This window comes from Paenibacillus sp. FSL R5-0527, from assembly GCF_038008055.1.
GTDB lineage: Bacteria > Bacillota > Bacilli > Paenibacillales > Paenibacillaceae > Fontibacillus > Fontibacillus macerans.
The window spans coordinates 6,477,328-6,592,670 of sequence record NZ_JBBOYI010000001.1 but is presented as its reverse complement, the minus strand read 5'-3'; the positions used below and the strand labels follow the sequence as shown (position 1 = coordinate 6,592,670).

Here is a 115,343-nt window from a genome sequence, read left to right as displayed (position 1 = left end):
TCTGTACGCCCCCAACTTCATTTCCGTCGTGGTCGTCGTCGGGATGCTGTTCATCTTCCTGTCGCCGACAGGGCCCGTCAACCAGCTGTTCGTCTGGTTTACGGATGAGCCGATCATGTTCATGTCCCGCCCCGAGTACTTCAGGTGGATTTATATTTTGTCGGATATTTGGACGGGAGCGGGCTGGTCCTCGATCATCTATGTGGCCGCGCTGGCCAACGTGGACCCGGAGCTGCACCATGCGGCCCACCTGGACGGCGCCAACCTGCTGCAGCGGATTCGCCACATCGATCTGCCGACGATCCGCCCGATTATGGCGATCGTGTTCATTCTTGCCGCCGGCGGGATCATGTCGATCGGCTTCGAGAAGGCTTACTTGATGCAGACGGCCATGAACCTGCCGACCTCGGAGATCATTCCGACCTACGTGTACAAAATCGGCTTGCAGTCCGGAGACTACGCTTACTCCGCCGCCGTCGGGCTGTTCAACTCCGTCATCAACGTCATCCTGCTTGTGACCGTGAATTTTGTGGTCAAGAAGCTAAACGAGGGCGAAGGCCTCTATTAAGTCATCTTTTGAAGATATAAGAAAGAGTTGACTACTAAGGACCGGCTTCCTTATATCGCAAGAAAAACTACCGCTAAACGCGGTCTGTCTTCCTTGAAGATACGTCGATAAAGTTATTCTTATCACGAAGCAGGTCAAGAAGCGGATTCGGCATCGAATCTTGAATTCAGCCGGGCCTTCCGTTGCTCACGTACCCAAAACGTACGCTCCGCTACTCAGTCCCTAGCTTCATTCAACCTTCTCGGTGCTGAAAACCTGACTTATTGAACTCGCAATTGTATTGAAAGGAGCAAAACTGCCATGCCCATCAAACATTCGAAATTCGACCGCTTTCTGCTGGTTTTAAACGCCATCGGGCTAGCGTTCGCCGTCTTGATCGTGGTCGTCCCGCTGATTTATGTCGTCGTGGCCTCGTTTATGGACCCCTCCGTACTGCTTAGCCGCGGCTTGTCCTTCAACGTCAAGGATTGGACCCTGGACGGTTACGAGAAAATCCTGACGAATCCGGCGATGGTCCGGGGGTTCGGCAACGCGGTGCTGTACTCGACTTCTTTTGCCCTGATCACCGTGACGGTGTCGGTTTTCGCGGGCTACGCCCTGTCGGATCATAGGCTTGTCGGCCGCCGCATTTTTATGACCTTGTTTTTGATCACGATGTTTTTCGGCGGCGGGCTGGTGCCGACTTACCTGCTGGTCAAAGAGCTCGGCATGATCGATACGGTCTGGGCGGTGATCATTCCCGGCGCGGTCAACGTATGGAACATCATCTTGTCGCGGACGTTTTTCAAAGGCGTGCCGAACGAGCTGAGGGAGGCCGCCAACGTCGACGGCGCTTCCGAAGCGATGATTTTCTTCCGCATCGTGCTGCCGCTGTCCAAACCGATCGTTTTCGTGTTGGCGCTGTACGCTTTCGTCGGCCAATGGAACGCCTATTTCGACGCGATGATTTACCTGGACAATCCGAACTTGCACCCGCTGCAGCTCGTGCTCCGGTCGATTCTGATCCAGAACCAGGTCGATCCCAGCATGATCGCCGATCAACTGGCCATGGCGGAAATGAAGCGGCTGTCCGAGATGATCAAATACGCGGCGATCGTGATTTCGAGCCTGCCGCTCGTCGTGATGTATCCGTTTTTTCAGAAATATTTCGAGAAAGGTGTCATGGTCGGCTCCCTGAAATAACGCCGGCTGCACATAAATGCTTTGCCTAAAGCACAAACCTGGGAGGTCAAAAGACAATGGAAAAAAGCCAAAAAGTGAAATTCGCCTGCAAAGCCGTATCCGTCTCCGTACTTGCTTCCGCGCTTCTGCTGTCCGCCTGCGGCAACGGGGGCAGCAAAAATTCGGCCGCCAACGAACAGGATCCGAGCGGGAAGATCACGCTGAACATGATGACGCAAAGCTCGCCGCTGGCGCCCGCGGATCCCAACGACAAGCTGATTTTCAAACGGCTGGAGGAAAAAACGAACGTCCATATCAATTGGAAGAATTTCACCAAGGACGTGTTCGTGGAAAAAAGAAATCTCGCCATGGCCAGCGGCGATCTTCCCGACGCCATCTTCGACGCCGGTTACACCGATTACGAGCTGCTCAAGCTGGCCAAGGACGGGGCGATCATTCCGCTGAACGATCTGATCGAGCAGTATATGCCGAATTTCAAAAAGGTGCTGGAGGAAGCGCCGGAATACAAGGCGATGATTACCGCGCCGGACGGCAATATCTACGCTTTTCCGTGGATCGAAGAGCTCGGTACGGGGAAAGAGCGGATTCAATCCGTCGACGCCGTTCCGTGGATCAATGTGGAATGGCTGAATAAGCTCGGTCTGGAGATGCCGAAAACGACGGAGGAATTAAAGCAGGTGCTGATCGCCTTCAAAACCCAGGATCCCAACGGAAACGGGCAGGCCGACGAAATTCCGCTGTCTTTTATCAACAAGCCGGGGGCCGAGGATTTGGTGTTCCTGTTCGCCGCGTTTGGCTTAGGGGAAAATCCCGATCACGCGGTAGTTGCGAACGACGGTAAAGTCGTGTTTGCGCCTGCCGAAGAAGGCTACAAAAACGCCGTCAAATATATCAACGAGTTATACAAGGAAGGACTCATCGATGTCGAAGCGTACACACAGGATTGGAGCACGTATCTGGCCAAAGGCAAGGACCATAGATACGGCCTGTATTTCACCTGGGACAAGAGCAACATTACGGGCGCTAATGACAGCTATGAGGTCATGCCGCCGGTAGCCGGGCCGGACGGTGAAATCAATGTGGCCCAAACGAACGCGCTGGGCTTCCATCGCGGCCGGATGGTCGTTACGAGCACCAACAAAAAGCTGGAAGCGACGGCGAAATGGGTGGATCAGATGTACGATCCGATCCAATCCGTGCAGAACAATTGGGGCACTTACGGCGATGAGTCGCAGCAAAACATCTTCGAATACGACGAAGCGAGCAACAGCCTGAAGCACCTGCCGCTGAACGGAACCGCACCGGTCGAACTGCGCGAAAAAACGAGCGTTGGCGGCCCGCTGGCGATTCTGGACAGCTATTTCGGCAAATACACCACCGTGCCGGACGACGCCAAGGAAAGAATGCAAATCGTCAAGGAGGTCATGGCTCCTCATATGAAGGCGGAGCAGGCAATGCCCAACGTATTCCATTCGATCGATGAACTGGACCGGCTGACGACGATCGAAACGGACCTATTCGCTTATGTGCTGAGAAAGCGCACCGAGTGGTATCAGAACGGCAAAATCGATGAAGAGTGGAGCGGCTATTTGCAGGAGCTGGATCGGCTCGGGCTGCAGGAATGGCTGAAAATCAAGCAGGACGGTTATGACCGGGCCATGAAGAAGTAATCGGGAAGCAAAGCGGCATCGCACGAAGCATCCGCATTCAACGAAAAATCCGAGAAATAGAAAACGATAGGTACTTATAGAGATAGCCGATTTTATTACGGAGGCAAAAAGGAGAGACGCTGGAATGTCGACAATCGCCAAGCAAAACTACAAAGGCAGGTATCATTTCTCGCCGGAGAAGAACTGGATGAACGATCCGAACGGATTGGTTTATTTTGCCGGAGAATATCATCTATTCTATCAATATTATCCTCACGGAACGACCCACGGGCCGATGCACTGGGGCCACGCCGTAAGCGAAGACCTGGTTCATTGGGAGGAGCTTGACATTGCGCTCTTCCCCGACGAGAACGGCACGATTTTCTCGGGAAGTGCGGTAGTGGACTGGGGCAATACGACCGGCTTTTTCGGGGAGGAACCGGGGCTGGTCGCGATTTTCACCCATCACCTCGAAGCGGAAGGAAAACCTCCCGTGCAGACGCAAAGCATCGCCTACAGCAAGGACAAAGGCAGAACTTGGACGAAATACGCGGGAAATCCGGTGTTGAGACATGAACGCTTCGTTGATTTTCGCGATCCCAAGGTGTTTTGGCATGAAGGCACCCGGCGCTGGGTTATGATCCTCGCTTGCGGGCAGACGGTATGCCTGTATCATTCTCCCGATTTAAAAACATGGACGTTCGCCAGCGAGTTCGGCAGCGGAATCGGCTTCCATGAGGCGGTTTGGGAGTGTCCCGATTTGTTCCGGCTGGCGGTCGATGGCGATGCCTCCCGGCAAAAATGGGTGATGCTGGTCAGCGTGGGCGATCATCCCGCTTATGCGGAAGGGTCGAGAACGCAGTATTTTACCGGGGAATTCGACGGCGTGACGTTCACGCCCGATGAAGACTCACGCGCGGTCCGCTGGCTGGATTATGGCCGGGACAATTACGCGGGCGTCAGTTGGTCCGATATTCCGGCGGAGGATGGCAGACGGCTGCTGATCGGCTGGATGAGCAACTGGAAGTATGCGCAGCTTACGCCGGCGGAAGAGTTTCGCGGCGCGATGACGGTACCACGGGAACTTGCTCTGGAATCCCGGAACGGTGCGACCGTTCTGACGCAGAGACCGGCGCGGGAACTGGCGCGTGTGCGCCGGCCGGTGCTCAGCCTGGCGAATGTCACCGCCGGGGAAGCGGAAGCCGCGCTGCGTTCCCTTAGGCTGGACAGCTGCGAGCTGGTTGCGGAAGCCGCGCCCGGCGCGTCCTTTGCCTTTAAGGTCAGAACGGGGGCCGGTCAGGAGACGGTTGTCGGCGTGAACGCGGCTTCCGGGGAGGTCTATGTGGACCGCACGAAGTCGGGGCAGCATGAGTTCCACGAGCAGTTCCGCGGCGTGCACGCGGCCAAGCTGCATTCCGCGGGGGAAAAGCTCGAGCTGCGCATTTTCGTGGACCGCGCCTCCGTCGAAGTGTTTGCCAATGACGGGGAAGCGGTTATTACCGATCTGATCTTCCCCGGCCCGGAGGCCACCGGCCTATCCCTCGCGGCGGAAACGGACTTGGCGCTGAAGTCGCTGACGATTTATGAGCTGGCGCCGTAATTTAGATGGAGGCAGCAATGCCTGGGACGTTGTAAGATACATTTTCTAACCGCACCAATATTCTAACGGTTGCCACAAGCGTTAATTGCGCCAAAAACGTTGATTTCAAATTGTAACGGTTGCCATAGCGCTTATTTCACTAAAATCCGGCTTAGTTTGCTTAGATTCAGGCAAATAACGGCGATCACAACCGTTAGAGTTTTGAAAAAGGCTTTGTTCGCAAATTAGGCGTTGCTGCAACCGTTAGATTTCCGGCGGGCGTATGATCGGCTTGAAAACATGATCATTTCCCCAGAAAATCTGGATTCCAGGAAATCTGAATCCCAGGAAATCTGGCATGTATCAAGCTGCAAGTTGTCTAGATTGAAAGTTAATGCGCTAGTGTTGCCGAAACGCACGCTGAAATGCCAAATAAGGTCTGTGGTGACCGTTACGATATGCAAACTGCTGTTTTTTTGGCGAAATAACGCCGCTGGTGTCCGTTAGGGTCGGCGATGCGGCCGATGAATACAGCCGATGAATGCGGCCATGAATACGGCCATAAATGCGGCTATGAATGCGGCCATGAATGCGGCCGATGAATACAAGATGCGGGACCGCCTTGGACTGTATCGAAAAAAGGAGATCATCAACATGCGCATAGGAGCGATTGAAGCCGGCGGGACGAAATTCGTCTGCGGCATCGGCGATGAGCACGGCGTGATTGAGGACAGCATCAGTTTTCCGACGGAAAGTCCGGAGATTACGCTTGGCAAAGCGATTGCTTATTTGAAGGACAAACGGGTGGAGGCGATTGGGGTCGGTTCATTTGGCCCCATCGATCTTCGGCAAGACAGCCCCACCTACGGCTATGTGACCACAACGCCGAAACCCGGTTGGAGCCGGTTCGATTTCCTCGGCGCGCTGCGCCGCGAATTCCCGGTCCCCTTGGGCTGGGATACCGACGTGAATGCGGCCGCGCTGGGGGAAGCGGCGTGGGGGGCCGCCCGGGGCCTGAACAGCTGCCTGTATTATACGGTGGGAACGGGCGTTGGGATCGGCGTCTATCTGGAAGGCCGGCTGGTGCATGGGCTGGTTCATCCGGAGGGCGGCCATGTGCCGGTAAGGCGGCACCCGGACGATGATTTCGCGGGCCGCTGCCCGTATCACGGCGATTGCCTGGAAGGCATGGCGGCGGGGCCGGCGATCGAAGCCCGCTGGAAAGTCAAAGGGCATGAGCTGCCAGGGAATCATCCCGCTTGGGAAATCGAGGCGTTTTATCTTGCCCAGTCGATTACGGGGGCGGTGCTCTTGGTCTCGCCGGAAAAGGTCATCCTGGGCGGCGGGGTCATGCAGCAGCCCCAACTGTTCCCGTTGATCCGGGAGGCGGTGCGCCGAAATCTGAACGGATACATAAACGCCGGCGAGATTTTGGAGCGCATGGAGGAGTATATCGTGCCTCCCGGCCTTGGGCAGCAAGCAGGGCTTTGCGGCGCTTTGGCATTGGGGCTGAAGGCGTTAACCGGGCCGCTTCTTTCTTCTTAAGCGCAAGCGAAGAAAGCGAAGAAAGCGGCGAAGAGAGCGTGCCGGAGGGAGGCGGTGGCCGTGATCCATGGCCTCCTGCGCCGGAAGCCAAAACAAGTTTGTATCTCTTACAGGAAAAGAGGGTGTATCATGGGCAAAGGAAAATCCGTATTATCCATCCTTTTGTCCTCCGCGCTTATTTTTGCCGGGCTTGATGCAGGGATGGTCCGGGCGGCAGGCGCGGAGACGGAAACGGGAAAGGAGGCTAACGCCATTTTTGAAAGCGCAACCAAATTGGAGACGAATTTGACCGGCTGGCGAATCGAGGGAAAAGGCCGAATGGAGACGGTGGAGCAGGGGCTTCTGCTCGTCTCGGAGCCAAGGGAGAACGTGATGGCCCTGACGGAAACCCGGGCGGCCGATTTTATCTATGAAGCTGACGTCATGGTAACGGAGAGACAGGCGGACGCCACATTGGTATTCCGCTCCAATGAGGACGGGTGGTCCTCCTACATGCTTCAGCTCGTGCCGAACGCAGGGCTGATCCGGCTAAAGGATGCAAGCGAAGACGGCAAGCTGCGGGAAGAACGGCGGGTGGACTTGGCCGAGAGGGAAATCTATCATCTGAAAGTCAAAGCCGAAGGAACCCGGCTTCAGGTATTTTGGGGGGACCGCTTCCAACCGTTGATCGACGTCCATGACGGGGCTTATGCTTCCGGGTATTTGGGCCTCAACGTCTGGGACGGCTCCGCGCTGTTTCAGAATGTGAAGGTCAGCGAACTGAACAGCAATTTAGGCGCGGCGATCGCGAGTTCGGGAGTCTGGCAGCCGGACCTGCGGGGGGAGCTGGGAACGGCGGACGGTACCCGGCGGGCGCTGCGGCTTTATCAGGGGGCTGAGCGGGATCTCGTGCTGGAAGGAAACGTGTCTTTTGCCGCCGATCAGGGGGATGCCGGTTTGCGGTTTAGAGCGAACGGGCAGGGGACGGAAGGCTACGAGGCGGCTTTGCGAAAAGACGGCGGCCAGGTTTGGGCGGAGCTGAGAAAAGCGGACGGCCGCGTCATCGCGGCCTCGGAACGTGCTTACCCGTCGGCTGCCAAAGCAAGGCACCATCTGGAAATCCATGCGCTTGGGAGCCGGATTCAGGTCTATGTGGACGGATACGCTGAACCCGCCGTGGATGCCGTTGACAATAGCTACGCGGACGGTCACGCGGGATTTGCGGTATCCGGGGGAACGGCGTATTTTCAGGACGTCTATTTGACCGCGGCCAACGATTATTATACGGAAAAATACCGCCCCGACTACCATTATTCGCCTGCCCGCGGGTCGGCAAGCGATCCGAACGGACTGGTCCATTACGAAGGGGAATACCATCTGTTTCATCAGGACGGCGGAACTTGGGCGCACGCGGTCAGCACCGATCTCGTTCATTGGAAGCGGTTGCCCATCGCTTTGCCCTGGAACGATCTGGGCCATGTCTGGTCGGGTTCGGCCGTCGCCGATCTCCATAATGCCTCCGGCTTGTTCGCGGATTCCGGGGGAAAAGGCCTGATCGCCTATTATACTTCCTATAATCCGGACCGCCCGAACGGCAACCAGCGCATCGGACTGGCGTACAGCAAGGATCGCGGCCGCACCTGGGAATACGCCGCAGAGCGCCCGATCGTGATCGAAAATCCGGGCAAGCAGGGGGACGATCCGGGAGGATGGGATTTTCGCGATCCCAAGGTCGTGCGGGACGAAGAGCATAACCGCTGGGTTATGGTTGTGTCCGGCGGCGACCATATCCGCTTTTTCACTTCGACCAACCTGATCGACTGGACGCTGACCGACAATTTCGGATACGGGGCTTATGTCCGCGGCGGCGTGTGGGAGTGCCCCGATTTGTTCCAACTGGCCGTGGACGGTACGGTCAAGAAAAAATGGGTGCTCATGATCAGCACGGGTGCCAACCCGAATACGCAGGGTTCGGCGGCGGAGTATTTTATTGGGGAGCTTACTCCCGAAGGCAAGTTCGTTAACGACAACCCTGCCGGCAAGGTGCTGGCGACCGATTACGGAAAAGAGTACTACGCCTCTATGTCTTTTGCCGGTATGCCGGACGGACGCAGGGTAATGCTGGCCTGGATGACGAACTGGGATTACCCGTTTGCTTTTCCGACCGAGGGTTGGAAGGGGGTTCTAAGCATTCCGCGCGAGTTAACGCTGCAGAAGACGAACGAGGGAATCCGCCTGGCGCAGGCGCCGATCCGTGAGCTGGAATCGCTGCGCGGCCAGCAGCTGTTTGCGGCGTCGGACCGCCGCGTCCAAGCGGATAGGGAGAATTTACTGAAAGGCGTGTCCTCCGGAGCCTATGAAATTGAAGCCGAAATTGAAATTCCGCAGGCCAGCCGCGTGAGCGAATTCGGTTTCCGCCTCCGCGAGGGGAACGGCAAGCGGACGGTCGTCGGCTACAAAACAAAAGAGAACGAGATGTATGTGGATCGCTCTCTTTCCGGCGACACCGGCTTCTCCGACCGGTTCAGCACGCTTCATCAGGCGCCGCTTCAGCCGGACAACCGGCGCGTGAAGCTGCGGATTTTCGTGGACGATTCCTCGCTGGAGGTATTCGGAGGGGATGGCCGCGTAGTATTTTCGGAGGTGATTTTTCCCGATCCTGCGCACCGTGAAATGAGCCTTTTTACTGTAGGTGGAGAGGTGAACGTGGTTTCCTTGAAAGTACACGCACTAACAAACGTATGGAACGAGGCGGCGGAGAGCCAAACCTCCATCGTGATGGACACGAGCCCGCAGCAAATGGAGCTGGGGGACACCCGGACCTTGTATGCGGCGGTGAACGGCGGCGCGAAAGGCGGGCGCAGCGGCGGTTCGGACGTCAACCGAAATCAGCCGATCCGCTGGGAGACAAGCGATCCGCAAGTCGTGGCCATCGCCTCGTCCGATCAGCGGCAGGCGGTGATTCGCGCGGCCGGCCAAGGAGAGGCGGTGATCACCGCCTCCACCCCGAACGGGAAGACGTCGGCGAGCGTTCCGGTGAAGGTGTTCGCCGGGGAGTTCCATACGAATCTGACCGGTTGGGCTCCCGATTTGGCGGCATCCTCCTGGGTGGCGACGGAGCGGGGCATCCGCGGCAGCTACGGGAGCGACGCTCACTATGTAGCGGAGGAGACGGCCGGAGATTTTGTGTATGAGGCCGAAATGACGCTGGACGAAAAGGGCGGAGCGGGCTCAGTTCTGTTCCGGGCGAGCCGGGACGGGCGCAGCGGGTACTATTTTAATATCGATCCGAATATGAAAGCCTTCCGCTTGTTTTACAAAATCGATGGCGCATTTGCCGAACGCCAGGTGCTGGCGAATGTGCCGGCATTCATCCAGCCGGGGAAGAAATACGCCATCGTTATCGAAGCGGACGGGCCGCGTATCCGGATTTCCGTGGACGGCGCCGGGATCATTGACATTACCGACGGAACGTTTGCGGAAGGGCATTTCGGCGTTCACGTCTTTGGCGGCGCGGCGTATTACCAAAACGTCAACGCCAGCCGGGTGGAGCAGGCCAAGCTGCGGAAGACAAGCTTCGTTAACGCCGGCGCGAACGCGTCGCTGTATGCAGCGAAAGCGGAAAACGGCGAGCCGGTCGCGCTGCTCCCGTCCGGAGATGGGGAGGCGTCCTCCCAGACTTGGGTTTTGGTGCCGACCGGAGACGAGTCGGGCTCCTATTCGATCCGCACCGCCGCGGGAGGCAAAGCTTTGGACCTCGATACCGGCCAAAACAAACTCCAGCTGTACGATTATCTCGGCTACGACAATCAGCGCTGGCTGCTTCGCGACAATGGCGACGGCACGGCAGCCATTCTGTCGCTTCACAACCAGCAAGCGCTTGAAGCTTCGGCGGACGGCGGCTCCTTGTACTTGAACGAACCGGATCCGGCGCTGGACCGGCAAAAATGGCAAGTGGCGGACACCGGCGCGCCGTGATGCTCTGGTTTTTAAAGTTCTAGCGGCCGGGTTGGTTAATAATGAAGGGTTCCCAAATCGCGGAGAAGGTTTCTTCCGCTTGGGAGCTCTTTTTTTGTTTGGATATTTGCGAGTAATGATATAGTTTATACTATATAAATCATCTTTCGGTGCGACCAACATGAAATTGGCAATTAAGCGAAGCAGTTGTTGCAAAAAGCGATCGCCCCACCCGAGCGTACCTGCTTCACTCTCCAGCTTTCTTGGTCCATTGTTGAATGGAATAGTTGCAGAATGCACAGTTACTTATCGGGAAATGCTGCCACAGCACCTGAATAAGTGTAAAACCTGCAATTACTCCGCTGCCTTTCGAAGAAGAGACATAGAAACGAGGAAATAGATGTATGAAATACAATTAAACAGATGATTGGTAAATAGATGTAAAGTTAGTTGTATGATTTGCAATTAATGGTCAGAGGGGGGCCGGTCAAGCACACTTTTGCCCGCCATCCGACCAGGCGAAATAAATTAGGCAACGGTGTACTCTGTCTGTACAGCATCGGCAGTTAAGCCGATTTTGGTTCTGCGAAAGTTGAGTGTATAAGCTGAACTAAAGAAATGCGGAAGTCAGGCAAAAGGATTTCTACAACATCTGAATTTAATTGAATTTGAGATATGTTTCAAAAAAAGAACGGGAAGGGAAGAAAATGAGCGATACATCCGATAAACTCGTGGTGACGGAAGAGGAAGTTCGTTACATGCTTCATGCCGCCGGCAGCATCGCCGGGCGCGTGGGAAGGACGATTCTGGCCAAATATTGAAAGGTTCCCGCGACAAAAAGCTGTTGGCGCTAGGGCTGAAGCGATAGTATAGCATACGGATATTATCGGCAGCTGACGATCGCGAACATCACCGAGCGCGTAGACTGGATGATTAAAAACGATTTTCCGGCATTCAGTTGGGTTGGCGAAATGCCGGTGCTGGTATTTACGGAGCGGGGGCGGGAAATCCAGCGGGAGCAGTTGGCGGACCTGCTGCTGTCGCAGTGGAAGGCTTGGGTGGAAGCCGGGATTCCCGTCGTGGATATGACCTACCTCAAGGACCACGACCGGAGCATGATCTTACTGTTTTTGCAAAAAATCGCGAATTCGCGGGACGCCCGCTGCATTCCTTTGCTGAAACAGTGGGAGCTTGTGGATTACAGGAAGGTGCGGCATGCCATTGGCCAAGTTATCGTCCACCTGCAGCAAGGGACAAGCCAACCGCTTGTGCTGAAAGGCGCGCCGGTGGATGCAGGGGTGGGCGCAGGAAAGCTGATTATCGGGGAACGGAAGAGCGAACGATTGAAATGCCGGGACTGCGGCGCGCGTTTTGACTGGACCGTCGAAGAGCAGGACAGTTTCCGCATGAGAGGGTGGGATCCGCCCAAAAGATGCCGGGGATGCCGGAAGGAGCGCAGCATCACAAGAGTCTTTGACTTTGATGGCTGGATATGATGCAATAACGGCTCGCAAGCTGCCACCGGGGAGTCTCCGGTCAGCCTGCCTGCTTTTGCCGAAGCTTTGTTGGGATTCCGGGATTATGGTAAAATGGCGGTGTGCTATTATAGGATGACCCGAAGATGGGAGGAGCTTTTTTTTGAAGTACAAATTGTTGGCGCTCGATATGGACGGAACGTTGTTGAACGATGAGCAGCAAATTACGCCGGAAACGGAAAAATGGATTCGCAAGGCGGCGGCGGCCGGGGTACATGTCTGCCTGTCGACGGGGCGGGGATATCATGAGGCGATCGCGTATGGGGAGCAGCTTGATCTGGGCACGCCGATGATCACCGTGAACGGGAGCGAAATATGGAGAACGCCGAAAGAGCTGCACAGCCGGGTATTGCTTGACCGGTCGCTTGTCGCCCGGATGCATGCCATTGCCGAGGAAAAGAAGGTATGGTTTTGGGCCTACTCGGTGGAAGGCAGCTACAATGAAACGAATTGGGTCCCTGAGGTGCTGGAGCGCAATCAGTGGATGAAATTCGGCTATTTTACCAAGGACGACGAGGCGCGCCAGGATATCAAGCGGCAGCTCCAGGAGCTGGGCGGTCTGGAAGTCACCAATTCGTCGCCGTACAATTTGGAGATCAATCCCGCGGGGATCAGCAAAGCGAGCGGCATTCGCACCGTTTGCGATTGGTTTGGCCTCGATTTGTCCGAAGTCGTGGCGGTTGGGGACAGCCTGAACGACCTCGCCGCGATCGAAGCGGCCGGGCTCGGCGTCGCTATGGGCAACGCCCAGGAAGCCGTAAAGGCCAAGGCGGACGTGGTAACGGCCACGAACAACGAGGACGGCATCGCGCTGATTATCCGCGATTATATTTTAACGGGAGAGTGAAGTTGTCGTGATGACCATGACCGTGCTCGGATGGATTTTGGTGATATTGCTGTTTGCCATCGGTATGGCGGGGGCGGTATATCCCGTGCTTCCCGGCGTCATCGCCATCTATTTCGCCTTTTTTGTGTACGGCTGGTTTTTCTCCTTCGAGCCGTTTGGGCCGCTTTTCTGGATCGTGCAGACGTTGATCGTCGTTGTGCTGCTGGTCGCGGACTATGCGGTCGGAGCCTGGGGCGTGAAAAAATTCGGCGGCAGCAAGCTGTCCGTCTGGCTCAGCACGATCGGCATCATCATCGGACCGTTTGTCATCCCGGCGTTTGGGCTTGTGCTCGGGCCGCTGCTCGGGGCGATGCTCGGGGAGATTATTCGCGGCGAGTCGCTTTCCAAGGCGTTTAAAGTCGGGATCGGCTCAGTCGTCGGCCTGTTCAGCAGCATCGTCGTCAAGGTGATTTTGCAGTTGGTCATGATCGCCGCGTTTATTATCTGGATCATAGCGGCTTAGCTTTGCGCGGCGGATAGGCCGGTGCCAGGCTCTTGCTTTTAGAGCGTTATAATCATCGCAGAAATGGACTTATTCAGGGTAGCGAAAGAAGGAATCGTTGTTGTCCAAAAAAGAATCGTTTATTAAAGGCACTTTGATTTTGGCGGGGGCGGCGCTGATCGCGAGGGTGCTCGGATTGTTTCAGCGCGTGCCGCTGGAGCACATTCTCGGCAGCGTCGGGAATGCCTCCTATTCGCAGGCGAACAATGCTTATTTCATGCTGCTCACCTTGGCCACGGCCGGCATTCCCAGCACGTTAAGCAAAATGGTTTCCGAACGCCACGCCTTAAACCGGCCAGAGGAGGCCCGCCGCGTGTATCACGCCGCGCTGATCTTTGCCGCAGCCGCCGGCGTCATCATGTTTGCGCTGCTGTTTGCTATGGCGCCTTATTATGCGCAAGCTTCCGGTGTTCCTGAGTCGGTGGTGGCGATTCGGGCGCTTGCCCCGGCGCTGCTGCTGTTTCCGCTGATCGCCATCATCCGCGGTTATTTGCAGGGGCGGAACATTATGATCGCCGGCGGCATCTCTCAAGTCATTGAGCAAATCGTTCGTGTGACGACAGGCATTGTTCTGGCGTTTATGCTATACAACTGGGGGTTTTCCGGAAAGGATATCGCCGCAGGGGCGACCTTCGGCGCGGTGCTTGGCGGCGTGGCCGCTTTGATCGTTATGCTGTATTTCAGCGTAAAAATGCTGCGGCAGGACCGGACCGAACGGGCACAGGATGCCAAACCGGAAGAAAAGCTGCCGTTTAAGCGGATTTATGCGGAAATTTTCAAATTGTCGATCCCGATCGTGTTGACTTCGCTGGCGGTTTCGGCCGTCAATTTTATCGATAGCTCAATTGTGGAGCCGTTGTTAAGAGGCCAAATCGGTTCTGAACAAGCCACCTATATCCTGGGGATATTGGGTACCCGGGCGCAAATGATCGCCGGCATTCCGCCGATTTTGGCCATTGCGCTTAGCCAATCGCTGGTGCCGATTATTTCCGCGGCCTACGCCCGGAAAGACCAGGAGCATTTGCAGCGCCAGGTTACACTGGCGATGCGGATTTCGGTGCTGACCGGCATGCCGATCATCGTCGCGCTCGGTTCAGCGGCTTATTCCGTGAACGGCTTGCTGTTCAGTACGCGGGACGGCAGCGGTATCGTGGCCTTGCTGACGTTTATGACGATTTTTCAAATTACGATGATGACCAGCAACTCGATCCTGCTCGGCGTGGGCAAAGCGAACCAGTCGATGATTCACGTCGCGATCGGGGTTGCCTTGAAGCTGGCGGCCAGCTATATCCTCGCGCAGTTTTGGGGAATTTACGGCATCGTTACGGCGACAGGACTATGTTTCCTGGTCATTACACTGCTCAATGTACGGGCGATGAAGCGGATCGTTCCGTTCTCGCTGATGGGCGGCCGTTGGCCGGGTTTTCTGGCGACGGTGGCTGTGCTGTCCGGCGTGGGCTACGGCCTGAATCAGGCCGGCATCCAAATGGAGGCGCTGATGCCGGCGCGGATCGCCTTCTTCCTGACCTGCTGCATCGTCGGAGCGGCTGTGGTCGCTTTGTACCCGGTCATGCTGATCCTGCTGCGGGTGGTCCGCAAGGACGAACTGGCCGGTTATCCGAAGCCGCTGCGGAAACTGCTGTCCCCGCTCATGCGCCTACAGCGCGGCGGCGAAACCGCCGTGGGGAAATAAGTAGTGGCGGCGGGCAGGGTTCGGGCGCTGTTAACGCGCCTTTTCCAGGTGCGCGTTCCCGTGCTGCAGGGGGGATGGTTAGACCGTGTGCTGCCTTTGGACAAACTTTTTACCACCTGGCGGTGCGAGGCAGCATTGAACGCGGCCGCGCTGGAACGGACCGACCTGCGGCCGCATTGCTGACCTGCGGCCGAACCCGGGCGCCTCGCCAGCCGAACCTGGGCGTCCCGCTAGCCGAACCTCGTCTTGCTAGCCGAACCTTGTCCTGCTAGCCGAACCTGGGCGTCCCGCTAGCCGAACCTCGTCCTGCTAGCCGAACCTCGTCCCGCTAGCGGTAAAAAAGGGCGCTATTGATAGAGTTTTGCGTATTAACAGGAAGTTAGCGGAATTTTTGGGCGTTATTTTTGTGGGATTGGCTATGAAAGGACCTGTTTAACAGGCGGCCCCTCAAATAACGCCTTTTTATTCCGCTATTTCCTTATGGGGGTAAATGTTGGCGGAATAAGACCATAATTTACCGCTATTTAATAGCGAATTATTTGGACTTAAGCGTGTTAGTGTGGAACCTGCGACTTTTGTGATCTCGAGCGTCTTGGTGTGCAACCTGCGACTATGGTGTACTCGAACGTGTTGGTGTACGGCCTGCGACTATGGTGATTTCGGGCAACTGGGCAGGTGTAAATCACCTATGTCGCGTTTAGGAGCCATGCCCGATAGTTTTGTTCACGATAGTTTTGTTTACGATAGAAGTGTTGCGCGCAGTTGGGAGTTTTGTCCATCTTAACGAGCCGCGCCGGCTTTTAGGAGTCGCCCAGCGCATCGTGGAGCAGCGCCGTTTCGAGGATGCCGCTGCGGTGCTCGCGGCTGATGTCGCACAGGAACGGCCGCTTCGGCGCGCTGATGCCGTTCAGCGCGCTGTGGTCCTTGAGCCAATCCTCCCGGGATATTGGCTCATAGGGCGTATCGCCCCAAGCGCTCAGCAGCTTGGGGCTGTAGAGACGCTCGCCCGCCGGCAGCGTCTCGCTTTGAAGAAGCTCTGACCCCTGCCTTGCGGCGGTCAGAGCTTCTTCCTTATTGGCCGTGAACAAGCCCGGCCAATAATCCGCCCGCGAGCCGCTGTGCGGCACGCTTGCGGCGAACCGCTCCGCGCCGCAGCGTACGGCGCGGTAGCCCATCAGCATCGCGTATAGGCTTTTGCCTAACGCGATGCGGGCGGGCAGGCTGCCGAAGTCGGAGACGACGCGCCCCGCAAGGCGGCGCACCTCCCACCCGGCAACCGGCCCCGGCTGCGGCGCGGCGCCTTGCGCTTCCGCAGCGCCGCTCCCCGCGCCGGCGCGTCCAGGCAAAGCCGCGCCTTCCGCACTGTCCCCGCCGGAACAGCGCGCTTGCGGAGCGCCCTCGCCGGCGTTGGAACAGTACGCTGCCGCTCCGCCCTCGCCACCGGCGTCCGTCCCGTATCCCGCGGCGGAAGTATTCGCGCCGGCCCCACCCGACGTGGCCCCACCAGCACCAGAACCCCTCAGAGCGGTGTTTCCGGCTTCTCCGTCGCCTTCGCCTCGGCTGGCTTCGGCCTTCGCTCCGCGTACGGCAGCCGCTCCCTCAGCCGCACCAGCGACCTGCCCCAGGTTTTCTCCGGCGATCTCGCCCTGAACTGTTCCGGCCTCCTTCGCTCCGCGTGCGGCAGCCGCTCCCTCAGCCGCACCAGCGACCTGCCCCAGGTTTTCTCCGGCGATCTCGCCCTGAACTGTTCCGGCCTCCTTCGCTCCGCGTACGGCAGCCGCTCCCTCAGCCGCACCAGCGACCTGCCCCAGGTTTTCTCCGGCGATCTCGCCCTGAACTGTTCCGGCCTCCTTCGCTCCGCGTACGGCAGCCGCTCCCTCAGTCGCTCCAGCATCCGGCTCCAGGCTTTCTTCGGCGATCTCGCCCTGAACTGTTCCGGCCTCCTTCGCTCCGCGAACGGCAGCCGCTCCCTCAGTCGCTCCAGCATCCGGCTCCAGGCTTTCTTCGGCGGTCTCGCACGCAACTGTTCCGGCCTCCTTCGCTCCGCATGCGGCAGCCGCTCCTTCAGCCGCTCCCTCAGCCGCTTCAGCGTCCGGCCCCGGGCCTTCTTCGGCGGTTTCACCCCGAGCTAGTCCGGCCTTCGCTCCGGCAGCGGCGGGCGCAGCCACAGGCCCGCCCTCCTGAGCACCGGAAGCCGTTCCGGCGGTCTCAGCCGCGCCACCATTCCAGCCACCATTCCCTCCTTCTTCCCGTTCCAGCAGCGGAAACACGACTTGATTCAACCCGGCCAGGCTAAACAGATGAAACTTGGTTTTGCCCGTCACGTACTTTTGAAAATACGGATGGCGCACAACCCGCTTTTCGATGTAATTTTGCTCGTTGATGATCAGTCCGACGGTGAGCAAAGCGCTGCCCCGGTCAATCCAAAAACGCTCCCAAAACGGCCGCATAAACCGCGATACATGAAAATACGGAAGCAGATGGAAGTGGCTGGCCCCGCGTTCCCGGCTCTTCATATAAAGCAGCAGTTGGGGGTAAGCGTCCTGGAAAATAAGCGCATTGTTTCTCTCCAAAAACCGGTAGTTCAACCGTATCTCCTCGGCATCGATGATGTCGGCCATGCGGCTGCCGCTTAAATCGGTCATATTCCATCCCGCATTGCGGGATACCATATGGGCGAGGAACGCCCAATGCAATTCGGGATACGCCTCATAGCAGGCCAGGTATGCCGCGGTGCGGGTGATATTGCTGACACCGGCCCGGCTCGTCTCGGCGGCGATCTCCTCGGCCAAAGCCAGATCCTCGGGGCTCCAAAACGGCTTCTCCGCCGGCCGGGAGGTTACGCCGCGCCGCAGCATGTCCTCGATGTCGGCGATGACGGTGCGGGCGGCCGACTCGTTCCAGTCCAAAGCCAGCGCTTCTTCGCGCATCCGTGAGGAATCGGCGAATTGGGCGGTTTTATTTTTGACGAGGCTTTTGACGATCGCGGGCAGCCGGTTGATCAGCTTTTTGGCGCTTTCGGGCAACGCGTTGTGGCGGCGAGGCTGTGAACTCATGGCGGAGGACTCCCTCCCCTTATTTCAAATTTATTCATCCGGTATCCGGACTTCTGACGAAAACGCTGGACTGCGGGCCGCAGCAGCGGCTAAGGATAGTCGGAGTTACTGATCATCCCCATAACCCGCTCCGTTCCTCCACCCCTCATTGGAAAAATCCAATAGATTGACCGACATCGACCGCAATATTGAGCTCTCACCCGCAAAAATCCAATAGAATTCGCTCAAATCTCCGTTTTGCACCCTACCGCGCCTATTCTATTGGAAATATCCAATCAAGCTGCCGCATTTGCTGCCCCATTTCCATTCTATTGGATATTTCCAATCAGAACGTGCTGCCTGACGTGATACACAACCGGGTACCCGACGTGTTGCCTGACGTACTGCCCGACGTGATACACACGAGCGGGTATCCGACCTGACACCCGCTGTGTTGCCTAAAGTGTTACCTAATGTGTTATCCGACATTTTACCTAATGTGTTATCCGACATTTTGCCTGACGTGTTACCCGACCTGGTGCCCAGCGTGGAATCCCGTCACCCGTTTATTTTCGGCTTGATTTAAGCAATTTGACTGGATAAATCCAATGGAATGAGCGAAAATAATCCTAATCCTAATCCTAATCCTAAGCCTAAGCCGAGCGCGTCATGGCGTTAATCTGTTCCGGCGCAGCAGCATAGTCCCATGGAGGTTGGTCGCTTAGTTCAACTATATAGTCATATCGTGTTTCTCCATAGCCATATCGTATTTCGCCTTAGTAATATCGTGTTTCGCCGCTTCCGGCTTCATTACCGGAGCGCCCAGCCAGACAATCGTTATTTACTTGCAAGTATGCCCAAAAAATTGACTTCCACTCCCGGATTTGGTTGACTTAAGGGGAGAGAGGAACAGAAAGGAAGGGAAGCTAAATGAAAAAAGTTACGTCTCCCGGAGAATTTCAGGTCAGCATTCAATCCAGCAGCCTGGTGGTCGCGGTTTTTAAAGCGGACTGGTGCGGAGATTGCAAATTCATAGATCCTTTTATGCCGGAGGTCGAGGAAAAATACGCGGACCGGCTGACCTTCATCGAAGTGGATGTGGATCAGGTCGGCGAGGTGAGCCAGGAGCAAAACATCCTCGGTATTCCGAGCTTTGTGGCCTATACCGACGGACGCGAGCTGGTGCGTTTTGTCAATAAGCTGCGCAAATCGCGCGAGGAGATCGAGCAGTTCCTCGGGCGGGCGCTGGACGTTTACCATACGCTGCATGATACGCCGGAGAGAAGGGATCTGTGAGGAAGTAAAATCGCCTTCAAAACCGCCTTTAAAGCAGCACGCCTGTCGCATACGTGCTCATCAAGCCGCCGCCCCGGCCAGCCGGGGCGGTGGTTTCTTTTTTGTAACTTTTTACACAGGCCGCCTATGAAAGAGGTTGCTTTATCGGTTATAATGAAAAGGATATGTCAACCGAATGAGTATCAATTAGGATCAGAAGGTGTGAACCGTTTGAATACGAAACAATTGAAGTGGCTCAGTTATATTTCTTGCTTTGTGATGTTTCTGGCTACCTTGGGGGGCAGCGTCGTCACCAAAACGGAGTCCGGGCTGGGCTGCGGCAATGAGTGGCCGCTTTGTCACGGCAAATTCGTGCCTGCCCATACGATCGCTTCGCTGATCGAGTATTCGCACCGGGCCGTGAGCGGAGCCGCCGGGCTGTTGTCGCTGGCGGTGTTCGTCGCTTTTTGGCTGTACCGGAAAAACCGCAGGGATCTCCAGCTCTTTTCTCTCCTGGCTTTGATTTTCGTGATGGTGCAGGCGTTCATGGGAGCGATGGCCGTCATCTATCCGACCTCCTCCTACGTAATGGCGCTGCATTTCGGTTTTTCGCTGATCGCTTTCGCCAGCTCAATCATGCTGGTGCTGGGCATCCGCCAGGAGGAACGCAGGCAGGCGGGATTCGCGCCAAAGGCCAGGGTGTCCAAAGCTTTCCGCAACCTGACATGGATCGCAACCGGTTACACCTATATCGTCGTTTATCTCGGCGCCTACGTCAGCCATACCGATTCGGCGGGAGGCTGCAGCGGCTGGCCGTTATGCAACGGACAGCTGATCCCGGGGCTCGCGGGGGGAGAGGGGATCGCTTTTACCCACCGGGTGGCCGCCGGCCTGCTGCTGCTCGTCATCGCCGCGCTTGGACATTTGGCCTTCTGGAAGCATCCCGATCTTCCCGAGATACGCAAGCTGGGGCTGGCCGCGACGCTGCTGGTCATCGTTCAAGTGCTCACCGGGGCGAGCATCGTGTTTACGCTGAACAACTATCATGTCTACTTGTTTACTTCGCTGGCGCACATCATCGTGCTGGCTGCGTTGTTCGGTGTGCTTTGTTACCTTAGCGTCCGCACTTGGCAGCTAAGCGGGAGGAACTCGGCCCTGGCCGATGCGCGCAAAGCGGTATAGGAGGATTGATCAACCATGAGTTATAAGAACTTGCGTCAATGGATCGATGCGCTGAAAAAAGAAAACCAGCTGGCGGTTATCGATGTTCCGGTCGATCCTTATCTGGAGCTGGCGGAAATCCACCGCCGGGTCATTGAGGAAGGCGGTCCGGCGCTGCTGTTCACCAACGTAAAAGGAACCCCGTTCCCGGTGGCGACCAATTTGTTCGGCACGGTGCGCCGCGTGGAAATGGCGTTTGGCACCCGTCCGGAAATGCTGGCGAACCGGCTGGTCGACGCGATACATAAGCTTTTGCCGCCTTCGCCGAAGGCGCTGTGGAATGAGCGGGGATTAATCCGGGAAGTGCTAAAAGTAGGGATGAAAACCGTCACCAAAAGCGATGCCCCGATTTTGGAGGTGTGCCGGACCGAAGCTCCGCTCAAGGATTTGCCGAAGGTGACCAGTTGGCAGGAGGATGGCGGCCCTTTCATCACTTTACCGCTCGTATATACGGAGAACCCGCTGCAGCCTAAGGAGAACAACCTCGGCATGTACCGGATTCAGCTGTACGACGATCAGACGACAGGGGTGCACTGGCAAATTCAAAAAGGCGGCGGATTCCATTACCATGAGGCCGAGAAACGGGGCGAGCCGCTTCCGGTTTCGGTGTTTCTGGGCGGCCCGCCGGCGATGATCGCTTCGGCGATTTCCCCGGTGCCCGAGCATTTGTCGGAGCTGCTGGTCGCCTCGTTTATTCTCGGCGAAAAGCTGCCGATGGTCGACAATCCGCTCGGCGGCCACCGGATTCCGGCGGAATCCGAATTCGCCATCACCGGGCTGGTGCCGCCGCATGAGCGCCGGCTGGAAGGCCCGTTCGGCGATCATTTCGGGTATTATTCCCTGCAGCATGAATTTCCGGTGCTGCACGTAAACCATATGTGGCACCGCAAGGACGCGATTTATCCGGCGACGATCGTCGGCAAGCCGCGACAGGAAGATTATTATTTGGGCGACTTTCTGCAAAAGCTGCTGTCCCCGGCTTTCCCGATCGTCATGCCGGGCGTCCGCTCGCTCTGGACCTATGCGGAAAGCGGATTTCACGCGCTCAGCTCGGCGGTCGTCCGGGAGAGCTATTCCCGCGAAGCGCTTGTCTCGGCGCTGCGGATTTTGGGGGAAGGGCAGCTGTCGCTGACGAAGATTTTGATGCTGACGGACAAGCCGGTGGATCTGGCCGATTTCCGCCTGCTGCTGAAGACGGTGCTGGAGCGCTTCGATCCGCGTACGGACTTGTTTATCCTAAACAATACCTCGCATGATACGCTGGATTATACCGGGCGCAAGCTGAACCACGGCAGCAAGGCGATTCTGATCGGGGTCGGAGACCCGGTGCGCGAGCTGCCGCAGGCTTACGACGAGGGCGAGATTGCCGAGATCGAGCGGATCCGCGTTTTTCATGACGGATGCCTGGTCGTGTCCGGGGCGTCTTACGAGAAGGAGCCTAAGCTTGCGGAACGGCTGCTTGGCCGGCTGCGCGAACGCGGCACGAGCTGGCCGCTGGTCGTCCTGGTCGATGATGCCGACACGGCGACCCGGAACCAGACCGCCTTTTTATGGACGGTGTTTACGCGCTTTAATCCGGCGGACGATATATTTGCCGCGGCCGAGGTGCGCCAGCATCATCTGGCCTATACGCTGCCGCTGGTCGTCGATGCCCGGATGAAGCCGGGGTATCCCGACGAACTGTTTCCGCGGGAAGATATCGTGTCTTTGGTGGATGAGCGCTGGAAATCTTATTTTTCGTGAAACGGGGACTAACGAATGCTGCGAAGCTTACTTGGCGAACCGCCGAGACGAAATGAAGGCCGGCTGGCCGAGACGTTGGGCGCGATGGCGCAAACCGTGAAGCTGCTGCAGAGGGAAATGAAGCGGCATCAGGATCCAACCCATGATTTCCGCAAGCTGGAAGTTTGGATGCACGGCCTGATTACCTCGTTGGACGAGTTGGAACAGTGCCTGTTTGCCGCGGCTTTTTTCCGCAAAAAAGTGCGGACCGGTTTCGTGGACGATATGGGCTCCGACGAACGGGAGAATTACGCGCGGTACGTCTTTTTTTACAAGGACGGGTTTATTCGGGTGTTTTCCTCTCTGGACAAGCTGGGCACGGTGCTGAACGAGCTGTTCGAATTGAACACGTCCAAGGTCAAGACGCATTTTTCCTACTTCACGGTGCTGCGCCAATTTGCTCATCTAAAGGTACATCCCGAGCTGGGCGGCAAGCTGACGGCGATCAAGGAGGAGTACGGCGAGGTGCTGGGGGTGCTGCGGCGCCGGAGGAACACGGAAATCCATTACATGAACTCGGAAATGAAGGACGATCTGTGGCAGCGGCACCAGGCCCTTTACGGGAAGATCGAACTGGAGGATCTCGACCGGCATCTGCGGGATTTGGAGCAGGGTTACCGCATGGTTTGCGAAACCTTTTGGACCGTTTTCGATTATACGAACCGGCGGTGGAAAAAGGTCGCAACAAGCTGACTTCCAATGAGCTATTTTTCCTTTGACAAAATGCGAGAAAGTCTTTATACTCAACAATAGTTTCAGAAAGCGTGAAATAGTTTCAGCCAATTTAATATTTTCTTATCGAGAGAGGCGGAGGGAAAGGCCCGATGAAGCCCAGCAACCGATTCGACCAAGGTGTTTTCGCGGGTACCCGCGAAGCTTGGCGGATGTCATGGTGCTAATTCCTTCAAAACCGATGGCTGCAGTGGCAGATTGGTTTTGGCAGATGAGAAGGCATTGTCTTTACGTAAAGAGAGCCCTTTGATTCTGTCAGGGGCTCTTTATTTATATAAGTGCGTGTTCAAAAAGTCGGGTTTTCAGGACCGAAGCGTATGCTTCCGAAGTGCGTTTTTTCAAAACGCTTGAGTTGGATGAAGCCAGGGACTGAGTAGCGGAGCGTAGACAGATCTACGTGAGTCAAATGTTTCCGAAGGAAACATGCTTCGGAAGCATCCGCTTGGAAGGCCCGGCTGAATTCAAGATTCGACGCCCGATCCACTCCCTGAACTACTTCGTCATGGAAAGACGACTTTTTGAACAACCTCTATAAGCGGAAACGGTATGGAAAAGGGGGTTAGGAGCTTGATTGAACTCAAAGGCATCACCAAAATTTACAGCGGCAAAAAAACGTCGACCACCGCGTTGTCGGGCCTCAATATGAGCGTGCAAAAAGGGGAAATCTTCGGCGTCATCGGCCACTCGGGCGCCGGCAAAAGCACGCTGATCCGCTGCATCAATTTGCTGGAACGTCCGACGCAAGGCGAGGTATGGGTCGGCGGCGTAGAGCTGACGAAGCTGGGCAAACGCGAGTTGCAGCAGCAGCGGCGCAAAATCGGCATGATTTTTCAGCATTTTAACCTGCTGTCGTCGGCTACCGTTTATGATAACATCGCTTTTCCACTGACGCTGATCGGAACGCCGAAGGCGGTCATTGCGGAAAAGGTGAACAGCTTGCTAACATTGGTCGGTCTGGAAGAGCACCGCCATAAATATCCGGCGCAGCTGTCCGGGGGCCAGAAGCAGCGGGTCGGCATCGCCCGGGCGCTGGCGAGCGACCCCGATGTCCTGCTTTGCGACGAAGCGACCTCGGCGCTCGATCCGCAAACGACGGATTCGATTTTAAAGCTGCTGCTGGACATCAATAAGAAGTTCCATTTAACGATTTTGCTCATTACGCACGAGATGCACGTCATTCAAAGCATCTGCGACCGGGTGGCGGTCATTCATGAGGGCGGCATCGTCGAGGAAGGGCCGGTGACCGAGGTGTTCCTGAAGCCGAAGCATCCGGTCACGCGCGAGTTTATTCACCGGGACGCCGCCGGGGAGGAAGGTGTCAAGCTGGGTGCTTCAGTGCCGCGTCCGGAATGGTCCCGGCTGGTGAAAATTACGTTCCTCGGGGCGAAGACGTATGAGTCGGTATTGTCCCAGGTCGTCCGGGAGACCGGCGTGAATTTCGCCATCCTGCAGGGGACGATCTCGACGATCAAGGAAGTGCCGTACGGGCAGCTTACCGTTTCGTTTGAAGGCGCGGACGCCGATGTCGACCGGACGCTGGCGCTCTTAAAAGCGCGGGATCTTGATGTGGAGGTGATCGGATAATGTGGAACGTGGATTTCGCCGGGTTGGATTGGCCCGAAATGGGCACGGCCACGATCGATACGCTGAAGATGCTGGGATATGCCTCCCTGTTCACGTTTTTGATCGGGCTTCCGCTTGGGGTGCTGCTGTTTACCTGTTCCCGTTCGTCGTCCGCAGTGCTCGCTTGGATTTACCGGATTGTCTCGTTTATCGTTAATATCCTGCGCTCGGTGCCGTTTATCATTTTGATCGTCGCTTTGATTCCGGTGACCCGGGCGATCATGGGCGTTTCGACCGGCGTGGAAGGAACGATTCCGCCGTTGGTCATTGCAGCCGCTCCATTTTTTGCCCGTTTGGTGGAAACGGCGCTGCGCGAAGTTGATCGCGGGGTGATTGAAGCGTCCCAGGCGATGGGCGCCTCGCCCGTTCAAATCATCCGCAAGGTGCTGCTGCCGGAATCGCTGCCCGGCCTGATCGCGGGGATGACAATCACCGTCGTAACGCTCGTGTCCTACACGGCAATGTCGGGCATGGTCGGGGGTGGCGGACTTGGCGACCTGGCCATCCGTTACGGCTACCAACGTTACGAGACGGGAGTCATGCTTGTCTCTGTCGTATTCATGGTTATTCTGGTGCAAGTGTTGCAAATGCTGGGCGACCGGCTGGTTATCTTTTTTACGCGGAAATAAGGAATGACTCAAATAGATATGAATCCTTATTCAAAACACATTTTAAGGGGGAAGAACTGCAATGAAAAAATGGACTTTATCTTTGCTTACATTGGCGCTTGTATTGGTGCTTGCCGCTTGCGGCAGCAACAGCGCGGCCAATAGCGGTGCGGGCAGCGCCGCTGGCGGTAACTCCGGCGGGGCGAATGCCGGGGCTGCTGAAGGCAGTTCGGAAGGCGGAGACACGAATACTGCGGCTGAACCGGTGAAGCTGGTGGTAGGCGCAACGTCGCCTCACGCCGACATTTTAAAATTTATCGCTCCGAAATTGAAAGAGGAAGGCGTTGAGCTTGAAGTTAAAGAGTTCACTGACTATGTGCAGCCTAACGTACAGCTATTCGAAAAAGAACTCGATGCGAATTATTTCCAGCATCAGCCTTATCTTGACGAGCAAAACAAGCAAAACGGCTTTAACCTCGTTCCGGTGGTAGGCGTTCACGTTGAGCCGTTTGGCGCTTACTCGAACAAATACAAATCCGTGAACGAAATTCCGGACGGCGCGAAAGTGGCCATCCCGAACGACCCGACGAACGGCGGACGCGCGCTGCTGCTGCTGCAGAAACAAGGCTTGATCAAGCTGAAAGAGGGCGCGGGCATTACCGCCACGAAAAAGGACATTGCGGAAAATCCGAAAAACCTGGAGATCACAGAGAACGAGGCCGCTATGTTGCCTCGCCTGCTGCCTGAAGTCGATCTGGCGCTGATCAACACAAACTATGCGCTGAAAGCCGATCTGAACCCGACGAAGGACGCTTTGTTCATTGAGGACAAAGACTCGCCGTACACCAACCTTTTGGTAGCCCGCCCGGACAACAAAGATTCCGAGGCGATCCAAAAGCTGGCCAAAGCGCTGACTTCCGACGAGGTCAGAACGTTCATCAACGATACGTACAAAGGCGCGCTTGTGCCGGTATTTTAAGCCATTGTTATAGTTATCCCGCTGCGAGAGCAGCGGGATTTTTCTGTTATTGGTGACTCCTGCACGTACCTGTCTGGTACATTGTTGAATAATTGTAGAATGCACACTTATTTACTAGGATATCTGGTTATACGAGTGTTAAATGCAAATCCTGCACTTAAATCTGTGTAATCCGAAGGGATGACGGAATTGTTTGGGTGTAGTTGCATGATATGCAATTAAAGCATATGATTCAGTAACTTTAGTTAAATCTAGTTGTAACTTTTACAACTAACCGTTCAAATACGCCACAAGCTCAAAACGATGTAATGTCTTTGGCCGTTTGTGGGAACACGCCAAATCTTTTATACTGGAAGTAAACGTGCAGTTTGGGAGGAGGAGTAGGAACGTTGCTGGGTAAGGTTGCCCTAATCACCGGGAGCGCCAAAGGTCTCGGAAAAAAGACGGCGCTGACGCTGGCCGCGCAAGGCTGCAATATCGCGCTGAATTACGTACATAGCGAATCGGAAGCGCTCTCCCTTCGTTCCGAAATCGAGCGGATGGGCGTGCGCTGCATCGCGGTGCAGGCGGACATATCGCACGGAGAGCAAATCGAAGATCTGGCCCGGCAGGTGAACGAAAGCTTGGGGACGATCGACATCCTCGTCAACAACGCCGGTCCTTTCATCCGGGAACGCAAGCTGTTCGCCGAATACAGCCAGGGGGAAATTCTGGAGATGGTCAACGGCAATCTTGTCGGAACGATGCTGCTGGATCATCAGGTGCTAAAGGGCATGCGAGAAAAAAGCTGGGGACGGATCATTCACTTCGGCTTCGGGCACGCGGCGGAATCCCGGGCCTGGCCGCACCGCGCGGTGTATGCCGCCGCCAAAACGGGACTCGTCTCCTTTACGAAGACGCTCGCCGTCGAAGAAGCGCCGTACGGGATTACCGTCAATATGGTATGCCCCGGCGACATTCGCGGGCGGAACAAGGAGATTTCGATCCGCGAGGCGAGGGAGAAGCAGGACGGCGAAACGCCGCTCGGCCGGCCCGGCAGCGGCGAAGATATCGCCCGTGTCATCGCTTTTTTGTGCCATCCGGATTCCGATTTCATCACCGGGAACATTATGGACATCTCCGGCGGGCTGGACCCGATCCGCCCGTGGATCAAACCTACTTAATCACCGGATACTAAATAAAAGAGAGCCCCAAAGATCCTGCTCATACGGAGGATTTTTGGGGCTTTTCGCTTTGTTTCCTTTAGCCTTAAAAAGGCATTCCGTTCATAATCCGGCTGCGGGTCGACATGTTGAAAGTTTTGACGATGCGCCGGGCCCCCTCGGTATCTCCAGCCTTCAGCGCTTCCAGAATAGAGCGGTTCAGGTGATTGGCCGAATAGTGCTTCACATAGGGCGTTCTTAAATAGTTAATATATGCGGCCATCGCCAGCTTGTCGGCGTAACCCTCCATGACTTCAATCATGGCTCGGTTGTTGATTGACGAGATCACCGCTTTAAAAAACGACATGGAATTTTTCATATAGGACAGATAATCATCCGTTTTTTCCGCAGCGATCTGCTGCTGCACGAACTCCTCCAGCCGCTCGATGTTTAAGCGGATGCCCAACTCTTGGGTCATGTCCAAGGCGTAGGCCAGCATCGCCATCGTCGTCTCAAACATATCCATCGTTTCTTTCCCGGATATTTCTTTGACCAGGATGCCCCGGTTTTTGAGCGACTGGACGAGGCCTTCCGCCTCCAGGCGGGTAACGGCGTTACGGACCGGCGTCCGGCTCATCTGCAGCTCTTCGGCCAGCTCGTTCTCGGACAGCAAGGTTCCCGGCATCAGGCTGCCGCACACAATCCGCTCCTTCAGAACCTGGTAAGCCGTTTGGACCAGCGATCGGGAGTTCATAGCGAAAATTCCTTTCCAAAAGAGAATTAAACCGGCTTCGAACAAAGTGCAGCCTTATCTTAGCAGGATTGCTATCTGTTCGCAACCTCATTTACAGTTTAACAAAACTTGCGATTTACGAAAATAAAATCCTTACACTCAACTTGTATTCTAGTTGTATACAAGAAAGGAGGTAGTATTGTGTTAAAAAAAGGAAAGTGGGTCATAGCGTTGCTTATTTCGGCCGTGTTGCTGGCGCTGGCGGGCTGCGGGGGCAAAGAAGGCGCAAGTGCCGGAAGCGGCGGCGATGTGCCGGCAGGCTGGCCGTCCGTGCTACGCGTTGGCAGCCTGCCGATGGAGGATGGCGAATTAAGCCGCACGTCGGATCAATTTGCCAAAGATCTTGGCGAGTACTTGGGGATTAAGGTAGAGACGTTTCAAGGCGAGGATTACAACATGATGATCGAAGCAATGCGCTCGAAAAAGATCGACCTGACGACTTACGGGCCCTTCGGTTACATCATCGCGGCGGAACGAAGCGGGGCCAAGCTGCTGGCCTCCATGGGCAACGGCCCGGGTTCGGAAGGGACAAGCGTGATCATCGTGCCGAAGGATTCCCCGGTTCAGACCGTGCAGGACTTGAAAGGGAAGGACTTCCTGTTTGCAGATCCGGCTTCGACGACCGGGCATTTGTACCCTCGGGCCACTTTGATGAAGCTGCTTGGGCTTAAAAACGATGAAATTCCGGAGTTCTTCGGGAACGTTTCTTTTTCCGGCGGGCATGACAAGTCGCTGCTGGCAATCGCCAACGGGGACGCCGACGCGGCGGCCACCTGCAGCCAGTGCATCGAGATGTTTGCGGGTAGCGGGCTGTTCAACCCCGAGGATATCCGCGTGATCGCTGAGTCCGATCCGATCAAGGGCGGAGGCGCGCTCGCCTATCGCGGCGATTTACCGCGGGATTTGGTGGACAAGATGCGCGAGTTCGCTTTGGGTTACGGGGAGGAACATCCCGAATATTTCCAGGCGATGGGGGCTAAAGGCTTCTTTCCGGCGGAAGATTCCGATTTTGACGGCGTGCGCGAAGTAGCGGAAATGCTGGAGATGTCCCCGGAGGAAATGCTGAGTCAATAATCCGATAGAAATAAAACCTAAATAGAGACGGAGGGGTTGAAAAAAATGCCATTGCTGCAGGTGGAAGGTTTGCGGAAAGTATACGCGGACGGAACTGTAGGGCTGGGCGGCATCGATATCCAGGTAGAGGCGGGCGAATTTGTCGCGGTCATCGGACCGAGCGGAGCGGGCAAAAGTACGCTACTCCGCTGCCTGAACCGGATCGTTGAGCCAACGTCGGGCAGCATCCGTTTTCAGGGAGAACAGACCGTGGGAGCCAGCGGCCGGAAGCTGAGACGGCTGCGCCGGGAAATCAGCATGATCTTCCAGGGCTTCAATCTGGTGGAGCGCTTGTCCGTTCTGACCAATGTCCTGCACGGCCGGCTTGGCTATATGAGCTGGTGGCGCGGCGCGTTGGGTTTGTTCTCCAAGCGGGACATTCAGGAGGCCGAGCGCCTGCTCGAGCGCGTCGGTTTGGGAGAGCAGATCTATAAGCGGGCCGATGAGCTGAGCGGCGGCCAGCAGCAGCGGGTCGGCATTGCCCGGGCGCTCGCCCAGAAGCCGAAGCTAATTTTGGCCGACGAGCCGATCGCCAGTCTGGACCCGGCTTCCTCCGAGACGGTGATGAGCAGTTTGCACCGGTTTTGCAAGGAGGACGGCATCGCTTGTCTGTGCAACTTGCATCAAGTCGATATGGCCCGAAAATACGCGACCCGCATCATCGGTATCCACAAGGGGACGAAAGTTTTCGACGGTACGCCGGAGGAGCTGACGGATGAGCTTATCGCCAAAATCTACGCCCGGGAACCCAAGGACGCTTCATTTAGCGAGCCGGAGCCCCGGCAGGCGGCGGAGGTGGTCGTATGAAGCGGGATTGCCGCGGGCTGCGTCATATCCGGCAAACCAAACGCAATCAGTTGCTTCTTTTTGCCGTCCTGCTGATAGGGTTGACCGTGTGGTCGGCGATTGGCACAAACTTCAATCCTGCAGCGCTTTCAGGCGGACTCGGCAACGGGGCGAGGTTTCTGTTCGTCGATTTGCTGCCGCCGGATACCGCCAAGTTTCCCGGTCTGATCGATCCGGCGTTGGATACGATTTACATGAGCTTTGTCGCCATGGTCGTCGGCTCGCTGATCGCCGGCTTCCTGGCGCTGTTCGCGGCGGCCACGACCTCGCCGAATTCGGCGCTGCGCGTCGTTGTTCGGGGGTTTTCCGCCTTGCTCCGTAACATCCCGGTGATGATTTGGACGATTTTGTTCGTCGCTTCCTTTGGGCTGGGCAATCTGGTGGGCATCTTATCCCTGGTCCTTGTCTCGGTCGGCATGCTCGTACGCTGTTACGCCGATTCGCTGGAGGAGATCGATATGGGCCAGGTCGAGGCGCTGCGGGCAACCGGAGCGGGTTACTGGGCCGTGCTGACGCAAGCCGTGCTGCCGCAGTTTCTGCCCAGTTTTATCGGCTGGTCGCTGTTCAATCTGGAAATCAACGTGCGGGCCTCCACCATCGTCGGTATGGTCGGCGGAGGCGGGCTGGGCTTTGCGATCCAATCCGGTATCAAACTATTCCAGTACAAGGAAGTCAGCATGGCGATCATTCTCGTGCTGATCATTGTCCTGGGCACGGAATTCTTGACCGGCCGAATCAGAAGGAGGCTAATTTGAATGAACGAACATACTCCAAACGTTACGGCCGTAAATGGGCGATTGCGGCTGGCCAAACGGCACGCGGTCAGGCGCAAGCTGGCGTTCTCCGGGTATGGAGCCGTTGCGGCCGCCTTTTTCGTATTTTGTCTGATCCAGCTTGATCTCGATTACGGCCGGCTGCTGGAAGGAGCGGCGAAATTCGCCGGCACGGCGAGCAAAATGTTTCCCCCGGACATCTCGCAATGGAACTATGTGTTGTCTGCGGCGGCGGAGTCCATTCAGGTGGCCGTACTGGGCACGGTGCTGGCGATTGTCATCTCCTTTTTCCTCGCTTTTCTGGCCGCCGACAATATTACGCCGCATCCGGCGGTCGCCTGGCTTGTTCGCGGCGTCGCTTCCTTGCTGCGTGCAATCCCGACGCTGGTGTGGGCGTTGATCTTCATTGTGGCGGTCGGCATGGGGCCATTGCCCGGCGTGCTGGCGATTATGATCGGCGCTGTCGGAAGCCTGATCAAAGTGTTCGCCCAGTCGCTGGAAGAAGTGGACGAAGGCGTCATCGAAGCGCTGCGGGCCACGGGCGCGGGCTGGTTTGCGATCGTTTTGCAAGGAGTGCTGCCCTGCGCGGTGTCGGCGCTGCTGGCATGGTGCGTCATGCGGTTCGAGGGGGATTTGGCGGAATCGACCATCCTGGGCGCGGTGGGCGCCGGCGGCATCGGATACGAGTTGTCCCACGCGATGCGGAGCTACAAGTTTGATCAGGCATTATTCGTCGGGTTTGTTATTTTTGCCATGGTGTTCAGCGTCGAGCTCATTTCCAATCGGTTGAAGCTGAGTTTCCGCAAAAAATCGTAACCAAACGTTCAAATGGGAAGGGGCTAATTTATAATGACCAGAAAAATCGAAACAGCCGGCTTGCAAGGTGAGCGGGTTAGACTGGAGCGGACGGAAGTGGGGGAACTGCGTTTGTCCTGGCTGCGGGAAGAAGCGAACCTGCCGGTGCAAATCTATTGGAGTTCGCAGCCGCAATTCGAGGAACGGGAGGCCAAACTGATCGCGGAAACATTGGGCCCGTCCGCGTGCGCTTTTCCCGATCCGCAGCCGGAAGGGCGCAGCTATTATCATATCCGGCTGGGCGATGAGCTGCTGCCGCCGGTGGCGGAGCGGATCGTTCCCTTGCAGCGTGTTCCGAACTTCCGGGATATGGGCGGTTATGCGGCGGCTGAGGGCCGGCGCGTGCAGTGGGGCAAGCTGTACCGTTCGGCGGAACTCGCCCGCATGACGGAGTGGGACAGGCAATATGCCCGCAGTCTGGGCATTGTCTGGATCTGCGACCTGCGCACGCCGGGGGAAGTCCGCCGCTATCCGAGCCCGCGCATCAGCGGCGAATTGAACGAGAATCTCTCCTTTATGGCTTCGGCCGATCCTGGGGAGATGGCCTCCGTCAGCGCGGACGGCATGACGATAAACATGCTGGCCGATGCGAACCGGATGATGGTCGGTAATACTGAGCTGGCGGCCCTTTTCCTGCGGCGGCTGCTCGATCAGGGGGGAGCGCCGGTTCTGTTCCACTGCGCGGCGGGCAAGGACCGCACCGGCTTCGTCGGTTCGTTGATTTTACAGGCGCTTGGCGTCGATCGCAAAGATATCTTAAGCGATTATGCGCTGACGAACCGGTTTGCGGAGCGCCTGAACGGCGAAGTCGGCGGCGGGGGCGACCCGGCTTGGGCGGAAGCGATGAAGCACTTGCCGGAGGAAGTGCGGTCCGCGCTGATCGAAGCCAGACCTGCCTACCTGCAAGCGGCTTTTGACGAGATTGACCGCAAGTACGGCGGCTTCGAAACGTATTGGACGATTGGACTGGGCTTGAGCCTGGAAGAGCTGCGCCGGCTTCGCGATTTTTATTTGCAGTAGAGATTCAGCCAAACAAAAAAACTCGGCCCCGCCGGCTAAAACCGGTCGGGCCGAGTTTATTATTGCATCATGATGGTCTTAGAATACTTGGACTACCTCTTCCACGCCTTCCACTTCTTCAAACAGGGCGCGTTCGATCCCCGCTTTGAGCGTGATGGTGGAGCTTGGGCAGCTGCCGCAGGCACCCATCAGTTTCAGTTTGACGATGCCGTCCTCCACGTCGACCAATTCCACGTCGCCGCCATCGCGTTGCAGGAAAGGACGCAGCTTGTCGAGCACTTCGGAAACTTCGTCATACAATCTATCTTGTACATTTTCGCTCATCTATGTTCAACTCCTTTCTTGACTTATTATAATACAGAATAGATAAAATTTAAATGCTTCTTAAGCGGGAGGCCGAAAAGTGAAGCCGATTATTGAATTTTGTGCAAACAATGCCGGGTTCGGGACCGGCGAGGCGATCCGAAAAGTGCGCGAGCAGCAGGAGTGCGACGTATACGAATACGGCTGCCTGACCAACTGCGGCACCTGCTTTATGTTCCCATACGTGCTGGTCGACGGGGAGCCGGTGGAGGCGGAAAACGCCGACCGGCTGTATGAGCGGATTCTGCTGAAAATTAAGGAATCCGCGTCCGCGGACTAACGCAAATTAAATCAGGCACATTCCGAGTTTATCCAATATGATGCTTGGACATCCACAGCACGCCGCTTTTGAGCAGGCGCGGGACGCGGCCCTTCACCTGCGTTTTGCCCATGAGGCCGAAACCGGCTTTTTTGCCCAAAGAACCCAGCGTCCCTTTCAGTTTGATCGGGTGCAGCCGGGGCTGTTCACCGAGCCACAATGCGGAGGCGACTTGAGCGATTTGATGGCCTTGCCCTTCGGCCGCCTGCGCGCTGGGCGAAAACGGCAGGCTGGCGCAGTCGCCGCACACGAATACTTCCGGATGCTCCGGAATTTGATGGTATTCGTTCAGCAGCACGCGGCCCTGGCGATCCTTGGCCACATCCAGCGCCTGTACGATGTCGACGGGGCGGATGCCGGCCGTCCAGACGGTGACATCGGAAAGGATGTCGCCTTGTTCATGGTGAATGACCCCGGGTTCGAGGGATTGAATCGCTATATGGGACAGCGTTTCAACCTCATGCTCATGGAACCATTTCTCCACGTATTCCGATAGCTTCGGCGGAAAAGCGGAGAGCACGCGCGAACCGTGGTCAATGATGGCGATGTTCAGGTCCGGCCGGCTTTCCCGCAGCTCGGCGGCGACTTCGACGCCGCTGAGTCCGCCGCCGACGATGTTGATTTTACTGTACGGCTTCGCGTTGTTCAGCCGCAAATACGTTTCGCGAACCGCAGCGAACGACTGGATGGTGCAAGAATACTCCGCCGCTCCGGGAATCCCGTGGAAATTGTCGGTGCATCCCAGGGCGATCACCAACTGGTCATATTCCAACGGATCGCCGTCCTGAAATAAAATGCGCCGCTGCTCCAGCTCCACCGAGGCGACTTCCCCGTATTTGATCGTAAGCCCGGGATAATCGGGAAAAGAAACCCGCAATTCGTGGTCCGAGGCGGTTCCTGCCGCCAGGGCGTAGTATTCGGTTTTTAAGCTTTGAAAGGGCATTCGATCAACGAGGACGACTTGTATGTCCGAAGGGATGCGGCGGCCTTTGAACAGCTCGTGAATCACGGTCGTTCCGCCGTACCCTCCGCCAAGAACAACGAACTGCTTCTTCATTCGAATTCCCCTTTTGCCGGAACTTTAGGCGCAAGGCTTGATCCGGTCTTTATTCGTAAACTTTGATTTCGTTGTAGAACGTGTCCCGCTCGACCGGGATGCGCCCGGCCCCTTTGACAAGCCAGATCAGCTCTTTCAGCGTGAGCCCTTCCGGCGTTTGCGCTCCGGCCGCGTGGCTGATTTGCTCCTTCAAAATCGTACCGTGCACGTCGGAGGCTCCGAACGTGAGGGCGACTTGGGTCAGCTGCACGCCGATATTGATGAAATACGCCTTGATATGCTGGATATTGTCGAGCATCAGCCGGCTGATCGCGATCGTTTTGAGATCCTCGTACGCAGAATTCCGCCGCATGATGCTGGCGTTTTTGTTGCGCGGCTGCATGGACAGCGGAATAAACACGCTAAATCCGCCGGTCTCGTCCTGGAGTTCGCGGATTTGAAGCATGTGGCGAACCCGGTCCTCATACGATTCGATCGAGCCGTACAGCATCGTGGTCGGCGTTTTCATGCCTAGCTCGTGAGCGGTCCGGTGAACGTCCAAATACTGCTGGACATTCGCTTTTTCCACCTTCATTTTTTCCCGGTATTGATCGGACAAAATTTCCGCGCCGCCGCCGGTTAACGACTGCAGGCCGGCTTTTTGCAGCTCCACCAGCACTTCTTTGGTGCTGAGGCCGCTAAGCCGGGTGAAAAACTCGATTTCCGCCGCCGTATACGCCTTGAGCGTCACATGCGGAAAACGCTCCTTCAGCGCTTTCAGCGAATCCACATAATATTGAAAAGGGACATGATTATTATGCCCGCCTACGATATGGAATTCTCGAACGCCGGGGGTAATGTGCTGCTCCACGAAAGCAACCATTTCCTCGCCGGACAATGTGTACGCTCCTTCTTCGCCCTGATCTTTGCGGAAGCTGCAGAACGCGCAGTGCGACTCGCACACATTCGTAAAGTACAAGCTCATATTTTCGATAAAATAAACCTTTTTCCCATTTTTCCGCAAATTGACCTCATTGGCTAATTGCCCAATTGTCAATATATCGTCGCTTTCATATAGATAGACCCCGTCCTCCAGAGTGAGGCGTTCCCCGCGGCGTACTTTATCGGCAATTTCCGCCATTTTTTGCTCCGTGTTGGGGGTGACGACTGTGGACATGACATTCCCTCCGTTTCCAACGATTCTGACAATGAAACCACCATCCTATTATAAACCTCACTTTTTAAGGGGGCAATAAGCCTACCCCTTGGAAAATGATCCGGCAATGAGAAATATCGCTTTTTTCGGATTTATCGGATTTGTTGAGCGGATTCGGGTTGTGGAGTATAATTTCTTATAAAGGAGTGTGAAAAACATGATTACAATTACCGATAGCGCGCTGGCGCGAATTAAAGATATGCTCGCTGAGGAGGAAACGCCGAACATGTTCCTTCGCGTCGGGGTCAATCCCGGCGGCTGCAGCGGTTTTTCATATGGCATGGGACTTGACGATCAGGAGAGCGAAGACGACGTTTACATGGACGTCAAAGGGCTTAAAGTGGTGGTTGAAAAGGAGAGCATCCGTTATCTGAACGGGCTGGAGATCGATTTCAAGGAATCCGGCATGAGCGGCGGCTTCACCATCCACAACCCGAACGCCATCGCCACCTGCGGCTGCGGACAGTCGTTCCGGTTTAAAGATGAAGAAGGCGCGCCGCAGCCTTGTGATTGAGGAGGGGCGTAGCTCGCGGTTTCCATTTGTTGATCCAAGCGCAAGCCGAAACGGAAACCATTGCTCAAATGAACGTTTGGGGATGCGGCTCGCGCTGCTAAATTGAGCCTTATCGACCCCGATTAACTCTGTACATTAACAACCCCGAAATCAGTGTTTTAGGGTTGAAGATCACGGCCTCTACTGCGTAAATACACGCTTTGGAGGTCGTTTTATTATGTCGTTAAAAAAACGGGAGAGATGCGTTCCCAGGGGCCTGGACAGCCGCGAGTACCCACGAATCACCTGGACTTGCTGGACCTTTCGGCCTATTTTACATGATCGTCAACATTCGGCTACAGACGCTCAATAGTCGCGTGCGTTACGTATAAGCTGGAAGAGGGAGCCGCCGACGCGAATGCAGGCACGGAAGTAAGGGGCGGGAATATCGCGACGGCGCGAACGCGAATAGTGGCAGAAATGAAATATAGCGAAATAAAATAACTAGCACAGGCTTGCCGGAGCGTTCCCTTGGGCCTGCGCTGTTCAGAACAAATGTCTTGTGGGAAATTGTTCCTATTTGTCGTATTATTATATTAGTCCTATCCTCCAAGGAGAGTTAGGATAATAATATGCAAGGCGGAGCAGAATTATGTCGGATTACATACAGTTTCCCAGACTTGTTTTTCATGCAACGCTCTTAAAATACCTAGACTCCATAAAAGATAGAATTTTGATTCATCGGGAAGACGCCCTAATAAATCTTGATTTCGGTAAAGGCTTTTATACAACTACTAGTTATCAACAGGCCGCAGAAAGGGCAAAACTGCTGCAAGAAAGGGAACGCTCCCCTAAGAATGGAGCGTTGAGACGCGAAGACCGAGGAATTATAATTTCGTTTGAATTGGATTCACAGCTACTGTATACTGTTCCTAAGGAGCAAAGAAAAGTTTTCCATCAGTTGGATAGTGAGTGGGCAAATTATATAGTATTTAATCGTATGTATCGCACTTTAGATACGCCTCATGATTTTAAATGGACATACGGTTCACTTGCTGACGGTAGGGCTATCGGGTATCTGTGTAAACAGTATGTATCTGGTGAAATATCTGTAGAACAATTGATTCATGGATATACTCAAGATGGATATGATTATAAAGGTATCGCTCCTTACTCGGAGAGGTACAACCAACTCTCATTCCATGAGGATGAGGAACTAGTGAACTTATCTCTCAAATTTAATAAATTTGACATAATCGATCAATATAATAGGACAAAACAAGTGAGGTGGTAAGCATGATTAATAATTTAGATATGGCGGATATGTGGTTGATTACCGAAATCACAAAAGAAATCTGCTGGAAATTTGGTGTAAGTGAAAGTGCAGCGAAGAAAATGATTAAAGAATCGAACTTCATGTCACTATTGCAATCTATGCCGGAACAGGTACATCATGAGTCCCCTCAATCTTGGGCTATGTCAATTTCTAAACAGTCTGGATTACACGAATTAGTCTAAAAGTGTTAAAATTTAACTAATGCCAGCTTTGCGGAATCTCTTCGCGAGCTGGCGTTTTTATTAGTGTCAAAATAACACTCAATCTTACCACCCTGTCACTTCTCCTCCGGGCTGGAAAAATCGGCCAATTCCATTTAAAGATAAAAAAGCAAACTCAACAGTCGGCGGCCGGTATGCTATTCTTCTGGTGCAAAGTCGATCAATTCTCTGATATCTGTAATTTCCAACGCATGAGCAATTTTTGCTAACATTTCGAGATTCACTTCTTGTCGGTCAGGACTGCAAAGTTTTGAAATGCGAGCCTGTGCAATTCCTGTTCGCTCTTCCAGCTCCTTTTGAGTTATACCCTTCTCCTTTAATAACCCCTTGAGTTTGACTCTAATTTTCAACAAAATAGAAACCCTCCTTGACTAAATATGACCATAGGCGTATATTATAAATATAACCTCAAGCGTATAGTCGCGAAGGCAAGTATACCATCTTTTTTCGGAAAAATATAGTTTTTCCGCTAATTTGTTGCACCCATTTTTAGATTTAGGAGGCGAAGACCATGTATCGTGGAGGCCGACGGATAAACGGGCGGCTATATGTCCGGACACGCGGCGGAAACTGGATTGATTTACGGTTAATTATTTCAAATTTAAGCAGGATGTAGCGGCATTGGAGGGATGATTCGAGTGAACCTCGTAAAAGTAACGGAGATTTGCGAAGACCCCGACGGTTTAGGCGAAACGAGCGTACTTGTCTACGATGGGGTCAAATTAAGCGGAAATATCGCGGCCTACGTGGATCGATCCGGCACAGGCACGTATCTCGTTGTTGAGAGAGTCATTGAAACGGAGAGCGGGCTGCGGACGGTCAGCGATCCCGGCAGCGTATTGTTTGACGCCAATCTGCCGAAAAAGCTAACGATTCTGGAAATCGCTGCTATGACCGCGCTCGAATTATTGGAGGTGCTTGCACATGCCGGAAACCCTTGATCTTGAACGCGTCTTGGTCGTCGACGGCTATTTCTGCGGCGATCCGCTCGATTATGATCTGCACCGGGCGTGGCTAATCCGCGACGACCTGGCGCTATATTTTAGCGGTAACTATCTCGTTTTGCGCTGTGTCATACGCTATGCCGACACCGCAAACCATCCGCGCCTTTACATTTCACGCGAGATCAAGTATTCCGTTCGGGTCGCGAAGGGGATCGAGCAGACGGACGAGATTGTCGCGGAGGTGGCCTCCTGCCTGCTGCGGATGTCGGCGCTCGACTTTCTTGTCGAATGTGTTATAAACGATCCGGACGCCGGGGAAGAGTTCAGAGTTGTACGATAGGGCTGCGCTACCCGAAGAACCTACGCGGCTGCAACGGCTCAAGGTGCGCCAACACCGCAAGGGACCTTTTAGGAATATTTATCCACCATTTTAAGTAAATAATTTCGAAATTCTTCAACATATGATTTGGGTTCTACGATTTCTAGATTTGTACCGAAACTTGCTAAAAATTGAAATCCAATACTGTTTTGAGGAACATGGATGGTTGCCAAAAAAAGTTCAGAACTATAGTTTTCAATACTCTTTCGACCATACCTTTCCATGAAATGATCTTTTATGCTGGGCGAAATCAACGCTTTTACAGCGACTAGTTCCGGTTGATAACTGGCTTCATGTTCCTGTTCTAATGAATAATCTCTAGGGTTAAATGTTTTTTCATCCATTTGAAGATGATCGATCCGAGATAATTTAAATGTTCTATACCTCATACGATGTAAACAGAATCCTTTCAAATACCAACTCGTTTCGCTAAAATGAAGCTGGCATGGCTCGACCATTCTATTCGTTTTTATACCATTTTTATCAATATAATCAAATAAAATTAACCTTCTCGCTAGTATTGCTTCTTGACACTTCTTCAAGGTTTGACGAATTTCAGACCGGCCCTCCCAATCATAAAATGACAGTTGGATTGAACCCTTCGGAGACAAGGGGCTAACCATGGTTTCTATTTTTTTAATAGTCACTGCAACTTTTTCGCTAATTAGAATTTGTTCTAATCCGCCGAGCGCAGTCAATATATTCTCCAAGTCGGAGCTGCTTAAAAGACGCTTATCAAGCTTGTATTCATCCATAATACTGTAGCCACCATGAACTCCATTGATGGAATAGATGGGGATGTTTGATAAGCTCAGTGTTTCTATATCACGAAGAATCGTTCTTTTGGAAACGTTAAATAATTGTGTGAATTCTTTGGTTGAAACAACATCCTTTTTCAGCAAGATCATGATGATGGATATTAGTCGCTCAACCTTTTCCATATGTTCTCCTTCTTTTTTGGCTCAAAACCGAGATAAGGGCCTTGACAAAATAAATTATGATAGCGTTCGTGTCCTGGTATCCCTGCGTACTGCTTTTCACGATTATTCCTTTTGTTCAGGGGGGAGAGGGTGGGAGCTTATCACGGTCCTTTCAATTTTCCATGTGCCTTGCCCCATTCCTCCCGTCAGGTCTGCTTCACTTCGCTTAAACCTCCTTCCACAAACCTGTCTACCGATCTCGAAGATGTTCCCCCAAACATATTTTCTTTTTCTGATTTTATGTTCCTCTATGCTTCCGGATCAAACGGGATAATCGTGCAAAGCGTCCGGACAGCGGATGTTGAACTGCCGATATTTCTTACCATGATTGGTTACCGGCTTGACTGTCAAGCGCTGAGTATTAGGTTGAGCCTCTTTTTTTGTACTTTATTTATAAATGGTGACATACATATGTCACCTCTTATTCATTATACTACATTCATAACAAGAAGGAGGTTTTGCTTTATGTCGGCTATTGTATATTTAAACTTTTCTGGAGTTGCAGAACAAGCGATTGATTTTTATTCGAAGGCTTTAAATGCGAAAGAAGTTAAAAAAGTAAAATTTAAGGATTTCCCGCAAGATCCAAACTACCCATTGCCGGAAAATGAATTAAATATGATCATGGAGTCTTCAGTCGAATTTGCAGGCGGAAAAATCATGATATCGGATATTTTACCTTCCATGATGGCGGTAACAGGGGAACTGGTGAAAGGAAATAATGTACTTATTAGTCTGGTCAATGATGATAAACAATCATTGGAAGAATACTTTAAACAGTTGTCTGTTGGCGGCCATGTTGTAATGCCGTTATCCAATACGCCTTGGTCTTCGTGTTTTGGAATGCTGGTTGATCAGTTCGGAGTTTCCTGGAAATTTAATAGCGACGCGGATCGGTTTCTTGATAACGTAATTTCAAACAAACAGTAACTCATTCTAAAAAAATGGTCTTGCAACTGAAGACCATTTTTTTAATGTACCCATTAACTTAAACAGGTATATATGGATCATTAAATTAGAAAGGAAAAGGGACTTTTAATCATGGAAATTGAAAATTTAATTCAAGTAAAATCGAGAGGGGATTTAAGGATTTGGCTGCAGGAAAATTGCAAGATTGAAAAGTTCTGCTGGGTGTTGGTTAGTATGAAGCCCACCCCTGATATGTTGTTATATTTGGACGCCGTAGAGGAAGCGTTGTGCTTTGGATGGATTGATGGGGTCAAAAAGAAAATATCTGAAACGGAGCTGGCTCAGAGACTGTCTCCTAGAAGTAAAAAAAGTTCATGGACTGAATTAAATAAAGAACGTGTCCGCCGCCTTGAAAAGTTGGGGGTAATGAGAGATGAGGGAAGAAAGGTTCTTCCTGATATGAATCCGGATTCTTTTAGAATAGATAAGGGGATAGAGCAAAGGCTAAAAGAGGAAATGCAAGTATATGAGAACTTTATGGCTTTTCCGGATCTTTATATAAGAGTGCGGATCGACACAATCCAGAGCGTTAAAAATCAGCCGGAATTATTTAAGAGTAGATTAGACAAATTCATAACAAACACGAGAGAAAATAAAATGTACGGTCAATGGAATGATAATGGCCGTTTACTGGATTATTAAAAATTGGCGATCTGCTGAGGGGAAAGCTTTAGCGGTGGAAACGGCTGCGCAGAGTACATATAATTCGTTTTAGGAACGGTAAAACAAAATGCAGGCTTGCGGAGTAATTCCGTTGGGCCTGGGCTTTCTTGCGTCTTCGACTATATATAGTCGTGCGCGCTTGGGCTTGCTGCGGTATGTCCGCTTAGGTATAATTGGGGTATCGATATTCACCATCCGTTGATCTAAATGGAAGCCATTATGGAACAATTTTTTGTAGATACAGATCGTGCCCTCTATACGCATAATCTTGCGATTACTACGTATTGGGGGCGGTTTTTATGTCGTGAACGACGCATCCGAAACAGAGCCCAAATGCTCCGCGAAATCTTATATGGTTAATTCCTAATGAAAGGACGTAGTAGCATGGAAGAAACACTGAAAGAAATGGTAGCTATACTCCACGCATTACGTGAAGGACAAGAGGTGACAAACGCAAAACTAGACGGAATGGAGCAACGCCTATCCCTGGTTGAAGGCGAGGTTAAGGGTGTTAAGGAGAGCGTCGATTTTCTTGTTCACAAGATGGGCGAGCACGACCGTGACTTATATGTACTTAAAACAAAACATGGGTAAATCACTAACGTCATGTAACAGCAGCGTTATCATCGCGTAACCAAGCTGTCCAACCCGTGTGACTCTGTTAAATTGAGAAGTTTCAATTGGGATAAGGAGCTTAACTAGTAATGTGAAATGTTAAACGCAGAAAAGCGCCGCGATTAAACGGCGCTTTCTTTATGTCGCAATATACGCGAGACAACACCGGCTCCAATCGCCTGCATGGCCGATTTTACGAGGTACTGGCCGAGAATGGCTGCCGGAACCGCGGACCACGGAAGGATTCCGGCCCCCAGCGGAGAGAGTCCGACGATGACAAAAACCGCACTATCGACCGCGCCGCCAACCAGACCGCTGTATAGCACACGTTTTGCCAGGCTGGCTTTCAGACGCGTAAATATCTCGGTATCAATCGTTTCGGATAGCGCAAAAGTAATCGCGCTGGCCACGGTAATAAGCAGCGTGTCGCCAAGCAGGGCCGACGAGATTGCGGACAAGACTAGAGCTGCTAAAATTACCAAGTATGTTGCGCGGCGTCCGATCCGTTTTTGCACCAGGTCCCGAAGAATAAACGTCGCACCTATCAGAAACGTCCCCATCGGAACGATAAACGGCCCCCAAGCCAGAGGAGAAAAGGCCGCCGTTATTACGTTTGCACTGATAATGGCCAATAAATACAAGATGACCCGGATCAAGCGGCCTCACCTAACCTTTCGTATTTTTTTCGTGCATAGCCAAGTATACCATCTTCTTTATGCTCCGTCTCCGCCGTTTCGGCATGCGGCTGAATAACTAAAGTAAAGGCGTGGGTTCTCTAGCCTGAGAACACCGCGCCTTTTGACTTAATAGTATTCGCCTGGTCTATACACCGCAACTGCTTCAAATTTAAACCCAACAATTCTTCGGCCAGACACAACGTTCTGATTGGAATTATCCAATTGATTAAGAAAATGATTTGTAAGCCATCCGTCTGATTGGATATTTCCAATAGATTGGGTTCGGCAGTGAGCAAAACAGGCGGGTTGAGCGAATTCTATTGGATTTTTCCAATGGGAGTTCAAGCTTGCGGGCGATTTCCTCCAATCTATTGGATATTTCCAATGAGAGGTAGAGCCAATGAGAGGTAGAGCCAATGAGAAGTGGAACCGCTGAAGCGACGGCCTTTGAGAAGTGTAGCCACTAGAGCGGCGGCCTTGCTGCGGCTTCCGCTGCGTTTTGGCGTTGGACACTTTTGTTTTTTGCCAATCCCGTTCACCAACCCGCCTATTTCACTTCCTCCAGCAACTCGGGCGAATCGTTCCGGACGTTGCCGACCTTCGGCGAGACCGGATAGGCTCGCATTTGGTCGGCATCGTAGGGCCGGAGCAAGCGGAGCAGGGCAGGGACGTCCGCATGGTCGCGGGCCAGCCACTCGGCCTCGTCTTCCCGTTGGAGGATGACCGGCATACGGTTATGAATTTCGGCCATCAGCGCATTGGGCTCCGTAATGATGATCGTGCAGGTGGCGAGTTTGTTCCCGTCCGCGTCCGCCCAAATGTCGTAAAGCCCGGCCAGGGAGAACGGGCCGCCGTCCTGCAGGACGATCCGGTACGGCTGCTTGATGCCCTCCCGCTGCTGCCATTCGTAAAAACCGTCGGCCGGGATGATGCAGCGGCGGGAAGCCAGCAGGCGGGCGAAGGAAGGCTTTTCGGTTAACGTCTCGGCCCGGGCATTGATCATTTTGCTGCCGATTTTATCGTCCTTCGCCCAGGAAGGCACCAGCCCCCAGCGCAGTTCCCCCAGCCGGTTGCCCGTTTTGCCCTGGATGATCGCGGGGATAAACTGCATGGGAGCGGCATTGTACCTCGGCATATAATTGAAGATTGCCGATTCCTGGATAAGGTAATGCAGCATTAATTCATCGATCGGCAGTGTAATCGTAAAGCGCCCGCACATATCGAATCCCTCCCGCAGGACTATTCTTTGGATGATCCGTTTACGCTTTCCGCATGACCCGCGGCCGCGGCGTCCGCCTCCGGCTCGTACAGCCCCGAACGCCGTTCGAACCATTGGAACAGATGCGTGCAAATGACCTTGAGCACGGCGTATCCCGGGACGGCCAAAATGATGCCGAGCACCCCGAACAGATTGCCGGCGGTCAGGATAACGAAAATGATCGTAATCGGATGGATTTTCAGCGACTTGCCCATAATTTGCGGCGAAATAAACTTGCCTTCGATCAACTGCACAACCGTCCAGACGACAATCAGCTTCACCAGCATGATCGGCGACGTGACGAGGGCGATGATCAATGCGGGCGTAATCGCAATCGCCGGCCCCAGGTACGGCACGATGCTCGTAAACGCGGCGATGATGGCCAGCACAAGCGAATAGTCGAGCCCGATAATCAGGAAGCCGACGTACATCAGCGCCCCGATGCAGAAGCTGACGATAATTTGCCCGCGGATGTAGGAGCTGATCTGGCCGTTCATTTCCGTCATGACATGGTGGGTTTGCTGGCGCAAACGGACGGGTACGAATCGTAAAATAAAATGCGGCAGTTTTTTGCCGTCCTTCAGCAGGTAGAACAAAATAAAGGGTACGGTAACGATCGCCAGAACGACGTTTTTGACCGCTCCGATAAAGCCGCCGATGCCGGACCAGGCGCTATTGAACAGCGCGGTAGCCCGTTCGGATAACGTGTTGCCGAGATCGTTCGGGTTGAATCCCGTCGATTCCTGGAGCTGATAAAAGAAATCGCCCCCGATCAGCTCCTCAAATTGCCCCTGAATTTCGGTGCTGTATTGCGGAATATTTTCAATCAGGCCGGTCACCTGCTGCTTCACCAGAGGAACGACGCTCATGATGACCACCGTGATGATCCCCGCGATGAAAAGATATAAGGCGGTAATGGTGTAAACCCGCCGGACTCTTTTGCCCTCCAGCCAATCCACAAGCGGATTCAGCAGGTAGTAGATCGCCCCTGTCAGCAGGATCGGCAGCAGGACGGTTTTGAGCAGCACCGTGAGCGGTGTGAACACAAACGAGATTTTGGTGAATACGAAAATATTCAAGCCAATAAGCAGCAAAATCAGCAGAAACAGCACAAAACGATTGTTGATGAATAACTTTTTGAACCGTTCGCTCCAAAGCTGAGTGGCTCCCATGCAATTTTAACCCCCTGTAATCCTGACTCAAACTAACATTAAAATTTTATTTATGTAGAGTAATACGTATCAGAACGATTTGGTTCCAAAAAAAATGGCGCCGGTAACGTTCCGAATCCATGATCCGCGGCCGGGGGGCCAGCTTGCATGCTAGAAAAATTGACGGTTAACCATCATTACGATCATGCCGGCGGCGACCAGCGAAAAGACGATGCAGCCGATGCCCAGTCCTTTGCGCGAGCTTTTGATCATTTTGAACCCGGTCAGGAACAAGGCGACGGTAATCGCCGCCAGGATCAGCGACATCGCGATCATCGCAAACCAGTACAATACTTGAAAAAATTTAGCCTCAAACGATTGCCCCGCATTCAAAACTTTCATTCTCCTCTCTTGATAGGGTGTAATCCATTGTTTTCCTCATCATATACGCTAATTCCCCAAAATTGCAAAAAATGCTTCCGCAAGCGGCTACCCGCACGCCTCTGAAGGGCGGACGGGAAAAGAGGCGGGAAGCCTCGGACAAACATCCAAGAACATCTCTCTTTCTTTGAGTAGTATATCGTATAGTGCGAGAAAGGGGATGGTGTAATGGCGGGAAGACAGCTGGCCAATAAATGGCTGAAAACCGAGGCGCTACTTAGCAACGCGGACGTGGCCCCCCACATACCGCTTACCCGATTGTACAGCGCCGACTCCCTGAAGCAAATGCTGCATCAGTTTGGCATGGTCGTGATCAAACCGATTCGCGGCGGCGGGGGATACGGCGTAATCAAGGTCACTTATGCAGGTGGGATTTACGCTTTTACCTATATGTCAAAGCGGAGAGCATTCTCCAGTTTCGAGGCGATGTTCCGGGCGCTAAACCGCGCCAAAGTCGGGCGGAAATATATCATTCAGCAAGGCATTCATCTGGCCACGATCTCCGGACGGCCGATCGACTACCGGGTCAAAGTCGTCAAAAGCAACGGAACTTGGGTTTATCGCGCCATGGTGGGACGCCTCGCCAGACCGGGACTGTTTGTCACCAATCTCTGCAAAGGCGGAACGATGCTGAGCGCGCATGCAGGGCTGGTACGGTCGTTGGGCCGGAAAGCCTCCATCCGCAAACGCCGGGAAATGCGATCGCTGACCAATACCTGTGTGCGCATTTTGGAAAATACTTTTCCGGGCATCGGGTCGCTCGGGTTTGATTACGGCCTGGACCACAGCGGAAAGATATGGATTTTTGAGGTGAATACACGACCGCAGTAAGAAATGAATCGAAAATCTATGATTCTCAAAAAAAATTTTTGGTAGAAAAGACGGTGCGGCCATCCTGTGAATAACTTTTATCCACATTATCCCAATACATTTTTCAACGCTTTTCGCCGATTAATAACATGTTATTCACAGGATTTCCACAAGCTTTTGTGGATAACAGGAACACTTGTTCTACTAAACTTTTCCTGTTATGATGAGGAAAAATATAGAAAGGATGTGTGACTAATGGCGCTGTTAACGGATGAGCTGCTCCTGGAATCCTACCAAAAAGCGACGGAGTTGCAGTTGGATCGGGAGTTTATCGCATTGCTGTTAGCAGAAATCCACAAACGCGAATTGGAGCTGGCCGTGTCGTCCATCGTGCATTAAAAATGGGACAACTTATTCACAGCTTGGATGTACCCCGAGTTATCCACAACTTTTAAGGCGCTTGCCAAGCGTTCACATGATAAATATAAGCTTCATGACAATGCGGACATTGAACGACATGTTCGCAGCCGGACGGAATGCTCGCGGAAATCGCGGAGGTGTATTGATCCGCCGAACCGTAAGGGCTGTAAGGCCCGACGTAGTCTTCTTTCCGTCCGGCGTTCTCCAGTACGTGTCCGCAATCGGGACAGGTGGCGGTTAATGGCGCCAAGCCGTTGCATAGCGGGCATATAAATGGCAAAGGGTATCTCTCCTTTACGGCAGAATATTCCGTATAGGTAAGATACCCTTTTGTTTGCAATCTCATGTACGGATTACAATTTCATGTTGCTGCTGTGGCCTGGAGACAGTTTGGCGTCCGGGTCGATATACACCTTGGCGTTGTTGACCGCGGTTGGCGCTTCGCCGAAGCCGACGGCGATCAGATCGAGTTTGCCGGGATATGTCGTAATGTCTCCGGCGGCAAAAATACCGGGAATCGAGCTTTCCATCCGCGAATCGACGACGATTGCGTTGCTTTCGATGTCGAGCCCCCATTCGGCGATCGGTCCGAGCGAGGAAACGAAGCCGAAATTGACGATGACGTCATCGACGGCGATCTCCTGGGTTTCCTTGGTTTTGACGTCGGCCAGAGTGACGCGTTCGATACGCTCTCCGCCGTGCAGCGCGGCGATTTCCGTCGGCGTGATCACATGCACGCGGGAGTTCATTAGCTGCTCCACGCTGTGTTCATGAGCGCGGAATTTGTCCCGGCGGTGAATGAGCGTCACTTGCTCGGCGATCGGTTCAAGCATGAGCGCCCAGTCCACGGCGGAGTCGCCGCCCCCGCTGATCAGCACTTTTTTGCCGCGGAACCGGTTCATGTCGCTGACGAAATAATGAAGGTTCGTTTTCTCGAACGCTTCGGCGTTTTCGAGCTCCAGCCGGCGCGGTTCGAAGGCGCCGACGCCAGCGGTAATAATGATGGCGCGCGCCTGATGCACGTCTTTATCGGTCGTTACCACGAAATGGCGTTCGTCCTTCTTTTCGATTTGCAGCACTTTCTCCTCCAGCCGGATATCCGGCTGAAACAGCTTGAGCTGTTCGTTCAGGTTGTTGATCAGCTCCTGACCGGTGATCTTGGGGAAACCGGCGATATCATAAATATATTTCTCAGGGTAAAGGGCAGCAACCTGCCCCCCCAGTTGAGGCATACTTTCGATAAGTTTGACGGAAGCCTTTCTCATTCCTCCGTAAAAGGCGGCGAACATGCCTGCAGGACCCCCGCCGATGATCAGCAGGTCGGTAAAATCACCGCTATTGCTTTGGGATGACACGGATCAAACACCTCCAGATGGTTTCTCTTTTATAAATGTCATTTCTACTTTATTATAAACGCCCCGCTTCGACTTGCAAAGGAAAGGGCGGGCAGGCCGAAAAACGTCAAGAAAAAGGCGGAAAGTCCCGCAATGGCGCGCAAATTAAGACTTGATCTTTTATGTAAAAGCCGATATTATTCAAATGTATGTACATTTATATGTGACGAAAAAAGTACATTTATGAAAAATACTGCTCCATTGTTTTGATATTCATACAGACAACGTTTAAACTTATTGTGACAAATGTCGCAAAATTTACAAATAAAACGGCCAAAATTAGATAGAGGCTATTTTTTTATTTGAATATACGTGGATAGAAGCTTTTCTTATGTGTGAATTTTCACATTAACATCATTGGGTTAATAAACAAATATAGAGTGCTTACATTTGGAAGGAGAACAAGTTCATGAGTACCATACCGAAGATCGTGATTCTTGGGGCGGGTTACGGCGGTATTCTAACCGCGCAGCGTCTGCAGAAGGAATTGAACTATAACGAAGCGGACGTTACCCTGGTCAACCGTCACGATTATCATTATTTTACGACCCATCTGCATATGCCCGCGGCGGGAACCGATTCGATCGATCGCACCCGCGTGGCGATTTCCAAGCTGATCGATGAATTCAAAATCGATTTGGTGAAATCCAATGTTCAGGAAATCCGCCTGGCCGATAAGAAAGTCGTGCTTCAGGACGGCACGTTGTCATACGATTACCTTATTATTGCGCTTGGCGGCGAACCGGAATCGTTTGGCATTCCGGGGCTGACGGAATACGCGATGACGATCCGCAGCATCAACTCCGTACGGTTGATCCGGCAGCATATCGAATACCAGTTTGCGCTGTACAAATTGGATGAAACCCGCACCGACCGCTTGAATTTCGTGGTGGGCGGCGCCGGGTTCAGCGGCATCGAATTCGTGGCCGAGCTGGCCGACCGCATCCCGCGGCTGTGCAAAGAATACGACGTCGATCCGAACCTGGTCAATGTATACAATGTGGAGGCGGCGCCGACGGCGCTTCCCGGGTTTGATCCCGAACTGGTCGATTACGCGATGGAAGTGCTCCGCAAAAAAGGCGTCCAGTTCAAAATCGGCGTGGCGATCAAGGAATGCACGCAAGACGGCGTGGTTCTGGCCACGGGCGAAGAGATCAAGTCGGCCACGGTGGTTTGGACCGGCGGGATCCGCGGCAACCGGCTGATTGAAGCGGCAGGCTTCGAAACGGCCCGCGGGCGCGTAAAAGTCGACGAGTATTTGCGGGCGCCGGGACATGACAACATTTATATTATCGGCGACAACTCGCTGTTTTTTAATCCGGAGGGCCGGCCGTATCCTCCGACGGCGCAAATCGCCATGCAGCAGGGCGTCACTTGCGCGCAAAACGTCGTAGCTTCGATCCGCGGCAAGGAGATGAAGAAATTCGTATTCAGCCACAAAGGAACGGTGGCTTCCCTCGGCAAAGGCGAAGCGATCGCTTCGGCGTTCGGCAAGAAATATAAAGGCTGGGTGGCGGCCCAGTTGAAGAAACTGGTGGATATGCGTTACCTGTTTATTATCGGCGGCATTCCGCTCGTGCTGAGAAAAGGCAGATTTTTCTAAAATGCGCCACTGCAGCGTGCAGGTGCGCGGACTATTGACCCGGGAGGAGCTGGACCGGTACAATGCGCTGATGGAGGTCGGCTCCTTCCTCGAGTCGCAGCAGCGCTACGACTTGTCGTATACGATCCAGAAGGAAGTCGATATCCTGATCCTTCCGGCGATCGAGCGGCTGAAGGAGAAAAGCCGGGACCGCGACCGGGCGACGGCGGAATTTCTCGAATCGCTGAAATCCGGGGATGAAGATGCATAGAAGGAGGGCGTGCTCGTGATGTTAAAGGGCGCGCCTTTTTTTTCGTCCGGGACTTTTTGAGCGGCCTCTTTTTTATGTTTGGACGACGAAATGCAAAGGTGCATTTCATTTGGCCGAATCCCCCTTTCGGAGGCTAACGGACTGCAAAAGTGCAGTTGAAAAGCACGAAATTGTAAAAATATGGTCGTGTAGGCGGAGATGAACTGCATTTTTGCATTTGATCGGCTATTTTGCGTATTTTTGGTGAGAAGGGACTGCACTTTTGCAGTTCTTAGTGGCAATGGAGGGAGCTAGCGGCTGGTACGACGAGGATAAAGGAAAAGGGATATGGGACGTAACGGTGAAACCGCCCGGAAAGCCCCATATCCCCCAGTATTCCTTTTTATAAATTACTTGTTACATCTTCAGCATTTCGTCAAGCAGTTCGGCGTTGAGCAGGTTGCCGACGAAAAAGCTGCCGAATTCGCCGAAGCGTGCGCTCACTTCGTCGAAGCGCATCTCGTACACCAGCTTTTTGAACTGCAGCGGGTCATCGGAGAACAGCGTAACGCCCCATTCCCAATCATCGAAGCCGACGGAGCCGGTGATGATCTGCTTCACTTTGCCGGCGTAACCTCGCCCGATCATGCCGTGGCTGCGCATCATGGCACGGCGCTCCTCCATCGACAGCATGTACCAGTTATCGCTGAGGTCGCGTTTTTTGTTCATCGGATAGAAGCAAATATGCTTCGCTTTGGGCAGAATCGGCTGCAGGCGGGCCATCACTTCCGGATTGGCTTTAGGGTCGCCGTCGCCGGAGCCCAAATAGTTGCTGAGCTCGACGACGCTGACGTAGGAATAAGCCTTTGTCGTATATTCCGCGAACGTCGTTTTATTAAAGGCCGTTTCCAGCGCGTTCAGCTCCTCCATCGTTTCCCGGAGATGCATAAACACGATGTCCGCTTTCTGGCCGACGATCGAGTAGACCGCGGTGCTGCCCGTTTTATTTTGCTCCATGTCGTTCCATTCCTGCAGAAAGTGATGCAGTTCCTCCAGGGCGCCGGCGCGTTCTTCGTCGTCCGCCGCTTTCCAGGCTTTCCAGTCGATCGTGCGGAAATCGTGGAGGGCATACCAACCATCCAGGGTTAATGCCGCTTCGTTCATTTATAATCACTCCCAGATCAATTTCTAAACGCTATCAAAAGTATGGAAATTACACTCCCCTTATTGTAGCGCATGGTTGGCGGACGGGGCAAATCAGTTCATCAATATTTCATCCAAAGTTCATTGCTTCGTTACATTTTTTCTAGTAAACTAACTACTAGCTTGAATTCGTGTGATTTATTTTATAGTTCGCATTTTGAACTACCGTTTCAATAAAGGTTCAAACAGTCAGGTTTGGAGCACCGAGAAGGTTGGATGAAGGAGGGAGTGAGTAGCGGAGCGTAGGAGGACCTACGTGAGCAACGGAGCGACCGACTGAATTCAAGATTCGACGTCGAATAGGCTCCCTGTTATTGCTTCGTGATCGAAAGATGACTTTTTGAACTACCTCTTAGAAGGGTGGGAGAACGATGGGCTGGCTCATCGTATTAATTCTGATGGTTTTGTTTTTCGTCATGATGTTCGGCATCGGTTTTATCTTGAACATGCTGATGAAAACGACGTGGTTTCCCGCATATATTTTCATTTTGGTCATTTTGCCGATCGTCGTGTACACCTTGTGGAACCATGATAAAAGCTTCGGCGTTTATTTGGCCTCGTTCCGGCTGGTCGATTACTTGACGGCGCTGGCCGGGCTTGGCGGAGCCATCCTCAGCGGGTGGACGATCCGCAAGCTGCGGCAGGCCGGATATAAGATGTTTTAAGGCAAGAAAAACTACCTCTAAACGCGGGCCGGGCTTCCTTGAAAAGTATGGCGGACGATACGCAGGAGAGAGGGGAAGAGGAATCCGCAGGTAAGGGACACCAGAGCCGTTATTTGCGGAAAAACGGAGGTTTGCAAAATATAAACGGACACAGCTGTACACAGCTGACCTTATTTACCTCACTAGCGTTGCATTAACTTTTGCTAAAGATTTCCCAAAAAAAGCTACCCGGAAATTTAACGGTTGCAGCAGCGGCTATTTTCCGAAAAAAGACCTTTTCTAAATTCTAACGGTTGTAAGCGTCGTTATTTGCCTGAATCTAAGCCAAAATAGCCGGATATCAGTGGAATAAGCGCTATGGCAACCGTCCCTCGTATTTAAGAAGTTTTCTCACGAATACTCACTTATTCGCAGGATTTCGCTACCTTGAAAAGCGAAGAGATGGGGGAGCTCCGGACAAAAAGCCGTGGTTTCTTGCAAAAGGGTGTGCAGGAACAGAAGTCGTGCATCTTTGCACTTCTCCAAAAAATGGTTTCCTGCACCCTCCACTCGGCCCCTGGAGGTTCACCCTCCCATGTCTCTACGGGTCTTCGCCCTTACATTCCTTCGTTGTACCTGTCCAAGGCGTGGAGACCGATTGCGTTTAAAAGATGGGTCATTTGCCCTTACGGTTGCGAAACTCGGTTCTGTGTTGCTTTCTTTGTTCGAATCCTGCGAACGAGTCAATCTTCGTATGACGACGGATTATCAGCCAGGCTCGGTTACGTCAATAGATTTAGGCTAGGCGACTCGGTGGACCGCTATCTCGGAGCGATACGGTTCCCCCTTCTGAACCATGCCAATGAGGATTCGAGCGAGTTTGCCGATTAACTTGGTGATTGAAGCCATCTTCTTCATTCCTTTCTTCAGGTTGTACTCATGCCATCGCTTAAAGTCCGGATGTTGGCCAACCAAGCCCAGCACGCCCAGGTAGAGATACTTGCGAAGCATGCTGTCCCCGCGCTTGGAGAGCTTGATCTGTCCTTTGAACTTGCCCGAAGTACGTTCCGCTAGATTCAGACCGGCCCGGCGCAGCAGTTGACGCCCATGGGCATAGTTACGCAAATCTCCGGCACAAGCCAGAAGGGCCGCGATCGTTATGGTTCCAAGGCCTTTAATACTTCGCAACTGCCCAGCTAGCGGAATACAGCCTAGTAACTTCTTGACTTCCTGCTCGATCTCCTCAAGCGACTTGACGGCATATTCATACGCATCCAGCAAACGCTGCAGGTCACGCCGCGCTTCTTCAAGTGCCTGTATATCGCCGATACTATGTGCAGCCACCAGAAGAAGCCGGGCGGCCTTCGCTTTGCCACTTACTCCGCCCGCACGTTTCATCCCTTGCTCACGCCAAGCTTCGATCACGTCATCCGTACGAAGACCCTGCAAGTCGGACGGCAACGGAAAGGCGCGGAGCGACGCCAGAGAACGCAAAACTGTCCAATCCGGGAAGACCGAACGGAATTCCGGAAACTTCAGATCGATCCAGCGGATAATGCGATTTCCCAGGCTCACCTGCTGCTTGACCCAAAATTCTCGATCACTCATAACCGCCTTGAGTCGTTTGAAAACAGCCGCCTCTGGCGTATAGTCCGTGTAGAAGCCTCGGCTAACTACGTCGGCAATGTTCAATGCATCCTTGGGATCGTTCTTGGACGGGCAATTGTCGCGATTTTCCTTATTACGATGCACTGTTACCGGGTTCACCAGTACCACCGTGATCCCTTGCTCCCGTAACCAATTCGCGAGATTGAACCAATAGTGGCCTGTGGGCTCCATGCCGACGATGAGTGAGGATAGATGGTGTTTGTCCTGTACGTCACACGTCCAGCGCAGAAGCTTCTCAAAGCCTTCCCGCGTGTTTGCGAACGACAGATGGCGTGGTGTCAGGACACGCCCCCGAAAATCGGTCACTTGGGCGGCATGAACATCCTTGGCGATGTCAATCCCGATGATCGCATGCTGCATGGTAATTCGTTCAATCCGTTGATTTGTGGTTTGAATTCGAGTAGACTTCATAGTAAGCGCCTCCTGATAGGTTTTAAGGGCTTTTGACCCGTCGACACCCCTATCATACGAGGCGCTCCTGTTTTTTTCAAAGACGAAATCTTAACCTACACAGGAATGTTTACAATTTGAAATCAACGTTTTTGGAACAAAATAACGCTTGTGGCAACCGTTAGAGCGTCCGTCCAAAGTTTAGAAGGTGGAGCCGAAATTCTCGATGCTTCTACTGATGGCTGATGGATGATAAAAGGAGGGAAGGGTTCTCGGGGTAAAAACCGAAAAGGGGGATGGATGTGGGGTGAAACCCCATACCCATTCCCCTCGCGAATCCAACGTATGGGATTGCGCAAGCAAAGGACCTCGCCGGCAGTGAGGTTTTTTTGCGCTTTTTGCGCTGGCCGTTAGTTCTTTTGTCCCATTTTCCATTTCTGGTATTCGAGGAAGTCCTTGAACTCTTTTTTGCTGACGCCCGAAGTCATCGCTTCCTGCACCAGCTCCCACCATTCCGGGTCAAGCAAGTCCTCCGCAGGGCGGTCGCCGTACAAGAGCAGGTGGATCGAAACGTTTAAAGCATCGGCGATCTTCTCGATGAAGGAAATGGAAGGATTCGTTTGAATATTTCGTTCGACATTGCTCAGGTAGGATTTTGCTACATCCGCTTTATCCGCAAGCTCGGACAAGGAATATCCCCGATCCTGGCGGATTTTCTGAATGCGCTCGCCAATACGTTCTGCCATGTAGCCGTCGCCCTTCTATCAGAATAATTTGATGCCATTATATCAAAATATACGTGATAGGACAAAGGCGTATAGTCGGAATTGCGTTAATTAAAGAACACCTTAACCCGAGAAGCGGGCCAAGGTGTTCTGCTTCGGTTTGACGGCTGAATTATTTGATTTCTCCTGCCCCCTGCTTCGCTTCGAACGTCCATTTCAGGTTCAAAGCGTCACCTTGGAATTCGTTTTGATCCTGGCCGTTATCCTTGAATTCGAAGTTGACGATCAGGTCGTCGGTATCGCCGGCTTTCAAGCCCCCATGCTCTTCGAACCAGGCCACCCATTTGTTTTCCACGGCGTCAGGGGCTTGATTTTGCAGGTCATACAGCGTGGTTTGGTAAATGACGGTTTCCTTTTTGTCGATGTTCTTCAAAAATCTAACGACGATATGTTTGCCGAAGTCATCCGTGTTTTCAGGAGCCCCCGGCTTATTCACAACCGTATAGGTCGTTTTCAGCAATACCTTGGCGATGTCGAGCGTGCCGTCGTTTTTCAGCTTGAACGTACGGGTGGCGGTATCCCCCGGCTTGAGGTTGCCCACGTCGATGATCGCCGTCGGATCGGCGTTGAGATCCAAGGTGCCTGCGGCGAACGTACCGGTCGTTTCCACGGAATCGCTAAAATAAGCGAACGTTCCTCCGCCGATCAAAGTCAATCCAAGCGCTGCAGTGGCTACTCCGAAACCCAATGTTTTTTTGATACCCATACAAAATTCCTCCCTTATTTTAATTGATTTTTTATATTGCATCCTTATGAAGTCATAAGGAGAGCAACCGAAAGTTAGAAACAAGCGACTTACTGTGTTATGGGGCCTTGGCGTCCGGTTGGGATGCGTTCGGGTCCGGCTTCTTGTCTTCCAGCGCCGAAATGGCTTTCCATAAGGAGGCTAAGGCATACAGGAACAAAAGGGCCCCCGGGACGATCAACAGCGTGACATTCCCCAATTTCGTCCCGGCGAAATTGAGAACGTATCCTGCATAAGGGACGTTAAAGCCGGTGTAAACGCCGGTGACATTGGCCGGATCAACCGGCTCCAGGTCGGGGGCATCGTTGTTGTCTCCTTTGGTCCGGTAAAGGACCTGACCGGTTAGCTCATTGCGGGCGACTTCGACGATGCGGTGGGTGATCAGTTTCTGTTCGTCCGCCCGGAAGGTGATAACATCGCCGGCGGCCAATCGGGTCATGTCGCCTCCGGGCTTAATGGCCACGATGGAACCGGTGGGTATGGAGGGTTCCATTGAGCCGGACAGTACCGTTTTCAACTGATAACCGTAGAAATTCGGTTCGTTGCCGGACATTTTCGACATGACGGCTGAGCCGGCCACGGTAAAAAAGGCAGCCGCCATCAGAACCGTCAGCGCATTTGCCAACCATTTTCGAATCCGCATGACTCATCCACCGCCTTTCTGATCATTTGCGGGAGAGGGAGAGGCGTCGGCACCGGCATCGGCATCTGCGGAATCCGCCTGGCCAGGCCCATCTTGATCCAAATTTTGGCCGCCGGGTTGCCCGCCTTCGGCCGGCGCGCCATCTTCGGAAGCCTGAGCTTCTTCGGGCTGCGCAGGACTTGGGCCGGCGGCAGACTGTTCCGGTTGAGGCGGCGATGATTTGTTCGCATGCGAATCGTTAGGATCGGCGGATTGTTCAGCGGAGGAGGGAGGTTCGTCCCCGTCGCCGCCTTCGCTATCCGCAGGAATCCGTACATCCCCGTTGCCGCTCTCTTCAGCCGTCGGAGTCTTCTCGTTGCTGGCCTCTCCAGCCGGCGGAGTCTCCCCATCGCCGGTCTCGCTAACCGTTGGGATATCCCCCTCGGCCGGCGTTTCATCTTTTACCGCTTGTTTGTCTCCCGGCGGAGGCGTTTCGCCATCGCTCGGGTTCCCGGACCCGTCCGGGGCGGCCGGTTCCTCCTCTCCGGCTTGCTCTTCTTGTTTGGCCTGCTCTTCCTGCAGCTGCTTCTGCCGCTCGATTTCCGCCGGCCGCTGCGCTTCCGCCTCCGCCAACAGCTGAGCTCTCTGTGCCTCCAAACTGGAGATGTCGGCGGTCAGACCGGCTATGGCCGACTGCAGGGAAGCTTGTACGCTTTCAAAATAAGCGAGCAACTCTTCTCCGGCGGGATCCCCATCGATAGCGATCCGGCCATCGAAAAAGGCAGCGGTTGCATAGCTATCGGCCGCAAAGCCGCCGGACGTCAGCGATCCTAATTGGTGGACGGAACGCAAGTAGCTTAGGATTTCTTGCAGCGTCCCGCTTAACGAGCCTGAATGTAATCCACTGCGCTCCAAAAGGTCGGTGATCCGGTCCAGCAGCGTCGTTTGCGGCAGTTCGGCGCAATTCGGCTCCAGCTCGTTCAGCGAGGTTAGCAGTTCATGAACCGGCGCGGAGGCGGCGGCAAGTTCCCGCTGCAGCTCCTGCCAAATGGAGTGATTCAAGGCCTTTTGCTGCTCCAACTGCTGAATCATGGCGTTCAGTTCGCCGATTCGCGCCGACAGGCCGGCCGCGGCCGCCTCCAACCGGCTGCCGGCCTCGAATTCGTTTGTTCCTTCGCCGCCATCGTAAACCAAATCGGTAGCGGATGGATTATAGGCAGGAGAGGTCACGGCAGAGCCTAGCAATCTTCCTTTTAACGAAGCGGCCCGTTCAAGGTGTTCAGCCAACAGCGACAGTTGGTTTTCAATTTGGCTGGGGAATACCCGGCATGCCTTAATTTCCGAATGATCCTCGCGTACGCTGGTGAATTCCCCGAAGGTGGTGCCGACTTGCTGGGAGGTCCACAATAGCAAGGTAGAAAAAATCAATCCGGATTGCAGCGATTTCACCATCTTTTGTTTCTTCCGGTTTTTGCGCCGTTTGCGGATCGCGCCGGTTCGGGATCTTCGCAGAAAAGGTTCCTCCTTTCCAAGGGGGTCGGCTCGTTCGTTAATATGTTCTTTATTAAGAACGAATTCCGTGACTCAAATATACACGAAATTCCCAAAGAAAGGAAACCCGCGAATTTGCTCGATTGTTCTCAATAATGAACAACTATCTTGAATTATCTTGGTATTATGCCCGTTTACGTTTATTATTTATAAATTTCGTTCTTTGTTAAGAACAAAACTTTGTTTTGATACTTGCATCAGTGAATTTACTGAAATTGACAACAAATGTAACGATTAAACAATAAAATATAGCTTTTTCCATCAAATTTACGTGCTTGGCCTACGCGGAACGACATACTTTTCAGATCGGGGACATTATAATAAGAACTAAGGAAGCTTTCTGGCTGAAAGCCCGTAATCCATTGGCACAAAGTCTCAGATCTAAGGTAGAGACACTAAAATGGCTGGTCTGTCCGGGGACAAGCCTAAATAATGATCTTAGGAGGGGATTGTTGTTGAAAAAATCCGCCCAGGTTATTGTTCGTGACCGGTGCCCCGGGGAAATCGACCCTGAATGGGTGGTTCTGCTCGCCATGGCCAAGGATGCGGGGATATCCATCGAGGAGGTTCGGCGCTTTTTGTCGGGGGAACGATCAAATTATGCACAATGGCATTTATATCATAAATAGCTCCGAATAGAGAGCTGGAGAATCGTCCCCCGAGCGGAGCGGGACGGTTCTTTTTTTCGGCGATTTTTGTTCGGAGGCAAAAAGGGGCGTAAAACGCGGCGCCAGCGCGGTGCGAGGGGAAAAACGGCGATTTTTGTATGCCAAGGGCGATTCAGGGCGAAGCCTTTTATGCTAAAATAGATAAAGTCTATTTGTGCGTGAGAGGGAAGGGGCGATAAAGCCGTGCGCATGAACAACATGCTGCATTTTACCGAAAATCACCGTTACTGCGTATACCGCGACTTCAGTCTCAGCCCGGTGGACGGAAAGATGCTGGCCATGATCTACCAGCCGATGGTCGGGGCGTTTGCCGTGGCGTTGTACCGGCTGCTGGCGGAACAGGTTCCGCTGGAGCAGGTCGGTTATTCCAGGGTCGAGCAGCAGCGGAGGCTGTTCCTGACGCTGGGGGTGGACCCGAGCGAAAAGGGGAGGAAGTTCCTGATCGAGCAGGCTTCCAAGCTGGAGGCGGTCGGCTTGCTGCAGACCAGCCGCCTGTACGTACCGGACAGCGACGATTATATGTACGAATATGAGCTGCAGGCGCCGCTATCGCCTGCGGAGTTTTTCAGGACCCAGCATCTGACGCTGCTGCTGCGCGACAAAATCGGCAAATTTGCCGTTCTGGCGCTGCGGGAACAGCTGTTCAGCAATGAACCGGAGGCTTGGGCAGGCGTAACTTATAACAAAGAAAATATTTCCGTGCCGTTTTACGATATTTTTGAGCTGAATACGCACTCGATCGATTACGAGCTGGAGCAGGCGATCGCCGAGACGTCGATCGCCCGGCAGCCGGGCGTGCTGCTGGGGCCGGAGGAAGAGGCGATCAATTACGCCGACATTATTCTCCGGTTTCCCCGGGAGTCGCGCAACCGCCCGTTTGTGGAGGCGCTGCGCTTTGACCCGGAAGGCATGGGGATCGTGAATTACATCGCCCGCAAGTACGATTTAGGCGTGCAGGACATCTGCCGGCTGCTCGACGAGGACGGCGTGTTTGATCCGGCCGGAGCCATCCTGCTGGACGAATTGCAGTACAGGGCCAATTTGCAGTTCCGGCAGGGAAAACGGCGCAAGGAGGCGCGTGAGGTTGCGTACGGCAAAATCGTCTCGCTGCGCGGGGGAGAAGCGGCGGGTTCGGCGGCCCAGTCCATCAGCCATCCGGAAGAGGTGGCGGTGCAGATGGAGTATTACGTGGATGTTCCGCCGCAGTTCCAGAGCAAATGCGATGTTCATCAATACAATATGATGCTGCGCAACGAGCCGTATACCCGGCTATTGAAGACGTTTTTTCCGGGGACGGTGCCGGACAACCTGCTCGATATTTTTGAAAAAGTCGATTTGAACTATAAGCTGCCCGGCGAAGTGATCAACGTACTTATCCATTATTTGATGTCGCTGTTAACCTCCGGCGGGGAGCAGCGGATCAACCGCAATTTCATCGATGCGATCGCGGCGAATATGCTGTTGAAGCAGGTCGACACTTATGAGAAGGCGGTTCAATATATCAGGGACCAGGCCAAGGTCAAGGACAAAGCGGCCGGCAATGCGGCGGCGGCCGGGGGCGCCAAACGGGGAAGATCCTACGCCGGCCGGAGCGCGAAGCCGAAGCCGGAGATTCCGATCGTACAGCAGTCCGGGGATGACCAGGCTTTGTCCGAAGAGGAATTTGCCGAGCTGATCAAGATGGCGGAGCAGATGCAAGCCAAAAAGCAAAAAGGGATATGAATCATAACGGGGCCATGGGGGCCGGGGAAGGTGAATGCGACATGGAATCGCTGGGGGAACTGCTGTCGCAAATGAAAAGCTCGCAGCTAAGGCAGCGCTCGGAGGAACTGGCCGCGAGACTCTTGAACGATCCGCTGGTCTGGGAGCTGCGCAGCAGCCATCCGGAGCTTGAACAGCAGCAGCTGATGCGCGGCATGGCCAAGCTGTATCAATATGTGAACGACCGCCGGCACTGCGAAAACTGCCCCGGGCTCGCGAACTGCCCGAACGATTTTCCCGGGCATTATACGAAGCTGGCGGTGGAGCAGCTGGGCGGCAAGCCGGAGCTGGTGGATCTGCAGGTGCCCTGCGGCAAGCAGCTGCAGTATGAGCGGGAACTTTCCGTGAAAAAGCGGATCCACAGTTTTTATGTGGATGAACGGGCGCTGGAGGAAGGCTACAGCGAAGTGGAAATTATGTCGAAGGACAGCTTGCGGGCTCCGGCCGTTGCCCAAGTGTTCCGTTACATCAACGAGATTAGGGAACAAGGCCTGAAGCCTAGGGGGCTGTACCTGGAAGGGCATTTTGGCACGGGCAAAACGTTCCTGATGTGCTATCTTTTGCACGAGCTCGCCAAAGAGGGATATTCCGGGGCGATTGTGTATATGCCCGAATTCGTGGAAGAGCTGAAGTCGATGCTGCAGGACAGCGACAAGCTGCGTGAAACGGTGGAGATGATGAAGCAGGTGGATCTGCTCATTTTTGACGATATCGGGGCGGAAAATTTGAACCCTTGGGTGCGCGATCATGTTCTGGGTTCGATTTTGAATTACCGGATGAACCGCAAGCCGACCTTTTACACGTCGAACTATTCGCTGAACGCGCTGGAGAAGCATTTAAGCTTCACGAGCAAGGACGGGGAAGAGGCCCATAAAGGCCAGCGGCTGATGGACCGGATCGCGCCGTTCGTGGAGGTCGTCCAGGTTCGCGGGACGAATAAGCGCGGGCGGTCTTGACGGGAAGCTTGGCAGGGGACGCGGATTAAACGACCGCGGCTCGGGGCCGAGCGTTAGGTGAACGGCCGCATCTTGGCCGCATCTGGCGAATTTTGGCCGCATCCTGGCCACATCCATGGAGGTAGCCTTGTCGACCCCGGACCGGATGCCTGCCGCTAAGCGCCGGACGAGCCATAAAACGACTGGGGCTTCCATCCGCCAAAGTGCACTTAGCTTACCGCCGCCGTGGGATGCGGTCCACGTTTGCTGAGGCCGCGGAGCTAACGGTAAAAAAGGGCGCTATTTTCGCCAAGGTAAGGGCTTGGCATAAAATAGCGGAATTTTTTTCCTCTATTTTTGCCGGATGGGGGGAGAAAGGCGTTTTTTTCAAGCCCAATTAGAAAATAGGGACCGAAAGTTCCGCTATTTTCTAAGCGAGCGGCAGCACCGCAGAAATAACGACATAAATTACCGCTATTTCCGGGAGGGGCCGGTGCCTTCCCGAACATCGGCAAAAAACCGGACTTCCTTCGGGAAGTCCGGTTTTTTGCCGCCGTGCCGTGCCGTAGCGAGCGTCAATGCCGGAGGTATGTAGACGCTTCAATTAACCGGCAATAAATTTAATGATAACCATCCCGAAAAAGATCACAATCATAAACGTCAGCATGCCGAAGAAACCGTTCATCAAATCGAACAGGTCGTTGCGCGGTTCTTCGTTAATATGCTGCCGTGGGTCGTTCGCATGCGTGTTTGCATCCATAGCGACGGGGCCTCCTCGCGAAATTATCGTGTCTTCAATAACATTTGTCATAGACAATTCGGTTTCAGGTTATTCTTAGTATAACCAATCGCTTTTCACTTTGTAAAGAAGAAGGGCTGGGCCGAGCACTTTCTTTTTTTTAGTGGGATGTGGTATAATTGGTTCGGCAGTTGTCGCTCATCAGGGAAGATTCCTGAAAATGTTCATCTTGGAACATTTTGCGGGTGAGCGGTCTGCAACATTCTCACATTCAATCCAATTGCTGGGCTGCGGCAGCAGATATTTGACGCGCTCCCAAGCAAACCTATAAGGAGGAGAATATCATGGCCATTGTTAATGTATCCGATCAGTCTTTCAATAGCGAAATTGAAGGGCAAGGTCCGGTTCTTGTTGATTTCTGGGCTCCCTGGTGCGGTCCCTGCAAAATGATCGCTCCGATCTTGGAGGAGCTGTCGGCAGAAGTGGGGGACTCGGTGAAAATCGCCAAGCTCAACGTGGATGACAATCCGGAAACGGCTTCCCGTTTTGGCGTAATGAGCATTCCTACCCTGATCCTGTTCAAAGACGGTCAACCGGTCGACAAAATCGTCGGGTTGAACTCGAAAGACACGCTGAAAAACCTGATCGCCAAGCATCAATAAGACAGGGATAAGGCGATAGGGACTTTTGCTGCGCGCCTTGGATTACGCCTCCGGTTTTGTCCGGGGGCGTTTTCTGTGTAAGCGGTGTACGCGCTTCAGGCGGTGCGGGCGTTTTGTGATATTTTATGCGGGAGGAGGATGAAGGGCGTGGACTCATTTGTCAACGAAGCGCAGGGGCAGGAGCAGGAGAAGGCGTTGGAGGCGATTCGCCACAAGCTGGCGTTGCTGCCGGATTTGCCGGGCTGTTATTTGATGAAAAACAAAGACGGCAAAATCATCTATGTCGGCAAAGCCAAAGTGCTGAAAAACCGGGTCCGTTCGTATTTTACCGGCAGCCATAACGGAAAAACTCAGCGGCTGGTCTCGGAAATCCGCGATTTCGAATATATCGTAACCGGAAGCAACATGGAGGCGCTCATTTTGGAGTGCAACCTCATTAAGCAGCATCACCCGCGTTATAACGTGCTTTTGAAGGACGACAAAACCTTCCCTTATATCAAAATTACGAATGAACCGCATCCTCGGCTCGAGGTGACCCGGCGGGTGCTTAAAGATAAAGCGAAATATTTCGGTCCGTACCCGAACGCGTATGCGGCCCAGCAAACGAAAAAGCTGCTCGACCGCATGTATCCGCTGCGCAAATGCAACGTGATGCCCAAAGAGGTGTGCCTTTATTACCATATGGGGCAATGCCTGGCGCCATGCGTGCAGGAGGTTCCGCAATCGACCTACGACGATATGACTCAGGAAATAACGTCGTTTCTGAGCGGCGGGCACGAGGAGATCAAAAAAGAGCTGGAGCGCAAAATGCATGAGGCGGCCGAGGAGCTGCAATTCGAGCGGGCCAAGGAACTGCGCGACCAGATCATCAATATCAACGCGCTGATGGAGAAGCAGAAGATCACGATGAAAGACGCCAAAGACCGCGACGTCTTCGGCTTTGCCGTCGACAAAGGCTGGATGTGCGTGCAGATCCTGTACATGCGGCAGGGGAAAATGATCGAGCGGCATGCGTCGGTATTCCCGTTTTACGGCGATGCATACGGGGATTTTCTGTCGTTCGTCACGCAGTATTACAGTGAAAATCCGGCCTTGCCGCAGGAGATTTTGCTGCCGGAGATGAAGGAGGATGCGGAGGCTGAGGCCGCCGGGGCTGAGGGGGATCCGAAGCGCGGAGCTGAGCCGGCCGGGGCTGAGCGTCGCGGCGAAGACGGAGCGGAGCCAGCGCCGGTAAGCCTGGGGCCGGAGGCCGCGGCTGGGCAAGCTGCGGAGCAGGAAGGCGCGGATGGGGCGGTACCGGCGCTGGCTGCACTGGCGGGGCTGGCTCCGGCAACGGAAGGCGCGGATAGTCCGGTACCGGTGCCGGGAGTCCGGGCCGTGCCGGCCCCAGCGCCGGAAGGCGAGAACGGCCCGGTGCCGACGCCAGGGGCGCAAGCGGGGGAAGCCATGCAACTGGAAGGCGAGGCTGGCCCGGCACCAACGCTGCCTGGCGAGAACGGCTCGGAAGCTCAAGCCGGCCCGGAAACCCGGGCCGCAGACCAGCCGGCGGCGCTGGATTCGGCCTCCGGCGCGGCGGCGCTGCAGGAATGGCTTGGCGTCAAGACGCTGGTGCCGCAGCGCGGCCTGAAGAAGCAGATGGTGACGATGGCCTTGGAAAATGCGCGCGTGGCGCTCGACGAGAAATTCCGCCTGATCGAACGGGATGAGGAGCGGACTTCGAAGGCGGCGGAAAACCTCGCGCGGGCGATCGGCCTGGAGAAGGCGTCGCGCATCGAGGCGTTCGACAACTCCAACATCCAAGGGACGAACCCGGTATCGGCGATGGTCGTGTTTATCGACGGCAAGCCGGCCAAGAAGGAGTACCGCAAATACAAGGTGCGGACCGTACAGGGACCGGACGACTACGAAACGATGCGCGAGGTGATCCGCCGCAGGTACGAACGGGTGCTGAAAGAAAATCTGCCGCTCCCCGACGTGGTCGTAGTCGACGGGGGCAAAGGGCAGATCTCCGCTGCGACCGACGTATTGGAAAACGAGCTGGGCCTCTATATCCCGGTGTGCGGCCTGGTCAAGGACGCCAAGCATAAAACGGCGCAGCTGATGGCCTTCGACCCGCCCGAGCCGATTCATCTGCCGCGCGACAGCCAGGAGTTCTACCTGCTGCAGCGGATTCAGGATGAGGTGCACCGCTTCGCCATCACGTTCCACCGCGAGCAGCGCGGCAAGTCGATGGTCGTTTCGCGGCTCGACGCGATCCCTGGCATCGGGGAGAAACGGCGCAAGGCGCTGCTGAAGCATTTCGGCTCGCTGAAAAAAATCAAAGAGGCTTCAGTCGAAGACTTCCGGCCGCTTTCGATCGGCGACAAGCTCGCCCGCCAAATTATCGACGCCCTGCGGGACGAGGACGTGCCGGAAGAATTGTAAACTACGGCCAGTTTCGGAGCCATGGCTTACCATGATCGCTAGGAGCGGGAGCGCAGGCTGGAATAGAGGATTTTTTTGCCGTTATTTTAGAAAGATGGGGGCAAAAAGGCTCCTTTTCCAAGCTTGATTTCCAAATAGGGACCCAAAGTCACTGGCGGCGTTGCATTAACTTTTGCTCAAGCTTTCCCGTAAAAGCTATCCGAAATCTAACGGTTGCAGCAGCGGCTATTTGCCGAAAAAAGACCTTTTCTTCTAAATTCTAACGGTTGCGAGCGCCGTTATTTGCCTGAATCCAAGCAAAAATTACCGGTTTTCAGCGAAATAAGATCCATGGCAACCGTTACAATTTGAAATCAACGGGATTGGAACAAATAGCGCTTGTGGCAACCGTTAGAATATTGGTGTGCCCAGAAAGGAATCTTTCCGCAGATTTAAATGCAGCGCTAGTGCCAATTGCCGCTATTTTGCGGAAACAAATACAACGCTCATTCCCTCTCTGCTCCTTAAACCAAAAAACCGTCGAAGCAAAAATTGCTCCGACGGTTTTTTGCGTTCTGCAGGATCTACCCTCTTCATAGCCGCCTAAGGCTGCTGCAGCAGCTGCGGAGATTGCGGGGGCTCCGGCTGCTGCGGCTGCAGCGGATGCAGCGGCGGCGGACCCTGCGGTGGACCCTGCCGCTCCTTGCCCGGCGGGTTGAACAGATAGATGACGTAAGCGACGATCGCTGGCAGGGCGATGTAGACCAGACCGGCGGCGATGTTCACCGCTCCGCCCATAAACATCAGGCTCAGCGCCATAAGGATGCTGTCAAAGATCACGTGCGAGAAAACGACGGTCGGAAAGCCGTAGCGCAGGAAAATGAAGCTGAACAGCAGTCCGATAAAGGTCAACTCGATCGGCCGTGAAATGACCGGATAGATCGGATACAGCGTATGGCCGAAAGCCCAGATCAAGGTCGTCAAAAGACTGGCGACGAACGTGCTGCGGAACAGCTTCTTCAGCATCGGAATGCCGAACAGCCGGTAAACGGCTTCCTCGCCGATCCCGGCCACCCAGGCGAGCAGCGGGAACAGGAGCGGGTAGACCATGTTGTACGGCGATTGTGTCGCATCGGTCGTCGACCAGGTATGAATCGTTCTTTCCAGAATGAAGAAGACAACCGACTGCACCCCGAGCAAAATTAAAGCCCACGCATAACCGTCGGCCACCGCGGTCAGCACATGGCGGCCGTAACCTTCCTCCCTGGACCGCGCCCACAGATTGATGCCGTTTTTCCGCCACAGTCCGTCCCCGCCGACGAGCGAGAAATATACCGAGGCGGCAAGAATCAGGGTGACCAGCCCTTGAATCACGAACCCTACCGTCAGCACGATCGGATCGAGCCCGTCCTTTTCAAACACAGGCAGCATGTTGACCGTCCCGATGACGGACAAGACGAAGTAGGCGCCGGCCAGAAAAATCCCGCGTTTAAAAGTGGTATGCGCCCGCGTCAGCGCGCTGTATACGATGGCCAGGATGCCGAGCACAAACGTGAACAGGGCGTATCCGGCAAAGGTAAGCCAGTTGGCCAGCCGCGTCTGCCCGGCGACGTAATCGGCATGCGTCTCGGGAACGGAGAAGTAGCTTTCGAATGACGATACGGCGCCGTATTCGTAGCGGATATCGATCGTCGCTTGCGACTCCCCGAGCTCATCCCCCTTGATGTGATAGAGCAGACCGACATCGCCCTCGCCCGACACGCGCTCAAGGCGGGCCGGATCAAAGCCGAACGTGGCCAGATAAGGCGCGGCCAGCCGCTCCTTCTCCTCCAGCGTCAAGTCGCCTTCCCAGGCGCGCAGCGAGTCTGGCGTCTCGGTACCGTAGTCCAGCATCATCTGCTTTTTCGCATTGCTCGCGGAAACGATTTCCTCGAACCCGACCACTTTGCCGGTGGTCATGTGAACGTCGACGGTCAAAGCGCTAAACCCATCGTTTGGTTCGTTGAAACGGACGCGAAAAACGTCGTACGGAAATTGCTTGTCATACGTCTTCAGGAAAGGGGCGAGCAAATCCGCCTTCGTTAAATAACCGTACAGATCGGAGCGCGATTCATAGGTAACGAGCGCTTTTTCGGGATGACCGGCCAACTCGAAGTTCAGCACCGACTTTGCAAATTCGATAGCTTTCGTTCTGGCCTGCGATTTGGCGATGACGTCATCCGACTGCTCCATTTGCAGCGTGTCGGAAGCGGTTGTCGGAAAAATCTGGACGATGAAGAAAATGACCAACCCGATCAGGGCCATCAGCCAAAGCGTTTTTGTCTTCAGCCTGCGGCTGAACGGTTTCATAGGTGAAAACATTACAAAACTCCTTTAAAATTTTTTGTTCTCAAGTATGATTTTGCGCGAAGTACATCACAGTAAAGATAACATAGTGGAATTTCCAACGCCAGTTGAAGGCAAAAATGATGAAAAGATGCAATAATCCCGTTATACCCTAGCATGGCTCAGATTGGACGGCAAGAAGATCGGCGATTTGCCGTTTCCAGCCTTTTTTCACCGTTTTTAATCAAAAAGAACCTTTGTAGTGGAAGCCAATAAGGTTTATAATCCATTTGACGAAAACGGAATGAAAACATTTGAAAAATAATAAGGCCTAATTTCGATTTCGAAAACGGGGGAACCGATTTTTTTTGGGGTGAATTTCGCGCGATTGTGGCGGCAGCGGCATGGCTGCCTTGGTCGGGCGATTAGGGCAACTGTGCATGCCCGAATCCGTCAGCTAACCTCGTAGGCCTCCTGCAACAGGAACCAAACACCGAAAGGCATTGGATTTCCAGTGCTTTTTTCTTTTGTTCTTTTTTCACGACAACAATGGGGTGAATGAATTGTCTTTCAAAAAAATCAGCTTTTCCCCGCCGCAAATTTTGGTGTTGGGTTTTGCGCTCATCATTTTGCTGGGATCGCTGCTGCTGATGCTGCCGATTTCCAGTGCGGCCGGGGAGATGCTGCCGTTCGTCGACGCGCTGTTTACGGCGACTTCGGCGACATGCGTAACGGGACTGGTCGTCGTCGATACCGGGACCTATTTTTCCACGTTTGGCCAAATCGTAATCATGCTGCTGATTCAGGTCGGCGGACTTGGGTTCATGACTATGGCCACCTTGTTTTCGCTCGTGTTGAAACGGAAAATCTCGCTGAAGGACCGGCTGATCCTGCAGGAGGCGATGAACCAGAACACGATGGAGGGCATCGTCCGGCTGATCCGCAAGGTGCTGCTGTATTCGCTGGTCATTGAATCCTGCGCGGCGCTGCTGTTCGCGATTCGCTGGGCGTTTGACATGCCGCTGGGCCGGGCGCTGTACTTTGGCGTTTTTCACGCGGTATCCATGTTTAACAACGCCGGGTTCGACCTGTTTGGCGAATACCGGAGCTTGACGTTGTACGTGGCCGATCCGCTCGTCAACTTCGTGGCGATGTTTCTCATCGTGTCCGGGGGCATCGGGTTTATCGTGCTGTCGGACATCATTGATTTCCGGCGCCGCCGCAAGCTGTCGCTGCATTCCAAGGTGGTGCTGTCGATGACGTCGGCGCTGATCGTGGTCGGGGCCCTGGTCATATTTATATTCGAATTCACCAATCCGCGGACGCTAGCCCCGCTCGGCTGGGGCGGGAAATTTTGGGCCGCGCTGTTCCAGTCGGTGACGCCGCGGACGGCAGGGGCCAACACGGTCGATATCGGCGCGCTGCGGCAGGCTTCGCAATTTTTTATGATCATCCTGATGTTTATCGGGGCTTCGCCCAGCTCGACCGGCGGCGGGATCAAAACGACGACCTTCACCATTCTCGTGGGCGCGGTCATCTCCATGATCCGCGGGCAGTCGGACCTCGTCCTGTTCCGCTACCGGATGGCCCAGGAACGTATTTTCAAAGCGGTCACCATCACGATGCTCGCTTTATTTCTTGTGGTGGCCGTCGCCATGGTGCTGTCCACGACCGAGGACGCCAGCTTCCTGAGCATTCTGTTCGAGACGACCTCCGCGTTTGGCACCGTCGGCCTATCGATGGGGCTTACCGGGAAACTAACGGTAATCGGCAAAATCCTCATCAGCTTTACGATGTTTGCCGGAAGACTTGGGCTGCTTACGCTGGCTTATGCGCTTGGACCGAAGAAGGGCAAAGAACTGTACCGCCATCCGGAAGGCAAAATGATTATAGGATAAAGATAAGGGGACTTGAGATTAAACATGAAAATGCAGCAGTTTGTAGTCATCGGATTGGGGCGGTTCGGCTCCAGCCTGGCTCTGGAGTTAATGGACCTCGGGTACGAGGTGCTCGGGATCGACCGGGACGAAGAGGTGGTAAACGAATTGAGCGACCAGCTGACGCATGCCGTCGTGGCGGACGCCACGGACGAGGAAGTGCTGAAATCGCTGGGCGTCCGTAACTTCGACTGCGGGATCGTCGCGATCGGCAGCGATATTCAGATGAGCATTTTGGCGGCGATTTTGCTCAAGGACTTGGGGATCAAGACCGTGGTTGCCAAGGCGATCTCCGTCTTGCACGGCCGCGCGCTGCAAAAGCTTGGCGTGGACCGGGTTATTTTTCCGGAACGGGATATGGGCGTCCGCGTGGCGCATCAGCTCGTGACTCCAAATCTGCTGGATTACATCGAATTGTCCAAGGAATACAGCATCGTGGAAATGAACGTTCCCGCTTGCCTTGACCGGAAAAACCTGGGCGACATTAACCCGCGCGCCCGTTTCGGCTGCAGCATCGTGGCCATTCATCGCGACGGAAGCATCCTGGTGGCGCCTACCGCCATGGATCAGCTGCAAGAAGGGGACATTATGGTCATCATCGGATCGAAGAAAAATATCGAAGAGTTCGAGGAAGTCATTAACGAGTAATTATTACCGGGTTATTAAGAAAAAAGAGTTGGTTCACTTTTGATGGTTGGGATGTGGCGGTATGGAATCGGCTGTAACCGAAGCGATACATCATTTTCTGATCTTAATTTTATTCGTCATCAGCGTTGGCGTAGTATCGGGCAAACTGGCGGCATGGCTAAGGCTGCCGGATGTGGCGGTGTTCATCGCCGTCGGGATGCTGCTCGGCCCGGGGCTTGGGCTGATTCATGAACAAAGCGGATCGCTGATCAATCAATTGATATTAACGGTCGGGTCGGCGCTGATTTTGTTTGACGGCGGGCGGAATTTGCGGCTGAGCGGGCTTCGCAACGTATGGATTACGTTATCGCTGCTCAGCGTGCCGGGTGTGGTGATTTCGACGATCGTCGTGGGCGTGGGTGTTCATTACTTGTTCGGCGTTGACTGGATTTTTGCTTTTTTGGCCGCGGCGGTCATCGCCTCCACCGATCCGGCTTCGATCATTCCGGTATTCAAGCAGGTAAAAATCAAGGAGCGGGTCCGCGAGACGGTGGAGAGCGAATCGGCGTTTAACGACGCTACCGGCTCGATTTTGACGTTTTCGCTGCTGGCCGCGGTGGCCGGCGGCGGGGCGCTGGACGTTGGCGCTATGTCCTGGGAGTTTGTCAAAACCGCGCTCGGCGGAATTCTTGCCGGACTGATGATCTCGGGCATACTGACTTATTTGGCGGGACATGCCCGCCACGGCTATTTTCGCGACTATTCCACAATCGTCATGACGGTCTGCGCGTTATCCTCATACTTGATCGCCGATTTGCTGCATGTCAGCGGGTTTATGGCTACGTTTGTCGCCGGGGTGATCTGGGGTAATGCCGAAACGTTCGGTTTGTCCCTGAAAGACAATCATGTGGAAATGAGCTCTTTCGCTGAAAATATGACGGTTATGATGCGCATGCTGATCTTTGTGTTGCTGGGCAGCCAAGTGAATTTTGCCACGCTCGGGCAATTTTTCTGGCCAAGCCTGGCGGCGGTGCTGATCCTGATGTTTGTGGCCCGCCCGCTGTCGGTGCTGGCGTGCGCCTGGCCCGACCGCAAGGTGAAGTGGACGTGGCGCGAACTGCTGTTCATGTGCTGGGTGCGCGAAACCGGGGTGATCCCGGCCGCCTTGTCCGGCATGATTGCGGGGATGGGAATCGCTCATTCCAACGTGATTACCGGGCTGGCTTTTATGGCGATTGTGCTGACGATCATCATTCAAGCGAGCACCACCGGCTGGGTCGCCAAAAAACTCGGTTTGGAAGTCAAAGAAACCGCCACCGGAAAGCCGTAAGGCTTGGGTGGCGGTTTTAGTTTTCAATAGTCTAACTTGAAGGCTCTAAATTAGCTCGTCAGATTCAGCTATCCCAGATTCAGCTATCCCAGATTCAGCTATTCCAAATTCAGCTTATCCAACACCCGCTTGATCATTACCGTCGCTTGTGAGCGTGTTGCGTTCCCTTGAGGCTGGAAGGTATTTGCCGTCACCCCCTGGATAACGCCGGCCCTAACTGTTTTGGCTACAGCTTCTTGATAACGAATCTTGGAGGCATCCTTAAACTTCGTCAAAGCCTGTGCCGGTGTGCCGTTTAAGGTAGGCTCATATTTGCCATAATTCAGGGCACGCACCATCATCAAAGCCATTTCCTCACGGGTAATATACTGATCCGGCCTGAATTTCCCGTCCGGGTAACCCGTAATGATTCCGGCTTTGCTGGCAGCGCCTATGTAGCCCCCGCGCGTATCGAGCTTCACGTCCGGATAAACCTGCGCTTCCTTTATATCTGTGCCTAATCCCAGCGCTTTGGCAATGTACTCCGCGAACTCTGCACGCGTAATATTCTGGTCAGGCTCAAATGCGTTAGAATCGCTTTTACGTGGACTGACCACAAATTTTGCGGTCAGCTCATCAATATCCGCTTTTGCCCAATGCTTCCCGGTGTCCCCATAATTAGCAGCACCTGATGCTAGGCCAACGATCAGGCCGTCTGAAGCTGCTGACCCTGCCTCCACATTGGATGATCCTGCCCCTGAGCTTGTCGAGCCTTCATCTGCTCCTGACCCTGTTCCCGTTTGTCCAGATGCCAATCCAGCCCCGGATGCCCCGGCTCCGCTATTCGCTGTATTGCCGCCAGGTTTTCCGCTAAATACCAGCGTCCCGTTGCTTCCGGAAATCTTAGACGGAATTGGAATGATCGTCTTGCTGACTGTGTCGTATTTCACTAACGTTGCATTTGCAGATGTCACCTTACTGCCGGTAATGCGCAAATAAAGCTTCCCTACATGAGAAATATTAAACAAATGGGTAGCCGCGTTAAGATTAGACGCATCTGATTCAGAAACCACAATGATTCTAATGCGTATAGGATCGCTTGCCTGGTTCACGTAAACCCCATTTATAGTCATCGGTATGGAAATCTGGTCAGGCGAAACAAATTCCAGTTGAATAATCAAGTACAGCGTGTTTAAAGAATCTACACTTAGTGTCCCGTTATTCAAGGACTTGGCAATTTGCGCAAACGGAATCTCCTCGACCGGCAGCTCATACATCGTTTCATTGTATTTAATTGAAAATGAAACAGGCTTACCGCGATTGTAACCTTCATACAGTGCGCCAAGCGGGATAGCCACCTCAGCGGCTTTCTCCGTCGTCGGCACCTCAAAAATTAACGGCTCGCGTTTGCTTTTATTCGTATTTACGGAGATCAAAAATTTAATGGCTTCTTGCAGTTGTGCTGCGCCGATCGTATATCTTGAGATATTTTGCCCGCCAACCGATACACTGCTTGATGACTTAGCCGTACTTAGATTTAGCAGATAACCGCCAAGTCCGAAGTTAGAGCTGGAAATCGCCGTTACAAAGGATGGCCTGCCCTGTGCAGCTGGTGGTTCTGATAATGTTGACTTACTGCCGGTGTTGCTCACCTTATAGCTGCTGATTTCCGCAAGCGCCTGCCCAGAGCTAAGGACTAGCTTATTACTCGCTTTCGGGGTGTACGATAATTCCACCAAATCACTTGCTTCAATAGCTGTCACCAATTCGATATACAGATAGCTCCCGGAAGAGTATACCTTGGAAATTTCTCTTTCCCGCTGGTTAACCACCACCTTGAAGCCTGTCGTTGCGATGCTATTATTTGTGCCAAGCGGCTTGCTATATTTTAAAATAATCGTATTATTCGTAATCTCCCCACTTTGAAGGACAGGAGCCTCGCTACTATTCTTGTCCGTCTCCGTCTCGTATAAACCCTCCCAGCCGTTCATATATACAGCCCCTGTCTGAGCATCCGCTGCGGCACCCGCACCAATGTACAGATAATACCTGTCGCCCTTGTCCAACTCATGAACAGGCTTTATAAACAAACCTGAACCGGAGGCTCTAACCTGAACAGCCAGTTGCGCATCATTTTCTTTTTTCTTAAAAACAATGGCGGATTCGTTATTAATCTTAATGTTGCGATTAAAAATCATCGTAAACTCGGTATTCACGGGAATGTTCGTGCTTCCCCCAAGTGGTGTCACACCTAACATTTGCAATGGCGAAGTCTCTTCCGCCGCACCAGCATTGACGGCATTGTTAGTACTGCCGGCGGCTGTCTCGGTTTTTGTTGTGAAAAAATACTGAATAGCAGGGGAGGCAATGCTCCGGTTCTCCGCATCCACAAAATTGCCTTCTTCAGCTTGTACAACGTATGTCGTGTTATACTTTAACTGCGGCAGCAGCAGTGTAACTTCATTCGTACCCTTCCCCGGGCTCCCATCACTAAGGACCGTCTCGATATTGGACAAGGGTTCCTTACCTTTTTCGGACACTTTAAGCGAATCCTTATTGATCTGTACCTTGCGGTCAAATTGCAGCTTAATAGATTTAGTTGCGGCAGGGTCAACATTGCTGGCCCCATTTTGCGGATTCATCGTAATCCGAATTCCGTTAGTACTGCTGGCGGCGTGTATCATTGATGTCGGCGCCGCGACCCCAAGCAGTAAATTCAGTACTAAGATGGCAATGATCCCCGTTGAAAGCTTTCTCTTCATTTTGCGTTTCTCCTCTCAAAAATAACCTGCACTCTTTAATATCGGCTATTTGCTCTTCCTTGTTGCGAAGTATTTGAAATTTTGTGCACTTGTTAATTCTCCGCATAAAATTACAGCGACAGCTCCTCCACCAGACTTTCGCGAATTTGCGTAAACCACTCTTTCGTTTCGCTGGTCAGCTCCGATTTCTCTCCGTAAATCAGGCAAGTTTCTCTGCGGGTCTGCTCCAGTTCGGGGATCGGCACGGACACCAGCCCGTTGTCCCGCAGCAGCGGCCTGCGCAGGTACGATCTGGGGAGCAGAGAAGCCGCTTTGCAGATCGGCAGCAGCCGGACGATCGCCTCGAAAGAGTCGATCTCCATGCGGACGTCGGGGACGATGCCGTAGCGGCCGAACAGGTCGTCGACCAGCCGGCGGTACCAGGTTCCTTTGGAGAAAATAATCATGGACCGGCCGTTCAGATCGTCCATCGAGGGATGGCCGTCTTGGGTTGGGGATGCGAGTTCATGTCCCTTGGGGACCACTAGCTCCAGGTGGTCCTGAAACAGCGGGATGCATTTTAACCCGGCTTCGCTGATCGAGGAGGCGACGACGCCGATGTCCACTTTTTTGTCGCGGACGTGGGAGACGATCTCATGCGTTTTCCCGGTGACGAGCTTCAGCTCGATGTCCGGGAATTTGTCCATCATCGCCTTGACCAGCGGGGGCAGCGTTGTCTGGATGGTCGTCAGGCTGGCGCCCAGCGTAACGACGGTGCGTTCCGCCTTTTTGAAACGGGAGACGGCCTGCAGAAAGTTTTGATGGCGCTGCCGCTGTTCCAGGGCATACAAATAAGCCTCTTGGCCGACACGGGTCAACTCCAGGCGTTTTCCTTTGCGGTGAAACAGCGCAACCCCCCATTCTTCCTCCAATTTTGCGATTTTTCGGGAAAGTGCGGGCTGGGACAAATTGAGCAGCTTCGACGCTTTGTTTAAACTGGATTGCTCCACGACGGTGGTAAATACAAGCAGTTCTTCTAACATGGGGTAACCTCCTTTTTTCGGGAAGAAAAAAATAGGGCTGGATAATTGGCGCGGATTATTGATGGACAAGTGATCGGACTATACCGGGCTATATGTGAAAAGCTGCTTATGTGTTTTTTGTATAACTATTAATAACTATATTGCAATTCCATTATAAGATAAAAAGGAGTAACATGAAAAGTGACACAAGATGTTCACATGTTACTTTTGTAACATAGTAAAATAGCCTTAATGTTGTGGGATATATCATATCCAAACTGAAGGGCTGTATTAATCGATTTGTCGATTATTGTTGAAAATGCGCAAGTTCAAGGGAAGATGGAAACTAGAAAGGGGTACGCGCACTTATGAAAGGGTTTTATTCCAGAAAACTTCATTCGCTGCTCGGAGTCATTCCGCTGGGGTTTTTCATTCTGGAACACATGATCACCAACTTTTCGGCGGTGGAAGGCGGAAGCCAGGGATTTAAGGAAAGCGTGGCTTTCCTGAACAGCCTGCCGCTCGTGCCGGTGCTGGAGATCTTCGGCATCTGGCTGCCGCTGCTGTACCACGGTGTCTACGGATTGTATATCGCCTTCCAGGCGAAGCCGAATAACGGGCGGTTCCCGACGGAACGGAATCTGCGGTATTTGCTCCAGCGGATTTCGGGTGTAATCGTCTTTGCCTTCGTGATTTGGCATTTGTGGGAAACCCGCGTTCAAGTGGCGCTGGGCAATGTCACTCATGAAGAGCTTGGCGGGGTTATGCACAGCATCGTTACCCAGCCGGTTTTCTTCCTATTGTATCTGATTTCGGTCGTGGCGGCGTCCTTCCATTTCGCCAACGGGTTATGGTCGTTTATGGTCAGCTGGGGCATCACCGTCGGCCCGCGCGCGCAGCGCGTTTCCTCGTACATCTGCATGGGGCTGTTCGTGATCGTCGCGCTGATGTTCGTCGGCTCGCTGTTCGCTTTCCGCGGGGCCGAATTCCAGGCGGAAGGAACGGCTTTGCTGGAGTCAGCGAAGGCGCTGCTGGCGTAAGGATGAAGATTATGATTTTTGGCGGCGATATCGCGATATTTTGGGGAGCATAAAGAGAAATGAGCATTGGAAAAATCCAATAGGTTGACGGATACCGGGCGACGTTTTGAAGTTACGTTGGAAATATCCAATATAAATTCGCTTAAATTGTCCATTTTGCGTCCAGCCAAACCGAATCAATTGGAAATATCCAATCAAACTGCTGTATCTGCTACGCATCTTTGAGTTCTATTGGATATTTCCAATCAGAATGTTTATCGAGTGTAGATTTAATAAGAAACGCTACACAACTATCCGAAGCGAGTTTTGCTCGCCGATACTCAAAGTCGTAACGCTCACAAAACTAAGCGGATGCTTCCGAAGTGAGTTTTGTACGAAGCAATTCAATGACGCAACGCTATACAAAACTTTTAGGAGTTGAAATACAATGGCTAAACAAAGCGTAATTGTCGTTGGCGGCGGTCTGGCCGGGCTGATGGCTACGATCAAATCGGCCGAGGCGGGCGTGCCGGTGCATCTGTTTTCGCTTGTGCCGGTGAAACGTTCCCACTCGGTGTGCGCGCAGGGCGGTATTAACGGGGCCGTGAACACGAAAGGCGAAGGCGACTCCCCATGGGAGCATTTCGACGATACGGTATACGGCGGAGACTTTCTGGCCAACCAGCCGCCGGTCAAAGCGATGTGCGAAGCGGCGCCCGGCATCATTCACCTGATGGACCGGATGGGCGTCATGTTCAACCGCACGCCGGAAGGCTTGCTGGATTTCCGCCGGTTCGGCGGGACCAAGCATCACCGGACCGCTTTTGCCGGAGCGACGACGGGACAGCAGCTGCTGTACGCCCTCGACGAGCAGGTGCGCCGTCATGAAGCGGCGGGGCTGGTCACGAAATACGAGAACTGGGAATTCCTTTCGGTCGTGCTGGACGATGATGGCGTATGCCGCGGCATTACCGCGCAAAACCTGCGTTCCATGGAAATCGTAACGTTCGCTTCCGACGCGGTGATTTTGGCGACGGGCGGACCGGGGATTATTTTCGGCAAAACGACCAACTCGGTGATCAACACCGGTACGGCCGCCAGCGCGGTATACCAGCAGGGTGTCCACTATGCCAACGGCGAGTTCATCCAAATCCACCCGACGGCGATTCCGGGGGACGACAAGCTGCGGCTGATGTCGGAGTCGGCGCGCGGCGAAGGCGGACGGATTTGGACGTACAAGGACGGCAAACCGTGGTACTTCCTCGAGGAAAAATACCCGGCTTACGGCAACCTGGTGCCCCGCGACATCGCCACCCGGGAAATTTTCCACGTTTGCGTTGATCAGAAGCTGGGCATTAACGGGGAAAACATGGTGTATCTCGATTTGTCGCATAAGGACCCGAAGGAACTGGACGTCAAGCTCGGCGGCATCATCGAAATCTATGAAAAATTCATGGGCGACGATCCGCGCAAAATTCCGATGAAAATCTTCCCGGCGGTCCATTACTCGATGGGCGGCATGTGGGTCGATTACAATCAAATGACCAACATACCCGGGTTGTTTGCGGCAGGGGAATGCGAATATCAATACCACGGCGCGAACCGGCTCGGGGCCAATTCGCTGGTCTCCGCCATCTACGGCGGCATGGTGGCCGGACCGAAAGCGGTGGAATATATCCGCGGCTTGAAAAAATCGGCCGACGACATCCGTCCGGACGTGTTCGATCGCTATCGCAAAGCGCAGGAGGACAAATTCGAAGGCCTGCTGAACATGAACGGCACGGAGAACGCCTATGTTCTTCATAAAGAGCTGGGCGAATGGATGACGGACAACATGACGGTCGTCCGTTACAACGACCGGCTCGAAGCGACGATCAACAAGATTAAGGAACTGAAGGAACGCTACAAGAAAATCAACATCAACGATACGTCCCGCTGGAACAACGCCGGGGCCGCGTTCACCCGTCAGCTGTGGAACATGCTGGAGCTGGCCGAAGCGATGACGCTGGGAGCGCTGCTCCGCAACGAAAGCCGGGGCGCGCATTATAAACCGGATTTCCCGAACCGGAACGACGAGGAATTTTTGAAGACGACGAAAGCGACATGGACGCCGGACGGCCCGCAAATCTCGTATGAGGACGTGGACGTCTCTCTGATCCCGCCGCGGATTCGCGATTACTCGAAGGATAAATAGGAGGGGATAGCGATGGCGGAAACGGAAGCAGCCGCAAAACAAAAGTCAGGCAAAAAAGTCAAATTCATCATTACGCGCCAGGACGACCCGAACTCCCAGCCTTATACCGAGGAGTTCGAGCTGGACTATCGGCCGAACATGAACGTGATCAGCGCTTTGATGGAAATTCAGCGCAACCCGGTAAACCAGAAGGGCGAGCACACCGCTCCGGTATGCTGGGAGTCGAACTGTCTGGAGGAGGTTTGCGGCGCCTGCTCGATGGTCATCAACGGCAAACCGCGCCAGGCATGCGCGGCGCTGATCGATCAACTGGAGCAGCCGGTGCGCATCGAACCGATGCGGACGTTCCCGGTCGTGCGCGATTTGGTGATCGACCGCAGCCGGATGTTTAACGCTCTGAAGCGGGTGAAAGCGTGGATTCCAATCGACGGTACGTACGATTTGGGTCCGGGTCCGCGCATGCCGGAGAAAAAACGCCAATGGGCGTATGAGCTGTCGAAGTGCATGACCTGCGGCGTCTGCCTGGAGGCTTGCCCGAACGTCAACGAGAAAACGGACTTCATCGGCCCGGCGGCCATTTCCCAAGTGCGCCTGTTCAACGCGCACCCGACCGGCGCCATGAACGCCGACGAGCGTTTGGACGCGCTGATGGAAGACGGCGGCATCGAAGGCTGCGGCAACTCGCAAAACTGCGTTCGGGCCTGCCCGAAAGGCATCCCGCTGACCACTTCGATCGCCGAGATGAACCGGGACACCACGAAGCGTATGTTTAAGCGTTGGCTGACGGAATAGGGGAATTATTTATAGGTATTATAAGGTATTATAATAAAGCAGGGGAGCCATGAGAGTGGTTCCCCTGCTTTATTATTAATAATATTTTCAAGATTTCCGGGAAGCTTTCCCGTAAAAGCACCCCGGAAATCTAACGGTTGCAGCAGCGGCTATTTTCCGAAAAAAGACCCTTTCTAAATTCTAACGGTTATGAGCGTCGTTATTTGCCTAAATCTAAGCAAAAATAGCCGGATTTCAGTGAAATAAGCACGATGGCAACCGTTACAATTTGAAATCCGCGTTTTTGGAACAAATAGCGCTTGTGGCATCCGTTAGATGATTGGTGTGGCTAGAAACTATATCTTGTCAGAACAGACTTGATGCAACGCTAGTGCCGTTAGCGTCCGCAGATTTGGCCGGATGGCTGGTAAAAGTGTGCTTGACCGCTTGGCAGTGACCACTAATTGCAAATCATCAGACTGTTGAGTGGTGACTCTCGCCTTCGCAAAGAAAAATCGATTTAAAACGATCTTAGGACTAAGTTTTAAACAAAACTTTCGAATTTTGGTTCAGCCTAATCATCATTGCTTGACAGTCAAGCCGGCAGCAGACCGTAGCCTGGAGCTAGATTCGTTATCCGGAGGCTTTTCACGATTATCCCGTTTGACCAGGGGACTTGGCTTCCTGAACCATAGGGATGATTGTGCAAAGTGGTTTGGAGAGACAACACCATCCATGTCATCATTTATTTTGTCAAGCACTGATTTTGGTCTTGATCCCGAATTTAGTGTTCAAATTTTAAAAAATGGACTTTCTCAACAGTCTGAGGTTTTACACTTAATCAAGTGCTGTGGCAGCATTTCCGGATAAGTAAATGTACATTTTGCAGCCATTCCATTCAACAATGGACAAAGAAAGCCGGAGCAGGCAGCAGGTACGCTCGGGTGGGGAGACCCCTTTACTATAACTACTGAACGAGATGAATTTTCAGCGTAACCGAACAATTTTATCATAAGGCGTTTTTCGTATTTCAATCTGTATATTTACAAAACCTATGAATACATTTCATATTCAGCTTACCTTTCGCCGTTAGTCTTTATTAGGATAAAGACTAACAAGGAGGAACTCATGAAAAAGAAGGTGATAGCCGCTGTTTTAGCGTGCGGCATGCTGATGTCCAGCTTTAACTTTACCGGTATCATTGTGCCGGCGAAGGCGGATGCATCAGATGAAATGAAAATATTTATCTCCGAGATTTACCCGGATGACAAATCCAATCAGAATGCAATTGAGGGAGCGGGCGGTGCGGACCTGTTCGAGTATGTAGAGATCTACAATCACTCCGGTCAGCCTCTGGCCTTCAACGAGGAATATGCAATTCGGTATAACTACAACAGCGGCGTCAAAAATCTGACGGTAACCGATACGGTATACGATGATCCGAATACCGTAGTTATTCCGGCAGATAGCCCGGCGGTACTGTGGGTCAAGCGGACAAGCTCCTCCATTACCGGGGCAGCCGCCAATCTGGGCGAAGCCGATTTCAGGCAGTATCATTCCGTGCCGGATAACGTGCCGGTTTATGTGCTCAAGGGGCAGGACGGATTAAACAATACGGACCGGGGATTTCTCATTACCCGCAAAGGGGATGCTTCCGCAGTTATTAGTGAGTATTACTACACCGCCGACGATGTCGGTGACGGAAAGAGCGTGCATCTGCAGCTTCCTTCGAGCGGAACGGCGATGGTCCCGTTTGCCCGGGAAGCGGCTCCATCGGCCGGCCGGGTCGAGCCTGCGCAGCTCACGGCAACAAACAATCGCATTCCCCAAATCGCTCATACTCCAATCGCAACGGCGGACCGGTCCCGGCCCTTAACCGTGACGGCCGGCGTGTACGATGAGGATGGGGATTCGCTTACCGTCAAGCTGTATTATAAAACGTCGGCGAACGGCTCTTACAGCGAGCTGCCGATGGAAGACCGGGGGGGCGGCTTGTTTGCCGGCGAAATTCCTTCCGCCCGCCTTGGAGGGGACAAGCTGTACTATGTGCTGGAGGCGGGCGACGGCATCGAGTGGGCCAGATCTCCGGAGTATGAGACCGTGCTTACCGGAGAGGTGTCCGATGCGGATATTCCCCGCATTTTGATCACCGAGCTTCTGCCGAATCCTGCCGGCGATTACCGGTATGGAAGCGGGAACCAGTACGAGTATCTGGAATTATACAATAATTCCGCTCAAACTCTTGACTTGAAAGATTACACGCTATGGTACCTTTATCCGGGAACGACGGCTCCGAAGAAATGGGTCATTCCGCAGCACACCAGCATTGAGCCCTACAGCGCGGCCGTCATCTGGTTTGCCAAGGAAGCGGTGGCCAACGGCAAAGGCTATACCACAACCGCCGATTTCAACCTGCATTTCAACAGTACGCTGGCGGACAGCGACATTATTTTTTACGACAATTCGCAGCCTTCGGACTTCAATCTTCCGAACGCTACGCATCGCGGGCTGGCCCTGTCATCCCCGGACGCTCCGGACCAGTACATAGTGGAAGCCTGGTATGATTCAACCGGCACCGGCAGCCCGGACCGTCTTGTAAACGATGTCCGCAATGCGGTGATCCGCTATGCGTACCCGTTAACCGGAACGGCTATGGTGAGGCTGGATAACCGGATGTACGCCAATCCCGGCAGCATTGATCCCGGTCAAGTGCCGGCCGTGGACGGGGTGGATATGGTTGCGCCTACGCTGCAGCACGAGCAGACCGTATACAATCTGGGAAAAGGCCAGACCTACAACGTTACGGTAACGAGCGACGAACCGCTGGCTTCCGCCCAAATCTTGTATGGAGCGTCAACGGAGGAGCCGATGCTGTTCACGGGCACGCAGCCTCTTACGCTGACAGGAGAGGACGGAGGCAAGTATATCTATCAAGGCAGTCTGTCGTTCGATGAGCCGGGCGTTTACCGTTATATCATCGATGCGGCGGATGCCGCGGGCAACCGGACAAGAGTGCCTTATAATTCCAGAGGCGGCATGCTGACCGTAAATGAGAGCGGGACAGGCACTGAGCTTCCGGACCCGGGCTTATCCATAGAGGGCGGAAGCATGCTGAAAGGAAAAGCCTCCTTCTATGCATACGGCCGTCAGGCTGCCGAGAGCATCGAGGTCCTTTTTAACGGCCAGCCGGTGTCCCTGCGCAAAACATTGCCGGGCAAAGCAAGCCTGGGCATGCAGACCCGCGGCGTCGACCAAATCTATCAGGCTTCGGTCAGCGCGCTGGACCCGGCAGGGGAACCGAGCTTTTTCAGCCGCATTCTGCCGAAATACACCAATGACGCCTGGTCCATGTTCGACATGCCGGCGGATCTGTTTGTGACCGGCACCGTCGTTTCGGTGCATACCGGCAACGAAAATGCGCCTTATCAATTAAAGGATCATGACAAGGTGTTCGGCAGCAACAATCATGATGACTTTGAGGTGAAAAATGTTCACCTGGTGCTGCCGGACGGCAGCGTTGTTAAGCCCGATAAGGTATTGAACTATCTGGGGAACCTGACGCAAACCACCGTGGATTACAGAGAAGACACGTATTACGGCTTCGGCGACGCGGAGTACGGGAGCAACCCCAACAAACCGATGATCAGCGATTTTCATTTCCCGGTCCCGGACGACAAATTCACGGCGCGGTATGCCGAATTGGACACTGCAGCCGTCCAGGACGGAGTTTATCCGTTGACGATGACGATCGGCGGACAGGAGATCGACGCTGTTCAGGTTATGGTGGACAACACGGCGCCGGTTATCGAAGGAATCTCTTACGGTGACGGACAGCTGCTGGAAAACTCCATGTTTCTCAAAGGGCCGTTTACGCTGAATGTGCTGGCTTCGGACAATTTGAGCGGCGTAGGCAAAATTGAAGCCGAACTTGACGGAAAAGCCGTTGAATTGCCGTACGATTCATCCTCGACTCTGCTGAGCGCAGGCGAGCACCGGCTGAAGGTGACCGTCTACGACGGAGCGGGGAACACGGCCGTCCTGGAGGAATCGTTCCAAATCGAGGACGAGAAGCCGCTTGCGCCCGGCGAGGTATCGCCGGCCGATTTCGCGGACAAAGTGCCGGTGAACCCCAAACTCCGGGCCAATGTCAGCGATCCTGGCGGCGATGCCATGGATGTCCGCTTCCTTCAAGGAGATAAATACGACTTTGCCAGACCGGAGGGAATCAGCGGCTATACCGATATTGCGGACCGTGAACCTCCGTTGGTCCTGAACCCGGACGGCGAGGGCGAAATCGGAGCAGCCGAGGCCGGTAAGATCGCCTTTGCGGACGGAGAGTATCTTGTGACGGACACCGACTCCGGATTTCCGTACCACCGCTTTGAAATTGAATTGAAGGAAGAGATTCAACCCGCGGACAAGGTGGAGGTCTATTGGAAGGGCCGGACTCTGCCCGGACGCATTGTAACCTTGTATGCCTGGGATTATGATGCGGGCAAGTGGACTGCGCTGAAAGCGGAGACCGGCCAGAACGCCGAGGCCGATATCATCCTGATCGCCGAAATCGAGGCCGGACGGTATGTCCGTGACGGGCGGATTCAGGCCATGGTGCAGGATGAGGTCAAGGGCGCCAACGATCCTTTTACGATTTTGTGGTTTACGGATACGCAGTATTATGCCGAGTCTTACCCCGAAATTTTTGACAGGCTGGGCGACTGGATTTCCGAAGAGTATAAAAAAGGCACTTTTGCTTACGCCATTCATACGGGCGATATCGTCAACGTTGCGAACGATGAGCGGCAGTGGGCGGTAGCCGACCGCAACCTGAAAAAGCTGGATGACGCCGGCGTGCCGTACGGAGTGCTGGCAGGCAATCACGATGTCATTATCGATGGAGTCAATTACTCTTACTTCGGCAAATATGCAGGCGCGGACCGGTACAAGGATAATCCTTGGTACGGCGGGGAAATGGACAACAACCGGAATCACTATGACCTGTTTTCGTTCGGCGGCCATGATTTTATTTTCCTTTACATTGGCTTTGGCTTGGAAGATACGCCGGAGACCGTGGCGTGGGCCAACGAAGTGCTGCGAAAGCATGCGGACCGGATTGCGGTCGTTGGCATGCACGCTTATCTGGAATCCAACGGTACCTTATCCAATATGGCGCAAAATGTATTCGATCAGGTGATCGCGCCCAATAAAAATGTACAGCTTGTGCTGAGCGGACATTATCATGCGGCTAAACGGGTCGTGAAGACGGTGACGCATCCGGACGGTACAAGCAGACAGGTGATCGAGATGCTGGCGGACTATCAGGGAGGTCCAAACGGCGGCAACGGCTATCTCCGGCTTCTGAAGTTTGATCCGGCAGCGGGCACGTTGGATGTGGATACCTACTCGCCGTATCTGGATGACTATAATTTCTTCGATGATGCGACCGAGGACTTTACGGAGCCATTTGCGTTCAGGGATATCCAAAAACGGGTGGCTACCGATTATTTTGCGGTTAATGTGTACAAAGATGCGCTGATCGGGGAGCAAAAAGGAGTAATCTCCGGCGATGTTGCTTCCGTACCGTGGAACGGGCTTGCGCCAGGCAAAACCTACTATTGGTACATGGACATTACGGACGAATACGGCGCCTCGACGCGCAGCCCGATTTACCGCTTTACAACAGCCAATAATGGAACTACCCCAACGGTTCCGGGCGACAACAGCGACGATGATGACAACAGAGGCAACGGCGGTAGTGGAAACGGAAATCACGGAAAAAGTTCCGGAAGCACGGGCAGCGGTGGGGCCGTTAGCTCAGCGGGCAATGTCAAGCCTGCTCCATCCGGCTCCGGCACGATCACGGCTCAAGCGGTCATCAGCGGAAACAAGGCCGCTGTCTCCATCGCTGAAGAGGAACTCAGCGCCGCCTTTTCCAACGTGAGCTCTGACAAGAGAGGCGTTAAAAAGGTGTCCGTCGTACTGGACGACAGCGGGAATCGTTTCGACGGGGAATTTATCATCCAGCTCCCGGCCGCATTCTTTAATGACAAGGATGGACGAAGCCGGATTGAGCTTGTTACTCCGCATGCCCGTGTGACTCTGCCCGCGGGGATGCTGAACCGCACCGGTACAACCGGCCCCATCGTGGAACTGGTTGTCCGGCCCGGCGTTCCGGCCGGATTATCGCCGGAAATGCTGGGGCTGATCGGCGGCAGACCGGCCATCGAGCTGGCGCTGCGCATGGATGGCAAGGACATCGACTGGCAAGGGAGCGTGGCGGATGTTGCGGTGTCCGTTCCTTATACTCCTGGTCAAACCGAGCAGACCGACGCTCTCGCGGTTTGGTCCATAGACGCGGGCAGCCCTGCAAAAGCGGTGCTGAACAGCCATTACAACAAGGATTTGCAGGCGGTGGTATTTCATACCGGCCGGTTGGGCCATTTTGTCCTTGGGGGCAAGACGGTATCCTATCAGGATGTGAGCCCTTCAAGCTGGTATGCCCAAGCCGTTAATTACCTGTCGGCAAGGGACGTCGTCAAGGGAAGCGGGGAAGGACGTTTTCTGCCGCGAAGCGACATTAGCCGCGCGGAGTTTCTCGTGATGACCATGAATGCTTTCGGAATGGAGCCGGCGGCAGGCGAGAACGCAAGCAATTTCGCGGACGCAGGCAACCGGTATTACAGCCCGTATTTGGCGGCTGCCAAGAGCATGGGACTGGTTAAGGGAACAGGGGATAACCGGTTCAGGCCGGAAGCGAAAATTACCCGCCAGGATATGGCCGTGATTCTTCATTCTATCATGGAAGCGGCGGGAACCGAGCTGCCGGCGGATAACCCAAGTACGGCTCAGAGCTTTAGCGATGCCGGAGATATTGCCGATTATGCGCAATCAGCCATCAACGATATGCTGGGGACCGGCCTGATGCAGGGAACCGGCGACGGCCGTCTTTCTCCGCAGCGCTTTACTAACCGGGCGATGGCGGCGCAAGTCATTTATAATTATCTTATTAAAAGCAGAGAAGCCCTTTCATGGGAATAACTCTTTTCCAGTGGAAGAAACGCCCTGCAGGCCAGTAGCTTGCGGGGCGTCTCCTTTTTTTTTCAGGGGCAGATACGGGTGGATTATTCCCCGGAAAGCAGGCGGTATCCGATACCCGGCTCCGTAACGATTAACTTCGGCTGGGTCGAATCTTCTTCCAGTTTCTTGCGCAAATGTCCGATATAGATTCTTAGGTAGTGACTTTCGGACTCATCATGATGGCTGCCCCATACTTCTTGAAGCAGCTGCCGCTGCGTTACGATCCTCCCGGCGTTCGAGGCGAGGACTTTCAGCAGGTCATATTCTGTTGGGGTCAATTTTACCCGCTCTCCATTCATTTCCACAATCCGTTGTGCCAAATCGATGGTTAGTCCACCAATCCGAAGCACAGGTTCGTTTGCCGATTTGGCGGCATGGCGCAGCGCCACGCGAATTCTGGCCACCAGTTCTCCCATGCTAAACGGTTTGGTAACATAATCGTCGGCACCGCTGTCCAAGGCCGCGATCTTGTCTTCTTCCCTGTCTTTAGCCGTTAGTACAATGATCGGCACGTTTGACCAGTCCCGTATGCGATTCAATACCTCCATACCGGAGATGTCCGGTAATCCGAGATCCAGCACGATCAGGTCCGGATGAATCAATGAGGCTTGCAGCACTCCTTCCTCCCCCGAGGTCGCTTCATAAGTTGAATATTGATGAGCCAGTAAAGTCACCGTCAGCAGCTTGCGAATTTGGGGTTCGTCATCGACAATTAGGATACGAGCTCCAAGCTTACTTATGGTCATCCTCCTCCATTTCTTCAAAATGCCCTTCGCGCGGCTTGCTTAGGGGAAGTGTAATTGTAATGACGGTGCCTTGCGGCTGATTCGGCTTGGCCGTAATGGTTCCATTGTGCAGCTCCACGATTCCCTTGCAAATGGCAAGTCCCAATCCCGTGCCCGTCACTTGCTTGGCGGCAGCTGAACGGTAAAATTTTTCGAAGATCCGGCCGTAATCGTCACCGGCAAGTCCGATTCCCGTATCGGAAACAAGGATAACAAGCTTGTCGTCCTCAGGCCTTACCGTTATGAAAATCTCGCTGTAATCCGGACTGTATTTGATCGCGTTGCTGACCACATTAACCAGCACTTGCTCGAGCAAAACTTCATCCCCCATTACCATAGGAACGGACGCCGGAAGGTTTACCCGCAACTTTCGATGCTGTTGAAAATCTTTGACCTGAGCCAAGGTGACGCCGATCAGATCTTCCACATCGCACCAATTTTTTCTAAGACGCAGCATGCCGCTTTCCAATTGCACCATGCTGAGCAGGTTTTTGACCAACCGATTCATACGGAGGGCACCGTCCCGAATGGTAAGCAGCAATTCCATGCGATCCTCCGACGAAAAAAGAGAATTGCCTTCAATAAGGCTGGTCGCCGAGCCGATAATAGCCGCTAACGGAGTACGCAACTCATGAGAAACAGAATCTAGAATCGCGGTGCGAAGCCGTTCCGATTCGGCCGTCAAATGAGCGATTTTGGCTTCCTCCGCCAGCTTCATGCGGGCGATGGCGGTGGCCGCCAAACCGCCCAGGGCGTCCAGCATCCGCTGTTGCTCGGTGGTGAGCCCGCTTTTCCGATCCTGCAGATTGAGCGCCAATACCCCATGCACGCGGTCCTCGGTTCTGAGCGGCAGGTAATGGGCTGGAGAGTCTCTTAAGGTACGGGTTCCATTGCCGACCGCTTCGCCATGATCAAACGCCAGCTTCGCCATCACTTTTTCCGTTTCGCCTTGTCCCCAATCGCTATGAACCGAAGAGCAGTGGGCTAGCACTAAAGTATTCCGTTGATCCGGCAAAAAAATCGCAATTTCCGTACCGATGGTTTGCGAAACTTGCCGGGAAACATTACTGAGCAGGGAGTGAATGTCCGCGATATCGCTCATTTGCCGGCTGAGCACGTAGAGCGCGGCGGTATGCTCCTCCCTTTGCTTGGCGTATAGCAACTGCCGTTTCAGCTTTACCGCCAGGCTGGCCGTTAACGCGGCTACCGCCAAAAAAACGCCGAACGAGATCAGATAGCGCAAGTCCGCGATCGTAAAACTCAGAATTGGAGAAACGAAAAAGAAATCAAAAGCCAGGACCCCCATCATTGCTGCATAAAGAGCAGGGCGCAGGCCCCAGACGACGGAACTCCAAAGCACGGGCAGCAGATAGAGAAGTGCTATATTGACCGAATCAAACGCTAGTCCGAACGGGTGCATGGCGGCGGTCATGAAGGCGATGAGCAAAGTGATGCTTGCATAAGGCTTCCATAGCATCCACATCGATTTCAACTTATCCATTAAACCACTCCTGTCCGTCTATGCTCCCGTTACTACTATAGTTCAGGGTAATGTAAAAAAGGAATAAAATAAACCGTTTATAGGCGTAAAAATTCCGTAAAAATCCACGAAATGCCATATAATCACGAGTATTTGCGAGGAAAATGAAGCTCTAATATTTTGAGAGCGCTAACTTCATCTTAAAGTTTCTTTTTTTTACGGATATGCCGGCTGCGTCGTTTTACAACCATTTAGCTAAGGAGTAAGATACGATCCATGAATTGAATGGCCATTCGATTCTAAATGGATATGCCGATCGACGAAACCAACGTGCCGAAGCTTGTGTGAGAGCAGAACGATCGGAACGGTTGGAGCGGAATCATCGGTCTTATAACGCTGAATCCTTGAAAGACACAAGGAACGGGGGAACCAACGGAAGCCGCAACCCGGCTTCATGGGGTGAATCACCCGGCACTTTCAAATGCCGGGCGTAGGGCGACTCTCACGCCCGAATCCGTCAGCTAACCTCGTAAGCGTGTGGAGAGGCAACATTTTTGTCGCGGACCGGTCGGGACGACTGCAAGAAGCCGCGGAAAAGGTTCCTCTTTTCCAAGGCTTCTTTTTTGCTGCCTTCTTCCTTGATCCGGGGGAACAGTTTATGGAGAAAAGCGACCGATTAACCGTTGGAGGAGTGTCGTGATGCTGGATATTTGGATGGTACTAACGTTGACCGTCGCCTTCGCGCTTATAGTTGGATTTGTCATTTGGTGCGGTAAAACGGTGGAGGATACGGGGGGCGAACAAGAATGACCATTGTGTTGATTTTTACGCTTGGATTGCTGATCTATCTAATCTATGCGTTGCTTCATCCGGAAAGGTTTTAACGAGTTTTGATTATGGTGCAAGTTCAAAAAGTCGAGTTTTGTTTATAGTGCAAGTTCAAAAAGTCAGGTTTTTAGGACCGAGAAGGTTGGATGAAGCTAGGGACGTAAGGAGCGGAGCGTACGTTTTGGGTACGTGAGCAACGGAAGGCCCGGCTGAATTCAAGATTCGATGTCGAGTCCTCTTCTTTGAACGGCTTCGTCATGGAAAGATGACTATTTGAACAACCTCTAATAGTGGGAGGAACGGTCATGGATATATTGCAAATCGCAATCGTAATCGGTGTTTTGATGCTGATCGCCAAGCCGCTCGGTAATTATTTGTATCACGTTTTCTCTAACGAACCCAACCGCACGGATAAAATATTCGGGTGGGCCGAGAAACCCATTTATGCGGTCATCGGGCTGAAGCATCGCGCGGGCATGAGCTGGAAGCGGTACGCGATCAGCTTTATCGCAACCAACCTTATGCTCGTCGCGGTAAGTTATTTGCTGCTGCGGGTGCAGAGCGGCTTGCCGTTGAATCCGAACGGTATCGGCAATATGGAGCCGACGCTGGTGATGAACACGGCAATCAGCTTTATTACGAATACAAATCTGCAGCATTACAGCGGCGAGACGGGGCTTTCGTACTTCTCGCAAATGGCCGTGATCATGATGATGATGTTTACGTCGGCGGCTACGGGCCTTTCGGTCGCGGTCGCGTTTGTCCGGGGCGTTACGAGCAAGGGAAAAAGCTTGGGCAACTTCTTTGAGGATTTCGTCAAGGCGCATACGCGGATTTTCTTTCCGCTGGCGTTGATCGTCACGCTCGTGCTGGTCGCGCTGCAGGTGCCGCAGACGCTTGGGTCTACGCTCTCGGTAACGACCTTGCAAGGGGCGACGCAGCAGATTGCGATCGGGCCTGTCGCTTCGCTGGAGTCGATCAAGCATCTGGGCACCAACGGCGGCGGCTTTTTCGGCGCCAACTCGGCGCATCCGTTTGAGAATCCGAGCCCGCTGACCAATGTGATCGAGATCCTGTCGATGTGGTCATTGTCCGCGGCGCTGCCCTTTATGTACGGCAGATTCGCGAAGAGCCGCAAGCAGGGTTGGGTTATATTTTCAGCGATGATGGTCTTGTTCCTTGTGTTCCTTACCGTTGCCTACACCGCCGAGAAGAGCGGCAATCCGGTGCTGAACGTACTTGGCATCGATGCTTCGCAGGGCAGCATGGAGGGGAAAGAGGTGCGCTTCGGCATCGCGCAATCCGCGCTGTTCACTACCGTGACGACGGCGGCGACGACCGGCACGGTCAACAATATGCACGATACGCTGACCCCGCTCGGCGGTCTGGTACCGCTGGCGGAGATGATGCTGAACGTCGTATTCGGCGGAAAAGGCGTCGGGCTGATCAATATGCTGATGTACGCCATACTCGCTGTGTTTATCTGCGGACTGATGGTCGGCCGTACGCCGGAGTTCCTTGGCCGCAAGATCGAGCCGCGCGAGATGAAGCTGATCGCGATTGCGATTCTGGCGCACCCGTTCATAATCCTGGCGCCGACGGCGATCGCCTTCTTGACCGATCTAGGCAAGGGAGCGATTTCGAATCCCGGCTTCCACGGCATCACGCAGGTGCTGTACGAATATACGTCGGCAGCCGCCAACAACGGTTCCGGCTTCGAGGGGCTGGCGGACAATACGCCGTTTTGGAACATGACGACCGGCCTGGTGATGTTTTTCGGACGGTATATATCGATGATTGCGATGCTCGCCGTCGCCGGATCGTTGACGCGCAAGCAATGGGTGCCGGAGACAATCGGCACGTTCCGTACGGACAATGCGCTGTTCAGCTTCCTGCTGATCGGCACCGTCATTTTGATCGGCGCGTTGACTTTCCTGCCGGTGATTGTTCTGGGGCCGGTCGCTGAGCATCTAACGATTCGTTAAGTAAGGAATGGGGTGAAGTTGCCATGAACGATAAACGTAAAAAAAGCATGTTCTCCGGTCCGCTTGTCGCACAAGCTTTGAAGGCCAGCGTCATCAAGCTGAATCCGGCCGTTATGATGAAAAATCCGGTGATGTTCGTCGTTGAGGTTGGCACGGTCATCGTACTGCTGATGACGGTGTTTCCCGGTTACTTCGACGCGGAGGGCCGCATCGGCTTTAATCTCACCGTGTTTGTGATCTTGTTGTTTACGGTATTGTTCGCCAATTTCGCCGAAGCCTTGGCGGAGGGCAGGGGCAAGGCGCAAGCCGATACGTTGAAGCGAACGAAGAAAGAGATTACCGCGAACAAAGTGGTTGGCAATGGCGTTAAAACGGTGCCTTCGACGGAGCTGCGTAAGGGGGATATCGTCGTCGTTTCCCAAGGGGAGATGATTCCCGGCGACGGCGAAGTGATCGAAGGGCTCGCCTCCGTCGACGAGTCGGCGATTACCGGCGAATCGGCGCCGGTGATCAAGGAAGCGGGCGGCGATTTCAATTCGGTCACCGGCGGAACGCGCGTGATCAGCGACCGGATTAAGGTGAGAATTACCAGCGATCCCGGCGAGACGTTCATCGACCGGATGATCGCGCTTGTCGAAGGCGCGAAACGGCAGAAGACGCCGAATGAAATCGCCCTAAATACGCTGTTGATCAGCCTGACGCTTATTTTTCTGATCGTCGTCGTGACGCTTGGGCCGATCGCTTCTTATGCGGATATTAACTTGGAGATTCCGGTACTGATCGCCTTGCTTGTTTGTTTGATCCCGACGACGATCGGGGGCCTGCTGTCGGCCATCGGCATTGCTGGCATGGACCGGGTGACGCAGTTCAATGTGCTGGCGATGTCCGGTAAAGCGGTTGAGGCTGCGGGCGATATCAACACGATGATTCTCGACAAAACCGGAACGATTACCTTCGGGAACCGGATGGCCAGCGAGATCATACCGGTTGGAGGCGCGGGCATCGATGAGGCGGCTGCCTGGGCGGCGGTATCTTCCGTGCAGGACGAAACCCCGGAAGGCCGCTCGGTGCTGGAATGGATGAAGAAAAACGGGAAGTCCTATGACGCCTTGCTCGGCGAGGGTGGCAGCTTTGTTGAATTCAAGGCGGAAACGCGGATGAGCGGCGTCGATCTGAAAGACGGCCGCCAAGTGCGCAAAGGGGCGGTTGACGCCATTCGCAAATGGGTGGCTTCCCAAGGCGGATTGATTCCGGAGGAGTTGGAGAGACAGGCCCATCGCATCGCCTCGGAGGGCGGAACGCCGTTGGCTGTGGCGGTCGACAAACAAGTATTCGGCGTCATTTATTTGAAGGACACGGTGAAGCCCGGCATGCGGGAACGGTTCGATCAGCTGCGGGCGATGGGCATCAAGACGATCATGTGCACCGGCGACAATCCGCTGACGGCAGCGACCATCGCCCGGGAGGCGGGCGTCGACGATTTTATCGCCGAGAGCAAGCCGGAGGATAAAATCGCCGTGATCCGCCGCGAGCAGGCCGAAGGCAAGCTGGTCGCAATGACCGGCGACGGCACGAACGATGCGCCGGCATTGGCGCAAGCGGATGTCGGGCTGGCGATGAACAGCGGCACAACCGCGGCTAAGGAAGCGGCCAATATGGTCGATCTCGATTCCGACCCGTCAAAGATTATCGAGGTGGTGGCGATCGGCAAGCAGCTGCTCATGACGCGCGGCGCTTTAACCACGTTCAGCATCGCCAACGACATCGCCAAATATTTTGCGATCATTCCGGCGATGTTCATGCTGGCCATTCCGGAAATGGCCGCCTTGAACATCATGAAGCTTGGCTCGCCGCTTTCGGCGGTGTTATCGGCTTTAATCTTTAATGCCGTTATCATCCCGCTGCTGGTTCCGCTGGCGATGAAGGGCGTCGCTTACCGGCCGATGAGCGCCTCGCGCCTGCTTAGCCGCAACTTGCTCGTCTATGGCTTAGGCGGTGTTATTGCCCCGTTCATCGGCATCAAGTTGATTGATTTGCTCGTTCATTTGTGGATTTGAGATGGCTTTTTGAACAACATCTTGAAAGTAGAAAGAAGGAACCGGCTATGAATAATATTGCGCAAGAGGGGCGGGACGGGCGCTCCGGGGGAGCGGTTTTCTGGATTGCCCTGCGCGCCAGTCTATTGTTCATTATCCTTTGCGGTATCGTGTACCCGCTTGTCAGCACAGGCCTCGCGCAACTGCTGTTCCCACATCAGGCGAATGGCAGTTTATTAAAAGATAAGGACGGCAACGTGGTCGGCTCCGAATTGATCGGACAGTCGTTCACCGACCCAAGCTATTTCCAGGGGCGCGTATCGAGCATTGATTACAAGGCGGAGGCGTCCGGTTCCAACAACTACGCGCCTTCCAATCCGGATATGCTTGCGCGGACGCAAGCGTCAATCGAGCAGTGGCGCCGGGACAACCCGGATGTACCGATCGATCAATTGCCGATTGCCCTTATCACCAACTCGGGTTCGGGACTTGATCCGCACATTACGCCGCAATCAGCGCTGGTGCAGGTGCCGCGAATCAGCAAGCTAACGGGCATTTCCGCGGCTGAACTAGAAACGCTGGTAGACAAATATACGGAGAATCGCGACCTGGGAGTATTCGGTGATAGCCGGGTCAACGTGCTTAAACTTAATTTGGCTTTGAAAGAAATGCTGGAGAAATAACGATACCACAGAGGATTAATTGATGGCGGAGCGGTCGTTGATCCCAGCTTGGGAGGTGGCCAATGAGTGAGCGGGTTTAGGCGAAAATCGCCGGAAGAAATTTTACGATCAATTTCGCAGCTGCGGAAGGGACGGCTCAAAATCATAATCGGTCCGGTTAGCGGTTCGGGCAAAACGTATCATATGCTGAACGAAGGCAAGCTGTTAAAACAGCAGGGGCTCGATGTGGTTATTTGCGCGATATCGACCATGCAGCGATCGGAAACCGTGCAACAGACGATGGAACTGGAGCGTGTGCCGAGCATCCACTGGCGTAAGGACGGCAAGGAGTTCAAGGATTTGCCGCTTGAAGCGATCCTGGCCCGCAATCCGGAAGTGCTGCTGGTTGACGGCCTCGCTCATCGCAATCGCAAGGAAGCGAAGTTTAAGACGCGCCTGGAAGACATTCGCTACTTGATGGAGCGCGGGATCAGCATTATTACGACGATTAACGTATATGAGCTGGATGGAGTGGACGAGATTGTTTATAAGCGGACGGGAATTCGGGCGGAAGGAACGGTGCCTGCGGATACGCTGGAACTGGCTGATGAAGTGCGGCTTATCGATGTTTCGCCGGAGACGATGTTGAAGCGGATTGACGAGGGGGTGCTTGGCGATCAAACGCTTCCGGCGCTGGCCCGGCGCGGCAATCTCGGCATCTTGCGGGAAATTTCGCTGCGGCTGATGGCGGAAGGGGTTAACGATTCGCTTGAGAAGCATCGCCAGGAGCTCGGGTTGGTTGGTCCGTCGGGGGCGGCGGAGCGGATCCTTGTTTCGGCGCAATACCACTGGAACGGATCGCTTTATGTGCGCAGAGGGCAGCAAATCGCCAAACGCTTGAATGGCGACTTGCTTGTAGTTACGTTTGTTTTGTCCGGACGGAAATTATCGAAGGATCAGCAAATGTTCAAGCGTTCGATCCGGAAGCTGGCGGAGAAGATAGACGCCGGATGCGAAGAGCTTCCCCTGCCGCATCTGCGCAAGCTTCCATCCATGCTCGTACGCTATGCCATCCAAAATAACGTCACGCGAATTGTGATGGGGCATTCCCAGAAAAGCCGCCGGCAGGAGCGCTGGCAAGGTTCCATCGCAGGCAGGGTGCTGAGAGAGATGCGGAATGTGGACGTGTTTTTAATGGCGGATCGCGCTAAGCATGAGGGAGAGCGGATACTGCCGATCAAAGCGAAATCAAGCGGCGGGGCTGAGCCGTTCCGCAGACTTAGCTCCAAAGAGATAGAGAGGAAAATTGAAACGATCCGCCGCGGCACGTTTAAAATATATCTCGGTGCTGCTCCAGGTGCGGGCAAGACCTATAAAATGCTGCAAGAAGGCAACAGTTTGCAATGCAAAGGAATCGACGTTGTCATCGGCTTATTGGAGACGCACGGCCGAAAAGAAACAGCGGAACAGATAGGTGAATTGCCGCTTATGCCAAGGGCGAAAATCGCCTATCGGTCGGCGCAATTGGAGGAGATGGACACGGAAGCCGTGATCGCCCGCCATCCCGAAGTCGTGCTGGTCGATGAACTGGCGCATACGAACGTACCGGGCAGCCGCAACAAGAAAAGATACGAGGATGTCATCCGTATATTGGAAAGTGGTATTTCCGTTATTTCTACGCTTAACGTGCAGCATCTGGAAAGCCTGAACGACGCGGTGGAGCAGTTGACCGGCGTCCGCGTGCGGGAGACGGTGCCGGACGCGATACTGAAAATGGCGGATGAGGTCGAACTGATCGATGTGACGCCGCAAATGCTGCAACAACGCATGCGGGACGGGAAAATCTATGCTTTCGAAAAAGTGGATCTGGCGCTGGGGGCGTTTTTTAAAATCGGCAATTTGATTGCCTTGCGTGAACTGGCGCTCCGGGAAATCGCCGACGATGTAGACGAACGTTTAGAATCATGGGATCGCAACACCTCGCAGCGCGGACCGGGGCATAGGCAGGAGGTCATCTTCGTCTGTGTAGACACTGGTCCAAGAGCTGAACGATTAATTCGCCGCGGCTTCCGCATCGCCCATCGGCTCAAGGCGGAATGGTACGTCCATCATGTACATCGTGGCGCGGCCATATCCGATGCCGATGGCCGGAGGTTGGAGACGCTGCGCCATTTATGCGAACGGCTTGGCGGAAGGATGGAGGTGTCCGCGTTTGGGAGGCATAGAAATATCGGTGAAGCGTTGTTGCAACGAATGGTTGAAGTGCGCGCCACCCAACTGATCATCGGGCAATCCCGCAGGCCCCTATGGTATTCGCTGGTTAAGGAAACGGTTGTTCATTTCATGCTTCGCCGTGCCCGCTGGATCGATATGTTGATCGTGGCTGATTTTGAGCGGGCGGTTTCCGAGGAAGGGCTTCAATAACGAGTAGCTGATAAACAGCAGGCGATTACGGCTGCCAAACAAAAGGCGGACGGAGTCGCCTGTTGCCTTATAGCGCACAGAATTTGCAGCGCTTACATTTTTGCGGATTGAAGTTGCAAAAAGATGTACTAAACTTTTTTAATGCAAAAAACTATAATCAAAATACGAAAGGGGTTACATTTCATGAAGGAACGTACACAACGAATATTTGCGAGATTTTTAAGAGTAAATACACCTTTGACTTTTGAGGACTTGAGCAAAGAATTCCGGATTAGTGAACGTACTTTACGAAACGAACTGGCGCTGATTAATGAATTTTTGGCTGAACATCATTATCCAATGGTTACTACTGCCAGAGGTAAAGGGATGAAACTGGTCCTGCCTGCGCAGGAATCCGAAAAGTTATTGGCGCAAGTCGGCGGCAACAGGGAAAAAGATTATTACCGGCCGGATGAACGTTTCCTTGCCTTGCTTTTGGATATTGCGGATACCGCAAAAACTACACTTTTATATGAAATGGAAGAGAAGTTGCAGGTATCCAAAAGCACGTTGGATGAGGATATGCGCAAACTTCGTCAATATTTAAAACGATATGCCATTTCAGTAGTGAGTTTGCCGAAGCAAGGTATAGTATTGCAAGGGGATGAGCGGTCCGTACGATCTATGCTGTACGATGTGATTAATCGTATGACGGATATTGACCAACTGATGCGGTATAAAGAGACAGACGCCGTAAATAAATTTGTATTGGATTATTTGGACAAAAGGGTATTGCGGATTCTTGGGGAGCATTATGATGAAGTGTTGAAAAAGTCCAGAGTGGAGATTAATCATCTGTACCGTAACCAGATCATTTTATTTTTAGGGATATGGGTAAGACGTGTGCGGGAAGGAAGTACCGTTAGTGAATTAACAAAAGCAAGAGCGGAAATCGAAGCAGGTCCGGTAAGAAATTTCGTAGATGCGATTTGTACGGATTTTCCATTAAATCCATCGTTAAATGAAATTAAATATATTACATTCACGATCGAATCGTTTAATCCCAAAGATATGAATAGTTCATTGGATTGGGTTGCAGCACAATTGTTAACGATCCAATTAATAGAGCATGTGGAGAAAGTAACGGGCATTCCTTTTTCTCAGGAAGAAGAAGATTTGTATGAAGGGTTGTATAAGCACATCACAGGCTTGTTAAGCCGGGCAAAAAATGATTTACAGGTCGTTAATCCATTAAAAGACACGATTAAAGAGTCTTACGCGGTCATTTATAATGCAGTAGCTTGCTTTAGCAAGCGCATAGAGGATTATACCAAGAAAACATTATCGGAAGACGAGATCGGCTTTTTGACGGTATACTTTTCCACTTCGGCAAGCCGGATGAACCAGGAAGAACAATATGTTTATCAGGCGGTCGTCATTTGCAATCATGGAATTTCAACCGGAAAGTTGTTGGCCGCGAATTTAAAAAAGCAATTCAATATCGAGATTGTAGCGGTTTTGAGTTCGTATGAAATAGCTTTTATTGACAAGTTGGATGTAGATTTGATCTTTACTTCGATTCCGATTGAGTATCCCAAAAAACCGGTTTTGCTGCTGAACCCGATTTTAAGGGAAAGTGACAAAAAAGAAGTGAAAGCGTTTTTATTTGAATATAAGGATAAAAAAAGAACATTTTCCAACAAACTGGATGCAACGAAGCTGATGCAGGATGTTCTGGAGTTGATTGTAGACAGCGGCGGCACGATAACTCCTGAAAGCTATCAGAAAGTAGAAGAAACATTTAAACAACATTATTTGAAAATTAATACAAGGGAGATACAACCAATGCTGCAGGATGTTTTGAAGGATTCCAACATCTTATTAAATCAAGAAGGCAAAGACTGGAAGGAGGTGATTACGAAGGTTGCATTGCCTCTAGTTAAAGAGGAGGTCATCGAAGAGCGATATATAACCGCCATGATCAAGTCTATTGAAGAATTCGGGCCCTATATCGTGGTAGGGAAGCACTTAGCGTTAGCCCACGCGCGGCCGGAAGACGGGGTGAATAAATTAGGCATCAGCGTCATGACGTTAAAGGAACCGGTGAATTTCGGCCATCCGGATAATGACCCTGTGAAAATCGTTTTTTGCTTAGCCGCAGTGAATTCTCATTCGCATATAAAAGTGATGAAAAGTTTGGTTGAGTTGATTGACGATACAGAAAAATTAGATAAGTTATTTGCCGCAAAAGATGTGAAGACATTTAATCAGGCGCTGCATGGGGATACCCCAATTCAGGATATACAGCAGCTTAAATGATTTGAAAAAAAGGGGAGAGCGGAATGCAAAAAGTAAATATTTTGTTTGTCTGTGGAGCAGGCTTGGGAAGCAGTTTTGCTTGTCAAATGGCGGCTGAGGACGTTTTAAAAAAGTTGGGTGTTGACGCCAAGCTGGATCATAGCGATATCTCGTCCGCCGTATCGATGAAACCGGATATTATCATGACCGCGCAAAACTTCCAAACTCAATTTGAGAAATTCTCCATTGATCCTAAACAGACGACAATTATTTATTTGAAAAATATTGTATCCAAACAGGAAATTGAAGAAAAAATCACCCCGGTATTACAGGAAAAGGGTGCTTTAGCTTAATCCATTCCAATAAGAAGGAGGGGGAATATGGGAGTAGTCAACTTTATTATCCAGAATATTTTGACACAAGCATCCATCACCGTGGCGTTGATTGCCATGTTAGGGTTGATTTTGCAAAAGAAGTCGGTAGGACAAGTGATTTCAGGTTCGTTAAAGACGTTGTTAGGGTTTATGGTACTGTCAGCGGGTTCCAGCATTATCGTCGTAAGCTTAACCTATTTTGGCAAGATTTTTACCAAAGGCTTCCACATGCAAGGGATAATTCCTTCGATTGAAGCGATTAACGGTCAAGCGATGAATGAATTAGGCCTAGGCCGGGATATCGCATTAACTTTTTTGGCGATCTTTGTATTTAACATTTTAATTGCCCGGTTTACGAAATGGAAATATATCTTTTTAACCGGCCAGGCGATTCTTTGGATGTCGACGATGACAACGGTGTTTGGTTACTTTGCAGGTTTGCGTGGCGCCGTATTGATATTGGTCGGCGGCTTCATTGGGGGCGTCTTTGCCGTAGCTATGCCGGCGATCGCACAACCGTTTGTTCGCAAAATTACCGGGATGGATGAAATTGCTCTGGGGCATTTTTGTACGATTGGTTATGTACTGGAAGCCGGTGTAGCGAAACTATTCGGTGAAAAAGGCGAAAACAAAAAATCGGTTGAAGATTTGAAATTACCTGCGCAATTCGAGTTTTTGCAAGACACGTATCTGTCATTGATGGTAGTGATGGTTCCTCTTTATATCATTACGGCAGCGTTTGCGGGTCAAGAATTTGGTTCTACTTTATCGGGAAGTACCAACTATCTCATGTTTGCGTTCTTACAGTCCATTCAGTTCGTAGTAGGGGTGTATGTCTTATTAGCCGGGGTTCGCTTATTGCTGGGTGAAATTGTTCCGGCATTTAGAGGGATCGCCATGCGCCTGGTTTCCAATGCGGTGCCTGCGCTGGATTGCCCGGTATTGTTTCCATACAGCCCTAATGCAGTCATTGTAGGGTTCATTACAACTACGATAGGTTCAATTATTGCCATGTTCGTATTGCCTGTCTTTGGTTGGGCTATGATCTTGCCGGGTATACTAACGAACTTCTTCGCGGGCGGTACCGCCGGGATCTTCGGCAACTTAAGCGGCGGACGCCGCGGGGCGATTATTGGCGGTATTGTCCATGGTTTCTTCATTACGCTGCTGCCGGCGCTGTTGGTTACCATTTTCAATAATATGGGCTTTGTCAATGCAACGGCGACAGATGTGGATACCGTAGCGGCTGCTTTACTATATGCCTGGATTATTGGTCCGATTCTAAAAGCATTCTAGGATTCGAGCAAGAGATAGCGGGAGGTTTGCGTGATGTTTGGATTTGGCAAGAAGAAGGATAAAGAACCGAAAAAAGCAGTGGCGGCAGAAGCGGTATTAACCGCAGAACGTAAGGAAGAATTATTGCGCACTATCTCCTTGAAGGAGGAAGAAGTCAATCAAATCACCGGAGAGCAACAAGCAAAAGTTTATGAAGAGATCGGCTTAGCCTTTCATGAGCTTGGTGAAGAGGATCAGGCGATGGATGCGTTTGAAAAAAGTTTGCAAGCGAAAAAATCGGTTGGAGACGGTTATAAGATTTTATTGAAGCTATATAACAAGAAACGTGCGGAAGCGGCAAAAGCAAATGATGAAGCATCGTTGCAGATCTATTTAAAGAAGATGGATCAAATGATGCAGCTTTCCAAAGATGTTGCGCGCGGTTTGCGATAAGATTAGGGAGGGAAACGATTTATGTATATCACATTAAAAGAAGCGACACGCAGAGCGGAAACATTAAATTACACGGTTGGCGCATTTAACGCCCATAATTTAGAGATGTTGCCCGATATGATCCGTGCGGCTAAAGAGCAAGGGGCCCCTATTATTATTCAAACCAGCATAGATACCGCGAAATATGTCGGTCATGAAAATTTCGTTGCCGTATGCAAGTCCATGGCCACAACAGAAATGGTGGATGTGGTGCTGCACTTGGACCACGCAAGAGATTTCAATGATATTAAAGAGGCTATTGACAAAGGGTATACATCGGTGATGTACGATGGTTCTCATTTGCCCTTTAAAGAGAATATTATGAAGACCAGGGCGGTAGTGGATTATGCGCACCGATATGGTGTGTCGGTAGAGGGTGAATTAGGGACGATTGGCGGTACTGAAGAAGGAATCCATGTAGATGAAGATAAGCGGATTTATACGGATCCCAAAGATGCCGCAGAGTTTGTTAAAGCAACAGGGGTAGATGCCTTGGCCATTGCCATCGGTACTAATCACGGTCAATATAAATCCAAAACCGAAGTAAATATACCGCTGTTAAAAGAGATCAATGCGGTGGTCGATGTGCCACTGGTTATTCATGGAGGGACGGGGGTTGACGAAAAGGATATTCACGAATTAATCGATAATGGAATCCGTAAATTTAATGTAGGTACCGAATTGTTGGTAACATGGACGCAAACGGCAAAGGAAACTTTTAGAGACACGAAAGTCAATAAATCATTGCGTCACAATATTATCCCGTGCAATCAGGCGGTGAAAGAAATTGTAAAACATAAAATAGGTATCTTTATGAATAAAGAGGGTCATCTCAATACAATGAGGTGATCGGTATGGATAGGGTTCTGATCTTGTTGGCGGGACTGCCGGGAACGGGAAAAACCTATCTCAGCCATATCTTGCAAAATTTCTTTGGTTCATTTTATCTGCTTTCTCAGGATAGTCTGAAAGAATATTATTCCGATTTGCTTGGCTTTCATAATTTAGAAGAAAAGCGGGAAGTAGAACGGACAGCCTGGGCAAACTACTATGAAATCATGGAACAGCAAATGCAAGCAGGAAGCAATATCATCTCTGATTATCCTTTTAGCCAGAAGCAGAAACCCCATATTCAGAAATTGGCGGAAGGATACGGTTACAGGGTGCTGACCATTCGATTGACTGCCGATCTGGATGTTTTGTATGAACGCCAAAAAAAGCGTGACTTGGACCCGGCCAGGCATTTAAGCCATATTGTAACTTCATACAAAAAGGGGCAGCATCTAGCCGATAGAAGCAAAGCGGATCATTTATTGACTTACGAAGAATTTATAAAAAGATGTACAACAAGAGGATATGACGCGTTTGAACTAGGGAAGTTATATGAAGTAGACGTAACGGATTATACGAAAGTGAATTATTCTAAGTTGCTGGAAGATATAAAACGGTGGGAAGAGTCCGATAGAAGCTTTAATTAAGGCACGTACAAAGGTACGTGTCCTTTTTGTAATTGGCTGGCTGGAGAAAAAAAGCCCGCTGCTTTTTAAAACATCAACCCATTAATCTTTTGTGAATATTTACATGACCGGAGAAAAAGATTCGCGACGAAGACCCGAAACGGCTCGGCTTATTGTACCTCTCCACTTTGCAGGGACTGGCCGCGACCTTGCATCTGTTCGGCCAGCCGATCCGCGATTATTTTCCGGATGCGGACGCCGTTTATCGGCTGCTGGAAGCGTAATTTCGGGGACGAATGACGAGCGGAAACAGATGTTCAATCCGTTTTTCATTCTTATCAGGTTCTTCGAGTACAATTTTCAAGTATAATCATAGAAGAAACTCGGACAACAAGCGCCCCAACCTAGGATAAAAGCTATCTGAAGGTTGGGGCGTTTTGCAAATACTGAACGTGGGGGAGACTAATAAACATTTGGAGGAATGAAAAGTGGGTTATTTTGGATAGATTTTATTAGTGAAATATCAAGATCATTCATGGGGGATTCCCGGGGGTTTGATAGAACTTGGAGAATCAGTTGAAGAGTGTCTAAGAAGAGAAATAAAAAAAGAGATAGGTTTAGATCTGGGATCGATTCAACTCTTTGGAGTATTTTCGGGGGATGAACTTTATACAAAACTAAGGAATGGCCATGAATATTTTAATGTAGTTGTAGCTTATATTTGTACGGAATTTAACGGGGAGATTAAACCGGATGGAGAGGAAGTATTAGAAGCAGACTTTTTCCATTTATTCGACTTGCCGGAAAGTACTCAATCTTATTTTAAAGAGAAAATACAAGAATTAGGACCAGGGCTAGAACAGTTTTTGAAAGCAGATCGATGACACTCCCGACCAAAAGCAATTACCAATCCCATACATCCGAACAGCTCTGCCGATCTCAGTATTAATGAAGAGACCAATCGAAGATACAATGTCAGTATTAAACACCGAAATTGCACAGCCAGTGTCAAGGAGGACATTTTCTAGAATAATAGTGTTAGATTTGTAGCGTAATTCAAGGGTGACAAGCGGCAGGCCATTCTTCATGTTAATCTTCATTGTAAGCCATGCACTCCAGTAAAGGGTTGCTCAATAATCTCAAGATTCTCATGAGAGGTGTGGTAAATGTAATATTCTCGACTGGGGTCGCGGAGATAGCTTCAAATAATACCCAACGATCAGGAAACTGCTTTCGAACCTTAGACCATTTCATCAATAACACCTCAGATCCTTTCCAGATGTTATTATTGTACTATAACAAACATGAAGATGAAACCAATTGACAGTAGCTATGAATGGCGGGAAAGTTCATGGGAGTAATAAACATAAAAAGACTATCCACTAGAGAAGAAGCCGATCTATTAGATCATAAATTCTCCGAAAAATACAGATGGTACCAGCAAGGCGATTATTTCAGGCAATGCCTTGAAGAGAATGTTGTATACAGCCCTCGGATCCTGTACTAGAGAGAAATCAGGCTTTATTTGATCACTGGCGTGAAATGTTAGAAGATCAGAATATGAACATTCTAGTAGTTGAACATAAAGGGAGGATCGTAGCGTCTTGAGTCCTGGTTATTATTAAGAATTTGACCAGAAGCGCAAGACCTTATGGTCTAATTGAAAATGTCGTGACGCACGAAGAATATAGACGAAATGGATTCGGTTTACTGGTATTAGAAAAGGCTAAAGAAATTGCCGGAAAAATGAACTGCTATAAAGTGATGCTAATGACCAGTTCTCAGAAGGATGAGGTACATAAATTTTATGAAAAGGCAGGTTTTATAAAAGGTAAGAAAACGGGATTTATAATAAATATGTAAAGACTAATGAGGAGTAAAGAGATATTTACACGGCTTCGTGAAGCAGGGCAATTATTGAAAATCTCGGCAAATATCCAGAAACAAATGGATTAGACTTGGGCCTTGCTATTAGACGGAGTCATTGTCGGTATACCGTTAGGAATAATCTCTTTTATTATTACTGGTGGAGCCAATCACAAGAATATATAACCAATATATTATCCTTTTTATATTCACTGCATGGGATTTCACCGGCCACATTGTTATGAAATTGTTTATGAACTTGTATTTGAAAAGGGGAAGCTTGTTAGAATGAATGATTTTACAGAGGAGGTTGAGAAAATACGAGAACGAATTAAAGAAGTGAGGAAATCCGGAACTCAGACTATTTCAAGAATGGAAATAGAAGAGTTTGTTCGACAGTCATTTTCATTGACGTACGAGGATAAGTGGAGAATATAAAAAAACAATGGAGCGGATTGATATGGCAGGATTTGATGCATTTACAAAGAAGAGGCTGGAAAAAATTCTCGATCGTTATATTGAAGGGAAAATTCCCAAGCACCTTAGGGATGAATTTAAAATCATTTATAAATTTAGAGGAAACACAGTCACTCTTACACAAGATAGACCCTCGTATAGGCCAGGACAACGCGTTGAGCTGCCGATTGCTCAATTTAGATTTGAAGAAAACAAGTGGAAGATCTATTGGAAGGACAGTAAAGATAAGTGGCATTTCGTGGAAGATATAAAACCGATAGAAGACTTTGAAAAGCAATTAAGTATGCTTGATCGAAATGAATATGGATATTTTTGGATGTGAATAAAACTATGTCCGAAACTTTATTTTGGTTATTTATTTAAATCGGAGCATTAAAGGCCGCACGGAATTGCTCACTTATTTTCATGATAAGGATTTTGAAAGTGTGCTGGTTCATTTTGATCTGCCTGACTACATTCTTCAAGAGCGCGTTCATGCGAGTCAGCGTAGTAAATCTATATTTCGAACTGCCTCAAACTTTATAGAAGTACTTAACAGACAAACTGCGGAATCTGAACAAGGAAGCATTTCTGATCCCAGAGAGGGAGAGGCTGATTATTTATTTGTAATCAGAGATTCGAATGAAGTTCAGTCTGTCATACAAAACATAGTGGCGCTGAGTCTTTAGAAATCGGAAAATGAAAGACAAAATGAAATACAGCTGCGGCAATTCACATCTATTAAGCGCTATATTGCAGAAGGCAACCAGTGTGGACACTGTGGATTTTGCCTGAAAGCCCTTATTTTCACAACTGGGCATTCGTGATTTTCATTGGCATCATGATGCTCAAGGAATTGCAATAGGCGGCTTTAGTTTGACAATGAAGATAGAGGATATGCTGAGATTCGGATTATTGTATTTAAATAAAGGAAAACGGAATTCAAGCCAAGTCATCCCCGCTGATTGGATTGAGAAGTCAACAAATGTTGCTACATTAGACGGTCCGGCATATGGATATCATTGGTGGGTGTTGAACTCGGATACTACTGATACGGTAAACAAAACATTTTACGCTATGGGTAAGGGGAGCGGCAGGTAAACACTCGTTGTCCGGAGACTTTACACGATTATCTCGTTTGATCAGGTAGCAGAGAGAAAGACAAGCTCGAGAGAAAAAATATTTGATGGGAAAGCAGATGGGCTCGAGATAATTTAGACGGGCTTAGGAGAAGGAATCAGGTTTAGGGGAGGTGAAACAGACCGGACAAGAGATCAAGACAGGAGATCAAGGACTCATTAAGTTGATCCGCATCAAGTAACCCCCACCGTTCAAACATCACGATCAGGCCGCAGCCGCAAGGGGCTGGTTCGGTTGGCGCGCGATCAGCCGGCGGTAAGGGATCGCCGGAATCGCCACAGACATTTGCAGCAACTTCTGCTGCATCGTTTCTTCCGCTCCGAATAGGCGCAGCCGACGGCGTACAGTGTATTCGTTTAGGTACGCCTGCAGATGCTTTAGTCCCAAGGCTCCATACGTACTCTTCAGCGATTCCCACGCCTCTCTCACCACTTTCCGCAAGGGTGCATACAGCCGAAAGGCCTGAGGAACGACTGAACCGCCGATGTACGGACATCCACATGCTCGTTGATGAACGCAGCGAGTTCGTGACGGTTTGCCCTTTCTTCGCTTCCCCGCTTATGCGGCACTAGGCGGATTTTGACCTGCTCCGGCTCGCCCGACTCCGTGACCGTGCAGCCCGCTACGACCGCCGAGGCTTACGGATGCTTTCCTTCTCTCTTTTTTTGACCCCTTTGCTCTAGCCCCCCTGCTCCCTGAACGAAAGGAATAATCGTGCAAAGGCAGGCAGCAGGCAGGGACACCACGACACAACCCCTTTAGACAACTCCCTCACTGGCGTCGATTTGTGACACGGCTCGAAACGGCTACGGTGCAAAAGGTAGATACGCTGACCCCGCCGGATCGTGGCGCCTCTACATCGTTGACGCTTCCTCAACGAAGCAGCCCAAAAAAGCCGGGAAGACACTGTCCGCCTTTGATTCAGCGTCAACTCCGGCAATGGATTGCTGCTTTACCCAGCTACATCAAGGCTTGTCTGCCGATTTTTTGCTGCGAAAGTTGAGTTATAAGTTCGAAGAAAAATATTCTTTAGTAATTAAGGAAGATGCCGTTGTTTAGGAATGCACAACATGCGTGAACTGAGCCCCCTCTCTTTTTTTCAGGGCAAGTTTTTTCATATATCAGCGCTGCTAGCAACCGGCGAGCGATGCGGTCTCTCGGTTTCAGGAAGCATTAAGGTGAAGACGGCCGCTCCGGCCAAAAGAACGAGCGAAAGATAGAACGACGGACTGTAATTTCCCGTTTCGCTATAAAACAATCCAGGCAAATAAGCTCCCAGGGCAGAGCCGATTTGGTGGCTCAGGAATAACCAGCCAAGAATAAGGCCGACGGAATAATTTTTAAAATACTTCGTGGCCAAGAGTTGTGTCGGAGCGACGGTCGCAAAATCAACCAATCCAAACAAGACGGCAAATATGAGCAGCAGCACCGTGTTATGGCTAAACAAGAGTATACCAATCGATATTGCCCGTACGGCATATAAGATGAACAGCATTTTGCGGCTGCTCCAGTGATCGGCGACTACGCCGGATATCAAAATACCGATGATGTTAAAGCCCGCGAGTATACTGACGGCAGCGCTTGTAACAGTCGTTGAAAATCCGTGATCATGAGCGATCGGAATCAGATGGGTGTCCATCAAGCCTGTTGTAGTAAAACCGCAGATGGCAAACGGCAAAATCAGCAGCCAAAACTTCCTCATCCGGAAAGCCGTCCATATGGAAAAGGAGGCGAAAGGCTTGTTTTCATCGGCTGCGCCTTCTTCTTTCTCCGATCCGCCAAGCGGGGTCATCCCTTTCTCTTGGGGACGGTTCCGCAAGAACAGACCTACTGTGGGGAAGACAACAATGACTAAAAATGCCCCCAGAATGATGACGGTCGACTTCCAATCCAACCAATCAATCAGCATCAGCGAACCAGGGACAAGCAGCATCTGACCGGCCCCGAAGCCTGCTTCCATCAATCCGAAAGCAAACCCCCGTTTTTCATTGAACCAATTCGTCACGACGACCGTTGCCGCCACATTGGACGCTCCCCCTACACCAACGGAGATCAAGCCGTACAGAACAAACAGCTGCCATGAATATTGGATAAAAGCGGTGAGGAAGATGCAGATTCCAACAAGGAAAGTGCTGACGGACAAAATCATCCGGGCGCCCCAGCGATCGATCAGCTTGCCAGCGATGGGTTGGGATGCTCCATAAATAATAAAGCTTAGAGTAGATATAAGCGAGACGGTTCCCCGATCCATCGAAAAGTCCTGCTCCCAAGGTTCAATAAAAGCGCCAAAGGACAGGCGGACCCCCTGTACGGCCAATAATGTTAAAAATGTGATCGAGACGATGACCCACGCATAGTGGATTTGTAGTTTCGGCTTCATAGCAAACTCCTTTACGGCAGCGTTTTTATATAAAGTCGGTTCCTGCGCTTTTCGAACTTTTCATGAACTTCCATTTGAAGTACCAATCTTTCCACAAATCGCTGGTTTATCCATAATATAAAATATATAGTTGACTTGGTCAACTATTATTTCGGAAGTTGAACTTAGAAACTTGATAAAACTCATTTAACGTCCGTTTCACCGTAATAAGCGCCACGAAGACGCTTGTTACTTATCGATATGTAATTTCGGTGAAAATAACCATAGGCGGTTTGAAAAGGCTTAGGGCCTAGAAAAAGCGACCTAGGGCCTTTGTTGCGTTAAATAAATCCGGCAGCCTTGGACGATAAATAAGTCCTAGGCTGCCGCTGGTTTAGCAGACTATCGTTTCCTCATTTACAAAAGACCATATTATTTAGCCTATTGTCTAATAATAAGAATGTCGCGAGGCGGTCTTCCAGTTCTTTGAATTTGAGATATTTCGGTGTTAGTAAGATTGCGGCCTACCAAAATTAGAGAAGATGTGACGTTGTTAAAATTGAAATTACCCAAGTTAGCCACATTTTGACTGCCACGGAACACTCGGAATGACCCCTGAAAGTTAATTCCCGAAAACAGTACAAGTGTTACTTGGGTGCTTTGCACAACATTTCTGAGCCGGAAGCTTGAAAGCGCATTGTCAAACCGAAACGCTCCAAGATCACGAACCGCAACCCCCCCACGTCTGAAGAGGATCCGGCGGCCAGAAAAATTGGTACCTGACCAAAGTGCAAGGCGTACATCACTGTTTGCCAACTATATCACTCCTTTTCTGAGGTTGATATAGTGTATTGCAATTTTTAAGAATGGTATAGACAAATAGAGCAGGGGAGTAGTTTGAATTTTACCAACTCAACGTGAATCTAAATCTAGCCTTTCGTTAATTGCCGTGTGGTAGATGCGTATCGAAGGGGGAGGGAACCTCCCCTTAAAAATGAGGAGTCAAACATTATAAATCATAAGTATCGAATTCGAGAGGGCGCTCCTATAATTAAATTAAGCTTATGAAAGCGAATACAAAATGCCGGTGGCTTCCAAAACAACGTGCTATAATAAGTAGCGGCTCTGAGCGGTCAGCCGGTTATGATCGCCTCCGGCGAGCTGCCGCAGGTGCTGGCGAGCTGCGGCAATGATTTATACCAAATGTTAAAAGCGTTTACAGAGCAGGACCCCGACAAAAACGGCAAAAACGATACCGTTGGGGTGACGATCATGATCAGCAATAACAGTATCTCCTTTGACCTTAGCTCAGCTTTCGGCGCGCCCAACAATTGGAGCGAAACGGCCGGGAAATTCGTAAAGGCGGAGGAGACGCCGGAATACCTGGAATATCTCAAATTTATGAAAAAGCTCTACGAAGGGTATGCCGCCGCATTGGCCACATCGAAATAGCCGCATGCGGACCGTTATGAATCGCCGGATACGTGCCCGGACGAATTGCTGCTGTTTTTCCACCATGTTCCGTATACCCATAAGCTGCATTCCGGCAAAACGGTTATTCAACATATTTACGACACGCATTTTGCCGGGGCGGAGCAGGCGGCGGGCTTTCTGGAATCGTGGCTGACCCTGGAACGAAGCATGGACGCCCGGCAGTTCGAGAATGTGCGCGGCCGTCTTCAGCAACAAGCACAGCACGCCTTGGAATGGCGGGATCAAATCAATACGTATTTTTTCCGTAAATCCGGTATTGCCGATGAACACGGGCGTACGATCTATTAGAAGTTGTTCAAAAAGTCGTCTTCCCAGGACGAAGCTGTTCGAGGAGTGGAATCGGCGTCGAATCTTGAATTCAGCCGGACCTTCCGGTGCTCACGTACCCAAAACGTACGCTCCGCTCCTCAGTCCCTAGCTTCATCCAACCTTCTCGGTCCTGAAAACCCGACTTTTTGAACTCACACTATTATTAGGAACGGAAAAGAGGCGAGAGGCGATGAATAAGAAGATACGGTTTAACGACGGTTGGGAATTTGCCAAAAGCGGTCTGGAGACCGCAAGTCCGGGCGAACTGAGCTTTGAACCGGTCGATATTCCTCATGACTGGCTGATCTACAATACGCTGGATCTGTACGAAAACAGCATCGGCTGGTATAGGAAAACGTTCACGTATACAGGCAGCGATGAGCAGGTATTGTTGGCCTTCGACGGGGTTTACATGGACTCTACTTTGTATGTGAACGGGCAGCAGATCGGGGAGTGGAAATACGGCTATTCCTCCTTCGAGCATGAAATCACGGAGGCGCTGGCAGCCGGGGAAAACGAAATTGTGCTCAAGGTTGTGTTTCAAAGTCCCAACAGCAGGTGGTATTCCGGCGCCGGGATTTACCGCAATGTGTGGCTGAAAACGCGGGGCCGCAGCCATATTGTCACGGATGGGATCTATGTTTCGGCCGCGCGGGACGGGGACGCATGGCAGGCGGATATCGAAACCGAGTTAAAGCTTGATCGGGATGCGGTGCTGACTCATACGCTTTTGTACAAAGGGGAGATCATTCAGTCCAGTGCGGAACAGGTCTCGCCAAGGGCAGGACACAACGATTCCGCCGTCATTCTGAACCTGCAAAAGCTGACGGTTCCTGACCCGCAGCTTTGGAGCACGGAAGCGCCGCATTTGTATACGCTCGTGACCGAGCTGCGGCCGGCTGCGGCGGGAGCGGGCGGCTCCGCCGGCGGCCCGGTTATTGAAACCGTTACCCAATCCGTCGGATTCCGGGAGATCCGCCTTGATCCGAACGCAGGTTTCTTTTTGAACGGGAAACACATGAAGTTAAATGGCGTCTGCGAACACCACGATCTCGGCGCTTTGGGAGCGGCGTTCAACAAAGAGGCCTTGCGGCGGAGATTGCGGATTTTGCGGGAGATGGGCGTGAATGCGATCCGGACGGCCCACAATATGCCGGCGCCCGAGCTGATGGATTTGGCGGATGAGATGGGATTGCTGGTCGTGTCCGAAGCTTTTGACATGTGGGAAAGACCAAAAACCGCTTACGATTACGCACGCTTTTTCAAAGATTGGGCCGCTGTGGATGTAAAGAGCTGGGTCAGACGTGACCGCAACCACCCCAGCCTTTTGCTGTGGAGCATCGGGAATGAAATCTACGACACCCACGCGGATGAAAGAGGGCAGGAAATCACCAGGCTGCTGATGGCGGAAGTGCGCAAATCCGATCCGAAGCAGAACGCCCGGGTGACGATCGGCTCCAATTACATGCCTTGGGAAAATGCCCGGAAATGCGCGGATCTCGTCAAGGTCGCAGGCTACAATTATGCGGAAAAATACTACCGCCAGCATCATGCCGAGCATCCGGACTGGATCATCTACGGCAGTGAAACGGCTTCGGTTGTGCAGAGCCGGGGCGTGTACCATTTCCCGTTCGAGCAGTCCATTCTGGCCGATGACGATGAGCAGTGCTCGGCGCTCGGGAACAGCTCCACCAGCTGGGGGGCGAAGTCGGCGGAAGCTTGCATTTTGGCGGAAAGGGATACCCCGTTCTCCTTGGGGCAGTTCATTTGGACCGGGTTTGACTATATCGGGGAGCCGACCCCGTATCATACGAAAAACGCTTATTTCGGTCAGATTGACACGGCGACGTTCCCCAAAGACTCGTATTACATCTATCAGGCGGAGTGGACGAATTACAGAGAGCAGCCGATGATTCATCTTTTTCCGTACTGGGATTTCAATCCCGGGCAAATGATCGATGTCCGCGTTTGCTCGAACGCTCCTCGGGTGGAGCTGATTTGTAACGGCGTGACCGTCGGAAGCCATGAGATCGATCACAAGCATGGGCAGGAGCTGGTCGGCTGGTGGAAGATTCCTTATCGGGAAGGGGAAATCAAAGCCATCGCTTATGACGAGAACGGCCGGGTGATTGCGGCCGATGTCCGCACCTCCTTCAAAGACGCGACACAAATCAAACTGACGCCGGATAAGGAGTCGCTGATCGCAAACGGAACGGATCTCATCTTTGTGGAAATTACGATGGAGGATGAGGACGGACGGCCCGTGGAGAACGCAAATAACCGGGTGTTCGTAGAAGTGACGGGAGCGGGACGGCTGGTGGGGCTCGATAACGGGGACAGCACGGATAACGATCCGTACAAAGGCTTAAGCCGAAGATTGTTCAGCGGAAAATTGATGGCAATCGTTGCGGCCGGTACTGAGCCGGGCACAATCCGGATGAAGGTGAGTTCAATCGGCATGGACAGCCGGACGCTGGAGTTTGCCGCCCTGCCTTGTGCGGCAGAAGAACTGCAGGGAATCTCCGCTCAACAGAGTAATCGGGAACTGCCTATCGTTATGGGAAACCCGGACGAAATTCCGCTGCGCAAAATCGAATTGCTCAGCCGCTCGGGACAGCATTTGGACGATACGAAATCAATGGTTGAGGTTGAAGCGAAACTGTACCCTCACAACACTTCCTATACGGAAGTGGAATGGAGCGTGGTCAACGATGCCGGCATTCCTTCCAATCTGGCGCAAATGGAGGACAATGGCCATATGGCGCGAATTACGGCGTTAGGGGATGGACATTTTCGCGTTCGGTGCACCAGCAAAAACGGCAGCGGCAAAATCAAGCTGATCTCCGAGCTGGAATTTGCGGCCTCCGGACTAGGCATGGCGGGCAAGGACCCCTACGGCTTTATCTCCGCCGGGCTGTACGATTACAGCCAAGGCGAACTCGGCAACGGCAACGAAAGAGGCGTAGCCACCAGCAGGGATGGGGAAACCCGGGTCGGATTCCGGAATCTCGATTTCGGTTCCCATGGCTCGAATGAGATTACCATCCCCATCTTTGCCTTAACCAGCGAACCTTACCCGCTGCAGATTTGGGAAGGCATGCCGGGCGAAGCGGGCAGCGAGCTGCTGGCCGATGCCGTGTACCAAAAAGAAACGAAATGGAACGTGTACCAGGAGGAAACGTTCCGCCTAAACAAGCGGCTCCGCGGCATTACTTCGATTTGTTTTGTGCTCAGGCAGAAGGTTCATATCAAAGGTTTTTATTTTACCCGTCAGAATCGGGCCTTTGCGCAAAACGCCGCAGCAGACTGTGATCACATCTATGGCGATTCCTTCAAGATCGTGGACAGCCGCGTCGAAGGCATCGGCAATAATGTCTCCCTGGAGATCAAGGAGATGGACTTTACGGCGGAAGGCGCCGCAAAGCTGGCCGTTTACGGACATTCGCCGATCGATAAAAATACCATTCACGTGCGGTTCTCCGGTCAAGACGGTGAAAGCCGGCAGCAGATGATTGAGTTTGCGCGCACCGATGGTTACGAGGTGAAGGAGTTTCCTTTGAACAAGGTGACCGGCGTGCAGAATGTGACGTTTATCTTTTTGCCGGGGAGTCGTTTCGACTTTGGCTGGTTCCGGTTTGAACGGTAATTCGGAGAGGAGAGAGCTCCAAAAATGAAGACGATTGTTAACCCGATCTTGTCCGGTTTTAATCCCGATCCTTCGATCGTCCGCGCCGGTGACGATTATTATATCGCCACGTCAACGTTTGAATGGTTTCCCGGCGTCCGGATTCACCATTCGTATGAATTGGCCGGCGAGGTGGTGGAAGTAGGCGTTAACGTAACGAATGTAGCGGTGGGCGACCGGGTGGCGGTGGAGCCGGGGGTGGCCTGCGGCCATTGCGATTATTGCAAAAGCGGTGATGATCTATCCGAATATGTCTTAAGTGCACTGGCGTTGCATTAATGCCTACACAAAATCTCCGGTGCACCTTGCCCACTATTTCATTTGAGATCACGCCAGAAATCTAACGGTTGTAATTAGTCGCTATTTTGCCAAAAAGACCCTTTCTAAATTTTAACGGTTGTGAGCGGTGTTATCTGCTCAAATCAGAGCCCAAATCGCCGGGTTTTAGCTAAATAAGCGCTATGGCAACCGTTAGAATTTGAAAATGGTGATATTGGAGCAAATAAGTATTTGCGGCATCGGCTTCAGCAGGAGGAGGAAACCTCAGAGTATTTCGACCTGGAGAAGTGGAACCGGGAAAAGGCGTTTGTCCGGGAAAAAGCGGTGGAAAAATTTAAGTTTATGCCGATCGAAGACGCATTTGAGTATGTGCAAAAAGTGCGCTCCAAGCGCGAAAAGCAGATTGTCCTGAAAACCGCGGACGGGCTGGGGATTGTTCCGTTAAAAAAGAGCGGGACTGGCTCATCCCCTCCCCACCCTTGGTACATGCAGCAAATCCCGCTTCATGAGCTGGACGGGATGAAAGCATTTATTGATCATGCTGAAGCGGAAACCTTGCTTTCATTCATTCGCGACTGCCAGGAGCAGGGGGCAATCAACGCTGAACTCATGCAACGGTTGCAAATGGCTCTGGAACGGCATGGGTTTTACCGGGAATCCAAACGATTGCTGCAATGTATGCACGTTTTGATTCATTACAACTTGAATATGTCTGACCGTTAAAGCAAAGCATCCACCGAAAAAAATTGCGCCTCATCGGACTTGTTGCTATACTTTGCGTATGAAATGTGATTGGGGGTAATACCGATGGCAATGCTGAATTGCTCATTAGCTAGGAAGTCCTCATGCAAAGCCTGATCTAGGGCGATACTTTGCGTGGGGTGCGATAGGATATTTCGATCGCCCAAACTTAACTTTATCGTTTCTAATAACAGGCTTTGCACCTTATTGAGTATCTTTCAAAACAAATAAGGGGCTGAAAGCTATGAGTACACCATTTATTAGAAACCACCAATTTAACGTGATTAAGAAACAAGCGGAATTCCTTCAGAAAACGTTGCGGACCGTTGCGGATCGGAGCGTTCTGGAAACCGTAAGGTTTAGAGCCGAAGAGAGCATTGTTGAAGCATTTCCGGTTCTGACGGAGGAGCAGCAGAAGATGCTGGGACAAATCTCGACCTTCGAGACGGCCTATGATTTCCAGAGATATCTTAGCGCCCTGGAAGCATACGTGGAGCCTTTTCCGCCGATTACGCCGAAGCAAATTCAGAAGCTATTCCCTAAAAATAAGAAGCTGAAAGTGCCGGATTTACAGTCCATCGACTTTCGATTTGTGACGTATCTGAGTTGGGTGGATATCGCCACGAACAAGTTATTCATTGTATATCCGTTCGAAGGACGGTTCGTCGGCATCGAGGGGAGAATTACGCCGATCAATAAGAAGGGGTACTGCCTGTTCTGCAATCGGCATCAGGAGCTTGCCTTCTTTTCGGTCA

97 protein-coding genes, 2 pseudogenes and 3 riboswitches (2 of these 102 only partly in view) are annotated in these 115,343 nt (G+C 52.5%); of the genes and pseudogenes, 70 read left to right on the top strand and 29 right to left on the bottom strand.

Annotated elements, in window-relative coordinates; translation table 11 throughout:
- From NYE69_RS29635 to NYE69_RS29590, 10 genes are all read left to right on the top strand, one after another.
- On the top strand, positions 1-568 hold the 3' portion of the coding sequence (locus NYE69_RS29635) for an ABC transporter permease (RefSeq protein ID WP_445744852.1). 317 nt of this gene lie to the left of the window's left edge; the window shows 568 of its 885 coding nt (coding positions 318-885); its start codon lies beyond the left edge, outside the window; its stop codon occupies positions 566-568.
- Positions 569-868: 300 nt separating this feature from the next.
- On the top strand, positions 869-1,750 hold the full coding sequence (locus NYE69_RS29630; RefSeq protein ID WP_036620037.1) for a carbohydrate ABC transporter permease: 882 nt from the start codon (positions 869-871) through the stop codon (positions 1,748-1,750).
- Between the two features lie 56 nt (positions 1,751-1,806).
- On the top strand, positions 1,807-3,420 hold the full coding sequence (locus NYE69_RS29625) for an ABC transporter substrate-binding protein (protein ID WP_328272258.1): 1,614 nt from the start codon (positions 1,807-1,809) through the stop codon (positions 3,418-3,420).
- A gap of 124 nt (positions 3,421-3,544) precedes the next feature.
- A complete protein-coding gene (locus NYE69_RS29620) occupies positions 3,545-4,999 on the top strand; it encodes a glycoside hydrolase family 32 protein (RefSeq protein WP_340929573.1) in 1,455 nt (484 codons plus the stop codon).
- Between the two features lie 633 nt (positions 5,000-5,632).
- Positions 5,633-6,523 carry an ROK family protein gene (locus NYE69_RS29615; protein ID WP_328272976.1) on the top strand — a complete coding sequence of 297 codons (891 nt, stop codon included), beginning with the start codon at positions 5,633-5,635 and terminating at the stop codon, positions 6,521-6,523.
- A 129-nt stretch (positions 6,524-6,652) separates the two neighbouring features.
- Positions 6,653-10,480 (top strand): GH32 C-terminal domain-containing protein, encoded by a 3,828-nt coding sequence (locus tag NYE69_RS29610; RefSeq protein ID WP_340929571.1) that lies wholly within the window; start codon positions 6,653-6,655, stop codon positions 10,478-10,480.
- An 848-nt stretch (positions 10,481-11,328) separates the two neighbouring features.
- Entirely contained in the window at positions 11,329-11,955 is a 627-nt protein-coding gene (locus tag NYE69_RS29605; protein WP_340930572.1) for an RQC-minor-1 family DNA-binding protein, read from the top strand.
- A 142-nt stretch (positions 11,956-12,097) separates the two neighbouring features.
- Positions 12,098-12,841, top strand: coding sequence for a Cof-type HAD-IIB family hydrolase (locus tag NYE69_RS29600; protein ID WP_164815273.1), 744 nt, complete (start codon positions 12,098-12,100; stop codon positions 12,839-12,841).
- 16 nt (positions 12,842-12,857) lie between these two features.
- Positions 12,858-13,343 carry a DUF456 domain-containing protein gene (locus tag NYE69_RS29595; RefSeq protein ID WP_340930570.1) on the top strand — a complete coding sequence of 162 codons (486 nt, stop codon included), beginning with the start codon at positions 12,858-12,860 and terminating at the stop codon, positions 13,341-13,343.
- Positions 13,344-13,443: 100 nt separating this feature from the next.
- Positions 13,444-15,075 (top strand): putative polysaccharide biosynthesis protein, encoded by a 1,632-nt coding sequence (locus NYE69_RS29590; protein WP_340929569.1) that lies wholly within the window; start codon positions 13,444-13,446, stop codon positions 15,073-15,075.
- An 800-nt stretch (positions 15,076-15,875) separates the two neighbouring features.
- On the opposite strand, the gene NYE69_RS33850 is transcribed toward NYE69_RS29590, so the two are convergent.
- Positions 15,876-18,131: a DUF2515 family protein gene (locus NYE69_RS33850; protein WP_445744802.1), complete on the bottom strand. Its 2,256-nt coding sequence runs from the start codon at positions 18,129-18,131 to the stop codon at positions 15,876-15,878.
- Positions 18,132-19,040: 909 nt separating this feature from the next.
- Between NYE69_RS33850 and NYE69_RS29575 the strand changes: the two genes are divergently transcribed.
- The 8 genes from NYE69_RS29575 (at position 19,041) to NYE69_RS29540 (ending at position 27,493) form a co-directional block, all read left to right on the top strand.
- Positions 19,041-19,406 carry a thioredoxin family protein gene (locus NYE69_RS29575; protein ID WP_240752048.1) on the top strand — a complete coding sequence of 122 codons (366 nt, stop codon included), beginning with the start codon at positions 19,041-19,043 and terminating at the stop codon, positions 19,404-19,406.
- 210 nt (positions 19,407-19,616) lie between these two features.
- On the top strand, positions 19,617-20,567 hold the full coding sequence (locus tag NYE69_RS29570; RefSeq protein WP_340929558.1) for a COX15/CtaA family protein: 951 nt from the start codon (positions 19,617-19,619) through the stop codon (positions 20,565-20,567).
- Between the two features lie 15 nt (positions 20,568-20,582).
- The gene (locus NYE69_RS29565; protein WP_340929556.1) at positions 20,583-22,349 is read left to right on the top strand and encodes a UbiD family decarboxylase; all 1,767 of its coding nucleotides are present in this window, start codon (positions 20,583-20,585) and stop codon (positions 22,347-22,349) included.
- A 15-nt stretch (positions 22,350-22,364) separates the two neighbouring features.
- Complete coding sequence (locus NYE69_RS29560; RefSeq protein WP_328270147.1) at positions 22,365-23,081, top strand: Cthe_2314 family HEPN domain-containing protein; 717 nt, start codon at positions 22,365-22,367, stop codon at positions 23,079-23,081.
- Between the two features lie 99 nt (positions 23,082-23,180).
- A riboswitch (SAM riboswitch) is annotated at positions 23,181-23,338 on the top strand.
- Between the two features lie 349 nt (positions 23,339-23,687).
- Entirely contained in the window at positions 23,688-24,704 is a 1,017-nt protein-coding gene (locus tag NYE69_RS29555) for a methionine ABC transporter ATP-binding protein (protein WP_328270146.1), read from the top strand.
- Entirely contained in the window at positions 24,704-25,372 is a 669-nt protein-coding gene (locus NYE69_RS29550) for a methionine ABC transporter permease (RefSeq protein WP_328270145.1), read from the top strand. Before NYE69_RS29555 ends, NYE69_RS29550 begins: the two co-directional genes overlap by 1 nt.
- A 61-nt stretch (positions 25,373-25,433) precedes the next feature.
- On the top strand, positions 25,434-26,330 hold the full coding sequence (locus NYE69_RS29545) for a MetQ/NlpA family ABC transporter substrate-binding protein (protein ID WP_340929553.1): 897 nt from the start codon (positions 25,434-25,436) through the stop codon (positions 26,328-26,330).
- A gap of 389 nt (positions 26,331-26,719) precedes the next feature.
- A complete protein-coding gene (locus NYE69_RS29540) occupies positions 26,720-27,493 on the top strand; it encodes an SDR family oxidoreductase (RefSeq protein WP_340929551.1) in 774 nt (257 codons plus the stop codon).
- An 85-nt stretch (positions 27,494-27,578) separates the two neighbouring features.
- On the opposite strand, the gene NYE69_RS29535 is transcribed toward NYE69_RS29540, so the two are convergent.
- A complete protein-coding gene (locus NYE69_RS29535; protein ID WP_340929550.1) occupies positions 27,579-28,226 on the bottom strand; it encodes a GntR family transcriptional regulator in 648 nt (215 codons plus the stop codon).
- Positions 28,227-28,406: 180 nt separating this feature from the next.
- Here NYE69_RS29535 and NYE69_RS29530 point away from each other — a divergent pair, with 180 nt between their 5' ends.
- From NYE69_RS29530 to NYE69_RS29510, 5 genes are read left to right on the top strand one after another with little or no spacing between them, the layout of a single operon-like run.
- The gene (locus NYE69_RS29530) at positions 28,407-29,339 is read left to right on the top strand and encodes a phosphate/phosphite/phosphonate ABC transporter substrate-binding protein (RefSeq protein ID WP_340929548.1); all 933 of its coding nucleotides are present in this window, start codon (positions 28,407-28,409) and stop codon (positions 29,337-29,339) included.
- 45 nt (positions 29,340-29,384) lie between these two features.
- Complete coding sequence (gene phnC, locus NYE69_RS29525; RefSeq protein WP_340929546.1) at positions 29,385-30,185, top strand: phosphonate ABC transporter ATP-binding protein; 801 nt, start codon at positions 29,385-29,387, stop codon at positions 30,183-30,185.
- The gene (gene phnE / locus NYE69_RS29520; protein ID WP_340929544.1) at positions 30,182-30,979 is read left to right on the top strand and encodes a phosphonate ABC transporter, permease protein PhnE; all 798 of its coding nucleotides are present in this window, start codon (positions 30,182-30,184) and stop codon (positions 30,977-30,979) included. Before phnC ends, phnE (NYE69_RS29520) begins: the two co-directional genes overlap by 4 nt.
- Positions 30,980-31,813 carry a phosphonate ABC transporter, permease protein PhnE gene (gene phnE / locus NYE69_RS29515; RefSeq protein ID WP_328271351.1) on the top strand — a complete coding sequence of 278 codons (834 nt, stop codon included), beginning with the start codon at positions 30,980-30,982 and terminating at the stop codon, positions 31,811-31,813. It begins immediately after the preceding gene.
- A gap of 33 nt (positions 31,814-31,846) precedes the next feature.
- Positions 31,847-32,872 carry a tyrosine-protein phosphatase gene (locus NYE69_RS29510; RefSeq protein ID WP_340929541.1) on the top strand — a complete coding sequence of 342 codons (1,026 nt, stop codon included), beginning with the start codon at positions 31,847-31,849 and terminating at the stop codon, positions 32,870-32,872.
- 78 nt (positions 32,873-32,950) lie between these two features.
- On the opposite strand, the gene NYE69_RS29505 is transcribed toward NYE69_RS29510, so the two are convergent.
- Complete coding sequence (locus NYE69_RS29505; protein ID WP_036620067.1) at positions 32,951-33,196, bottom strand: NifU family protein; 246 nt, start codon at positions 33,194-33,196, stop codon at positions 32,951-32,953.
- A gap of 79 nt (positions 33,197-33,275) precedes the next feature.
- On the opposite strand from NYE69_RS29505, the gene NYE69_RS29500 reads away from it, so the two are divergent.
- Positions 33,276-33,515: a YuzB family protein gene (locus NYE69_RS29500; protein ID WP_328271349.1), complete on the top strand. Its 240-nt coding sequence runs from the start codon at positions 33,276-33,278 to the stop codon at positions 33,513-33,515.
- 28 nt (positions 33,516-33,543) lie between these two features.
- On the opposite strand, the gene NYE69_RS29495 is transcribed toward NYE69_RS29500, so the two are convergent.
- Together NYE69_RS29495 and mqnE are read right to left on the bottom strand one after the other, a co-directional pair.
- Positions 33,544-34,611 carry an NAD(P)/FAD-dependent oxidoreductase gene (locus tag NYE69_RS29495; protein WP_328271348.1) on the bottom strand — a complete coding sequence of 356 codons (1,068 nt, stop codon included), beginning with the start codon at positions 34,609-34,611 and terminating at the stop codon, positions 33,544-33,546.
- A gap of 49 nt (positions 34,612-34,660) precedes the next feature.
- Positions 34,661-35,767 (bottom strand): aminofutalosine synthase MqnE, encoded by a 1,107-nt coding sequence (mqnE, locus tag NYE69_RS29490; RefSeq protein ID WP_340929536.1) that lies wholly within the window; start codon positions 35,765-35,767, stop codon positions 34,661-34,663.
- A gap of 196 nt (positions 35,768-35,963) precedes the next feature.
- Between mqnE and NYE69_RS29485 the strand changes: the two genes are divergently transcribed.
- The 3 genes from NYE69_RS29485 (at position 35,964) to NYE69_RS29475 (ending at position 37,817) form a co-directional block, all read left to right on the top strand.
- The gene (locus NYE69_RS29485) at positions 35,964-36,320 is read left to right on the top strand and encodes a HesB/IscA family protein (protein WP_128629706.1); all 357 of its coding nucleotides are present in this window, start codon (positions 35,964-35,966) and stop codon (positions 36,318-36,320) included.
- A gap of 631 nt (positions 36,321-36,951) precedes the next feature.
- Positions 36,952-37,593, top strand: a complete 642-nt coding sequence (locus tag NYE69_RS29480) for a DUF3990 domain-containing protein (RefSeq protein WP_328271346.1) — start codon at positions 36,952-36,954, stop codon at positions 37,591-37,593.
- A 2-nt stretch (positions 37,594-37,595) separates the two neighbouring features.
- The gene (locus NYE69_RS29475; protein WP_328271345.1) at positions 37,596-37,817 is read left to right on the top strand and encodes a hypothetical protein; all 222 of its coding nucleotides are present in this window, start codon (positions 37,596-37,598) and stop codon (positions 37,815-37,817) included.
- A 176-nt stretch (positions 37,818-37,993) separates the two neighbouring features.
- On the opposite strand, the gene NYE69_RS29470 is transcribed toward NYE69_RS29475, so the two are convergent.
- Entirely contained in the window at positions 37,994-38,209 is a 216-nt protein-coding gene (locus tag NYE69_RS29470) for a helix-turn-helix domain-containing protein (RefSeq protein WP_328271344.1), read from the bottom strand.
- Positions 38,210-38,494: 285 nt separating this feature from the next.
- On the opposite strand from NYE69_RS29470, the gene NYE69_RS29465 reads away from it, so the two are divergent.
- Together NYE69_RS29465 and NYE69_RS29460 are read left to right on the top strand one after the other, a co-directional pair.
- The gene (locus tag NYE69_RS29465) at positions 38,495-38,797 is read left to right on the top strand and encodes a hypothetical protein (protein WP_340929531.1); all 303 of its coding nucleotides are present in this window, start codon (positions 38,495-38,497) and stop codon (positions 38,795-38,797) included.
- Positions 38,781-39,140, top strand: coding sequence for a hypothetical protein (locus NYE69_RS29460; RefSeq protein WP_328271342.1), 360 nt, complete (start codon positions 38,781-38,783; stop codon positions 39,138-39,140). Before NYE69_RS29465 ends, NYE69_RS29460 begins: the two co-directional genes overlap by 17 nt.
- A 68-nt stretch (positions 39,141-39,208) precedes the next feature.
- Here the strand turns inward: NYE69_RS29460 and NYE69_RS29455 are convergent, their stop codons facing one another.
- Positions 39,209-40,120, bottom strand: coding sequence for a helix-turn-helix transcriptional regulator (locus NYE69_RS29455; RefSeq protein WP_328271341.1), 912 nt, complete (start codon positions 40,118-40,120; stop codon positions 39,209-39,211).
- 504 nt (positions 40,121-40,624) lie between these two features.
- Here NYE69_RS29455 and NYE69_RS29450 point away from each other — a divergent pair.
- The 3 genes from NYE69_RS29450 (at position 40,625) to NYE69_RS29440 (ending at position 42,385) form a co-directional block, all read left to right on the top strand.
- Positions 40,625-41,089 carry a VOC family protein gene (locus tag NYE69_RS29450; protein WP_328271340.1) on the top strand — a complete coding sequence of 155 codons (465 nt, stop codon included), beginning with the start codon at positions 40,625-40,627 and terminating at the stop codon, positions 41,087-41,089.
- Between the two features lie 111 nt (positions 41,090-41,200).
- On the top strand, positions 41,201-41,770 hold the full coding sequence (locus tag NYE69_RS29445) for a YdeI/OmpD-associated family protein (protein ID WP_328271339.1): 570 nt from the start codon (positions 41,201-41,203) through the stop codon (positions 41,768-41,770).
- Positions 41,771-42,175: 405 nt separating this feature from the next.
- A complete protein-coding gene (locus NYE69_RS29440) occupies positions 42,176-42,385 on the top strand; it encodes a hypothetical protein (protein WP_328271338.1) in 210 nt (69 codons plus the stop codon).
- Positions 42,386-42,528: 143 nt separating this feature from the next.
- Here the strand turns inward: NYE69_RS29440 and NYE69_RS29435 are convergent, their stop codons facing one another.
- The 4 genes from NYE69_RS29435 to NYE69_RS29420 all read right to left on the bottom strand — a co-directional run bounded on the left by NYE69_RS29435 (position 42,529) and on the right by NYE69_RS29420 (position 45,894).
- The gene (locus tag NYE69_RS29435; protein ID WP_340930567.1) at positions 42,529-43,059 is read right to left on the bottom strand and encodes a VUT family protein; all 531 of its coding nucleotides are present in this window, start codon (positions 43,057-43,059) and stop codon (positions 42,529-42,531) included.
- A gap of 571 nt (positions 43,060-43,630) precedes the next feature.
- Positions 43,631-44,302 (bottom strand): SOS response-associated peptidase, encoded by a 672-nt coding sequence (locus NYE69_RS29430; protein ID WP_340929527.1) that lies wholly within the window; start codon positions 44,300-44,302, stop codon positions 43,631-43,633.
- A gap of 20 nt (positions 44,303-44,322) precedes the next feature.
- The gene (locus NYE69_RS29425) at positions 44,323-45,513 is read right to left on the bottom strand and encodes an AI-2E family transporter (protein ID WP_340929525.1); all 1,191 of its coding nucleotides are present in this window, start codon (positions 45,511-45,513) and stop codon (positions 44,323-44,325) included.
- Positions 45,514-45,663: 150 nt separating this feature from the next.
- Entirely contained in the window at positions 45,664-45,894 is a 231-nt protein-coding gene (locus NYE69_RS29420) for a hypothetical protein (RefSeq protein WP_340929523.1), read from the bottom strand.
- Positions 45,895-46,101: 207 nt separating this feature from the next.
- Here NYE69_RS29420 and NYE69_RS29415 point away from each other — a divergent pair, with 207 nt between their 5' ends.
- Positions 46,102-46,764, top strand: coding sequence for a YheC/YheD family protein (locus NYE69_RS29415; protein WP_340929521.1), 663 nt, complete (start codon positions 46,102-46,104; stop codon positions 46,762-46,764).
- Between the two features lie 234 nt (positions 46,765-46,998).
- Positions 46,999-47,142: a sporulation histidine kinase inhibitor Sda gene (locus NYE69_RS29410; protein WP_328271334.1), complete on the top strand. Its 144-nt coding sequence runs from the start codon at positions 46,999-47,001 to the stop codon at positions 47,140-47,142.
- Between the two features lie 52 nt (positions 47,143-47,194).
- Here the strand turns inward: NYE69_RS29410 and NYE69_RS29405 are convergent, their stop codons facing one another.
- Both NYE69_RS29405 and NYE69_RS29400 read right to left on the bottom strand, forming a co-directional pair.
- The gene (locus NYE69_RS29405; protein WP_036620096.1) at positions 47,195-47,443 is read right to left on the bottom strand and encodes a hypothetical protein; all 249 of its coding nucleotides are present in this window, start codon (positions 47,441-47,443) and stop codon (positions 47,195-47,197) included.
- A gap of 73 nt (positions 47,444-47,516) precedes the next feature.
- Positions 47,517-48,518 (bottom strand): NAD(P)/FAD-dependent oxidoreductase, encoded by a 1,002-nt coding sequence (locus NYE69_RS29400; RefSeq protein WP_036620099.1) that lies wholly within the window; start codon positions 48,516-48,518, stop codon positions 47,517-47,519.
- 448 nt (positions 48,519-48,966) lie between these two features.
- Between NYE69_RS29400 and NYE69_RS29395 the strand changes: the two genes are divergently transcribed.
- A complete protein-coding gene (locus NYE69_RS29395; RefSeq protein ID WP_036620102.1) occupies positions 48,967-50,160 on the top strand; it encodes an NAD(P)/FAD-dependent oxidoreductase in 1,194 nt (397 codons plus the stop codon).
- Between the two features lies 1 nt (position 50,161).
- Complete coding sequence (locus NYE69_RS29390) at positions 50,162-50,410, top strand: hypothetical protein (protein WP_328271333.1); 249 nt, start codon at positions 50,162-50,164, stop codon at positions 50,408-50,410.
- Between the two features lie 396 nt (positions 50,411-50,806).
- On the opposite strand, the gene hemQ is transcribed toward NYE69_RS29390, so the two are convergent.
- On the bottom strand, positions 50,807-51,553 hold the full coding sequence (gene hemQ, locus NYE69_RS29385; RefSeq protein ID WP_036620113.1) for a hydrogen peroxide-dependent heme synthase: 747 nt from the start codon (positions 51,551-51,553) through the stop codon (positions 50,807-50,809).
- A 410-nt stretch (positions 51,554-51,963) separates the two neighbouring features.
- Between hemQ and NYE69_RS29380 the strand changes: the two genes are divergently transcribed.
- The gene (locus NYE69_RS29380) at positions 51,964-52,257 is read left to right on the top strand and encodes a YuiB family protein (protein ID WP_036620114.1); all 294 of its coding nucleotides are present in this window, start codon (positions 51,964-51,966) and stop codon (positions 52,255-52,257) included.
- A gap of 780 nt (positions 52,258-53,037) precedes the next feature.
- Here the strand turns inward: NYE69_RS29380 and NYE69_RS29375 are convergent.
- The 5 genes from NYE69_RS29375 to NYE69_RS29355 form a co-directional block, all read right to left on the bottom strand.
- Positions 53,038-54,315, bottom strand: coding sequence for an IS110 family transposase (locus NYE69_RS29375; protein ID WP_326045729.1), 1,278 nt, complete (start codon positions 54,313-54,315; stop codon positions 53,038-53,040).
- A gap of 389 nt (positions 54,316-54,704) precedes the next feature.
- Positions 54,705-55,040, bottom strand: a complete 336-nt coding sequence (locus NYE69_RS29370) for a helix-turn-helix domain-containing protein (RefSeq protein WP_036620116.1) — start codon at positions 55,038-55,040, stop codon at positions 54,705-54,707.
- Positions 55,041-55,191: 151 nt separating this feature from the next.
- A complete protein-coding gene (locus tag NYE69_RS29365) occupies positions 55,192-55,785 on the bottom strand; it encodes a TasA family protein (protein ID WP_155619593.1) in 594 nt (197 codons plus the stop codon).
- A 97-nt stretch (positions 55,786-55,882) separates the two neighbouring features.
- Complete coding sequence (gene sipW / locus NYE69_RS29360) at positions 55,883-56,467, bottom strand: signal peptidase I SipW (RefSeq protein WP_328271672.1); 585 nt, start codon at positions 56,465-56,467, stop codon at positions 55,883-55,885.
- 3 nt (positions 56,468-56,470) lie between these two features.
- A complete protein-coding gene (locus NYE69_RS29355; RefSeq protein WP_230877003.1) occupies positions 56,471-57,898 on the bottom strand; it encodes a hypothetical protein in 1,428 nt (475 codons plus the stop codon).
- Positions 57,899-58,452: 554 nt separating this feature from the next.
- Between NYE69_RS29355 and NYE69_RS29350 the strand changes: the two genes are divergently transcribed.
- The 3 genes from NYE69_RS29350 to dnaI all read left to right on the top strand — a co-directional run bounded on the left by NYE69_RS29350 (position 58,453) and on the right by dnaI (position 61,382).
- Entirely contained in the window at positions 58,453-58,626 is a 174-nt protein-coding gene (locus tag NYE69_RS29350) for an anti-repressor SinI family protein (protein WP_082207686.1), read from the top strand.
- A 222-nt stretch (positions 58,627-58,848) separates the two neighbouring features.
- Positions 58,849-60,387, top strand: coding sequence for a helicase DnaB (locus NYE69_RS29345; RefSeq protein ID WP_328271671.1), 1,539 nt, complete (start codon positions 58,849-58,851; stop codon positions 60,385-60,387).
- A 41-nt stretch (positions 60,388-60,428) separates the two neighbouring features.
- Positions 60,429-61,382 carry a primosomal protein DnaI gene (gene dnaI, locus NYE69_RS29340; RefSeq protein ID WP_155619655.1) on the top strand — a complete coding sequence of 318 codons (954 nt, stop codon included), beginning with the start codon at positions 60,429-60,431 and terminating at the stop codon, positions 61,380-61,382.
- Positions 61,383-61,642: 260 nt separating this feature from the next.
- On the opposite strand, the gene NYE69_RS29335 is transcribed toward dnaI, so the two are convergent.
- Together NYE69_RS29335 and NYE69_RS29330 are read right to left on the bottom strand one after the other, a co-directional pair.
- Positions 61,643-61,876: a hypothetical protein gene (locus tag NYE69_RS29335; protein ID WP_340929513.1), complete on the bottom strand. Its 234-nt coding sequence runs from the start codon at positions 61,874-61,876 to the stop codon at positions 61,643-61,645.
- Between the two features lie 89 nt (positions 61,877-61,965).
- Positions 61,966-62,121 carry a YqzM family protein gene (locus NYE69_RS29330; protein WP_155619596.1) on the bottom strand — a complete coding sequence of 52 codons (156 nt, stop codon included), beginning with the start codon at positions 62,119-62,121 and terminating at the stop codon, positions 61,966-61,968.
- 323 nt (positions 62,122-62,444) lie between these two features.
- Between NYE69_RS29330 and trxA the strand changes: the two genes are divergently transcribed.
- Both trxA and uvrC read left to right on the top strand, forming a co-directional pair.
- Complete coding sequence (trxA, locus tag NYE69_RS29325) at positions 62,445-62,762, top strand: thioredoxin (protein WP_036620128.1); 318 nt, start codon at positions 62,445-62,447, stop codon at positions 62,760-62,762.
- A 147-nt stretch (positions 62,763-62,909) separates the two neighbouring features.
- Positions 62,910-65,186, top strand: coding sequence for an excinuclease ABC subunit UvrC (gene uvrC, locus NYE69_RS29320; RefSeq protein WP_340929510.1), 2,277 nt, complete (start codon positions 62,910-62,912; stop codon positions 65,184-65,186).
- A 582-nt stretch (positions 65,187-65,768) separates the two neighbouring features.
- On the opposite strand, the gene NYE69_RS29315 is transcribed toward uvrC, so the two are convergent.
- The gene (locus tag NYE69_RS29315) at positions 65,769-67,526 is read right to left on the bottom strand and encodes a CPBP family intramembrane glutamic endopeptidase (protein ID WP_155619598.1); all 1,758 of its coding nucleotides are present in this window, start codon (positions 67,524-67,526) and stop codon (positions 65,769-65,771) included.
- 282 nt (positions 67,527-67,808) lie between these two features.
- A riboswitch (cyclic di-AMP (ydaO/yuaA leader) is annotated at positions 67,809-67,978 on the top strand.
- 66 nt (positions 67,979-68,044) lie between these two features.
- Here NYE69_RS29315 and NYE69_RS29310 point away from each other — a divergent pair.
- The 3 genes from NYE69_RS29310 (at position 68,045) to NYE69_RS29300 (ending at position 71,384) form a co-directional block, all read left to right on the top strand.
- Entirely contained in the window at positions 68,045-69,388 is a 1,344-nt protein-coding gene (locus tag NYE69_RS29310; RefSeq protein WP_445744801.1) for a TrkH family potassium uptake protein, read from the top strand.
- Between the two features lie 24 nt (positions 69,389-69,412).
- Positions 69,413-70,075, top strand: coding sequence for a potassium channel family protein (locus NYE69_RS29305; RefSeq protein ID WP_155619600.1), 663 nt, complete (start codon positions 69,413-69,415; stop codon positions 70,073-70,075).
- Between the two features lie 61 nt (positions 70,076-70,136).
- Positions 70,137-71,384 carry a cation:proton antiporter gene (locus NYE69_RS29300; RefSeq protein ID WP_340929505.1) on the top strand — a complete coding sequence of 416 codons (1,248 nt, stop codon included), beginning with the start codon at positions 70,137-70,139 and terminating at the stop codon, positions 71,382-71,384.
- Between the two features lie 98 nt (positions 71,385-71,482).
- Here NYE69_RS29300 and NYE69_RS29295 read toward each other — a convergent pair whose 3' ends face one another.
- Both NYE69_RS29295 and NYE69_RS29290 read right to left on the bottom strand, forming a co-directional pair.
- On the bottom strand, positions 71,483-74,125 hold the full coding sequence (locus NYE69_RS29295; protein ID WP_340929503.1) for an S-layer homology domain-containing protein: 2,643 nt from the start codon (positions 74,123-74,125) through the stop codon (positions 71,483-71,485).
- Between the two features lie 110 nt (positions 74,126-74,235).
- Positions 74,236-75,147: a LysR family transcriptional regulator gene (locus tag NYE69_RS29290; RefSeq protein ID WP_155619603.1), complete on the bottom strand. Its 912-nt coding sequence runs from the start codon at positions 75,145-75,147 to the stop codon at positions 74,236-74,238.
- Between the two features lie 347 nt (positions 75,148-75,494).
- Here NYE69_RS29290 and NYE69_RS29285 point away from each other — a divergent pair, with 347 nt between their 5' ends.
- From NYE69_RS29285 to NYE69_RS29270, 4 genes are all read left to right on the top strand, one after another.
- On the top strand, positions 75,495-76,166 hold the full coding sequence (locus NYE69_RS29285; RefSeq protein ID WP_155619604.1) for a succinate dehydrogenase cytochrome b558 subunit: 672 nt from the start codon (positions 75,495-75,497) through the stop codon (positions 76,164-76,166).
- A 427-nt stretch (positions 76,167-76,593) separates the two neighbouring features.
- Complete coding sequence (gene sdhA / locus NYE69_RS29280; RefSeq protein WP_155619605.1) at positions 76,594-78,339, top strand: succinate dehydrogenase flavoprotein subunit; 1,746 nt, start codon at positions 76,594-76,596, stop codon at positions 78,337-78,339.
- Positions 78,340-78,351: 12 nt separating this feature from the next.
- Complete coding sequence (gene sdhB / locus NYE69_RS29275) at positions 78,352-79,131, top strand: succinate dehydrogenase iron-sulfur subunit (RefSeq protein ID WP_155619656.1); 780 nt, start codon at positions 78,352-78,354, stop codon at positions 79,129-79,131.
- 1,107 nt (positions 79,132-80,238) lie between these two features.
- Positions 80,239-86,145 carry an S-layer homology domain-containing protein gene (locus NYE69_RS29270; protein ID WP_340929499.1) on the top strand — a complete coding sequence of 1,969 codons (5,907 nt, stop codon included), beginning with the start codon at positions 80,239-80,241 and terminating at the stop codon, positions 86,143-86,145.
- Positions 86,146-86,228: 83 nt separating this feature from the next.
- Here NYE69_RS29270 and NYE69_RS29265 read toward each other — a convergent pair whose 3' ends face one another.
- Positions 86,229-86,930 carry a response regulator gene (locus tag NYE69_RS29265; RefSeq protein WP_340929498.1) on the bottom strand — a complete coding sequence of 234 codons (702 nt, stop codon included), beginning with the start codon at positions 86,928-86,930 and terminating at the stop codon, positions 86,229-86,231.
- On the bottom strand, positions 86,917-88,470 hold the full coding sequence (locus tag NYE69_RS29260; protein WP_340929496.1) for an ATP-binding protein: 1,554 nt from the start codon (positions 88,468-88,470) through the stop codon (positions 86,917-86,919). Before NYE69_RS29260 ends, NYE69_RS29265 begins: the two co-directional genes overlap by 14 nt.
- A gap of 363 nt (positions 88,471-88,833) precedes the next feature.
- Positions 88,834-88,999, top strand: a riboswitch (cyclic di-AMP (ydaO/yuaA leader).
- Positions 89,000-89,255: 256 nt separating this feature from the next.
- On the opposite strand from NYE69_RS29260, the gene kdpF reads away from it, so the two are divergent.
- The 14 genes from kdpF (at position 89,256) to NYE69_RS29200 (ending at position 104,924) form a co-directional block, all read left to right on the top strand.
- Positions 89,256-89,333, top strand: coding sequence for a K(+)-transporting ATPase subunit F (gene kdpF / locus NYE69_RS33845; RefSeq protein ID WP_445744851.1), 78 nt, complete (start codon positions 89,256-89,258; stop codon positions 89,331-89,333).
- Positions 89,334-89,582: 249 nt separating this feature from the next.
- On the top strand, positions 89,583-91,262 hold the full coding sequence (gene kdpA / locus NYE69_RS29255) for a potassium-transporting ATPase subunit KdpA (RefSeq protein WP_340929494.1): 1,680 nt from the start codon (positions 89,583-89,585) through the stop codon (positions 91,260-91,262).
- Positions 91,263-91,285: 23 nt separating this feature from the next.
- The gene (gene kdpB, locus NYE69_RS29250; protein WP_340929493.1) at positions 91,286-93,319 is read left to right on the top strand and encodes a potassium-transporting ATPase subunit KdpB; all 2,034 of its coding nucleotides are present in this window, start codon (positions 91,286-91,288) and stop codon (positions 93,317-93,319) included.
- Positions 93,320-93,366: 47 nt separating this feature from the next.
- A complete protein-coding gene (kdpC, locus tag NYE69_RS29245) occupies positions 93,367-93,981 on the top strand; it encodes a potassium-transporting ATPase subunit KdpC (protein WP_340929492.1) in 615 nt (204 codons plus the stop codon).
- A 66-nt stretch (positions 93,982-94,047) separates the two neighbouring features.
- Positions 94,048-96,384 (top strand): histidine kinase, encoded by a 2,337-nt coding sequence (locus tag NYE69_RS29240; RefSeq protein WP_340929490.1) that lies wholly within the window; start codon positions 94,048-94,050, stop codon positions 96,382-96,384.
- Between the two features lie 183 nt (positions 96,385-96,567).
- Entirely contained in the window at positions 96,568-98,682 is a 2,115-nt protein-coding gene (locus tag NYE69_RS29235; protein WP_340929487.1) for a BglG family transcription antiterminator, read from the top strand.
- A gap of 23 nt (positions 98,683-98,705) precedes the next feature.
- Positions 98,706-99,014: a PTS sugar transporter subunit IIB gene (locus tag NYE69_RS29230; protein ID WP_340929486.1), complete on the top strand. Its 309-nt coding sequence runs from the start codon at positions 98,706-98,708 to the stop codon at positions 99,012-99,014.
- A gap of 27 nt (positions 99,015-99,041) precedes the next feature.
- Entirely contained in the window at positions 99,042-100,331 is a 1,290-nt protein-coding gene (locus tag NYE69_RS29225; protein ID WP_340929484.1) for a PTS sugar transporter subunit IIC, read from the top strand.
- Between the two features lie 33 nt (positions 100,332-100,364).
- Complete coding sequence (locus NYE69_RS29220; RefSeq protein WP_340929482.1) at positions 100,365-100,763, top strand: tetratricopeptide repeat protein; 399 nt, start codon at positions 100,365-100,367, stop codon at positions 100,761-100,763.
- Between the two features lie 21 nt (positions 100,764-100,784).
- Positions 100,785-101,651, top strand: a complete 867-nt coding sequence (locus NYE69_RS29215; protein ID WP_340929480.1) for a class II fructose-bisphosphate aldolase — start codon at positions 100,785-100,787, stop codon at positions 101,649-101,651.
- A 5-nt stretch (positions 101,652-101,656) separates the two neighbouring features.
- Positions 101,657-102,280, top strand: coding sequence for an AAA family ATPase (locus NYE69_RS29210; protein ID WP_340929478.1), 624 nt, complete (start codon positions 101,657-101,659; stop codon positions 102,278-102,280).
- Between the two features lie 494 nt (positions 102,281-102,774).
- On the top strand, positions 102,775-103,143 hold the full coding sequence (locus NYE69_RS29205) for an NUDIX domain-containing protein (protein WP_340929477.1): 369 nt from the start codon (positions 102,775-102,777) through the stop codon (positions 103,141-103,143).
- A 745-nt stretch (positions 103,144-103,888) separates the two neighbouring features.
- The gene (locus tag NYE69_RS33840; RefSeq protein WP_445744800.1) at positions 103,889-104,122 is read left to right on the top strand and encodes a GNAT family N-acetyltransferase; all 234 of its coding nucleotides are present in this window, start codon (positions 103,889-103,891) and stop codon (positions 104,120-104,122) included.
- 463 nt (positions 104,123-104,585) lie between these two features.
- Positions 104,586-104,924, top strand: a complete 339-nt coding sequence (locus tag NYE69_RS29200) for a DUF3024 domain-containing protein (protein WP_340929476.1) — start codon at positions 104,586-104,588, stop codon at positions 104,922-104,924.
- Between the two features lie 1,001 nt (positions 104,925-105,925).
- Here the strand turns inward: NYE69_RS29200 and NYE69_RS29195 are convergent.
- From NYE69_RS29195 to NYE69_RS29185, 3 genes are all read right to left on the bottom strand, one after another.
- Entirely contained in the window at positions 105,926-106,153 is a 228-nt protein-coding gene (locus tag NYE69_RS29195) for a hypothetical protein (RefSeq protein ID WP_340930565.1), read from the bottom strand.
- Between the two features lie 682 nt (positions 106,154-106,835).
- The gene (locus tag NYE69_RS29190) at positions 106,836-108,101 is read right to left on the bottom strand and encodes an MFS transporter (RefSeq protein WP_340929474.1); all 1,266 of its coding nucleotides are present in this window, start codon (positions 108,099-108,101) and stop codon (positions 106,836-106,838) included.
- Between the two features lie 420 nt (positions 108,102-108,521).
- Positions 108,522-108,896 carry a hypothetical protein gene (locus tag NYE69_RS29185; RefSeq protein WP_082207688.1) on the bottom strand — a complete coding sequence of 125 codons (375 nt, stop codon included), beginning with the start codon at positions 108,894-108,896 and terminating at the stop codon, positions 108,522-108,524.
- A gap of 327 nt (positions 108,897-109,223) precedes the next feature.
- Here NYE69_RS29185 and NYE69_RS29180 point away from each other — a divergent pair, with 327 nt between their 5' ends.
- From NYE69_RS29180 to NYE69_RS29155, 7 genes and pseudogenes are all read left to right on the top strand, one after another.
- Positions 109,224-109,532, top strand: coding sequence for a hypothetical protein (locus tag NYE69_RS29180; RefSeq protein ID WP_340929472.1), 309 nt, complete (start codon positions 109,224-109,226; stop codon positions 109,530-109,532).
- Positions 109,533-109,862: pseudogene (locus tag NYE69_RS29175) on the top strand (alpha-glucuronidase); the annotation flags it as partial.
- 211 nt (positions 109,863-110,073) lie between these two features.
- Positions 110,074-113,529: a glycoside hydrolase family 2 TIM barrel-domain containing protein gene (locus NYE69_RS29170; protein WP_340929471.1), complete on the top strand. Its 3,456-nt coding sequence runs from the start codon at positions 110,074-110,076 to the stop codon at positions 113,527-113,529.
- Between the two features lie 24 nt (positions 113,530-113,553).
- A pseudogene (locus NYE69_RS33835) lies at positions 113,554-113,691 on the top strand (family 43 glycosylhydrolase); the annotation flags it as partial.
- A gap of 9 nt (positions 113,692-113,700) precedes the next feature.
- Positions 113,701-113,847 carry an alcohol dehydrogenase catalytic domain-containing protein gene (locus tag NYE69_RS33830; protein WP_445744850.1) on the top strand — a complete coding sequence of 49 codons (147 nt, stop codon included), beginning with the start codon at positions 113,701-113,703 and terminating at the stop codon, positions 113,845-113,847.
- Positions 113,848-114,078: 231 nt separating this feature from the next.
- On the top strand, positions 114,079-114,570 hold the full coding sequence (locus tag NYE69_RS29160; RefSeq protein WP_340929469.1) for a hypothetical protein: 492 nt from the start codon (positions 114,079-114,081) through the stop codon (positions 114,568-114,570).
- A 262-nt stretch (positions 114,571-114,832) separates the two neighbouring features.
- Positions 114,833-115,343, top strand: partial view of a FusB/FusC family EF-G-binding protein gene (locus NYE69_RS29155; RefSeq protein WP_340929468.1) — the 5' portion only. The gene runs 137 nt beyond the window's last position; the window shows 511 of its 648 coding nt (coding positions 1-511); it begins with the start codon at positions 114,833-114,835; its stop codon lies off the right edge, out of view.

What these genes read in the sequence shown, in the direction of transcription:
- NYE69_RS29440 (WP_328271338.1), top strand. Translation starts at nt 42,176, where the DNA reads ATGGAAGAAACACTGAAAGAAATGGTAGCTATACTCCACGCATTACGT.
- sipW (WP_328271672.1), bottom strand. Translation starts at nt 56,467, where the DNA reads ATGCGGATTCGAAAATGGTTGGCAAATGCGCTGACGGTTCTGATGGCG.
- NYE69_RS29170 (WP_340929471.1), top strand. Translation starts at nt 110,074, where the DNA reads ATGAATAAGAAGATACGGTTTAACGACGGTTGGGAATTTGCCAAAAGC.
- NYE69_RS29355 (WP_230877003.1), bottom strand. Translation starts at nt 57,898, where the DNA reads ATGGTGAAATCGCTGCAATCCGGATTGATTTTTTCTACCTTGCTATTG.
- NYE69_RS29265 (WP_340929498.1), bottom strand. Translation starts at nt 86,930, where the DNA reads ATGACCATAAGTAAGCTTGGAGCTCGTATCCTAATTGTCGATGACGAA.
- NYE69_RS29550 (WP_328270145.1), top strand. Translation starts at nt 24,704, where the DNA reads ATGTGGAACGTGGATTTCGCCGGGTTGGATTGGCCCGAAATGGGCACG.
- NYE69_RS29625 (WP_328272258.1), top strand. Translation starts at nt 1,807, where the DNA reads ATGGAAAAAAGCCAAAAAGTGAAATTCGCCTGCAAAGCCGTATCCGTC.
- NYE69_RS29425 (WP_340929525.1), bottom strand. Translation starts at nt 45,513, where the DNA reads ATGGGAGCCACTCAGCTTTGGAGCGAACGGTTCAAAAAGTTATTCATC.
- NYE69_RS29180 (WP_340929472.1), top strand. Translation starts at nt 109,224, where the DNA reads ATGATCGCCTCCGGCGAGCTGCCGCAGGTGCTGGCGAGCTGCGGCAAT.
- NYE69_RS29200 (WP_340929476.1), top strand. Translation starts at nt 104,586, where the DNA reads ATGGCAGGATTTGATGCATTTACAAAGAAGAGGCTGGAAAAAATTCTC.
- NYE69_RS29545 (WP_340929553.1), top strand. Translation starts at nt 25,434, where the DNA reads ATGAAAAAATGGACTTTATCTTTGCTTACATTGGCGCTTGTATTGGTG.
- NYE69_RS29460 (WP_328271342.1), top strand. Translation starts at nt 38,781, where the DNA reads ATGCCGGAAACCCTTGATCTTGAACGCGTCTTGGTCGTCGACGGCTAT.
- NYE69_RS29630 (WP_036620037.1), top strand. Translation starts at nt 869, where the DNA reads ATGCCCATCAAACATTCGAAATTCGACCGCTTTCTGCTGGTTTTAAAC.
- NYE69_RS29375 (WP_326045729.1), bottom strand. Translation starts at nt 54,315, where the DNA reads ATGAAGTCTACTCGAATTCAAACCACAAATCAACGGATTGAACGAATT.
- NYE69_RS29235 (WP_340929487.1), top strand. Translation starts at nt 96,568, where the DNA reads ATGAAGGAACGTACACAACGAATATTTGCGAGATTTTTAAGAGTAAAT.
- NYE69_RS29285 (WP_155619604.1), top strand. Translation starts at nt 75,495, where the DNA reads ATGAAAGGGTTTTATTCCAGAAAACTTCATTCGCTGCTCGGAGTCATT.
- NYE69_RS29290 (WP_155619603.1), bottom strand. Translation starts at nt 75,147, where the DNA reads ATGTTAGAAGAACTGCTTGTATTTACCACCGTCGTGGAGCAATCCAGT.
- NYE69_RS29450 (WP_328271340.1), top strand. Translation starts at nt 40,625, where the DNA reads ATGTCGGCTATTGTATATTTAAACTTTTCTGGAGTTGCAGAACAAGCG.
- NYE69_RS29230 (WP_340929486.1), top strand. Translation starts at nt 98,706, where the DNA reads ATGCAAAAAGTAAATATTTTGTTTGTCTGTGGAGCAGGCTTGGGAAGC.
- trxA (WP_036620128.1), top strand. Translation starts at nt 62,445, where the DNA reads ATGGCCATTGTTAATGTATCCGATCAGTCTTTCAATAGCGAAATTGAA.
- phnE (WP_328271351.1), top strand. Translation starts at nt 30,980, where the DNA reads ATGAACGAACATACTCCAAACGTTACGGCCGTAAATGGGCGATTGCGG.
- kdpB (WP_340929493.1), top strand. Translation starts at nt 91,286, where the DNA reads ATGAACGATAAACGTAAAAAAAGCATGTTCTCCGGTCCGCTTGTCGCA.
- NYE69_RS29445 (WP_328271339.1), top strand. Translation starts at nt 41,201, where the DNA reads ATGGAAATTGAAAATTTAATTCAAGTAAAATCGAGAGGGGATTTAAGG.
- NYE69_RS29410 (WP_328271334.1), top strand. Translation starts at nt 46,999, where the DNA reads ATGGCGCTGTTAACGGATGAGCTGCTCCTGGAATCCTACCAAAAAGCG.
- mqnE (WP_340929536.1), bottom strand. Translation starts at nt 35,767, where the DNA reads ATGTCCACAGTCGTCACCCCCAACACGGAGCAAAAAATGGCGGAAATT.
- NYE69_RS29565 (WP_340929556.1), top strand. Translation starts at nt 20,583, where the DNA reads ATGAGTTATAAGAACTTGCGTCAATGGATCGATGCGCTGAAAAAAGAA.
- NYE69_RS29415 (WP_340929521.1), top strand. Translation starts at nt 46,102, where the DNA reads ATGGCGGGAAGACAGCTGGCCAATAAATGGCTGAAAACCGAGGCGCTA.
- NYE69_RS29365 (WP_155619593.1), bottom strand. Translation starts at nt 55,785, where the DNA reads ATGGGTATCAAAAAAACATTGGGTTTCGGAGTAGCCACTGCAGCGCTT.
- NYE69_RS29475 (WP_328271345.1), top strand. Translation starts at nt 37,596, where the DNA reads ATGATTAATAATTTAGATATGGCGGATATGTGGTTGATTACCGAAATC.
- sdhB (WP_155619656.1), top strand. Translation starts at nt 78,352, where the DNA reads ATGGCGGAAACGGAAGCAGCCGCAAAACAAAAGTCAGGCAAAAAAGTC.
- NYE69_RS29330 (WP_155619596.1), bottom strand. Translation starts at nt 62,121, where the DNA reads ATGGATGCAAACACGCATGCGAACGACCCACGGCAGCATATTAACGAA.
- NYE69_RS29390 (WP_328271333.1), top strand. Translation starts at nt 50,162, where the DNA reads ATGCGCCACTGCAGCGTGCAGGTGCGCGGACTATTGACCCGGGAGGAG.
- NYE69_RS29535 (WP_340929550.1), bottom strand. Translation starts at nt 28,226, where the DNA reads ATGAACTCCCGATCGCTGGTCCAAACGGCTTACCAGGTTCTGAAGGAG.
- NYE69_RS33850 (WP_445744802.1), bottom strand. Translation starts at nt 18,131, where the DNA reads ATGAGTTCACAGCCTCGCCGCCACAACGCGTTGCCCGAAAGCGCCAAA.
- NYE69_RS29305 (WP_155619600.1), top strand. Translation starts at nt 69,413, where the DNA reads ATGAAAATGCAGCAGTTTGTAGTCATCGGATTGGGGCGGTTCGGCTCC.
- NYE69_RS29225 (WP_340929484.1), top strand. Translation starts at nt 99,042, where the DNA reads ATGGGAGTAGTCAACTTTATTATCCAGAATATTTTGACACAAGCATCC.
- NYE69_RS29315 (WP_155619598.1), bottom strand. Translation starts at nt 67,526, where the DNA reads ATGTTTTCACCTATGAAACCGTTCAGCCGCAGGCTGAAGACAAAAACG.
- NYE69_RS29210 (WP_340929478.1), top strand. Translation starts at nt 101,657, where the DNA reads ATGGATAGGGTTCTGATCTTGTTGGCGGGACTGCCGGGAACGGGAAAA.
- dnaI (WP_155619655.1), top strand. Translation starts at nt 60,429, where the DNA reads ATGGAATCGCTGGGGGAACTGCTGTCGCAAATGAAAAGCTCGCAGCTA.
- NYE69_RS29260 (WP_340929496.1), bottom strand. Translation starts at nt 88,470, where the DNA reads ATGGATAAGTTGAAATCGATGTGGATGCTATGGAAGCCTTATGCAAGC.
- NYE69_RS29620 (WP_340929573.1), top strand. Translation starts at nt 3,545, where the DNA reads ATGTCGACAATCGCCAAGCAAAACTACAAAGGCAGGTATCATTTCTCG.
- NYE69_RS29610 (WP_340929571.1), top strand. Translation starts at nt 6,653, where the DNA reads ATGGGCAAAGGAAAATCCGTATTATCCATCCTTTTGTCCTCCGCGCTT.
- NYE69_RS29380 (WP_036620114.1), top strand. Translation starts at nt 51,964, where the DNA reads ATGGGCTGGCTCATCGTATTAATTCTGATGGTTTTGTTTTTCGTCATG.
- NYE69_RS29615 (WP_328272976.1), top strand. Translation starts at nt 5,633, where the DNA reads ATGCGCATAGGAGCGATTGAAGCCGGCGGGACGAAATTCGTCTGCGGC.
- hemQ (WP_036620113.1), bottom strand. Translation starts at nt 51,553, where the DNA reads ATGAACGAAGCGGCATTAACCCTGGATGGTTGGTATGCCCTCCACGAT.
- NYE69_RS29575 (WP_240752048.1), top strand. Translation starts at nt 19,041, where the DNA reads ATGAAAAAAGTTACGTCTCCCGGAGAATTTCAGGTCAGCATTCAATCC.
- NYE69_RS29455 (WP_328271341.1), bottom strand. Translation starts at nt 40,120, where the DNA reads ATGGAAAAGGTTGAGCGACTAATATCCATCATCATGATCTTGCTGAAA.
- kdpF (WP_445744851.1), top strand. Translation starts at nt 89,256, where the DNA reads ATGACCATTGTGTTGATTTTTACGCTTGGATTGCTGATCTATCTAATC.
- NYE69_RS29190 (WP_340929474.1), bottom strand. Translation starts at nt 108,101, where the DNA reads ATGAAGCCGAAACTACAAATCCACTATGCGTGGGTCATCGTCTCGATC.
- NYE69_RS29420 (WP_340929523.1), bottom strand. Translation starts at nt 45,894, where the DNA reads ATGAAAGTTTTGAATGCGGGGCAATCGTTTGAGGCTAAATTTTTTCAA.
- kdpC (WP_340929492.1), top strand. Translation starts at nt 93,367, where the DNA reads ATGAATAATATTGCGCAAGAGGGGCGGGACGGGCGCTCCGGGGGAGCG.
- NYE69_RS29430 (WP_340929527.1), bottom strand. Translation starts at nt 44,302, where the DNA reads ATGTGCGGGCGCTTTACGATTACACTGCCGATCGATGAATTAATGCTG.
- NYE69_RS29370 (WP_036620116.1), bottom strand. Translation starts at nt 55,040, where the DNA reads ATGGCAGAACGTATTGGCGAGCGCATTCAGAAAATCCGCCAGGATCGG.
- NYE69_RS29505 (WP_036620067.1), bottom strand. Translation starts at nt 33,196, where the DNA reads ATGAGCGAAAATGTACAAGATAGATTGTATGACGAAGTTTCCGAAGTG.
- NYE69_RS29395 (WP_036620102.1), top strand. Translation starts at nt 48,967, where the DNA reads ATGAGTACCATACCGAAGATCGTGATTCTTGGGGCGGGTTACGGCGGT.
- NYE69_RS29495 (WP_328271348.1), bottom strand. Translation starts at nt 34,611, where the DNA reads ATGAAGAAGCAGTTCGTTGTTCTTGGCGGAGGGTACGGCGGAACGACC.
- NYE69_RS29480 (WP_328271346.1), top strand. Translation starts at nt 36,952, where the DNA reads ATGTCGGATTACATACAGTTTCCCAGACTTGTTTTTCATGCAACGCTC.
- NYE69_RS29220 (WP_340929482.1), top strand. Translation starts at nt 100,365, where the DNA reads ATGTTTGGATTTGGCAAGAAGAAGGATAAAGAACCGAAAAAAGCAGTG.
- phnC (WP_340929546.1), top strand. Translation starts at nt 29,385, where the DNA reads ATGCCATTGCTGCAGGTGGAAGGTTTGCGGAAAGTATACGCGGACGGA.
- NYE69_RS29270 (WP_340929499.1), top strand. Translation starts at nt 80,239, where the DNA reads ATGAAAAAGAAGGTGATAGCCGCTGTTTTAGCGTGCGGCATGCTGATG.
- NYE69_RS29510 (WP_340929541.1), top strand. Translation starts at nt 31,847, where the DNA reads ATGACCAGAAAAATCGAAACAGCCGGCTTGCAAGGTGAGCGGGTTAGA.
- NYE69_RS29215 (WP_340929480.1), top strand. Translation starts at nt 100,785, where the DNA reads ATGTATATCACATTAAAAGAAGCGACACGCAGAGCGGAAACATTAAAT.
- NYE69_RS29485 (WP_128629706.1), top strand. Translation starts at nt 35,964, where the DNA reads ATGATTACAATTACCGATAGCGCGCTGGCGCGAATTAAAGATATGCTC.
- kdpA (WP_340929494.1), top strand. Translation starts at nt 89,583, where the DNA reads ATGGATATATTGCAAATCGCAATCGTAATCGGTGTTTTGATGCTGATC.
- NYE69_RS29560 (WP_328270147.1), top strand. Translation starts at nt 22,365, where the DNA reads ATGCTGCGAAGCTTACTTGGCGAACCGCCGAGACGAAATGAAGGCCGG.
- NYE69_RS29300 (WP_340929505.1), top strand. Translation starts at nt 70,137, where the DNA reads ATGGAATCGGCTGTAACCGAAGCGATACATCATTTTCTGATCTTAATT.
- sdhA (WP_155619605.1), top strand. Translation starts at nt 76,594, where the DNA reads ATGGCTAAACAAAGCGTAATTGTCGTTGGCGGCGGTCTGGCCGGGCTG.
- NYE69_RS29595 (WP_340930570.1), top strand. Translation starts at nt 12,858, where the DNA reads ATGACCGTGCTCGGATGGATTTTGGTGATATTGCTGTTTGCCATCGGT.
- phnE (WP_340929544.1), top strand. Translation starts at nt 30,182, where the DNA reads ATGAAGCGGGATTGCCGCGGGCTGCGTCATATCCGGCAAACCAAACGC.
- NYE69_RS29295 (WP_340929503.1), bottom strand. Translation starts at nt 74,125, where the DNA reads ATGAAGAGAAAGCTTTCAACGGGGATCATTGCCATCTTAGTACTGAAT.